This is a genomic window from Xenorhabdus sp. TH1, assembly GCF_037260955.1.
Classification (GTDB): domain Bacteria; phylum Pseudomonadota; class Gammaproteobacteria; order Enterobacterales; family Enterobacteriaceae; genus Xenorhabdus; species Xenorhabdus griffiniae.
Genome location: NZ_CP147735.1, coordinates 1 through 115,343, shown reverse-complemented (window position 1 = coordinate 115,343; position 115,343 = coordinate 1). Strand labels below are relative to the sequence as shown.

The 115,343-nt window shown below is 42.8% G+C and carries 105 protein-coding genes and 26 pseudogenes; 75 read left to right on the top strand and 56 right to left on the bottom strand.

Annotated features, from left to right (window positions below):
* Positions 1 to 334 precede the first annotated feature (334 nt).
* The 8 genes from WDV74_RS17255 (at position 335) to WDV74_RS17220 (ending at position 6,767) form a co-directional block, all read left to right on the top strand.
* Positions 335 to 1,189 (top strand): DNA replication terminus site-binding protein, encoded by an 855-nt coding sequence (locus tag WDV74_RS17255; protein WP_338885822.1) that lies wholly within the window; start codon positions 335 to 337, stop codon positions 1,187 to 1,189.
* Positions 1,186 to 1,473, top strand: coding sequence for a hypothetical protein (locus WDV74_RS17250; protein WP_338885820.1), 288 nt, complete (start codon positions 1,186 to 1,188; stop codon positions 1,471 to 1,473). The genes WDV74_RS17255 and WDV74_RS17250 overlap by 4 nt, the downstream gene beginning before the upstream one ends.
* 375 nt (positions 1,474 to 1,848) lie before the next feature.
* Entirely contained in the window at positions 1,849 to 2,835 is a 987-nt protein-coding gene (locus WDV74_RS17245) for a hypothetical protein (RefSeq protein ID WP_338885819.1), read from the top strand.
* Between the two features lie 51 nt (positions 2,836 to 2,886).
* Positions 2,887 to 3,216 (top strand): single-stranded DNA-binding protein, encoded by a 330-nt coding sequence (ssb, locus tag WDV74_RS17240; RefSeq protein ID WP_338885818.1) that lies wholly within the window; start codon positions 2,887 to 2,889, stop codon positions 3,214 to 3,216.
* Between the two features lie 68 nt (positions 3,217 to 3,284).
* Positions 3,285 to 3,908: a hypothetical protein gene (locus WDV74_RS17235; protein WP_338885817.1), complete on the top strand. Its 624-nt coding sequence runs from the start codon at positions 3,285 to 3,287 to the stop codon at positions 3,906 to 3,908.
* 529 nt (positions 3,909 to 4,437) lie between these two features.
* Complete coding sequence (locus WDV74_RS17230) at positions 4,438 to 5,160, top strand: HEXXH motif-containing putative peptide modification protein (protein WP_338885842.1); 723 nt, start codon at positions 4,438 to 4,440, stop codon at positions 5,158 to 5,160.
* Entirely contained in the window at positions 5,147 to 5,548 is a 402-nt protein-coding gene (locus tag WDV74_RS17225; RefSeq protein ID WP_338885816.1) for a carboxymuconolactone decarboxylase family protein, read from the top strand. Before WDV74_RS17230 ends, WDV74_RS17225 begins: the two co-directional genes overlap by 14 nt.
* On the top strand, positions 5,538 to 6,767 hold the full coding sequence (locus WDV74_RS17220; RefSeq protein WP_338885815.1) for an MFS transporter: 1,230 nt from the start codon (positions 5,538 to 5,540) through the stop codon (positions 6,765 to 6,767). Before WDV74_RS17225 ends, WDV74_RS17220 begins: the two co-directional genes overlap by 11 nt.
* 184 nt (positions 6,768 to 6,951) lie before the next feature.
* Here the strand turns inward: WDV74_RS17220 and ltrA (WDV74_RS17215) are convergent, their stop codons facing one another.
* Complete coding sequence (ltrA, locus tag WDV74_RS17215) at positions 6,952 to 8,286, bottom strand: group II intron reverse transcriptase/maturase (protein WP_338885837.1); 1,335 nt, start codon at positions 8,284 to 8,286, stop codon at positions 6,952 to 6,954.
* A gap of 791 nt (positions 8,287 to 9,077) precedes the next feature.
* Between ltrA (WDV74_RS17215) and WDV74_RS17210 the strand changes: the two genes are divergently transcribed.
* The 10 genes from WDV74_RS17210 to WDV74_RS17165 all read left to right on the top strand — a co-directional run bounded on the left by WDV74_RS17210 (position 9,078) and on the right by WDV74_RS17165 (position 16,579).
* Positions 9,078 to 10,043, top strand: a complete 966-nt coding sequence (locus WDV74_RS17210) for a tyrosine-type recombinase/integrase (RefSeq protein WP_338885814.1) — start codon at positions 9,078 to 9,080, stop codon at positions 10,041 to 10,043.
* Entirely contained in the window at positions 10,040 to 11,050 is a 1,011-nt protein-coding gene (locus tag WDV74_RS17205) for a hypothetical protein (RefSeq protein ID WP_338885813.1), read from the top strand. Before WDV74_RS17210 ends, WDV74_RS17205 begins: the two co-directional genes overlap by 4 nt.
* A gap of 1 nt (position 11,051) precedes the next feature.
* Positions 11,052 to 11,471, top strand: coding sequence for a hypothetical protein (locus WDV74_RS17200; RefSeq protein WP_338885812.1), 420 nt, complete (start codon positions 11,052 to 11,054; stop codon positions 11,469 to 11,471).
* Between the two features lie 89 nt (positions 11,472 to 11,560).
* Positions 11,561 to 12,295 carry a signal peptidase I gene (gene lepB / locus WDV74_RS17195; RefSeq protein ID WP_338885811.1) on the top strand — a complete coding sequence of 245 codons (735 nt, stop codon included), beginning with the start codon at positions 11,561 to 11,563 and terminating at the stop codon, positions 12,293 to 12,295.
* Positions 12,292 to 12,882 carry a hypothetical protein gene (locus tag WDV74_RS17190; RefSeq protein ID WP_338885810.1) on the top strand — a complete coding sequence of 197 codons (591 nt, stop codon included), beginning with the start codon at positions 12,292 to 12,294 and terminating at the stop codon, positions 12,880 to 12,882. The genes lepB (WDV74_RS17195) and WDV74_RS17190 overlap by 4 nt, the downstream gene beginning before the upstream one ends.
* 76 nt (positions 12,883 to 12,958) lie before the next feature.
* On the top strand, positions 12,959 to 13,219 hold the full coding sequence (locus WDV74_RS17185; protein ID WP_338885809.1) for a hypothetical protein: 261 nt from the start codon (positions 12,959 to 12,961) through the stop codon (positions 13,217 to 13,219).
* Complete coding sequence (locus tag WDV74_RS17180) at positions 13,209 to 13,787, top strand: GDSL-type esterase/lipase family protein (RefSeq protein WP_338885808.1); 579 nt, start codon at positions 13,209 to 13,211, stop codon at positions 13,785 to 13,787. The genes WDV74_RS17185 and WDV74_RS17180 overlap by 11 nt, the downstream gene beginning before the upstream one ends.
* 15 nt (positions 13,788 to 13,802) lie before the next feature.
* The gene (locus tag WDV74_RS17175) at positions 13,803 to 14,741 is read left to right on the top strand and encodes a restriction endonuclease (protein WP_338885807.1); all 939 of its coding nucleotides are present in this window, start codon (positions 13,803 to 13,805) and stop codon (positions 14,739 to 14,741) included.
* Positions 14,742 to 14,917: 176 nt separating this feature from the next.
* Positions 14,918 to 15,919, top strand: a complete 1,002-nt coding sequence (locus WDV74_RS17170) for a hypothetical protein (protein ID WP_338885806.1) — start codon at positions 14,918 to 14,920, stop codon at positions 15,917 to 15,919.
* 69 nt (positions 15,920 to 15,988) lie between these two features.
* The gene (locus WDV74_RS17165) at positions 15,989 to 16,579 is read left to right on the top strand and encodes a hypothetical protein (RefSeq protein ID WP_338885805.1); all 591 of its coding nucleotides are present in this window, start codon (positions 15,989 to 15,991) and stop codon (positions 16,577 to 16,579) included.
* Positions 16,580 to 16,617: 38 nt separating this feature from the next.
* Here the strand turns inward: WDV74_RS17165 and WDV74_RS17160 are convergent, their stop codons facing one another.
* Entirely contained in the window at positions 16,618 to 16,833 is a 216-nt protein-coding gene (locus WDV74_RS17160; protein WP_338885804.1) for a plasmid partition protein ParG, read from the bottom strand.
* A complete protein-coding gene (locus WDV74_RS17155) occupies positions 16,826 to 17,461 on the bottom strand; it encodes a ParA family protein (protein WP_338885803.1) in 636 nt (211 codons plus the stop codon). The genes WDV74_RS17160 and WDV74_RS17155 overlap by 8 nt, the downstream gene beginning before the upstream one ends.
* A gap of 269 nt (positions 17,462 to 17,730) precedes the next feature.
* Here WDV74_RS17155 and WDV74_RS17150 point away from each other — a divergent pair.
* Positions 17,731 to 18,885 (top strand): annotated as a pseudogene (locus WDV74_RS17150) (IS3 family transposase).
* Positions 18,886 to 20,027: 1,142 nt separating this feature from the next.
* On the opposite strand, the pseudogene WDV74_RS17145 reads toward WDV74_RS17150, so the two are convergent.
* Positions 20,028 to 20,165 (bottom strand): annotated as a pseudogene (locus WDV74_RS17145) (IS630 family transposase); the annotation flags it as partial.
* A 63-nt stretch (positions 20,166 to 20,228) separates the two neighbouring features.
* Between WDV74_RS17145 and WDV74_RS17140 the strand changes: the two are divergent.
* The 3 genes from WDV74_RS17140 (at position 20,229) to WDV74_RS17130 (ending at position 21,683) form a co-directional block, all read left to right on the top strand.
* A complete protein-coding gene (locus WDV74_RS17140) occupies positions 20,229 to 20,603 on the top strand; it encodes an SDR family NAD(P)-dependent oxidoreductase (protein WP_338885802.1) in 375 nt (124 codons plus the stop codon).
* 13 nt (positions 20,604 to 20,616) lie between these two features.
* Positions 20,617 to 21,111 (top strand): EVE domain-containing protein, encoded by a 495-nt coding sequence (locus tag WDV74_RS17135; RefSeq protein WP_338885801.1) that lies wholly within the window; start codon positions 20,617 to 20,619, stop codon positions 21,109 to 21,111.
* Positions 21,112 to 21,185: 74 nt separating this feature from the next.
* The gene (locus tag WDV74_RS17130) at positions 21,186 to 21,683 is read left to right on the top strand and encodes a beta-ketoacyl synthase N-terminal-like domain-containing protein (protein ID WP_338885800.1); all 498 of its coding nucleotides are present in this window, start codon (positions 21,186 to 21,188) and stop codon (positions 21,681 to 21,683) included.
* Here WDV74_RS17130 and WDV74_RS17125 read toward each other — a convergent pair.
* Complete coding sequence (locus WDV74_RS17125) at positions 21,657 to 22,823, bottom strand: AAA family ATPase (protein ID WP_338885841.1); 1,167 nt, start codon at positions 22,821 to 22,823, stop codon at positions 21,657 to 21,659. The genes WDV74_RS17130 and WDV74_RS17125 overlap by 27 nt on opposite strands.
* 181 nt (positions 22,824 to 23,004) lie before the next feature.
* Positions 23,005 to 23,532, bottom strand: coding sequence for a Tn3 family transposase (locus WDV74_RS17120; RefSeq protein WP_338885840.1), 528 nt, complete (start codon positions 23,530 to 23,532; stop codon positions 23,005 to 23,007).
* Between WDV74_RS17120 and WDV74_RS17115 the strand changes: the two genes are divergently transcribed.
* Positions 23,455 to 23,610, top strand: coding sequence for a hypothetical protein (locus WDV74_RS17115; RefSeq protein ID WP_338885799.1), 156 nt, complete (start codon positions 23,455 to 23,457; stop codon positions 23,608 to 23,610). The two genes, WDV74_RS17120 and WDV74_RS17115, sit on opposite strands and share 78 nt — an antisense overlap.
* 6 nt (positions 23,611 to 23,616) lie before the next feature.
* Here the strand turns inward: WDV74_RS17115 and WDV74_RS17110 are convergent, their stop codons facing one another.
* The 4 genes and pseudogenes from WDV74_RS17110 to WDV74_RS17095 all read right to left on the bottom strand — a co-directional run bounded on the left by WDV74_RS17110 (position 23,617) and on the right by WDV74_RS17095 (position 26,979).
* Positions 23,617 to 24,312 (bottom strand): Tn3 family transposase, encoded by a 696-nt coding sequence (locus WDV74_RS17110; RefSeq protein WP_338885839.1) that lies wholly within the window; start codon positions 24,310 to 24,312, stop codon positions 23,617 to 23,619.
* A 13-nt stretch (positions 24,313 to 24,325) separates the two neighbouring features.
* Positions 24,326 to 25,510, bottom strand: coding sequence for a Tn3 family transposase (locus WDV74_RS17105; protein ID WP_338885798.1), 1,185 nt, complete (start codon positions 25,508 to 25,510; stop codon positions 24,326 to 24,328).
* A 147-nt stretch (positions 25,511 to 25,657) separates the two neighbouring features.
* Positions 25,658 to 26,377 carry a DUF4158 domain-containing protein gene (locus tag WDV74_RS17100; protein ID WP_338885797.1) on the bottom strand — a complete coding sequence of 240 codons (720 nt, stop codon included), beginning with the start codon at positions 26,375 to 26,377 and terminating at the stop codon, positions 25,658 to 25,660.
* Positions 26,364 to 26,979, bottom strand: a pseudogene (locus tag WDV74_RS17095) (recombinase family protein). The gene WDV74_RS17100 and the pseudogene WDV74_RS17095 overlap by 14 nt, the downstream one beginning before the upstream one ends.
* 323 nt (positions 26,980 to 27,302) lie before the next feature.
* Here WDV74_RS17095 and WDV74_RS17090 point away from each other — a divergent pair.
* Together WDV74_RS17090 and WDV74_RS17085 are read left to right on the top strand one after the other, a co-directional pair.
* Entirely contained in the window at positions 27,303 to 27,866 is a 564-nt protein-coding gene (locus WDV74_RS17090; protein ID WP_338885796.1) for a hypothetical protein, read from the top strand.
* 248 nt (positions 27,867 to 28,114) lie between these two features.
* Positions 28,115 to 28,572, top strand: a pseudogene (locus tag WDV74_RS17085) (hypothetical protein).
* A gap of 29 nt (positions 28,573 to 28,601) precedes the next feature.
* Here WDV74_RS17085 and WDV74_RS17080 read toward each other — a convergent pair.
* The gene (locus WDV74_RS17080) at positions 28,602 to 29,213 is read right to left on the bottom strand and encodes a recombinase family protein (protein ID WP_338885795.1); all 612 of its coding nucleotides are present in this window, start codon (positions 29,211 to 29,213) and stop codon (positions 28,602 to 28,604) included.
* Positions 29,214 to 29,220: 7 nt separating this feature from the next.
* Complete coding sequence (locus tag WDV74_RS17075; protein WP_338885794.1) at positions 29,221 to 30,051, bottom strand: KilA-N domain-containing protein; 831 nt, start codon at positions 30,049 to 30,051, stop codon at positions 29,221 to 29,223.
* Between the two features lie 184 nt (positions 30,052 to 30,235).
* Between WDV74_RS17075 and WDV74_RS17070 the strand changes: the two are divergent.
* Positions 30,236 to 30,880, top strand: a pseudogene (locus WDV74_RS17070) (DUF4158 domain-containing protein).
* Positions 30,881 to 30,892: 12 nt separating this feature from the next.
* On the opposite strand, the gene WDV74_RS17065 reads toward WDV74_RS17070, so the two are convergent.
* Positions 30,893 to 32,014 carry an ISAs1 family transposase gene (locus WDV74_RS17065; protein WP_338885793.1) on the bottom strand — a complete coding sequence of 374 codons (1,122 nt, stop codon included), beginning with the start codon at positions 32,012 to 32,014 and terminating at the stop codon, positions 30,893 to 30,895.
* 749 nt (positions 32,015 to 32,763) lie between these two features.
* Between WDV74_RS17065 and WDV74_RS17060 the strand changes: the two genes are divergently transcribed.
* Positions 32,764 to 33,327: a hypothetical protein gene (locus tag WDV74_RS17060; RefSeq protein WP_338885792.1), complete on the top strand. Its 564-nt coding sequence runs from the start codon at positions 32,764 to 32,766 to the stop codon at positions 33,325 to 33,327.
* 1,008 nt (positions 33,328 to 34,335) lie between these two features.
* Here the strand turns inward: WDV74_RS17060 and WDV74_RS17055 are convergent.
* Positions 34,336 to 35,326: pseudogene (locus WDV74_RS17055) on the bottom strand (IS110 family transposase).
* A 209-nt stretch (positions 35,327 to 35,535) separates the two neighbouring features.
* Positions 35,536 to 36,477: a LysR substrate-binding domain-containing protein gene (locus tag WDV74_RS17050; protein ID WP_338885791.1), complete on the bottom strand. Its 942-nt coding sequence runs from the start codon at positions 36,475 to 36,477 to the stop codon at positions 35,536 to 35,538.
* A 114-nt stretch (positions 36,478 to 36,591) separates the two neighbouring features.
* Between WDV74_RS17050 and WDV74_RS17045 the strand changes: the two genes are divergently transcribed.
* Positions 36,592 to 37,269 (top strand): NAD(P)H-dependent oxidoreductase, encoded by a 678-nt coding sequence (locus WDV74_RS17045; protein ID WP_338885790.1) that lies wholly within the window; start codon positions 36,592 to 36,594, stop codon positions 37,267 to 37,269.
* Between the two features lie 91 nt (positions 37,270 to 37,360).
* On the opposite strand, the pseudogene WDV74_RS17040 reads toward WDV74_RS17045, so the two are convergent.
* The 5 genes and pseudogenes from WDV74_RS17040 to WDV74_RS17020 form a co-directional block, all read right to left on the bottom strand.
* Positions 37,361 to 37,647 (bottom strand): annotated as a pseudogene (locus WDV74_RS17040) (recombinase family protein).
* Between the two features lie 118 nt (positions 37,648 to 37,765).
* Positions 37,766 to 38,518: pseudogene (locus tag WDV74_RS17035) on the bottom strand (Tn3 family transposase); the annotation flags it as partial.
* Between the two features lie 26 nt (positions 38,519 to 38,544).
* Positions 38,545 to 38,832, bottom strand: a complete 288-nt coding sequence (locus WDV74_RS17030) for a hypothetical protein (protein ID WP_338885789.1) — start codon at positions 38,830 to 38,832, stop codon at positions 38,545 to 38,547.
* On the bottom strand, positions 38,756 to 40,102 hold the full coding sequence (gene ltrA, locus WDV74_RS17025; RefSeq protein ID WP_338885838.1) for a group II intron reverse transcriptase/maturase: 1,347 nt from the start codon (positions 40,100 to 40,102) through the stop codon (positions 38,756 to 38,758). The genes WDV74_RS17030 and ltrA (WDV74_RS17025) overlap by 77 nt, the downstream gene beginning before the upstream one ends.
* A 552-nt stretch (positions 40,103 to 40,654) precedes the next feature.
* Positions 40,655 to 40,937 (bottom strand): annotated as a pseudogene (locus tag WDV74_RS17020) (Tn3 family transposase); the annotation flags it as partial.
* 447 nt (positions 40,938 to 41,384) lie between these two features.
* Here WDV74_RS17020 and WDV74_RS17015 point away from each other — a divergent pair.
* Positions 41,385 to 41,944 (top strand): annotated as a pseudogene (locus WDV74_RS17015) (recombinase family protein).
* Positions 41,928 to 42,475, top strand: a pseudogene (locus WDV74_RS17010) (IS481 family transposase); the annotation flags it as partial. The pseudogenes WDV74_RS17015 and WDV74_RS17010, both read left to right, overlap by 17 nt.
* A gap of 262 nt (positions 42,476 to 42,737) precedes the next feature.
* On the opposite strand, the gene WDV74_RS17005 reads toward WDV74_RS17010, so the two are convergent.
* The 8 genes and pseudogenes from WDV74_RS17005 to WDV74_RS16970 form a co-directional block, all read right to left on the bottom strand.
* Complete coding sequence (locus WDV74_RS17005; RefSeq protein WP_338885788.1) at positions 42,738 to 43,235, bottom strand: GNAT family N-acetyltransferase; 498 nt, start codon at positions 43,233 to 43,235, stop codon at positions 42,738 to 42,740.
* The gene (locus tag WDV74_RS17000) at positions 43,226 to 43,498 is read right to left on the bottom strand and encodes a DUF1778 domain-containing protein (protein WP_338885787.1); all 273 of its coding nucleotides are present in this window, start codon (positions 43,496 to 43,498) and stop codon (positions 43,226 to 43,228) included. Before WDV74_RS17000 ends, WDV74_RS17005 begins: the two co-directional genes overlap by 10 nt.
* A 162-nt stretch (positions 43,499 to 43,660) precedes the next feature.
* Positions 43,661 to 44,277 (bottom strand): annotated as a pseudogene (locus WDV74_RS16995) (Tn3 family transposase); the annotation flags it as partial.
* Positions 44,278 to 44,399: 122 nt separating this feature from the next.
* A pseudogene (locus WDV74_RS16990) lies at positions 44,400 to 46,562 on the bottom strand (Tn3 family transposase); the annotation flags it as partial.
* 31 nt (positions 46,563 to 46,593) lie between these two features.
* Positions 46,594 to 47,711: pseudogene (locus WDV74_RS16985) on the bottom strand (ISAs1 family transposase); the annotation flags it as partial.
* Between the two features lie 71 nt (positions 47,712 to 47,782).
* Positions 47,783 to 48,706 (bottom strand): DMT family transporter, encoded by a 924-nt coding sequence (locus WDV74_RS16980; RefSeq protein WP_338885786.1) that lies wholly within the window; start codon positions 48,704 to 48,706, stop codon positions 47,783 to 47,785.
* Between the two features lie 50 nt (positions 48,707 to 48,756).
* Complete coding sequence (locus WDV74_RS16975) at positions 48,757 to 49,263, bottom strand: acyl carrier protein (RefSeq protein ID WP_338885785.1); 507 nt, start codon at positions 49,261 to 49,263, stop codon at positions 48,757 to 48,759.
* Between the two features lie 350 nt (positions 49,264 to 49,613).
* Positions 49,614 to 50,399: a condensation domain-containing protein gene (locus WDV74_RS16970; protein WP_338885784.1), complete on the bottom strand. Its 786-nt coding sequence runs from the start codon at positions 50,397 to 50,399 to the stop codon at positions 49,614 to 49,616.
* A gap of 50 nt (positions 50,400 to 50,449) precedes the next feature.
* Here WDV74_RS16970 and WDV74_RS16965 point away from each other — a divergent pair.
* The 6 genes and pseudogenes from WDV74_RS16965 to WDV74_RS16940 form a co-directional block, all read left to right on the top strand.
* Positions 50,450 to 50,830 (top strand): annotated as a pseudogene (locus tag WDV74_RS16965) (DDE-type integrase/transposase/recombinase); the annotation flags it as partial.
* A 412-nt stretch (positions 50,831 to 51,242) separates the two neighbouring features.
* Positions 51,243 to 52,424, top strand: a complete 1,182-nt coding sequence (locus WDV74_RS16960; RefSeq protein ID WP_338885783.1) for an MFS transporter — start codon at positions 51,243 to 51,245, stop codon at positions 52,422 to 52,424.
* Entirely contained in the window at positions 52,414 to 53,172 is a 759-nt protein-coding gene (locus tag WDV74_RS16955; RefSeq protein ID WP_338885782.1) for a ferritin-like domain-containing protein, read from the top strand. Before WDV74_RS16960 ends, WDV74_RS16955 begins: the two co-directional genes overlap by 11 nt.
* On the top strand, positions 53,165 to 53,767 hold the full coding sequence (locus tag WDV74_RS16950; RefSeq protein WP_338885781.1) for a hypothetical protein: 603 nt from the start codon (positions 53,165 to 53,167) through the stop codon (positions 53,765 to 53,767). The genes WDV74_RS16955 and WDV74_RS16950 overlap by 8 nt, the downstream gene beginning before the upstream one ends.
* Positions 53,768 to 54,175: 408 nt before the next feature.
* Positions 54,176 to 55,165, top strand: a complete 990-nt coding sequence (locus WDV74_RS16945) for a sterol desaturase family protein (RefSeq protein WP_338885780.1) — start codon at positions 54,176 to 54,178, stop codon at positions 55,163 to 55,165.
* Positions 55,166 to 55,422: 257 nt separating this feature from the next.
* Positions 55,423 to 56,328, top strand: a complete 906-nt coding sequence (locus tag WDV74_RS16940; protein ID WP_338885779.1) for an SDR family NAD(P)-dependent oxidoreductase — start codon at positions 55,423 to 55,425, stop codon at positions 56,326 to 56,328.
* Positions 56,329 to 56,568: 240 nt separating this feature from the next.
* Here WDV74_RS16940 and WDV74_RS16935 read toward each other — a convergent pair whose 3' ends face one another.
* Positions 56,569 to 57,093 (bottom strand): GNAT family N-acetyltransferase, encoded by a 525-nt coding sequence (locus tag WDV74_RS16935; RefSeq protein WP_338885778.1) that lies wholly within the window; start codon positions 57,091 to 57,093, stop codon positions 56,569 to 56,571.
* Positions 57,090 to 57,368 carry a DUF1778 domain-containing protein gene (locus WDV74_RS16930; protein ID WP_338885777.1) on the bottom strand — a complete coding sequence of 93 codons (279 nt, stop codon included), beginning with the start codon at positions 57,366 to 57,368 and terminating at the stop codon, positions 57,090 to 57,092. The genes WDV74_RS16935 and WDV74_RS16930 overlap by 4 nt, the downstream gene beginning before the upstream one ends.
* 241 nt (positions 57,369 to 57,609) lie before the next feature.
* Here WDV74_RS16930 and WDV74_RS16925 point away from each other — a divergent pair.
* Positions 57,610 to 59,004, top strand: a pseudogene (locus WDV74_RS16925) (DDE-type integrase/transposase/recombinase); the annotation flags it as partial.
* Between the two features lie 46 nt (positions 59,005 to 59,050).
* Here WDV74_RS16925 and WDV74_RS16920 read toward each other — a convergent pair.
* Positions 59,051 to 61,375, bottom strand: coding sequence for a Tn3 family transposase (locus tag WDV74_RS16920; RefSeq protein ID WP_338885776.1), 2,325 nt, complete (start codon positions 61,373 to 61,375; stop codon positions 59,051 to 59,053).
* Positions 61,376 to 61,512: 137 nt separating this feature from the next.
* Here WDV74_RS16920 and WDV74_RS16915 point away from each other — a divergent pair, with 137 nt between their 5' ends.
* Entirely contained in the window at positions 61,513 to 62,061 is a 549-nt protein-coding gene (locus WDV74_RS16915; RefSeq protein WP_338885775.1) for a recombinase family protein, read from the top strand.
* Between the two features lie 507 nt (positions 62,062 to 62,568).
* Positions 62,569 to 63,903: a group II intron reverse transcriptase/maturase gene (gene ltrA, locus WDV74_RS16910; protein WP_338885837.1), complete on the top strand. Its 1,335-nt coding sequence runs from the start codon at positions 62,569 to 62,571 to the stop codon at positions 63,901 to 63,903.
* A gap of 93 nt (positions 63,904 to 63,996) precedes the next feature.
* On the opposite strand, the gene WDV74_RS16905 is transcribed toward ltrA (WDV74_RS16910), so the two are convergent.
* Complete coding sequence (locus tag WDV74_RS16905; RefSeq protein WP_338885774.1) at positions 63,997 to 64,140, bottom strand: hypothetical protein; 144 nt, start codon at positions 64,138 to 64,140, stop codon at positions 63,997 to 63,999.
* A 194-nt stretch (positions 64,141 to 64,334) separates the two neighbouring features.
* Positions 64,335 to 64,496, bottom strand: a complete 162-nt coding sequence (locus tag WDV74_RS16900) for a hypothetical protein (protein WP_338885773.1) — start codon at positions 64,494 to 64,496, stop codon at positions 64,335 to 64,337.
* A gap of 588 nt (positions 64,497 to 65,084) precedes the next feature.
* Between WDV74_RS16900 and WDV74_RS16895 the strand changes: the two genes are divergently transcribed.
* Positions 65,085 to 65,339, top strand: a complete 255-nt coding sequence (locus WDV74_RS16895; protein ID WP_338885772.1) for an antitoxin — start codon at positions 65,085 to 65,087, stop codon at positions 65,337 to 65,339.
* A pseudogene (locus WDV74_RS16890) lies at positions 65,339 to 65,594 on the top strand (type II toxin-antitoxin system RelE/ParE family toxin). The gene WDV74_RS16895 and the pseudogene WDV74_RS16890 overlap by 1 nt, the downstream one beginning before the upstream one ends.
* Before the next feature lie 97 nt (positions 65,595 to 65,691).
* Here WDV74_RS16890 and WDV74_RS16885 read toward each other — a convergent pair.
* A complete protein-coding gene (locus WDV74_RS16885) occupies positions 65,692 to 66,135 on the bottom strand; it encodes a recombinase family protein (RefSeq protein ID WP_338885836.1) in 444 nt (147 codons plus the stop codon).
* Positions 66,136 to 66,236: 101 nt separating this feature from the next.
* Here WDV74_RS16885 and WDV74_RS16880 point away from each other — a divergent pair.
* Positions 66,237 to 67,292, top strand: a pseudogene (locus tag WDV74_RS16880) (ISAs1 family transposase); the annotation flags it as partial.
* 34 nt (positions 67,293 to 67,326) lie between these two features.
* Here the strand turns inward: WDV74_RS16880 and WDV74_RS16875 are convergent.
* Positions 67,327 to 67,446, bottom strand: a pseudogene (locus WDV74_RS16875) (recombinase family protein); the annotation flags it as partial.
* Positions 67,447 to 67,616: 170 nt separating this feature from the next.
* Here WDV74_RS16875 and WDV74_RS16870 point away from each other — a divergent pair.
* The 3 genes from WDV74_RS16870 to WDV74_RS16860 are packed head-to-tail and all read left to right on the top strand — an operon-like array spanning position 67,617 to position 68,499.
* Positions 67,617 to 67,877, top strand: coding sequence for a type II toxin-antitoxin system Phd/YefM family antitoxin (locus WDV74_RS16870; protein WP_023043807.1), 261 nt, complete (start codon positions 67,617 to 67,619; stop codon positions 67,875 to 67,877).
* Between the two features lie 23 nt (positions 67,878 to 67,900).
* Complete coding sequence (locus WDV74_RS16865) at positions 67,901 to 68,179, top strand: arylsulfatase regulator (protein WP_338885770.1); 279 nt, start codon at positions 67,901 to 67,903, stop codon at positions 68,177 to 68,179.
* Positions 68,180 to 68,184: 5 nt separating this feature from the next.
* Positions 68,185 to 68,499 (top strand): type II toxin-antitoxin system RelE/ParE family toxin, encoded by a 315-nt coding sequence (locus WDV74_RS16860; RefSeq protein ID WP_338885769.1) that lies wholly within the window; start codon positions 68,185 to 68,187, stop codon positions 68,497 to 68,499.
* A 37-nt stretch (positions 68,500 to 68,536) separates the two neighbouring features.
* On the opposite strand, the pseudogene WDV74_RS16855 reads toward WDV74_RS16860, so the two are convergent.
* From WDV74_RS16855 to WDV74_RS16825, 7 genes and pseudogenes are all read right to left on the bottom strand, one after another.
* Positions 68,537 to 70,039, bottom strand: a pseudogene (locus tag WDV74_RS16855) (IS66 family transposase).
* 84 nt (positions 70,040 to 70,123) lie between these two features.
* Positions 70,124 to 70,465 (bottom strand): IS66 family insertion sequence element accessory protein TnpB, encoded by a 342-nt coding sequence (gene tnpB / locus WDV74_RS16850; protein WP_338885768.1) that lies wholly within the window; start codon positions 70,463 to 70,465, stop codon positions 70,124 to 70,126.
* Complete coding sequence (locus tag WDV74_RS16845) at positions 70,462 to 70,668, bottom strand: hypothetical protein (protein WP_338885767.1); 207 nt, start codon at positions 70,666 to 70,668, stop codon at positions 70,462 to 70,464. Before WDV74_RS16845 ends, tnpB begins: the two co-directional genes overlap by 4 nt.
* Complete coding sequence (locus WDV74_RS16840) at positions 70,610 to 70,759, bottom strand: hypothetical protein (protein ID WP_338885766.1); 150 nt, start codon at positions 70,757 to 70,759, stop codon at positions 70,610 to 70,612. Before WDV74_RS16840 ends, WDV74_RS16845 begins: the two co-directional genes overlap by 59 nt.
* Positions 70,760 to 70,839: 80 nt before the next feature.
* Positions 70,840 to 71,046, bottom strand: coding sequence for a hypothetical protein (locus WDV74_RS16835; protein ID WP_338885765.1), 207 nt, complete (start codon positions 71,044 to 71,046; stop codon positions 70,840 to 70,842).
* A 75-nt stretch (positions 71,047 to 71,121) separates the two neighbouring features.
* Positions 71,122 to 71,646 carry a hypothetical protein gene (locus WDV74_RS16830; RefSeq protein WP_338885764.1) on the bottom strand — a complete coding sequence of 175 codons (525 nt, stop codon included), beginning with the start codon at positions 71,644 to 71,646 and terminating at the stop codon, positions 71,122 to 71,124.
* 12 nt (positions 71,647 to 71,658) lie between these two features.
* Positions 71,659 to 72,090 (bottom strand): hypothetical protein, encoded by a 432-nt coding sequence (locus WDV74_RS16825; protein ID WP_338885763.1) that lies wholly within the window; start codon positions 72,088 to 72,090, stop codon positions 71,659 to 71,661.
* Positions 72,091 to 72,335: 245 nt separating this feature from the next.
* On the opposite strand from WDV74_RS16825, the pseudogene WDV74_RS16820 reads away from it, so the two are divergent.
* Positions 72,336 to 72,446: pseudogene (locus WDV74_RS16820) on the top strand (IS630 family transposase); the annotation flags it as partial.
* 193 nt (positions 72,447 to 72,639) lie between these two features.
* Here the strand turns inward: WDV74_RS16820 and WDV74_RS16815 are convergent.
* On the bottom strand, positions 72,640 to 73,503 hold the full coding sequence (locus WDV74_RS16815) for a 3-hydroxyacyl-CoA dehydrogenase family protein (RefSeq protein WP_338885762.1): 864 nt from the start codon (positions 73,501 to 73,503) through the stop codon (positions 72,640 to 72,642).
* A gap of 245 nt (positions 73,504 to 73,748) precedes the next feature.
* On the opposite strand from WDV74_RS16815, the pseudogene tnpA reads away from it, so the two are divergent.
* Positions 73,749 to 74,206, top strand: a pseudogene (gene tnpA / locus WDV74_RS16810) (IS200/IS605 family transposase).
* 158 nt (positions 74,207 to 74,364) lie between these two features.
* Here the strand turns inward: tnpA and WDV74_RS16805 are convergent.
* From WDV74_RS16805 to WDV74_RS16795, 3 genes are all read right to left on the bottom strand, one after another.
* The gene (locus WDV74_RS16805; RefSeq protein ID WP_338885761.1) at positions 74,365 to 75,099 is read right to left on the bottom strand and encodes a GNAT family N-acetyltransferase; all 735 of its coding nucleotides are present in this window, start codon (positions 75,097 to 75,099) and stop codon (positions 74,365 to 74,367) included.
* A 92-nt stretch (positions 75,100 to 75,191) separates the two neighbouring features.
* The gene (locus tag WDV74_RS16800; protein ID WP_338883968.1) at positions 75,192 to 76,661 is read right to left on the bottom strand and encodes a transposase; all 1,470 of its coding nucleotides are present in this window, start codon (positions 76,659 to 76,661) and stop codon (positions 75,192 to 75,194) included.
* A gap of 223 nt (positions 76,662 to 76,884) precedes the next feature.
* Positions 76,885 to 77,313, bottom strand: a complete 429-nt coding sequence (locus tag WDV74_RS16795) for a hypothetical protein (protein WP_338885760.1) — start codon at positions 77,311 to 77,313, stop codon at positions 76,885 to 76,887.
* Positions 77,314 to 77,417: 104 nt separating this feature from the next.
* Between WDV74_RS16795 and WDV74_RS16790 the strand changes: the two genes are divergently transcribed.
* On the top strand, positions 77,418 to 78,176 hold the full coding sequence (locus tag WDV74_RS16790; RefSeq protein ID WP_338885759.1) for a DUF6880 family protein: 759 nt from the start codon (positions 77,418 to 77,420) through the stop codon (positions 78,174 to 78,176).
* Positions 78,173 to 78,607 (top strand): regulatory protein RecX, encoded by a 435-nt coding sequence (locus WDV74_RS16785; RefSeq protein ID WP_338885758.1) that lies wholly within the window; start codon positions 78,173 to 78,175, stop codon positions 78,605 to 78,607. The genes WDV74_RS16790 and WDV74_RS16785 overlap by 4 nt, the downstream gene beginning before the upstream one ends.
* A gap of 93 nt (positions 78,608 to 78,700) precedes the next feature.
* On the opposite strand, the gene WDV74_RS16780 is transcribed toward WDV74_RS16785, so the two are convergent.
* Entirely contained in the window at positions 78,701 to 80,191 is a 1,491-nt protein-coding gene (locus WDV74_RS16780; RefSeq protein WP_338885834.1) for a UvrD-helicase domain-containing protein, read from the bottom strand.
* A 144-nt stretch (positions 80,192 to 80,335) separates the two neighbouring features.
* On the opposite strand from WDV74_RS16780, the gene WDV74_RS16775 reads away from it, so the two are divergent.
* Positions 80,336 to 80,623 carry a DUF1294 domain-containing protein gene (locus WDV74_RS16775; RefSeq protein ID WP_338885757.1) on the top strand — a complete coding sequence of 96 codons (288 nt, stop codon included), beginning with the start codon at positions 80,336 to 80,338 and terminating at the stop codon, positions 80,621 to 80,623.
* A 107-nt stretch (positions 80,624 to 80,730) separates the two neighbouring features.
* Here WDV74_RS16775 and traA read toward each other — a convergent pair whose 3' ends face one another.
* The 3 genes from traA to WDV74_RS16760 form a co-directional block, all read right to left on the bottom strand.
* The gene (gene traA, locus WDV74_RS16770) at positions 80,731 to 81,093 is read right to left on the bottom strand and encodes a TraA family conjugative transfer protein (protein WP_338885756.1); all 363 of its coding nucleotides are present in this window, start codon (positions 81,091 to 81,093) and stop codon (positions 80,731 to 80,733) included.
* A 155-nt stretch (positions 81,094 to 81,248) separates the two neighbouring features.
* Positions 81,249 to 82,085, bottom strand: coding sequence for a thioredoxin domain-containing protein (locus tag WDV74_RS16765; RefSeq protein WP_338885755.1), 837 nt, complete (start codon positions 82,083 to 82,085; stop codon positions 81,249 to 81,251).
* The gene (locus WDV74_RS16760) at positions 82,085 to 82,765 is read right to left on the bottom strand and encodes a hypothetical protein (protein WP_338885754.1); all 681 of its coding nucleotides are present in this window, start codon (positions 82,763 to 82,765) and stop codon (positions 82,085 to 82,087) included. The genes WDV74_RS16765 and WDV74_RS16760 overlap by 1 nt, the downstream gene beginning before the upstream one ends.
* 147 nt (positions 82,766 to 82,912) lie before the next feature.
* On the opposite strand from WDV74_RS16760, the gene mobH reads away from it, so the two are divergent.
* From mobH to WDV74_RS16675, 17 genes are all read left to right on the top strand, one after another.
* A complete protein-coding gene (gene mobH / locus WDV74_RS16755; RefSeq protein ID WP_338885753.1) occupies positions 82,913 to 85,429 on the top strand; it encodes a MobH family relaxase in 2,517 nt (838 codons plus the stop codon).
* Positions 85,430 to 85,442: 13 nt separating this feature from the next.
* On the top strand, positions 85,443 to 87,344 hold the full coding sequence (traD, locus tag WDV74_RS16750) for a conjugative transfer system coupling protein TraD (protein WP_338885752.1): 1,902 nt from the start codon (positions 85,443 to 85,445) through the stop codon (positions 87,342 to 87,344).
* A gap of 17 nt (positions 87,345 to 87,361) precedes the next feature.
* A complete protein-coding gene (locus tag WDV74_RS16745) occupies positions 87,362 to 87,703 on the top strand; it encodes a hypothetical protein (RefSeq protein ID WP_338885751.1) in 342 nt (113 codons plus the stop codon).
* A gap of 3 nt (positions 87,704 to 87,706) precedes the next feature.
* Positions 87,707 to 88,369 (top strand): DUF4400 domain-containing protein, encoded by a 663-nt coding sequence (locus WDV74_RS16740; RefSeq protein ID WP_338885750.1) that lies wholly within the window; start codon positions 87,707 to 87,709, stop codon positions 88,367 to 88,369.
* An 84-nt stretch (positions 88,370 to 88,453) separates the two neighbouring features.
* Complete coding sequence (locus tag WDV74_RS16735; RefSeq protein ID WP_338885749.1) at positions 88,454 to 88,753, top strand: hypothetical protein; 300 nt, start codon at positions 88,454 to 88,456, stop codon at positions 88,751 to 88,753.
* A complete protein-coding gene (locus WDV74_RS16730; protein WP_338885748.1) occupies positions 88,743 to 89,591 on the top strand; it encodes a thioredoxin domain-containing protein in 849 nt (282 codons plus the stop codon). The genes WDV74_RS16735 and WDV74_RS16730 overlap by 11 nt, the downstream gene beginning before the upstream one ends.
* A 3-nt stretch (positions 89,592 to 89,594) precedes the next feature.
* The gene (gene traL / locus WDV74_RS16725) at positions 89,595 to 89,882 is read left to right on the top strand and encodes a type IV conjugative transfer system protein TraL (protein ID WP_338885747.1); all 288 of its coding nucleotides are present in this window, start codon (positions 89,595 to 89,597) and stop codon (positions 89,880 to 89,882) included.
* The gene (locus tag WDV74_RS16720; RefSeq protein WP_338885746.1) at positions 89,879 to 90,532 is read left to right on the top strand and encodes a TraE/TraK family type IV conjugative transfer system protein; all 654 of its coding nucleotides are present in this window, start codon (positions 89,879 to 89,881) and stop codon (positions 90,530 to 90,532) included. The genes traL and WDV74_RS16720 overlap by 4 nt, the downstream gene beginning before the upstream one ends.
* Positions 90,525 to 91,604 (top strand): type-F conjugative transfer system secretin TraK, encoded by a 1,080-nt coding sequence (locus WDV74_RS16715; protein WP_338885745.1) that lies wholly within the window; start codon positions 90,525 to 90,527, stop codon positions 91,602 to 91,604. Before WDV74_RS16720 ends, WDV74_RS16715 begins: the two co-directional genes overlap by 8 nt.
* 6 nt (positions 91,605 to 91,610) lie before the next feature.
* Entirely contained in the window at positions 91,611 to 92,918 is a 1,308-nt protein-coding gene (locus WDV74_RS16710; protein ID WP_338885744.1) for a TrbI/VirB10 family protein, read from the top strand.
* Between the two features lie 19 nt (positions 92,919 to 92,937).
* Complete coding sequence (gene traV / locus WDV74_RS16705; protein WP_338885743.1) at positions 92,938 to 93,468, top strand: type IV conjugative transfer system lipoprotein TraV; 531 nt, start codon at positions 92,938 to 92,940, stop codon at positions 93,466 to 93,468.
* 115 nt (positions 93,469 to 93,583) lie between these two features.
* Positions 93,584 to 94,351 (top strand): DsbC family protein, encoded by a 768-nt coding sequence (locus tag WDV74_RS16700; protein WP_338885742.1) that lies wholly within the window; start codon positions 93,584 to 93,586, stop codon positions 94,349 to 94,351.
* A 2-nt stretch (positions 94,352 to 94,353) separates the two neighbouring features.
* Entirely contained in the window at positions 94,354 to 96,822 is a 2,469-nt protein-coding gene (traC, locus tag WDV74_RS16695; RefSeq protein ID WP_338885741.1) for a type IV secretion system protein TraC, read from the top strand.
* Between the two features lies 1 nt (position 96,823).
* On the top strand, positions 96,824 to 97,093 hold the full coding sequence (locus WDV74_RS16690; RefSeq protein ID WP_338885740.1) for a hypothetical protein: 270 nt from the start codon (positions 96,824 to 96,826) through the stop codon (positions 97,091 to 97,093).
* Between the two features lie 82 nt (positions 97,094 to 97,175).
* The gene (gene lepB / locus WDV74_RS16685; RefSeq protein WP_338885739.1) at positions 97,176 to 97,622 is read left to right on the top strand and encodes a signal peptidase I; all 447 of its coding nucleotides are present in this window, start codon (positions 97,176 to 97,178) and stop codon (positions 97,620 to 97,622) included.
* 56 nt (positions 97,623 to 97,678) lie between these two features.
* Positions 97,679 to 98,845, top strand: coding sequence for a TrbC family F-type conjugative pilus assembly protein (locus WDV74_RS16680; RefSeq protein WP_338885738.1), 1,167 nt, complete (start codon positions 97,679 to 97,681; stop codon positions 98,843 to 98,845).
* Positions 98,846 to 98,853: 8 nt separating this feature from the next.
* A complete protein-coding gene (locus WDV74_RS16675; protein ID WP_338885737.1) occupies positions 98,854 to 99,918 on the top strand; it encodes a TraU family protein in 1,065 nt (354 codons plus the stop codon).
* A 209-nt stretch (positions 99,919 to 100,127) separates the two neighbouring features.
* Here WDV74_RS16675 and WDV74_RS16670 read toward each other — a convergent pair whose 3' ends face one another.
* Positions 100,128 to 100,397 carry a hypothetical protein gene (locus WDV74_RS16670; RefSeq protein WP_338885736.1) on the bottom strand — a complete coding sequence of 90 codons (270 nt, stop codon included), beginning with the start codon at positions 100,395 to 100,397 and terminating at the stop codon, positions 100,128 to 100,130.
* Positions 100,398 to 100,421: 24 nt separating this feature from the next.
* The gene (locus WDV74_RS16665) at positions 100,422 to 100,847 is read right to left on the bottom strand and encodes a transposase (RefSeq protein ID WP_338885735.1); all 426 of its coding nucleotides are present in this window, start codon (positions 100,845 to 100,847) and stop codon (positions 100,422 to 100,424) included.
* On the opposite strand from WDV74_RS16665, the pseudogene WDV74_RS16660 reads away from it, so the two are divergent.
* The 3 genes and pseudogenes from WDV74_RS16660 to WDV74_RS16650 form a co-directional block, all read left to right on the top strand.
* A pseudogene (locus WDV74_RS16660) lies at positions 100,834 to 100,973 on the top strand (transposase); the annotation flags it as partial. The gene WDV74_RS16665 and the pseudogene WDV74_RS16660 overlap by 14 nt on opposite strands.
* A 14-nt stretch (positions 100,974 to 100,987) precedes the next feature.
* Positions 100,988 to 101,347 (top strand): annotated as a pseudogene (locus WDV74_RS16655) (recombinase family protein); the annotation flags it as partial.
* Positions 101,348 to 101,467: 120 nt separating this feature from the next.
* On the top strand, positions 101,468 to 101,812 hold the full coding sequence (locus WDV74_RS16650; RefSeq protein ID WP_338885734.1) for a helix-turn-helix domain-containing protein: 345 nt from the start codon (positions 101,468 to 101,470) through the stop codon (positions 101,810 to 101,812).
* Between the two features lie 172 nt (positions 101,813 to 101,984).
* Here WDV74_RS16650 and WDV74_RS16645 read toward each other — a convergent pair whose 3' ends face one another.
* Both WDV74_RS16645 and WDV74_RS16640 read right to left on the bottom strand, forming a co-directional pair.
* Entirely contained in the window at positions 101,985 to 103,409 is a 1,425-nt protein-coding gene (locus WDV74_RS16645) for an MFS transporter (protein WP_338885733.1), read from the bottom strand.
* A 284-nt stretch (positions 103,410 to 103,693) separates the two neighbouring features.
* Positions 103,694 to 104,074 (bottom strand): annotated as a pseudogene (locus WDV74_RS16640) (plasmid pRiA4b ORF-3 family protein); the annotation flags it as partial.
* Between the two features lie 344 nt (positions 104,075 to 104,418).
* Between WDV74_RS16640 and WDV74_RS16635 the strand changes: the two are divergent.
* Together WDV74_RS16635 and WDV74_RS16630 are read left to right on the top strand one after the other, a co-directional pair.
* Entirely contained in the window at positions 104,419 to 105,903 is a 1,485-nt protein-coding gene (locus tag WDV74_RS16635) for a long-chain fatty acid--CoA ligase (protein ID WP_338885732.1), read from the top strand.
* 38 nt (positions 105,904 to 105,941) lie between these two features.
* Positions 105,942 to 106,832 carry a GNAT family N-acetyltransferase gene (locus WDV74_RS16630; RefSeq protein ID WP_338885731.1) on the top strand — a complete coding sequence of 297 codons (891 nt, stop codon included), beginning with the start codon at positions 105,942 to 105,944 and terminating at the stop codon, positions 106,830 to 106,832.
* Positions 106,833 to 106,929: 97 nt separating this feature from the next.
* Here WDV74_RS16630 and WDV74_RS16625 read toward each other — a convergent pair whose 3' ends face one another.
* The gene (locus tag WDV74_RS16625) at positions 106,930 to 108,060 is read right to left on the bottom strand and encodes a thioester reductase domain-containing protein (protein WP_338885730.1); all 1,131 of its coding nucleotides are present in this window, start codon (positions 108,058 to 108,060) and stop codon (positions 106,930 to 106,932) included.
* 414 nt (positions 108,061 to 108,474) lie between these two features.
* On the opposite strand from WDV74_RS16625, the gene WDV74_RS16620 reads away from it, so the two are divergent.
* Together WDV74_RS16620 and WDV74_RS16615 are read left to right on the top strand one after the other, a co-directional pair.
* Positions 108,475 to 109,599: an efflux RND transporter periplasmic adaptor subunit gene (locus WDV74_RS16620; RefSeq protein WP_338885833.1), complete on the top strand. Its 1,125-nt coding sequence runs from the start codon at positions 108,475 to 108,477 to the stop codon at positions 109,597 to 109,599.
* 13 nt (positions 109,600 to 109,612) lie between these two features.
* Positions 109,613 to 112,705, top strand: a complete 3,093-nt coding sequence (locus tag WDV74_RS16615) for a MexW/MexI family multidrug efflux RND transporter permease subunit (protein WP_338885729.1) — start codon at positions 109,613 to 109,615, stop codon at positions 112,703 to 112,705.
* A gap of 82 nt (positions 112,706 to 112,787) precedes the next feature.
* Here WDV74_RS16615 and WDV74_RS16610 read toward each other — a convergent pair whose 3' ends face one another.
* Entirely contained in the window at positions 112,788 to 113,774 is a 987-nt protein-coding gene (locus WDV74_RS16610; protein WP_338885728.1) for a methyltransferase, read from the bottom strand.
* 209 nt (positions 113,775 to 113,983) lie between these two features.
* Here WDV74_RS16610 and WDV74_RS16605 point away from each other — a divergent pair.
* Positions 113,984 to 114,395 (top strand): annotated as a pseudogene (locus tag WDV74_RS16605) (IS5/IS1182 family transposase); the annotation flags it as partial.
* Positions 114,396 to 115,343 lie beyond the last annotated feature (948 nt).

The window sequence follows — 115,343 nt, the reverse complement described above, 5'->3', positions numbered from 1 at the left end:
CGTTTATAAAGGGTTACATTCAGCCTCGATGTTTGAAAATGAAAAAACCTTTTTAAGGCTTATCACATTCATCATAAAGTTCTGAAGAACCCCTGTTGGTAAAATGACCGTCACCCAATAACACCCAATTTGGGAACGTAAAAACATTATTAATATGCCAACATACTCAAGGGTAAAAAAAACCAAATTCCTTTCTGACGTTTTTGTGCTGAGGGAAAAAGAGGGCGTTGGTCAGGATAAATTGCGGGGTTAGGGGAAATGTAATGAGTTATGTTGGCATATTGAAAATGCTTTTTTCACTTTCATTTGTATCTGAAGTTAAGAGGGGTTGCTGATGCTGAAGGCATTAACTTATTCATTGTGTAAAAACCTTAATGACCTCTGTTCGCTGGTTAAAAATGCCCCCGTATTGGAAGCCATGGCCTGTGTTATACCGCCTGTGCCGTTTGGAATGGCTGATAACCAGCCAAACCGTATTTCCCCTTCCACTGTGGTAGGTAGGGAAGTGGTGCGCCATGCGGTGACATGCTGGAAAGACTTGCTGATTGTGCCGGAGTATTCCCAAAAGTGTGCCCGACGCACGGCGGGATTTATTCGGTTAGGTAAAAATCAAAATCAAATAGTTGAATGTGTAAATACCATCAATGACGAGAAAAATAAAATCAAGGCGCTGGTCACGGCGCTGCCAAAGGGGGATCGCTTCAGAACACTCAGGAGCAGTTTTGCGGGCGTCATGGCGTTGCACCTATACCGCAATATCCAGCTATTTGATGAAGCGGATATCGCCGTGATGGGTTTTTCTTGGGGGAACAAGGCATTGATACATAAACCCGATCCGCGCAAGCTCTGTGACAGGATAAACGAGTTAGCGAAAGGCAATGCTGCGTTATCTGATTTGGCTGAAAGGATCAGTGCGTGCCCCCCGAGTGAATTGCGGGTCAGGCGTACACTGAAACCCCAGCCTGTCAGCAATATTCGCTTTGAGAACGGCAAGAAGCTGTGTGTCACCGCCCCTATGCCATTTATTGTGTTGCAAGACACGCCGTTCCAACACAACCCGTTACCACTTTATGATGCGGAACATGAACGTCAAACCCGAACCGATAAAAGCAAAACTATCTTGCTTGGTCGGTTTCGTGGGGAAGACATTGTGCGGGTAAGGACATCCAACTCAAGGAATCAAAAATGAAAAAAACAAATTTGAATGTGATAGCCGTTACCCTCGCTGCCTTCCTGAGTGGTTGCTCGACCCTACCCATCATCAATTCACTGGAAGAACGTGAAAAGGCAGCGTATGAGGCGGTGGTTAAAGAGCCGAATGACAAGAACATTAAACGGTATATGGAACTGGCTGACAAGGTTCAGAAGAAAAATGCGGAAGAAGCGCAGCGGGAAGCCGACAAAGCCACAAGGGAGAGTGATAAGGGCTTCATTGAGTATTTTAAATACTATGACAGGAACAACTCAAAATGAAGACAAATTTCGATATCCACCGTGCCATCGTTGACGATATAGTGAGTCATTTCAAGCTTCCGAGACATGACCACTATCATTTTGGGGTTGGCCTGAAATACCACGACACGGTGATTACGCTCATGACATTTGATAACGGAAAAAGTCACTACTTGGTTAAATCCTGTTGTGAGTACATCAAAAACAAGAATTACTCGTCACTGTTGATTAGCGCAACGCTCATAGAAAATGTGGGTGGGAAGCCCGATGATATTGAATCTAAAGTGCTTTTGTATTTCTAAACGTTAAGGGCGGGAAATCGCCTGTTAGATAAGAAATTAACGATTTTGTTTGTGATATGTTGTTACCCAATACTACCCAATGGAGAGAGGAAAAATGAGTAACTATAGCCAACGAACTGAAATTGTAAATGAAAAAAGCGCCCCCAACACGCTCAAGAAATTTGCTGCTGCCCACAAAGAAAGGGTATCTAGCTCTAGTAGTATTTTCAATGTGCCTCCTGAATTTTTATATGTCGTGGACGGCTTTAATCTGCGTGAGATTGATGAAGAACATGCAAAAAACTTCAAAAAATCCTACGAAGCGGGTGTTTATGTCCCTCCGTTGATTGTCAAAGTCGTTACAGTAGACGACAAACCCCGCTTAAAAGTGATTGATGGGCATCATCGTTACCTTGCAGTGCAAATGGCGAAAGAGGCGGGTGTAAAGATTGAAGCCGTATCAGTGACAGAGTTCACGGGGTCAAAGCAAGATGAAATCATCAACATGATTACTTCTGCGGAAGGGAAACCACTCACACCACTGGAAAAGGCCGCCGGGTTTTACCGTTTAACCAATTGGGGATGGAGCAAAAAATTAATCAGTGAAAGGACGGGCAATTCTATTGTGACAATAGAACGCCTGTTGCGGCTCTATCGAGTGGATGATGATCGCATTACCACGTTGGTTAAAGAAAACCTTATCACGGCAGATTTGGCGATAGAAATCATCGTTGAATGTGAAGGTAATGGTAAAGATCCGTATGACGTGATGAACCAAGGCCTACAAAATGCAAAAGCATCTGGCAAAAACAAGATCACACGCAAAAGTGTACCTTCCCAAAAGACAGTGCCGTTCACCAAAAAAGAATTGGTGTCGTACTTTTCTTCCTTGAGCACAATTAAAGACGAAGTGACCAGCGCCATCAACAAGTCGGGTGAACGTGATACCACGGTCAATTTAACGGTCCCTACAGACGTGCTTTCCCTGCTGAGTGACACACTGGCAAAGTGGCAAGAATCGGTTCAGGCGGCGGAAAAACCGCATAACGCTGAACTGCCAGCCGACCATGCTGAACCGACTGGATATAGTTTGAAACTGTAAAAATCATTTTCAAACTTCAGCCCAAATAAATAATAAAGCGGGGGAGTTCAAATGGAATTACTGAACAAAGTGCAACTGATAGGACGTATTGGCAATGATCCGTGCGAAAATTTGAAATACTCCACAAGCAACGGTGATGCCATGACCTATTTTTCACTGGCTATCAATCGCGCAAATGCCAAAAACGAAACCGTGACCGATTGGTTTAATATCAAAGCGTATGGCAAGGTAGCTGAAATCATCGTCAAACACGGTGAGAAAGGCCAACTGGTGTATATCGAAGGCAGGCTAGAGCCGTTGGAAAAAGGCGCAACCGCCATCATTTTAAGTGGGCCATTCGCCCAATTCCGTGTTGTTAAATCGGCTAAGAAGGCCATTTGAAAATGAAAGAAACAAAAACATTTGATCCCAATACCGCATCACAATAAGCACTGGTTGAACGCAACCTCATGCTACGGGAAAGGTTAAAACATTATGAAAAACTGGGTGAACGGGTGGATTACGTCGTCATCGACGGGGAGAAATTAAATTTCAAAGAGATGTTTGTCCATGATGAGCCAACAAATATCGCTGAAATGCCCCTCTGCATTGAAAAACTTGCCTTTCTACGCCAAGGTGTCCAAAAGGCATTGGCGGGATTTGACAACGAGTTCCGCGCTGCCATGAAAAAAGAAAATCTGGATGCTTTTGAGGCAGAGACGCGAGAGTTTAAACGTGAACAAGCCCTGTTGACGTTTGCACTGGTGAAAGCGCGATCCACACTCCATGAGGTAGCCACGTTTGCCAAGTTCTCCGAATCACTGGGGATATCAGATCACAGCGAAACCCTGAAGTATCATGGGGTGCTGGACATGCTGGATTGGCTTTGTGAGGGTGACGGTCATGACCGCATCGAGATATACACCAATATGCTCATGGTAGGGACGAAGATCCTGAAGGGCATGTTACTGGAAGAAAAAATGCTGGATGTGTTGGAAGCTCGCACCCCTGAAGAACTTGAAAAAACATTAAACATTGCCGAGCAGGAAATTGAGGAAGACATTCGCCTTTTGAATGAGAACAAAGCCAATTAATTAATAAAAAATGAAAAAAGCAAAACCAATCCTGCTTTGTGTTCTCCTTTGCGCTGGCATCGGGTCTGCAACCGCAAAAGACTATTCAAAAAAAGACGGAGTAAAGGGCTACACCTACAGGGATTTGACCGCCTACAAGGGGGCAGTGGAAGAACTGCCAAAAATGGTAACTTTGTTAATTTGTTAAGTAACGCGATGCTCGACTTTGACACCCTATAAGGAGAACTCCTCCGTTTTTTACACCCTCATAAAATGACATTAATTTAACCATTATTTAACCTTTGTTAAACAAAAAGCAAACGAATGTGTTGAAGTAATAATCCTCGCTTGGTATGTTCCCTTGGTCGCAAAAAAGCGACCACAAAACAACATTAACATAAGGGTATTATCATACTAAAAAAATTCGATACTCAAAAAATTATTGGTCTGAAAAATAAATCTACTTGCCTCACCGTTATGACCATTGGTACTAAATAGTAACTTTATAAGTAGATAAGCAACGTTAAGTTGCTTATCTACTTAAGGGGACATTCATTATGAATTTCACTCATCAAATCAATCTGAATACCTAAAAAACTCCACACAAGAAAAACTACTCTCATCATTAGAGTATGTATTATACGTTTGCGATGATGTTTACGATTTTGAGTATGTAGATATAGAGATTGAAAATGAAAGTCTTATCCGAAACAGCCTAAACGAAACCTTCAAAATAATATTGGATATTGACTCAGAGCTATATCGAGAACTAATTAAAATAGTTGATGAGTTTTTTATATTCAGAACTCATAAAAGAGATAGCAACATCGTTTATTCAGGCAGTGATTTCAACAAACTTGGAACTGTATTTATCAATGAAGAAATATGTAAAGGCGACAACATATACTTTTTAGTTGACAAAATAATACATGAGTCTGCTCATCAGGTTCTACTGTCTATAATGACTCTTGATGAAATAGTATTGAATGATGATAGAGAAAGGTATCCATCACCTCTCAGGACTGGTTTGAGAACAATGAATGGAATTTATCATGCTGCTTTTGTTTTATATAGAATATCTTGTTTCTTTAACAAGTTGGTAAAATCCGACCCTAGCAACACCAAAGCAATCATTAATTTAGAACAAAATGTTCGACAATTCAAAGATTGCTATGGTGTTATAAGCAACAAGGGAGTACTTACCAATGCTGGAAAAAATATCATTGATGCTTGCAATTCAGAAATAGAGGCAATATTGGATGGAATTTATTGATTCTCTTGACCAAAAAACCATTGATTTGATGAGTGAATTTAATGGTGATTCCCTAAGAAGGCTAAGGGAAGATTTATATCCAATCGCTCCAGACCTTGTAGAGCGGCTGATCAAAAGCATATACCAAGATGCTTATCAAAGAGGCGTGCTGACCACAAGAGAACGGCACATTGCCACTATATCCGCCTTGATTGCTATTGGTGGAGCTGAGCGGCAGTTATCTTTCCAGAGTTACGCCGCGTATAGGCTTGGGTTTACGAGAGAGGACATGGAGGAAATTTTAATACAAAACTCGATTTTTTCTGGTTTTACTAGGGTTATGAACGCAGCTGTGATTTTTGATGATACTTGGAAAAAATTTCAGCGTGGAAACGATAATGAAGCATAAGAACTTTTATTTATATCAATCGGCTGACATTATCTTCACATCATCTTGTCGTGCTATAGGCATATTACTTGCTTGGGTTATGATACAACACTACCAATTAAAGGTTGAACTCGGTTGGTTCATATCCATATCTTGGCTACTACAGGTTTTAACTCTTATTTTTATGGGGTTATTTTCTGACCGATTCAGAAAAAAAACAGTCCCCGTTTTTTGTTCAGCTGCAAGTTTTTTATGCCTCATAACCCTTGAATTTGGTGGTAGCGTCGAGCCATTGCAGCTAGGCCTTATTTATATAGCGACATCTCTATTTAGCATAACCATTCAACCTATAGGCTCTAGCATTATCCCAAACTTATATACCGGAAAGGATACTGAAAGGGCTTTTAGAATTAGAGGCTTTGTAAATTCAATCAACACTATCTTGGGTGCAGCCATATCAGGGTTTGTTATTAGCGCATTTTCAGCCGAACAAACAATTAGAATATTAATCGTATCTATCGGAGTTTCATGTTTAGCATTCATAATAGTTAAGACAAATGAGCTTTCTTTTAAAAACTCCAACCACAAAAGTTGGTCAGCTATTAAAGCATTAGCAATAAATAATGTTGAAAGAGTTATGGTTACGGTTTCAGCCATGTCAAATTTCATTCTCACGCCAACATTGATGTATATTACCCCGATATTAATCATAGATAGGTATGGTTATACCGCGTTAGAAATAGGTCTATCTGAGGCAATGTTTGGCATAGGTATGTTTTTAGGTAGTGCTCTTTTTTGTAAAAGATTAAATAATGTATTTGGCGTTAGAATTACAACTGTTTTCAGTATAGCTACTGTCGGTGCCAGCTTGCTACTAATACTGATTGCTGACAATATCTACTCTTTGTTCCTAGGGTTGTTATTTGCTGGCGCAGGGATGGTTATTTATAACATAAACACAACAAAAATCCGCTGTTCAGCAACTCCAGCTGACTTAAGAAGCTCCTTTGAATCCATTTTTCTAGCCATTTGTATTCTTCCAATTCCGGCAGGCGTAGCCATATCTACATTAATGGTTGATTCTGGTAAATTAGAACTCTCACTAACATTATTCTCTATGTTAATTTTCGCGTCAGCTCTGGCGGTTTGGCTATCTAAAGATTTTAGATTAATAGCTCAGTTGGATAATGACGATTTGGATAGCTACTACATTAAGTTATATCCTAAAGCCTACTTGTAACGATTCGCGTTTAAAATCAAAATCGGACTCTGTTTTATTACCAATCGACAAATGGCATCCGATGATCCATGATCGGGTTTTGGGTGAGTAGAGCTGTCCGGTCACCCAGACAGCCCCCTCCTCAGAACCGGACGTGCGGAACTACCGCATCCGGCTCCCGACAGACCTGTGCCCCTACACCTATTCAGCGAGAATTGAACATTGAATGTGTTTTCCATCGGGATGGATAATTCAGCATTTTCAGGATTAGATTTAGCTTTTCCCACGTTAGCCGGTGACGCCCACCTTTCCGGTTAAACCATCGATAAATTATCCACTTGCTTTGGTAGATAAATTGCTCAACTCTTCTCTGGTTGTCAGAAACACTGTGATAGTTTATCCAGCCTCTGACTACCCTGATGACAGTATTCAGGATTAGCCTTATATCAGTCGTGTTCAGGTTCTTCCGGAGAAAATCCCTGAGTCCCTTCAATTTAGCTGCGAAACGGTCTTTTCGGCTGGTCAATTTCAACCGCCAGTATCCTTTTCGCGTTTTACCCCAATAGCAGGTAAAGCCCAGAAAGTTAAACGTGGGTAACCGTTTTCCTGACAAATCGGCTCTCATTGCTGCAACGTGTCCCGCAGAAATTAACTGCGATTTGTCATCGTGCAACTCCAAACCATATTTATTCAGTCTTTTCGGTAAAACTTCATAGAAACGCTTTGCTTCTTTGGGATACTGAAAGGTAAACACCATGTCATCGGCATATCTTACCATCTCTGCCCGACCACGAATGTGGGAGCGGCTGATTTCGTCAAACCATTCATCAATCACGTGATGTAGGTAGATATTGGCAAGCACGGGTGACAGGATTGAACCTTGCGGACATCCACAGACATTGTTGGAAACCACCTTGTCCATCATGACGGGTGCCATTAGCAGTACCTCAATCAATCTGAGAAAGCGTCGATCTGATATCTTCTTCCGGAGCAAACTCATCAACTCGATATGTGGTATCGTGTTGAAATACTTTCGGATGTCGATTTCCACTACCGCACCATTCCAGTTACGGAATGTTTGCTGCTGTAGTGCCCTTAATGCCGTATGACAATCAAGCCCCGGCCGGAAACCGTAGGAGCAGGGCATAAACAGCGGTTCATAAATTCGGCTGAGGATATCATTGACCGCAAGCTGGATCAGTTTATCTTCTATGCACGAAATCGCTAAAGGCCGTTTACTGCCATCCTCTTTCGGGATCTCAGTGATACGGGCTGCTTTCGGGTGATACGTTCCTCTGCGTATCCGCAGAATGAGATGTTGAATATTCTCATCAAGGTGTTCACCGTAAGCGGCTTTTGTCATGCGATCAATACCCGCGGCTTTACTCCCGTCCAGCCGCAGGAATTGCCCTTTCAGCATGTCACAGTTCAACAAATGTCCTAAATTATTAAACACTTGTTGCTTATTACCTGCTGATTTCTCGCCTATACGCTCAAGTTTCGTTAACCATGAAATTCCGTCGTTGCTGTGTACGGTCATTGTTGCCCTCTTACGTTCGATCTGTCTGCCAGCCCTTTGCTCCACGGTCATTACCCGCTTCATCACTACTATGACTGACTCCGACTTCCTGATACTCATTTCTCCGGCCTTGTGTTTTGCACTTGCGCCAGAAATACTCACTCCATTGAGAAATATCAGGATCTCCTGGGTTCCATACTGTTCTCTACAAACTCGCTGACGCCTGCGGCTCCGGTGTGTGTTGCTGTATGGATATTCGCCAGTATGACCATCCAGTAACTGTTGCCTGCTAGCTGGGCTAACTATCGGCACACACGATCAGATGTATTTCGGAGCTATCACGTTCATCATTTGATTCCGGCTCGAATGTTTCGCTGTCTACGCTTCGTCTCCTTTGTTACCGCCGGACACGCAAGACTCGCTACGTAGTAGTCTGGCTAACCTTCTACGGTGGGACTTTCACCCACAAGATCAGTACAGCTTTTCCCAGCGCACTGCCCATTCCCTCGATAAGGGATCCGCTTGGAATTCGGAAATTATCCCACGTTAAGAGTTTTCAGTTTAACGTGGTGATTTCGTCTGACCGTAAGGGATGTACGGAACGATCTAGCTGTCCGTTAATTGTCTCGCTTACTTTCGCTCAGGTTGGAGCTTTTCGCCGATCGGTGGGTCTGCTAATCTTTACTAGGTTAAATAGGCGTTTAATACAGTAAGAAAAAATCTACAATAGGTTTAGGGATTACACTTCGGGAAAACATATCCGAATATTTCCCTTTTTCGTGAAATATTTTTTCTGGTGATCGGAGAGCCTAATGAATGAGTTGATGTTTAGTGACAATGTCACAAATAGTGTTTATGTAAAAAACGAAACCGGAACACTGAACAATCCCGCGCTGAGTTATTTGCTGCGGTTGCGATCAAAGAAAAGCCAGAAAACCCTGCGTTCCTGTCTGGCGACCGTTTCCGCCATGTTCGGGTGCAGCGAACCGTTAAGTTTTGACTGGCCCTCGCTGACACGGGATACGGTACAGGTGGTGATCCAGCGTCTGTTGAACGAACACAAAGCCCCCAATACCATTAACCTCATTCTCTGCGCCATCAAAGGGGTCGCAGAAGAAGCGAGGGCATCACGCCTGATGGAGGCCGATCATTACCATGACATCAAAAACATCAAACGGGTCAGGGGGTCACGGGTCAGTCGTGGCAGGATGCTGGAACGGTCAGAAGTGAAAAAAATATTTACCTTTTTGGATAGCCAGTCGACGGGCGCGGCGATACGGGATGCGGCGCTCATCTCGCTCATGTTCGGCTGTGGGCTGCGGCGTTCCGAAGTGGCAGGCCTCGATAGGGAGCATATTGATTTTGAATTAAACAAAATCAACATACACGGGAAAGGCAACAAGGAGCGTATCAACTATATGCCGCCCGAAACCGCCCAGCGAATGCACCTGTGGGTGGACACCGTGCGGGGCGACCATAATGGGGCACTATTTACCCGTATCCGAAAAAACGATGACGTGACCAGTGATAGAATAACCACCAACGGGATAGGCTTTATCATTGAACAACTGGTGTTAAAGCTGTCACTGAAATCATTTACCCCGCATGACTTGAGGCGTTCCTATGCGTCCCTGCTGCTGGAAAATGGCGAAGATATCCTGACAGTGAAGGAAGCGCTCGGGCACGCCAGTGTGGTCACAACACAACAATACGACAAACGCAGTATTAAACGTCTGGAAGAGGCCGCACGGCACTTTTCATTTGGGGAAACACCATGAGGCACATCAAGGCGTGGGCGGCATCTGAACACACGAAACTGTTTAACACCCTGAAAGAGCCGCTATTTGTAGAAAAAATAGCGCGTTATACAGGCAGAGGGATTAATGAGATCTATGAAAAGCTTATTCAAGTAGGGCTGTGTTCCCAAAACGTAAAAGACAACACCCTTTTTGCGAATCGATACACGTCAGTCAGTTATTTTACCGCGAACGGGTGTACGGCGTTTATCGCCACATTGGGATCACTGGGTTGGGAGTCCGTGCTGCACCACGGCGAAGAACGACTGAAAGCGCCCGCATGGTGGCTGGAGAAGGGGTATTTCCCGCATGAAATAACGGGAGTTTTGGGAAAGAACAAAACGATTTGGATTAATGAGGAAATCTATTCCGTTATTAACATGATGAAAAATTTTGGATCCATCTCAGGGATTGCCAACAAGTTTAACCGCGAGAGTCACGATGTCCTGTTGCTGTTGGTCGATTTGGGCATTGTGGAGACCCAAGGTGAACACATTCTCTACCTGCCACGGGTTAATGATGTGAAGCTGTCAAAATATATGTTCAATGACGCACTCACGCTCATCAACAACGGTTGGCGTGTCGTGAACGCCCATTTAAATGCACCCGAGTGGTGGACGAACCTCAACAGGAAGCCGGAAACAGGCAGCAACGCCGCGCAAAAGGCTCGCCTCCCATTACACCCCGACAAGAAAAAAGCCCTTTATCGGTATGTACATCATGAATTTGAACGTGCAATAAGCGTGTTGAAAGCCAGCCAATCCCTTCAGGATTTAACCGCGCTGTCTTCCGACAACAGACTGACTTACTTGGAGATAGCGGAGTATGTTGGGCTGGTGAATCGAACTGGAGAGGGATATCAAAAACAAACCGTGACCGAAATGACCCTGTTTTTTGATAAACCGAAAAACACCAAGAAAGGTCTGATTAAGCACGGGTGGAAAGTAGAAGGCCACCATTTAATTGCCCCGATATGGTGGACTGAATAACATGAAAAATTTGAAAATGTATCTTTCATTATTTGCTTTCTCGTATGCCTCTTTTTGGTCTATCCCCGTGGCGAAAAAGGTATCCCGACAAATATTCTGTATCGCATTGATACTTTATACGGTGGGTTTTGTTTTTAACGTTCCCATTTTTGACTTCATGGCGAAAAGCATCACGCTCGTGCTGATTTTTGTGCCCCCGATTTGCTGCTATGCCTACTTTATGAAGCCGATAAAGCACAAAATCCCGGACATGATTAAAGCCTCACTGGATGAGGAAACGGGAGCGTTTACACTGACGCTGGGCAACAATGGTAAGGTGAGAACTCTTGACCTAGTTCCTGTCAAACCGGTTTTCTTGCGTTTTTTCTTCAATTATATTGAAAGTCTTGTGGGCTATGCGAGATTCAGGAAAAAGCGTTAATCACCTCAATTAAGGAATTAACTGACAGAAAAAAAAGGGGGTATAAGGCATTATCGCCCCATTGAATCATCAACAGAAAAACCCAAACAATGTATGTGATTGCCGTTGCAGTGATCCTGTTTGAAACCATCACCTTTTTCAGAAAAAAGAAAGTTCATTTTTTCTCTATCACCATTCTGGCTTGTGTGACCCTTGTCAGCATAGTTAAATTTTACTTTCTTGATTTCTATATTGTGCCAACCCCCTCAATGACACCGACAATCCGTTCGGGTGATTTAACCCTTTCTGTACCCTACAAAGAAAGCCGTGACACCCTATACAGGGGGGATGTTGTCATATTTAATCCGCCTGCATTTCCTAGTTTTGTTTACGTCAAGCGGATCGTGGGCATCGCGGGCGATACCGTTTCTTTTAATGCGAACAAAGAAATTTTAGTGAACGGAAAGCCCACAGGAATAGAAAAAGAAAAAAACAATTTCAATATACTCTATGAAGGAAAACAAGAGCGTGATGGTAAGGTTTATCAGTTCACGATAGACAGGGACAAACCGTATATCGCACCGATATACACCACATGGCTCGTTCCCGAAGGGTATGTGTTTGTGGTTGGCGATAACAGGGATAACTCTTGGGATTCACGCTATTGGGAAAATCCAGTGGGGACACCGAAAGCATTAAGGGGGTTATTGCCCACAAAATACATTTTGAGCCGATACACGCAAACCGCGATTAACATCCCTTTTGCAACCGACAATTTTGATTTTGGGCGTCTAGGATTAAATGTAATGGGTGATGCCAAAAAAACGGAGAAAAGTAAACAATGATTTCCCTTTTCTTTAAAACAAATGACAACAATCGGGTGGAACGATACAAGGAAGCCGTGTGCATTTACCACAACTGGGTAAACGACACGAAAATAGCCTGCGTTGCCGAAGGTTTTAATAAATTCATGGGGGTAGATCTGATGATCCCCACCTTCTATTTCCATTCCCAACCCAAAAAAATTAACGTGAATAACTTTGTTGAGGTGTCCAAAGTCGGTTCAATCCTGTCTTTTACCGAACAGGGTAAAAAGTCCCCCTTTTACCATCAACTCTCTGGGTATAGCCAAACGGCATTAAAGGCGATGGACGTGCGAGATACCTACGGGAACAGGGAAAGCCACACGTTCAGTCACGCAGTCACCTACACCTTGGAGGCCTTTTCTATGACGAATTATCTTGGGGTAGAAACCCATAGTCAGGCTTGGTTAGTGGAAGATACGTTAATTCTCGCTTATCCGAGACTACTTGTGGATTGTGAAGGTGACGTGGATGTTTTGATTGAGCAGGGATGGGGCGAGATAACCGCGAGGGAGTTTAAAAAATTATACAGGGTGGGACTGTTAGGTGAAATTTCACATTCGCGTTAACCCCACTGTCATTTGCGGTCTTTTCTCCCTGTTACTGGCGGGCTGCGAAGCAACCCCGCATACAGGCAGTACCGATATGGCTTTCATTGATAATGAGCCGCCGGATTTTTCAGGGTTTAGCCAAAAAAGTGATGATTTAGCCATTGTCAGAACAGAACTTGGTGTAAGCAATGAAGACATAAACGCTTTTTATTATTTGGCGGGGAGCAAAAAAACCATAATAAAAGTGGAGCTTTCGGCTATGCCTTGTGCTGTTCTACTGAAAAAGAACAAGACATCTTCGGGTGTATTTTGGTCTCTATTTGACATGGGTTGTGATGATAGCCATGAAGATTAACACATTTTTATCACTCACTATGTTGTTTGCTGCATCATCACAAACGGCGATGGGCAAGCCTTTATTTATCGGTGATTCACTCACCTATACCCTAGCGAAAAATTATAGCCAGAAAGCCCCTGTGGATGCGAAGTACAAAGTGGGCAGCGGATTAAACAACAACATATTGAACTGGCAAAATTACGCTGAACAGGTTGATTTTGAAAATTACGATACCGTTTTTGTAGTGATGGGAACAAACGACCCCATTACCGCCAACCAGAAAGGGGAATACCAGCACCGCGCCAGAGTGTTCATCAGAACCCTCAAACGAAAAAATGACAAGGTAGTTTGGCTACTGCCCCCTACCCTGAAAAATCAGAGGAATAACGCACTGTTAGCGAATACGCGAAATGCGCTCATGGAAGCTGCGGAGCAAGAAAATATTGCGTGGGTGGATATGAGGGCGGCGTTAGGGACGGAATATATCCAATATCTAGACGGGCAACAGATCAGAACCCACGATGGAATACACCTGACCGATGCGGGCGCGAGGCTGACGTTACGAACCCTTAATGTCATTCAATAGGGTGAAGGTTAAATAATGAGAAAAACAAAATTCAAAAAGAAAAATACCCCACTGAAAACATTCATGATCCTGTTTGTATTTTACATGGCTCTCGTTGCTTTCCTTGATTTTAACATTGGCGTTATGCTGCTAGGGTTGGTTTTGCCTTTTCTTGGGGTGAGATACCTGTCACCATATTCGAAGGTAGTTCGACTCTACAAAAAGAAAAAACCAGAATGGGCGACAATCAACGTCAGAATCAAATCTCCACTTTTGAATCCGTATATTTCATTCCCAATGGTAGTGATCGTTCTAACGTCAATATTTTTGCTCGGTTACGATTATGTTTTGGCCCGATATACCATTCACTACGTTGTGACAGAGATCAGGGATGCCCTTGCGACTTTTTGGAGTGAGGGAAAAATTAACACCTACTTCAACCGCACGCACATCAACACCTACGGCTATTATATCGTGCATGTCATTGACGCTATCACGCTATATCTTATTGCTATCTATGCGACAACCTCTTTTTACCGCTACAAACAGCAGACCATGTTCAATTCCGTTTTAAAGCAAGCCACGCAAGAGAAAGCATCGCTGGAATACATCAGAACCCTATCATGGCGGGAGTTTGAGGAATTTGTCAGGGAATTGTTCAAAAGCAAAGGGTATGCAGCCCAAACGACAAAGTACGGGCCAGACAACGGGAAAGACATGATTCTAGAAAAAAATGGCATGAAATCCATAGCACAGTGCAAACACTGGAGAACAGAACAGGTGGGCGTAGCAGTCGCAAGGGAAATGATTGGTGTCTTGGAAGCCGATAAAGAGGCCTCGCACGTTTTTTTAATCACATCAGGATCGTTCTCTAATGACGCTATCCTGTTTAGGCAACAAGTAGCAGACAAGCTCACCTTGATTGATGGTAATGAAATAGTGAGTCACCTTTCATCTGCGAATCACAGGCTGTAAGGGAATGTTGGATAATCGATATTGGGGTATTGGTTGAAAAGTATTTTCAAAAAAACACGGACAAAATGTGTTTTGCATTTTAAAGGCATGTTTTGATTCTTACCTGAAGAAAAAATACATTTTTTTAAAGTAGCATAACGCCATTACCCATGAATCGCTAAAAGGACTGTGACACGATGAAATCAGACGAAACCAAAACAACAGGCAATTCATCTATCATAGGCGGGAAACAAAAGTTTAAATTCAGCAAGAAAAACGGGCGATTTATCATTGTACTGATAGTCGTTCTCGCTGTGATTGCTGCACTACTTTATTTCAAGCCATCAGACACGAAAGGTGAAATCACTGAGAATGTGGATTTTTATAGCGATATTGAAACAAACGTACCTGTGTTCAATAACGAGGATAAAACCAAAACAGAAGGGGTGACAGCAAAAGACGGTGAAGGGGCACAAGGTGAAGCGGAAGCAGAAGTACAAACGGCATCAATTGAGCCTACGGCTGCACCAACAACAGAAAGCGCGCCTGAGAGCGTACCAGAGGCGAAAACGGCATCAACTGCACCCGTGACAGAAAACACACCACAAGCCCTAACCACGATCCCAACGGCTACAGTTGGGTTAGCGCCTGATCTTGCGGAAGAAAACGCGCCACAAACCACACCGGAGGCGCAAACACCTTCAACTGAGTTAGCACCTGCCCTTGACGCATTTGAAAATGATGATATCAAAAACAAAGAGAAACAAGATAAGGCACTGACCGAATTGTTCAATAATGCAAAGAACGGAAAAACCGCAATGCAAGAAGAACAAAATATCAACTACGAAGGGAAGCAGTTGGTCATTCCTTACAACGAGGGCGAACAAATCAAAATCTATCTGTATAAAAATTTTTCAGTGAAAGTGTTTTTAGGTAAACAACCAAACCTGAAAGGCAAGGATATAAAAAAATTAGATTATTTCATTAACGGTTCAGATAATGACGATTCATACAAGCTACGCCTGTTACCGAACAACATCTTGTTGCTGTCTAAAAATACAAAGGTTGAGAATTGGGGTGGTACTGACTTGTTTGTGACGGCGGGGAATAAAAACTACACATTCATTTTGTTAAACGCACCAACGCCAGCGGAAAGGACAGACTCAATCAGATATACGACGAACACCTCTCAGTTGTAAATTAACGCCCCGTAAATGGGGCTTTTTTTCGCAAATTCGTATAGATAGAGTAGAAAAACAGATATTTTTATGGACAAAAACATAAAACAAGTCGAAGTCAGTGATGGCGTGATGATGATCCCTTACTCATACGTCCTATGTCGGCATTTGACCGATAACAGCGTAGTGGATGGGGTATCAGTGATAGGAACATACAAAAGGGAGTTAGTCACCGCGCCCGAAACCAATCTGCCGTTCACCACTGCGTTTATTGAATATGCGTGGATAGAAAAAGGAAATGGGAAGATTGTTGATCCGTGCGAGAATCTACGCCTGAACAAAACGGGTGTTAATCTGACCGAAAAAGAAAAAAGCCTTAACTACTTTGACGAAATCAATCCAACCAACGTGAACAACAAGCAGCTACCGAAACACTGTACTGCAAATGAAATATTCACGTTGAAGAAAGGGGCTGAGTCTGAAGCGGTCAGGCGTATATTGGATTATGAAACAAACATTTTCGGTTTAACCATGACCGAAGCAGCGTACATTGCTAACTTGAATCTCGCGGGTTATCTTGGCTATGAAAGAATTATTATGAAACTGTTAATAAACAGACACCTAAAATCAATTATTAACAAAGAGAACTTTAAAAACCTCTTCTCCGCTACTCGGTCATAGCCATACAAACATAAAACCATAAATATATAAAACCGTATTTATGGTTTTTGGTTTTCTTTTATCCAGTCTGTAACCTGCCCTAAGACGACTTCTTTCATACTGATACCCTTCTGCACGCACAACAATTTAAATTCAGTGTGAAGTTGTTCAGGCATTGTCATAATGAATTTTTTGCTCGGCAGTTGTGGCTCTTGTACCTGATTGATAGCATCATCTTTGTTTCTGTGCCTTGTGCCCAATTTCATATTACCCATGTGATAACACCCCTAAAATCTCTTTAACGAGGACATCAATCTCACCTTTAGCCAAACTATCCTTACTATTGTAAATAGTCTCACCCTCATTATTTAATGAGCGTATGTAGGATTGTCTTTGCGCTATACGTGTTTTAAATGCTTCAATACCAGAATCGGATATCGCCTGCTTCAATAAATCCGTCATGACTGTACCTGATACCGCTTTATTCACTACCCATCTTGCGATGACTTTAACGGGTTGGGTGTCGTTTCTCGCCTCGATAACATCAATCAGCGATCCACTCGCCCTAAAGTCTAATGCCGAAGGCGTTATCGGGATAATCACCAAATCACTCATAAAGACAGCAGCGGCAGCAATATTGTTGAGAGAGCCAGCACCATCAATGATGATGAAGTCATGGTGATTGTAGTTCTTTCTCACCTTGTAAATATCTTTTTCAGATTCTGCTTCTGCCACATCAAAGGGCATCGTTTCATGGTGAAAATCGCTCAGGCTGAATTGGGGGTCAGTATCAATGGCTATGACGGAATAACCTTTGTTACCGAGGGCCGTAGCCACATTCAAAGCCAGTGTAGTTTTACCTACACCGCCCTTGCCATTTAAAAAGGAAATTATCTGCGCCATAAAAACTCCTTTATATAAAACCATATTTATATACTGGTATAAAACCATACATATGTAAATATGTATTTATAGCAATATGGTTTTATTGCTGAGTGCGATAGGGTGAATCAATTTGGGGTAATCGGGTCGCGCAAGGGAACTTCCCCCCTGCGCTCCCACGGAACCGGACGTGACAGTCTCCCGTCATCCGGCTCTTGTCGTTGTGTTGTGCTTTAATAAATTCGGACATTTTGGTAAAGGAATAGAATGACTTTAATTAAGGTGTCTTTATGAAACGAAAATCACCCCAAAAATTTACTGATAACTTTAAAAGAGAAGCTGTCAATCTGGTTGTTGAACAGGGTTATACCAGTCCCACTGGCGGCTGAAACTTTGGGTATTTCAACAAAACTCCTGTATACATGGCGAAAGCAGGCTGTGGAGCAAGCCAAACCCGGAGCGTTAACCCCTGAGGAACGACAGGAGTTATTGCAGCTTCGTAAAGAAAACAAACCGCTAAAAATGGAGAAAGAGATCTTAAAAAAGGCGAGCGCCTTCTTTGCGAGAGAACTGCTGTAAGGTGTTGGTTCATCAAAGAACATGCAGAGCAATTTCCCATTTGCCAGTGATGTCGCGTGATGAAAGTCAGTCATTCCACGTTTTATGCCTGGCAGGCAAAACCCGTTCGGCTGTTTTCCGATGAGCAACGCGCATTGCACCAAAAAGCCACCGCGCTGTTTAAAGAAAGCCGGGAAAGCTTAGGCTATCGGGTATTGGCGAAAAAATTACGCAAAGAAGGCTTTACTATCAGTGATTATCGAACCCGAAAGCTGATGAAACAGCTCGGCTTATCCGTCAGGCAGCGTAAAAGCTACCGGGCTCCACGCAAAGGGAAAGCTGTATCAACGGCCTGTAACCTGCTTAACCGGAACTTTAATCCGTTGGCCCCGAATGAAGTCTGGGCAGGCGATATTACCTATCTCAAAACGCCTGAAAGCTGGTTATACCTGGCCATCGTGATGGATTTATACTCGCGGCGTATCGTGGGATGGCAGATGTCAACGGAGATAGATACGACCCTGATCAGCCAGGCCTTAACGAAAGCGTATCACTTACGCCAGCCGTCAAAAGGCTGTGTTTTTCACAGTGATAGAGGCAGCCAATATACAAGCCAGCCATATCGGAATCTGCTCGACAGTTATGATATGAGAGCGAGTCAGGGGGATGTGGGGGCCTGTTGGGATAATGCAGTCGTTGAACGTTTCTTTGGCAGTTTAAAACATGATTGGCTCTTCAAAATTCATCATGAAAATCAGGCGGAGATGAAAAAAGATGGGCTGGATTATCTGCATTATTACAATTTAACGCGATTACACTCGGCTAATAATGATTTAACTCCTGTGGAATATGAAATGGCCTTCGTAAAAATGTCCGATTTTTCTTGAGCAGAACAGTTCCAGATGCTGTCAACAGAGGTGAGTTAAGACCTTTCAATGAAGAAAATTAATCTATTGATTTATAATTAAATGGCTATTTAAATTGACCACTTAACGGCGTTCACCGTTCCATTGCTCCCGAAACCCCACAACTGTAGCGGTATTCGGAACAGCTATTTAGGTGTTTATGTAATTATCATGTAAATGTACTATATCAAATGTTATCATCACATTAAGTAACATAAAAAATTCTTTACATTATAATTTATAACGATGTATTCTTACAGAAGCAAAAAGTAGCACGAAAAACAATCACAAATTAATAATAAATTATATGATTTTGTATCAGAAAAAATAGATATTCAAAATTCTAATTTGAACATTTTTTTGATTGAGGCTTGTTTTATTTTAGTTAAATTTACTATATGAGCTTTAAAGTTTATTGAAAAAAATAATATTAATTAATATTGATAATTTTTGAATTTTTTAGAGAATATTAAATTTTATCTATTAAAAATTGTGCTAATGAAGGTCGCTATCTCTACTGTTATGCTAAATAATATATGGAAATTTTTATTGGCATATAATGATGTGTGAAATGTCAATGTAATTGCTTTTTTAGAGATTATAAAAATCTATTTTTAAAAATAAAAAAACAAATAATAGCATTCTGTATGATTATAATTTATGGTTTAATTTTTAAAAATGCAGTTTTTTAGTCAAAAAAATTATGCGATCTTGAGGTGAGGAAATACATAGCTAATTTTTATATGACTCTTTTATACCTAAAATATACCGACTTTTAAATTTATTTATTTTTTAAATCTAGCTAGGATGGTATCCATGTTGTGTATTGACAACTAATCCGGAAAAATATTTTTAGATACAGATAAATATAAAATTTAACCTCTTAGGTATGTTAAATTTTAATGAAAATCATAAATTAATAAATGTGTTTTTTTCGAAAACACGATTGTATATGGTAATTAAGTTGATTAATTTAAAGTAAGCAATATATGACTGAGCTAAAATTAAAAAATTGCGAATTAAACGCTTTGTCACAAAAAATGTCTGCGTTTGAAAAATTCAAAGATACTGAATCATGATATGAAAGCTTTGATGTATGGAAACGCCCTGTACGGCCATAATCATTTGGCAATCATCTGAGCAGTCCAGCCTTCTGACGCTAACAGAACGGCCTTGATGCGGTCACGTACTCGTCCATCACGAGTCGTATCATGCATTAATTCGAGGGCTTCTTTTTGGTCTGACGTCAGATGAATTTTCATGGTCGTAAGCATGATCTGATATAAATAAAAGATCAAGCATCTTCAATGACGATTGGTATAAATATGAATGTAGTAGATTGTCCAGATTATAAGCGAGCTTTAATTACCGGTGCAACCGGTGGTATTGGGAAAGCGATTGTGAAAAGATTCTGTGGGGATGGTTTTTCACCCATTATGATTGCCCGTTCTGCAGAAAATTTGACGCAGTTAACCATGGAGCTCGGCTCACAATATCCTCATCTTGATATGATTGGTGATGTTTGCGATATCTCAATTTCTTCTGAGGTGCAAGCTCTCTTTAAACGCTTACAGGAACGTAGTATCAGAATTAACGTGTTAGTTAATGGTGCTGGTATTTCTGGTGGTGGTATTACCTACAAGGTTAGCGATGAACTGTGGGTAAACGTCATGAATACTAACTTGAATGATTACATTTAATAGGAGAACTACGATGACAAAGTATTGGTGTGGCGTTGTCTCCCGAGAACATATCAAGTTCGGTGAACAAGGTGGATTTTGTCAGGTGTGTCACGGAAAACGTTCACCGCTGACCAGGATGGCAGTGGGTGATGGCATTGTTTTTTATTCCCCCGTTCTGCAATTTCAGGGGAAAGAGAAATGTCAGAGTTTTACCGCCATTGGTACTGTCATCGGGGAGGAAACCTATCAATTTCAGATGACACCAACCTTCGTACCCTACCGGCGTGATATCGCTTATCAGCCTTGTGTCGATGCCCCTATTCACCCCTTGCTCGATCAGCTTAGTTTCACCGCAGGGCACAGTAACTGGGGTTATAAATTCCGCTTCGGCCACTTTGAAATTACTGCCGCCGACTTTTTGTTGATAGAGCAAGCCATGTTGCCCAACAGGACACCAACCGTTCTCAGGCCGGTTAAGCAGGAATCAACAGGTCAAACTCTGGACTTATTTACCGATCATAGTTAGTGGTAGAAGCAGCTGTGCCGAGGTGAATACTGCTTAGGTGGGTTCTCTGTGAAAATCTTAATATTGGATGCACTATGCAGACAAAAAAAGTCGTTATTACCGGTCTTGGGGTCATCGCACCTAATGGAACCGGGATTGAAAAGTTTTGGAACAACACACTCCAAGGTATCTCTGGAATCAAATCCTATGAATGGGGCAAACGTTTTGGCTTTAAGAGCGCTTCGATTGGTCAGGTAGATGATTTTTCACCGTTCCTATATGACGTTTCTGAGAGACAAATTCAGAGTAGCGGTCGTTATCTGCAATTTGCGCTGGGCGCGGCCAATATGGCGGTTGCCGATGCGGGCTTGGATATTAATGAGGTAGATCGCACCCGCTTTGGCGTGATGGTTGCCAGCGCCATTGCTGATGCTGCCACCATGGAACAGAACCTATTGTATATGACCAACAACGGAACCGAAGACGTTGATACCGCCTGGGTCGGCAGACAATTCTATGACAACCTGGATTTTGGGATGCGTTCATTACATTCTCGAGAATTGCCGCTATTTTTCATTCGGCCAGTGCCATGAAGGGACATCTAGTATCCCCAGCCCCTTGATCCGGGTTTGCCCCAACTCTTTTTCTAGCTCAATCGTCTGGCATTCGGGATCGTGTGTGAGCGAATGAACCAAGCGGTTGGCATGCGAAATTACCCAAATTTGCGTATGCTGTGATGCCTGTATGATTAGCCTCGCAAGCGCCGGCAGTAGATCGGGATGTAGGCTGGTTTCCGGCTCGTTTAGCACCATAAGCTCAGGAGGGCGGGGCGTTAGCAGCGCCGCAATCCAGAGAACAAATCGCAATGTGCCGTCAGATAACTCAGCTGCTGAAAGGGGACGGAGCAGTCCCTTCTGGTGAAAAGCCAGCGAAAAGTGCCCGTCATTGTGCGTCAGCACTTCCAGCCGAGAGCCTGGAAATGCATCATCAATGGCTACGGCAAGTGCCTCTCGGTCACCAATTTCCAGAATCGTCTGGAGCGCCGCCGCCAGATCGCGCCCATCTTGATGTAGCACGGGGGTGCGGGTACCTAGCTGTTCCAGGCGAGCTGGAGCATCTTTATCGGTGCGGAAGTGGTCGTAGAAGCGCCAGTTACGGATCATTTCGCGCACATGGAAAACCTCAGGGGCAGCGGCAGGATCGGCCAATTGATCGAACATGCTGTCATAGACAGGAATATGTTGTGTAACCACCCGCCACTCTCGTCCCGCCCGAATTTTGATCAGGTTGCCTTTGCGTTTAACCAGCGATGCGGCAGGACGATAACAGGGGCCGTTAAAAATGGACTCAATCTTAATTTCAGGATCACGTGAAAAAGCGGAACTACTGGGCGTAGGCAGCCCCAGTGTAATCGCATAGCCAAAACTTTCGCTGGCAAACCCCAGTTTGAGGCGCAGTGTATGGTTACGACCGACTCCTTCGATAGGTGTATCACCGCGGTGCATACCAGAAGAAAGCATTTCCGGACCAGCCCAGTAGGTAGATGCCAAGCCACCTTCTTCCGCCAGGGAGTTAATCACGCCACCTTTTGCCGTTTCAGCTAACAGGCGCAGCGCCTTATACAGATTGGATTTGCCGCTGCCGTTTTCACCTGTAATAACGTTCAAGCGACCCAGTGGCATAGTAAGATCGCAAATAGAGCGGTAGTTGGCGATGGAAAGGGAAATCAACATGTTCATACTCTCATTGAGGTGATGTGATGAAACGCGCCGTTCGCTGACTCTATACCTGTTTTATGACCTGATTTTTTCCTGCCGCTGACGCTTGGTAAGCCCTTGTCCACTGGTTTTTTCCTCTCTTTCTCTCCCTGCGTGCGTCTCAATAACCTAATTTAACGAAAATGACACTTAATAATCAATAAGTAAATATGATGATTGCTTTTCTGAGTACCATATCATCTATCAGATTGAGAACATGAGTGCTCTTGAAGAGGGCATTATATTCAAACAACGCCGCTTTTAATCTGGTGTAACGGGCATGAGAGTTCAGTTTTCGGATGATATTGCTCTGGGTATTTTCCTGCATGATCAGTGAAAGCAATACACGCAGAACGCCTCGCCGCTGAGAGCGGATACGTTCGATATTAATCACCCCTTTAGGTTTGAGAATACCAGTATCATAATCCAGAGGTTTCGCTGAATAAATAGCGTCAGCTGCGTGACGCACCTTCTTGATACTGGGAACATAATCTACGTCGATAGAATCCAGAGTGACGAAATTCAGCTTGTTCAGTGAGTGGTTATCCGCTGTCACCATATGAATATCGATATCCGTTTTATTGTTGTAAATCATGTTGTACAGTGAATGACCTTCGTACTCATTCAGACCAATATTTTTCGCATTAACCGCCACGTAATTGGCGAGCAGTGTGTAGAGCGAGATGCCACGGCCTTTACCCAGATGCTTTCTGGAATAACGGGATTGTATCGTACTGGGGTTCCGTGGTCATTTCTGCAATAACACACGCTAAGGAAAAGTGAAGTTCTTTGGATTGAAGCGCTTAGTGCGAACTGGCCTGTATCGTTCAAGGGGGCGGTCAATTTCGTTCCACAGGTAATCTCCGGTTAGCGATATATGACCCCAAGGGAGCGGCGCCACGCTGGACAACAACTCTTCCGGTATGATGATCCCCTGGTTGCGAACGTAATCAACAGCCCGGCTGAGATAGACCGTGTTCCACAGGACTATTGCATTAACAACAAGATTGAGGCCAGATGCCCTGTAAGCCATAGCCTCGGCCGCCCTGTTACGGAGTTCGCCAAGTTGGTGAAGAAAAATGGCGCGGGCAAGAGCATGACGGCTTTCGCCTTTGTTGAGGATGGCATGTGATCTGCGACGTAAGCGGATATCAAGCAACCAGTCACAAATAAAAATAGAGCGTTCAATGCGTCCCATTTCACGCAGGGACTGGTTAAGCCGGTTTTGTCTGGGGGAAGCCGCCAGCTTTTTCAGTATCACCGACGGTGGCACCAGACCTGCTCCGATCGAAGCCTTAAGCCGCAGCACCTCATCCCAGTGTTGCTCTATAACATCCATCCTAGCCCTTCCTGCAATCAGGGCATCAAGTGGCCTGTACTCCTCAGAGGGAGTAATGACGTACAGTCTGCGATTCCCGAGGTTGCGAATGCGGGGAATGAGCCTGTAACCAAAGAAGTGAAACATCGAAAATGTTGTTTCAGGTCGCACCGGCAGTATCGGTAGCATGTTCATGAATTTCTACTGAACTTTCGTTGTGGAGCAAACCGTCGAGTACGTAAGGAGCCTCACTCTCAGAGGCCTGAATCATTCTGGAGAAAAAGGACGCAAACCGGTTCGACAGAAAGCCATAAATCGACGCGCCTGGCCGCTTGCCGTATTTGGCGTTGTATTCAAGGCTGGCTTCACCACGTCCGCCTGCTGGGAAGAACTGCCCGTCCGAGGATGATACATGACCATCCCCCCAGATAGTGGCAAAAGGATGTTCCTGCTGCGCATCGACCAGTACCGAGGTTGCAGATGCATAGGTTTCAGCGCGTAAATGACGATCCACCATTAACATCATCTGGTGAATGGTGACACCACGTGAACTCTGTGCCATTCGTTCTGCTCCAGCATTAGTCGCATCGGCAAGGATCGCTGCCATAAGCGCTGCTTCGTCTTCTGCCTGTTCTCCGGTGCGGTAGTGGGTGAAACAATCGAGAAAATTGGTCCAGCTATGCACTTCAGCCAGCAGGCTGGTGATCCTGATGCGAGGAACCAGCATGTAAAGTTTACGGCTGAGAGTCGTAATTCTGTCGCTGTCTTCCTCGCGAACCGGTGAAACAGACAGCCCTCTGTCGGAAAGTTCTGCATCGGGTATGGCATTATTAGCGGCGGCTTTTGCCTGCGCTTTAAGTTTTGCGTTGAGCGTGGCGGTTCGCTCTGCCCGCCATTCCGCAAAATTGTCCGGAATGGCAAGTCCGAGTCTGGATTCTGCCCGCATCTGGTCGAAAACATGGCGCGGCAGAAGATAATCCTCAAAACTTCGCCAGGCCCGGCTGCCATCAACCCATATGTCACCGGTTTTCAGCCGATCCCGCAGGTGAACGAATACGGCGACCTCCCACGCCTGAAGACCTGTATTTTTTCCCACCGGGCTGACACGCCGCTGCCATTTGCGGGACATAAAATCGAGCGGGATCCGGTTGGGTAATTTTCGTCCGCGATAGAGCGCCCGCAGATGTCCGACAGCCAGCAAAACTGGTTCATCCGGGCGAAACGCCCTGAAAGAAAAGGTACCGAAAATGAGCCGCCCCAGCTTACGTAATGATTTGTGCCGTCCTATAAGCTCATCAAATTCGGTATTGCGTTGGGGAGATGCTACAGAAGCTGCAGCCGCCATACTGGCGATCAAACCTTCCCAGCCGAGTGATGCAGTTATCGCTGATGCAAAATCTGTATTGCCTGACCCAGCTTTATATGATCCAGAGCCACGACTTCAAGCACTTCAGCGGCTTTCAGTCGACGCTCCTTCTGGCTTATCTCTGCCTTACGCCTCGTGGCTGCCAATCAATTTGCAGAACATATCGATAGCCAGATCGGTAATTGCAGCCTGCTTTTCGATAACGAAGGCTGCCAGCGTGGCGTGGCGGCGTTCGGACGCCAGATGTTGTATCTCACGTGCATGTAAAACACGAGAGTCGCGGGCAATAATACCGTAACGGTTTACATGGATCCTCTTGCGTTGCTCATCGGAGATTGCTGCTGCCCGACCCGCCATCGCCAGGAGAATGGGTTGTGTCGGGACAGGAACAAGTAACTTTTTGTCCTTTAGCTTATCGATAACCGCTCTGGTGATCGGCAGTCCCCGTTCGGTGGTTGCTGCCTCGCGTGCGGCCGCAAGAATGAGCATTCTGTAATCGCTGACCCGAACGGAACGAAGACCCAGAGCAGAGATAATTTCGCGGGCATGCTCCCTACGTGTCTCCTCGCGTTGGGCGTAAAGCGTAAAAACTGCTGGGTCAATATCCAGTTGCTCCGCAACAACAGCAATAACTGCCTCCGTGGGAACCTCTCCTGCACGCAGTGTACGACCGAGGTCGCGGATAAGTGCGAGCTGAATAGCAAAACCAAGGCGGTTATGAGACCGACGATGCGATCTGGCGAATGCAACATCCTCGCAGGACAGTGCAAACCGGGAAAGCGCCTCCTCATAAAGCTCAGGCAGCGCAAAAAGGGTATCGTGCGATTTAGCGTCAAGAAAGGACATCGGTCTGGTCCGCTTTCAGATTGCAGGATCCAGGTCCGGTCCAGCCGATTCGCCGCAGCGTATCGATGAGTGTCGAGCGCGGCACCCTGAATGTGCGACACACTGACGCTTTACTGGCACCGGCTTCCAGAGCAGTGAGGATCTGCTCAACCTTTTCGGCATCTATCGCCGGTGGTCTTCCACCTTTTCGCCCCCGCCGACGAGCTGCAGCCAGGCCTGCATTAACACGTTCTGTGATAAGCGTTCTTTCATATTCAGCGAGAGTGCCAAAAAGGTTAAAGAGGAACGAGCCGTGTGGCGTTGTTGTATCAATGGCTTCAGTCAATGACTGAAAGGCAACACCGCGAATTTTCAGGTCTTCAACAATCCGGATCAAATGTGAGAGTGAGCGACCAAGCCGATCCAGCTTCCAGACTATCAGCACGTCACCTTCGCGCACCTCAGCAAGACAGGCCTTAAGTCCCGGGCGATCATCGCGCGCCTGATGCATGATCCTGATGCAAATGACGGGGGTCAACTCCGGCAGCAATCAATGCGTCACGCTGCAAAGCAACAGACTGACGTTCATCATTGCTTGATACTCGCATATAGCCAATCAACATGTACGACAAACCTTAAAATTGAGCTTGTCGTACAGTGTCTCATTCCGACAGTGTTTGTCACGTAAAAAATAACAGGTTTATGCCTTCAATTTTCTCCAGCGGCAGGATCAGACGGAAAACAGGTGATTTCCGTCTGGGTGAAAATCGCTTAGCGGGTGTTATTGCAGAAATGACCACTGGACCCCATTGAGAGCATGACCAAAAATTTCGCTCTACTGATCTTGCAGGGAAGTTTTTTTTAATGAAAAATTCAAAATTCCACAGATTTTGATAAATGGTATGGTGTTTAATAATATTAAAGGTATATTTTAACGCCCTGGGGGATGAGCTTAACTCAAAAGGATACAACTTCCACTTCAGATAATAGTCTTTCTACTTCAGATAATCATCTCCCAATCTCAATGGTGATTGGACTTGATTTATTCAAAGGGAAAGTTGTTCTTGTTGATTACAAAAACCAAAGATTATCAGTTTCTGATAATTTACAGGCATTGGGAATCAATACGGATGATGGTTGGAGCAAATTACCACTGATCCTTACTCAAGAAGGAGCTATTGTCGAAGTCACACAAAATTCTAAGAGCTACAACATGATATTAGACACAGCATCAACAATTTCAATTTTTTGGAAGAAAAGGATAAAATCTGTTCCAGTTAATATCCCCTGTCAAGCTGTGCTTGAAAGTATGAAAAATGAAGGATGCACTGCTTCGACATTTCAACTCGAAAATACAGGAGTGAAAAAAATCAAATTGAATTCAGTGCTGCTTGATGGCGATTTTAATCAACTAAATGCTGATGGAATAATAGGAAATAATTTCTTTAAAAAACACATAATACTAATTGATTTCGTTAACAATCAATTGTTTATTAAAGAAATATCATAAATGTAATACAAATGAAATGATTACTATATTTAGGGTTATGACCGACCAGCAATTTGATGAATTTTATGCTGGGTTGGTTGGCTGGACGAAATCGGAAGAAGATGAGGATGAGGATGATTAATTCTCATCACTGGCGGAGTTCAGGTGTTTTAGCACCCTTAATCCCCCGCGTTGCGTTTGTTTTACGTAACGTGCTTTCAATTGAGAATTTAACCGGATACAAGGTCAAACCGTAAGTTTCTGCGCGAATGCTCCCGCTAGTCCCCTACGGCGAAAGCCTCAAATTTTTCTCAGACTGGCAGAACGCACCGGCCTGAATGTGCAGCACACGCTAACCAGAGGTGATTATCCTACGGTTAGCATCGAGATTGCGCCGATCAGGACATCGGGGTCCAGCCCAGACTGGAAAAATAAGATCACGGTGCAGCTCACTCGTGGCGAGCTGACTGCGTTTTGCAGCGTTCTTTTTGGCTTACGTAGCAAAGCTGATGGTCCCTATCACGGCGACTCGAAGAACAAGAGCTTTGCGGTTTACAACAACGGCAAGGCCGGTGTTGCGCTCATTCTGAGCGAGCGAGGAAACCAGCTCCAGAATTTCATCAATGATGACGACCGGATGGAGCTCGCAGTTTTCGCAGTTCGCCAGCTATCCAACGCATGGAAAGTTGGCTATTTTTGCCCATCCCCCGATAAGGTTCAAAGTTGATGAGGAAAAAAATGGGTACTCAGTTAGCGCTAAGATTTTAATACTCTTTTGCCGTGTTCCCTGAGTTCCCCATCTGGCCCTACATACTTATAGAGAGCCTGTCTGCTAATCCCAAGCTCTTCACATAATTCAGATACGCTACAATCTCTACTCTTCATGGAAGCTTGTGCCAGGCGAACCTGAGATTTTGTGAGCTTAAAAGAACGTCCGCCTTCACGTCCTCTTGCTCTGGCCGCTGCCAGCCCTGCTTTTGTTCGTTCACTGATCAACTCCCGTTCAAATTCGGCCAGCGCGGCAAAAATCCCAAAGACCAATTTGCCACTGGCCGTCGTCGTATCAATTTCTGCATCTTGCCCGGTCAGTACCTTAAATCCGATTTTTCGATCCGCCAGATCATGGATAGTATTCACCAGGTGTTTTAAGCTTAGGCCAAGCCTGTCAAGCTTCCATACCATTAACACATCGCCAGCCCTGAGCGCTTTCAAACAGGCATCCAATCCAGGACGTTTGTCTGACTTCCCTGATATTTCATCCTGATAAATGTTTTCTTTATTAACACCGGCAGCAAGTAAAGCATCCAGTTGGAGATCCTGCACCTGACTTCCATCAGATTTGGAGACACGGGTATACCCAATTCGCATGAAAGACCTATTTTAATTGTTTAAGTTTTTCAATGGATTTGTTTTCTATCAGGATCTTCATTTGACTGACCGCAACGCGATTCAGCTTTTGGAACCTGTCGTTTGCAGAGAGGCCTTGCTCGATAAGTTCAGCATTGAAGCTTTCTAAATTAGATAACACGACAAGCTGTCCCAGTGTGGCATAGTCCCGTATATTGCCTTTTAGTTCCGGGTTCTCTTTACGCCAGTCGCTGGTTGTCTTGCCAAACAAAGCCAGATTCAATATATCGGCCTCATTAGCGTAAGCAAAGTTTCTTGCTTTTGGGTTAAGCTCCAGGGTGGGAATAATGTTCGTTTTTATTGACTCTGTATGAATATGATAGTTGACCTTGGCCAGAGTGCGCGAAACATTCCATTCCAGATTTTTCTGTTCATTTTCTGCTTGTTTGAGCCGTTGGAATTCTTTTAATAGATAGAGCTTAAACTCCGCGCTGATCCAGGAAGCAAACTCAAAAGCAATATCCCGATGCGCATGAGTTCCGCCATATCTGCCCGCTTTCGAGATGATCCCGATTGCATTGGTGGTTGAGATCCAGCGTTTTGGCGTGAGAGAGAAACTGTTTGCACCCGCTTCATGTTTAAATCCATCGAATTCGATGGAATTAAAATCGGGATTATGGAGCTGTTCCCACAAACCGATAAACTCAATGGTACTGCGGTTTCTCATCCAGTTTTGCAGAATGTAATCACCGCGGTCGCCATCTTTGTACTTAGCGATGTCAGATAGCGATATATAGTCATCTTGTTTGTCGGAAAAGACAGAGACTTTTATACCCCGAACATCAATTTTTTGCGCCATAAACCTTTCTTCTCGCTTTTGGTGTATCAGTTAAACGAAGGTTTAAATGACCGCCTTGTTTTAGCCTAAATACGGATGGAAAGATGTAATATAAACTGTATATAAATCTATGTTCATTAAAGGTGGTAAGGAAAAGATAAAGTGACACACTCAATGTCACCCTGCCATATTAAGAATTAAAAAAATGAATACCAATAAAAAGCGCCTGACTATACTGACTCAACCTGAAATTCAGGACTATTTTGTCCTGCCTCGATTTACTTTGGAGGAGCGAGAATACTATTTCACCTTATCCGATAAGGAGCATCAGATAATACCGCAAGGTTGGTCTGTTAACTCCAGAGTGAACTTCATTCTTATGCTTGGGTATTTTAAATCCAGGAAAATATTCTTTACCTACACGCGGGAAGATGTTATCACGGATATCTCTTATATTCTGGCTTGCCATTTCCCTGATCATTCTGCCTCCAATATAAAAGTTCCAGGCAAGACGACCCGGATATAATTGCAAAGACTTATTTGCCAGCATCTGAATTATCAACGCTATGGCAGTGTCATGGCAGAACAATTAGCTGAACTGGCCACACAGGTTGTTAAAAGGTCAGCTAAGCCTGTGTTTATCTTGCGGGCATTGTTAAGTCACCTCAATAAAAATCAGATCATTCCCCCTGCGTACAGTACTTTTCAGGATTTGATTGGACGATGTTTATCGGATGAAAGGAGGCGTATCTGTGAGCAATTAAAATCAGATCTTAATCCTGATGTGGAAGAGGCACTCACAAATTTATTATCTGAAGAATCAGGGGGTCTGCCCAGGGGTTACGCATGAAATTTTAGTAGGCTAAAATTGATTAAATAACAGCGCTTCCATATAGCCATTATCCCACCCGGCCGGTTTCCTTCGGGCACTTAAACTCAGTTTACTGTTGGTATCTCGTTTAACGATATTGAGTGCCATTTTACGTAATTGGGCAAATACTCTTGTGGCGATCCGCTCTCTCATCCGTGAGTCATCTTCTCGAAAAGTGACATCCAGTACCCAGTGTAAACTATTTTCGATAGCCCAATGTTTTCGTATCGCACCTAACTGAAAGGTGGGATTATCCCGGCAACTACTTAAATAATAACGAAAATCAGAGGTCACCGTGTCAGAGTAGTGTTCTTGCCGTATCGTTTCCGTTACCAGAAGGGCCTGAATATTTGGCCAAGAACTTAGGTATTTTGTTTCTGATGTCAGCGGCAGAACCCATCCACGTCGTCTGACGGTACGTCCATGACTATCATCGAATTCATCATAGTCAGGTTTAAGGTAAGGTTTTTGGGTTATCTGTTGCTGTTGAAAATAATTAACAGCTTCCGAAAAAGTTTTTCCCTGATTGCCTTTAAGCGACAAAATATAATCGGCTTCACTCTCACGTAATTGCTGAGCAATCGTGCGTTGGCAGCCCATCGCATCAATCGTCACGAGATGTCCTTTCAATGAAAGCATCGATAATAATGCGGGGATGGCCTTAATTTCGTTTGATTTTCCGTCTACTGCACACTGACATAAGCTGAGTCCTTTCTCAACCGAGAATGCACTCACCACATGTAGTGGGCTTTGTTCAATTTTCTTATCAAACGAATGGCGTAAACTTTTACCATCAATCGCAATGATCGCTCGCTTTTCTGAAGAGACGTCACGAGAAATCCACTGATAAAAATGACGTTCAAAGAGGCCCGGATTTAATAAACTAAAACAGCGCCGGAAAGTATCATGTGACGGAATACCGCCTTTGAGCAGAAGAAATGAACCCAGCCAATCCTTTTTTAGCTGGCCGTACTGTTCAATATCGGTCCAGGCGTTAGCCCCGGCAATGACAGCGCATACCGCGATCACTAAGATATCAATAAAACGGTGTTTAACCTTTCCCTGACAACGTGGATCTGGAAAATCAGAAAAGACCTCCACTAATTCTTTCATCGGCACCCCTCTAAAATGAAGGAATTATCCACTAAATATTTTCATGCGTAACCCCTGACTGGAAGCGGAAGGCAATGTCAAAGGCATTGAGGCGCTGGCCCGGATATCACCTGTGGCCTGCAGCACATTTTGCTGAACGGACATTATACCTTCCAGAGCAGCGATGAAATTATTGACCTGGATGCGCTGGTTGCCGGGCTGAAACTGGGGTAACGGAAATTTCGGCGGTTCCGGCGTAGAACCCCAAATTAAATATTTATTATAGAAAGAATTTGATGCTCAGGTTAGAGCAAGTCTAATCTTGTACAAGAATCGCAGCTATTTTTACAGGTGGCTGCTTTGCATGAATTACAAAATAGTATTCAGCTGTAAATATTATAATTAAACCTCGTTTATTTTTTATGAGGTTTAATAAGAAATTCAATAATAGTATGACAGTTAGTATTTTTATTTTATTCATTTCGATTTTATTATTTACATATTTTCTACCTAAATACTATTTAGCTAGTATTGATAACTTGGTAGTTTAGATATTTAACAGTTCTTTGTTATTTTTTTTGTTGGGGAGTAATTGGTGATGTTAGAGGTTTGTTACTTTTAATTTTGTTAGAAACTGATTAATGTTGTCAATTCCACTCTGTTGATTCTAGTGCTCATATATTGTAACTTCAATATTGTTTAATTAATGTGATGTTTTTATTTAATTTATTTATAAATAACCCTAACTATTTTTATTTGGATATGATTTTATGAAAACAGAAGAAAATATTACAAGTTACGGTAGCCTTAATTCTAACGAAATGAGTTCTTTTGACTTATTAAAGCATTATTGGGGGAATTCAGGACGAGCGCTAACTCTTCATGATATAGGTGTTCATGAGAGAATTAGAGAGTTAATAAAAAAACCAGATGCATTTAAAGGTTTTTCTGAAAGTAATGACGGCACTAGCGTTCAATCTCGTTTTATTTCACAAATTCAAAATGGAAATAGAATTTTTTTTGAAAATACGTATAATTTCAGAACTCCAGCATCTTATTTCAATGACCCATTATGGGCGATAGGAGGAGCTATAGTCAGTGGAAGATTACATGTTATAAATGCAGTGCCTTCAGGGCAAACTTATAAATTAAGCGCCATTATAACTTATAAGCTTTATGACAAATTTACAGACCCGTGGGATCTGATGAATTTCTTTCCAGGCGAATGGAATCCAGATGGAACTCCATTTGATATAACAGGTCAATGGACTGAAAATGTAAATTTCTCCGTAAGTAAGTATGTATACGAAAGTAAAATAAAACCAAATAATTAAAATCTAATTGATATTGGAAGTGTCGTCTGGAGTTTTATATTAAATTGTGCTTGGTGTTTTAAATGTATAATGGTATATACATTTTTAAGCGCCAAGCACTATAAATATTAAACACCAAAATATTTTGAAAAACAAATGATTAGAATTGGCAAGCAAACATCAATGAAAAATAGAATAATAGACGCCGATAGTGATGTTGTCAGTGTTTTTTTAAAGTTTCTGTCTGAAATTAAAAAATAGCTAACAATCATAAATATTAAAAAGAAAAAAACAATTTTAATTAGCTTTAGTAGTAAAAATATCATTGTCGTATCCTTGGTTTATATCAAGTCTTTTCATCATCATAACTTCTATTTTTTATTAAAAATTTCGGTTTCGTGCTGTCTGTCAAACCATCATCCCACCCATTTTAAGCTGGAAGAAGCTCCCGAAGTCCGCTACCTTTCTTTAGTTTTTTCTGAAGAATTGAAAGTCTGAACAAGTTTTCTTGTCGGTGCATGAATATCTTCTCTTATTTTTTAACAGTGACGTTGTCACAGTATTGTAGTGTGATTTTTGCTTCTTTCTTTTCAGATTTATCAAAGCCATAAGACTCTTGCAATTTCAACTACAATCTAGGGCTACTTGTAACAGTTCGAAATCGAAAATAGCCGGACTCGCAATCAGCATAAATATTGGTTCATACTAACTGCAAATGAAATCCAATTCACTGAGCTTGTATAACAATGGATTAACACCCAATGAGTCAGAGCGATTATTTTGGAAAAACGCTAAGTCAGTGACCAATTTTCATTGACCATATATGGACGTCCCCGGTTATGCAAGCATGAATTGACACGGTTTGCGACCATATATCCGGCGTCATTATGGACTCATTTGTCCGCGCCATGATGTCATCCGCACCCTGTTTCCTTATCACTACCTTGGTCAATATCAGGCTATGGCAGGGACGGAAGCCGTTTTCTCATCAGTGTTTGCAAACTCGATAAAATGCCCGTTTTAGGTGACTCAATTAACGGACAGAAACGCTTTTTTCATATTAAAATCCACGTTATCCCGCAGAACACGCCAAATAATCCGGGTCAGTTTGTTGGCTAAAGCCACCGTGGCTTTCATGAACCCGCCCCGGTCAATCAGTTTTCTCAGCCACTCTCCCAGATAATCATCCCGTCTTTGAATACAACGCATCACGGCACGGGCACCGTGAATGATTAACGTTCGCAGATGACGATGGCCATTTTTGCTCTGGGAAGACAGACGGTTTTTTCCTCCTGAACTGTGTTGCCGGGGAACCAGTCCATACCAGGCAGACAGTTGTCGGCCATTGGCAAATTGGGATGCCCTGACGTCACTCACGAAGGCGGCCGCGATAAGAGGACCAACGCCGGGGATCGTGAGCAGGTGCTCATAACCCGGTTGCTGACGGGAAAGTGCCGCTATTTCGTTATCCATGTCATGAATGCCGGTGTTCAAATGCTGCATCTCTTCTCATAAGGTATGCAATAAACGACGCAGTACACAAGACAGGTTAGTGCTGTCATCTTCCAGAATCTCAGGGAGATGCTGTTGAAGTTTTTGAATGCCGGCAGGCACAATCAGTCCCGATTCAGCTAGAAAAGCCCGCATTTGGTTAGCAAGTGCGGTACGCTGTTCCACGGTCTTGACGGGAACAAAATGAAGACCGGGACGACAGGCAGTTTCACAAATAGCCAGCGCATCATTGGCATCGTTTTTTTGATGATGACTGAAGGCCTTGACGTGTTGAGTCGGGACTAACCTGACGGTATATCCCATCGCTTGCAGCGTTCGCCCCCAGTAGTGAGATGTAGCACAAGCTTCCATCGCAATGACAGTGCCGGGCGGAAAAGAGCGCACGGCATCAAGCAATTTTTGCCGTGAGATTTTTCGGTTCGAGGCGACAGAACCGTCCGCCATCCAGACACAGACGTTGAAAAATGTTTTTGGCGAGGTCAATACCAACAACCTTGATCGTATTCATGAGATATTGTCCCGAAATTCAGGGCATCAGAAAGAAAGATGGCACAGTTTGCTACTGAAAAAGGTCTATTGAGAGCGAAGCTGCAAAATGCGACATTTAACTTTTTTGAACTGGATCTAAGTAAAAGTGACATACCTGTGATGGACCTGTCGCATTTAAGAAGAGATCGGCTAACCTACGCGCTTTTGCAGGGTGAGTTACCCGTGTCTTTAATCCGAAAAACCTTCAAACGTCTCCCCTACCGATATATCGCTCAATATGTCCGTTGGATTCTGGTGAGCAACTTGTAGCAACCAGTTCTCCACGATGATAGCTGCCTCAGATACGGGATACTGATTGCTTTTGAGAACATGGTAAGCCATGCCTTTTAGAGATGTTTCGGTAACAACCTGCAGTAACCCTAGGCGTAATTCTTCCTCGATCAATAGTAAACTCAGCAGAGCCACCCCCTGACCGGCGATAGCTGCCTGAATAGCATGGCTTTCCTCGTAATACCGAATACCGCTGGACAAATCTGATGGATTAAGTCCGGTGACTTTAGCCCAGGTATTCCATGTTAAATCGACAGGCAGAGAATGATACCATTCGAAATGAATTAAAGGCCATTGTGATACATCCTGATTTATCGTCTTCAGGAGAGTTGGACTGGCGACAGGTGCGAAATAATCCTCCAAAAGCAACGTAGTCGCCTCTCCCGGGTAATGACCAAGACCATACCTAATCGCTAAATCGACTGTACCGGTATTGAGATTTACCGGAGTGTTGGATGCATGAATATGCAGCTCGATGTCAGAATGTGCTTTCTGAAAGGATGCCAATCGGGGTATCAGCCATTTTGCAGCAAATGCAGGAGTCGTGGATAACATTACTGACTTCCGACGTGGCTTCTGTATACGCTCAATGGCAACAGCAATGGTTTCAAAACTACTGTGCACCGCAGAAAACAGAGTCAGCCCATCCTGTGTCAGTTCAACTGCCCGAACTTTGCGCAGGAATAGAGGGCGTTCGAGATATTCCTCCAAGACGCGGATACGGTGACTGATCGCTGTTGCGGTAACAGATAATTCTTCTGCAGCCTTCTTAAAACTGCGTAAACGTGCGGCAGCCTCAAAGGCACGAAGTGATGTCAAGGAAGGGAGTCGTATAGCCATACATGGATGATATCATTTCATCTATTGGTTGAAAATATATCGTTTGTTAGACAGAAATATTAAGTAGAAACTGACTGCACTTGAATATATTTCATCTATGAGAGTTCAATTGATATGACTACGTTATTACACATCGATTCCAGTGCACGCTATGGCAGTTCTGACGAAATTCCCCACGGCTCGCATACACGTCGGTTAACTTCGCGTTTCGTACAACAGTGGATTGCATTGCATCCCGAAACAAAAGTGCTCTACCGCGATGTAGGTCAGGAAGCACCACCACCTGTTACGGGAAAATGGATACATGCCGCTTTCACACCCGAACATGTTCGTGAAGATTGGATGAGAGAGGAGCTTAGGATGAGTGATATATTGGTGGACGAAGTGATACGCGCTGATCTTATTGTAGCTGGCGTACCAATGTATAACTTTGGGCCTCCTGCACAATTCAAGGCCTATGTTGACAACATAGTGCGGGTAGGGCGTACATTCGGATTTGATCGAAGCCGGAATGGCGAACCTTATTGGCCCCTGTTGGCAGGTGCTGGAAAACGCTTGGTCATCCTCTCTTCACGAGGTGATTACGGGTACCAACCGGGCAGTCGCCTCGGCAATCATAACTACGTAGAAAGAGCTGTACGCACCGCTTTTGCATACATTGGTGTGACGGATGTTCATGAAGCAGCCATTGAGTACGATGAGTTTGCCGATCATAGATTAGCCCATTCAATCAAACAGGCGGAGGCGGTTGTAGATGATCTTGTTTCTATGTTAGTCAACCGCTCTACTTAATCTAGGTTAGCGATCAACCCTTTTTCCTCTAGAGAATGCTTCCGCCGACATAAGGCGTAGAGGAAAAAGGGGATTATTGAAGAGCCTGATATCATGGGTGTGAAAGCAATTTCAATCCATCTGGACGTAATTCCCTTTTCGGTGATACATGTCGGTACAGTGTCTGCCGCGTGCCCGTGCTGTATGCCAAACCTGCCAGAGTGCGTTCAGAGATCAACTCACGTTCAAACTCAGCTAGCGCTACGAAAATACCAAAAACCAGTTTATCAGCGGCTGTTGTGGTATCTATAGATTGAGACCAACATCGCGCCCGAATCGGTCAAGTTTCCATACGACCAATGTGTCACCTGCTCGTAATGCTTTCAGGCAGTTTTCCAGTCCGGGGCGATCCTCGCGTTTGCCGGATGCCTGATCTTCATAAAATAGAGATACTCAGAATCACAATGACCATGGGACGAAATATGAAAAACGAGAGACTGGGAACACTATCAGACCGTCATACCAGTCGTCGGTTCATATCTAATTCTATACGGCCATATGGATTGATATAGTGGTTTATCAATGGAGATAGACCACGCCAATCGTCTTCTGTCATACGGTTGTGCCAGACAGGTTCAGCCAGAACATTCTGGATCAACAGCGTATTGATATAAACTAAGCTAATCTGCAACAAATTTAATGACAGCATAGACAGCTCCTGATCTTCTACCCGATTTGTTGTAAATTCACCGTGCTCACCATAAAAGATAAAATCATTGGCACTTAGAAGTCTGACGGATTTGAAAAATGGCGTTCACAATATGTGAAATTGCAGTCGCAATGCGTACTTATGAATGGATTTCCGTTTGACGTAACGCAATTCATCATAGTTAACATTCGGTTATTGGCTGGCTACACGTTTCAATCCCACATTGGTTCCTAAACCAAACAAACATAACAACAATCGGTGCTGTAATATGTCAGGTTCAAAGGCTTCCCGGCTAGCTGAGGTTCGAAATACAGATGAAAAATTTTCTCGTAAATCCACTTCCTTAAGTATGTCAGTTAACTCAAAATCAGCCCATCGTTTACCTATTTCATATTTCAGTGCCGATGTGTTGGGCGGTTCAAGTTGCTTATCCAGAGACGTTAGGCAAATTTTGTTTTTGCCGTGTTCTCTAAGGCGAACTTTCGTATTTTCTGGCAATCCTTTGTTCAAGATACCTAACCACTGATGCATGATTTCCTGAATTTGTACAATGAAAGTACTGTGTTGATATGACTGAAAATGAAACATTACGAAAAGAAGCCAAAGAATCCAGTAGAGGGGCGGCGCTTGGAATTCGAGTAGAGTCGAGATGTGGCGCGGTAATTTTGCAGGTCAGGCATATCTGTTGCCGCCTCTTTCGATTGGCGGTGCCTGACTGTCCTGACCATAAATCCCGTTTCCACACCCCGCTCATCGAACCGGACGTGCGCTTCTAACGCATCCGGCTCTCGGACAGGATCATGCCTTCGCCCACGGAAGCCTCTGCGGGAGCTTCGGCAACTGGATGAGTCCCAACTGATTATAGAAGTACTCATCGGGGTATCGCTTTAACCCTTTGCTTCGTTGCTTATGTTTCTTGCAGAGCCACCGGCGCAGCCGGGTTGTGGTATAGCGATCTATGAACCGATACGACTGTGTGACAGGGCCTAACCTGAAGTAGTTAGTCCAGCCCCCCAGTTTCTGGTTTAACCGCGTGACCATCTCACCGGCATCCATCCACTCCATGTTCCTGCTGGTCTGGAGTCTGACGGATTCGATCATCCGTTTAATGCTCCTCTTCGAGGGGCGAGTCCCTATATAAGCTTTCCTCGTCCTTGCTGAATACAAGCGTTTGAATGTGTAGCCAAGAAAGTCAAATTCCCCTTCCGGGAGCCTACACAGACGCGTCTTTTCTTCGTTTACCGTCAGCTTCAACTTCGCCATCAGCCCGCGCATTGCTGCCATTGCACGACTGGCGTTTCTGCGTTTGCAGCAGATCACCAGATCGTCGGCGTAGTTGACAATTCGTGCACCGAGGCTCTGTTCTATCCCCATCGCTTTCCTGCCCATAATGAAACGTCTCATGTACAGATTGGACAAGAGTGGGGATATCGGGGAACCCTGTGGTATTCCGCACTGATTATCCCGGTTTGCGGTTGTTCGCAGCACTTTACCATCTCGCATCTTTTCCTCTACTGGTGCTGCCAGCCATTGCTTAATCAATCGCAGGACGTTTCCGTCCACGATCCGACGCGCAACTGACTTCATCAGCTCGGGATGAGGTATGGTGTCGAAGTAACCTGACAGATCGGCATCTACAATATCGCTGTATCCGCTGGTCACCAGGCTGTGTACTTCCTGCACCGCGCTTTGTGCATTCCGGTTTCGCCTGTAGGCATGTTGCTCCGGTGGCAGGTCGGCTTCGAATATAGGTTCGAGCACCAACATTGCTGCCATCTGGCAAACTCTGTCTTTCAGGCAGGCGATCCCCAGCGGTCGGGTTTTCCCGTTTGGCTTGGGTATATGGACGCGTCTGACCGGTTTCGGGACGTATGTACCTTCCCGAAGTTGTTGCGCCAGTTCTCCGAGCCACCGTTCCACACCATATAACTCAATATCGTCGAAGGTCTGCCCATCCGTACCCGCTGCGCCTTTATTTCGGCGGCAACACTGGTACGCATAAATCAGCACACTACGATGGTATATTTTGTCGTACAACGCGTGGAATCTAAGCTCAGATCTTTCCTTCGCTTTCGCATGTAACGTCGTCTGCAATTCCTGAACGTATTTCGGAGTTCTTAGGTTGCCCAATCTCCAGTTCCTCATCACTTTCGGCGTTGTTTCTGAACTAAGGCTCCTTTCCTCCACCGGCATTACCCGGTTTCCCCGGTACTACGAGCCTCTCCGTCATCCTGTCGTGCCCGGTCTGGCCGTCACCGGTCACCGGTTGGTGTTAGCGTTCACCACACGCAGGACTTCCCGTGTTGCTCCGGTCTTCCTCTTGTATACATGCTGTCGCCACTACCCCGGTGGGGGTTGCAGGGTGCGCGTTTCGTTCACTTCCCCTGTAACTGGCAACCTTCCCCAATAATTTGGTGGGTCGGCCTCCACATTGCGTTTTTCGAGGCCTGTTCAGCGTTCACTCACGTTACGGCCTGCATACTCGCTGAATCACTAAAATGATCCTATACACCAGAGGCTTCAGCCGCTTTGTTACCGCCACGACTGCTCTGATTACTACCGGCTGGAACGAAAGTTGCCGGGCGGGGTTCGCACCCGCTGAAAGACCGTGCTTTTGCACGGCGCACAAGTTATTATACGTTAAGCCCCATTATTGTTTCGCCAGATATAATCGCTAGTCAAATTGATATGCTTCTAATCTAACGGAGAAAAACGGGATAACAGTTGATTATTGATCTCAATATCTTTGTGCTTTAAAAAACCGACAGTTCTTTCCATGTACACCGTATTCCACGATGTGATGCAGCAATGAAAAACGTCAACCCACTGACACGGTAACTCTGATTTTCCACAATCCTGTTCCTGATTTCGCTCGATGCACATTTCGGGTTTCACCTTTCAGACTAGCCCGCACCCGACGATGCGGTGCCGGTGCGAAAAATCAATCCAGAATGAATAATGTTTTTTCTATTCTTTTTAGACAGGAGATCTAATTATTGGAGGTATGACTGAACATTTTCATCTTTCAGTCTTAATTCACATCCCCTAAAACTCGCTTTGATACTGTTAAAGATTCTTTTTCCTTTGGGCTATCAGAAAAGCTGGCCTATTCATTGCTCTGTCGATGTAGGTAGTGTTCGATACTCTTATCAAGAGGTATCCCACATAATTTTGCCCACAAAAAAGTGTGTGATATGAATATATCCGCCAGTGTGGAGTTTTCTGCTGCTATCCATTGTAATTTTAAGATCGGTAAGTGTAACGGCTCGCGATAACAGAAAATAAAACTTCCCTGTACTACCTTATTATCTTTTTTGGGTCTACACCAAGGAGACATGCGATGAGACAATTTTTATGTTTTATTAGCGTTGTTTTGTCTCATTACAGTGCTACGTTTCCCTCATCTAAAGATAACCGAGACATTTTCATGGCACTTTATGGCTATGCCCGCGTATCAAGCAATGATCAAGATCTCACACTACAGACACAAATGCTTCGTGCCGCCGGTTGTGAAATTATCCAATCTGAAAAAGCCAGTGGTACCCAACGGAACGGGTGAGATGAACTACAACTGTTGCTGGACTTTTTGCGACCGGACGATACTCTGATTGTAACGCGGATAGATCGGCTGGCACGCAGCATTAAAGATTTGCAGGATATTGTTCATGCTTTGAATCAACGGGGAATTACCCTGAAAGCAACAGAACAACCTGTTGATACACGCACCGCAGCCGGAAAAGCCTTTTTCGATATGTTGGGCGTATTCGCCGAATTTGAAACCAACCTGCGCCGTGAGCGTCAACTGGAAGGGATTGCAGCAGCAAAAGCGCGTGGCGTGTACCGGGGTCGGAAATCGTCTATTGATCCCGCTGAAGTGTACCGTTTGTATGTGGTTGAAAAATGGGGGCAACGGCAATTGCCCGTCAACTCGGTATTGGCCGGGCCTCAATCTATCGTGTGTTAGATAACTATGGGCAGCCAGCGTAAATCCATTCCCACTGACTCCCTGTTGCAATTACGGCAACGGCTAGATCGCCTGCCGCCCAAAAGCCCGGAACGAACAACACAGATTGCAGCAGTGGCCCAATTGTACGATGTTTCCGTTACTACTGTTTATCGGGCTCTCCAGTGTGTTCTAAAACCCCGCACAATTCACCGGCGTGATCACGGTATCCCCCGTGTTCTACCTCCGTCTGAGTTAGAACATTATTGTGAGCTGATCGCTGCTTTGAAATTGCGTACGATCAACAAATCCGGCCGGCACTTATATCAACAGGACGAGCCATTCAGTTGCTCGAAGAGCACGGTGTGGAAACATCTCAAGGATTAGTGAAGACGCCTAAAGGATTGCTGCGAAAACCCACTGTTAATCGCTGGCTTTCTCTGTACCATCTCGACCAGCCTCGCTTGTTAAGGGAGCCGCCTGCCGTCAGGTTTCAGGCGGAATACAGCAATGATTGCTGGCAGTTTGATATATCACCGTCAGACCTCAAACATATTGATCGGCCGGACTGGCTTCAACAAACCAATGTTATAGGGTGTTAAAGTTGAGCATCGCGTTACTTTATTTTTAACCTGTACTTTTGCCAGATGGGGCGACAATTCGTGATCCGCAATACGGATCATGCGTTCATAAAGTTTTTTATCGCCCCAGCACAAAGAACGATAGCTCGCCGTTCAGGGGCGGGGCGAAGATGAAAAATTTCGAACCATTCATACACTGGTATCTGGACTACGCGCTGAGTCTGTGTAATCTGGAAGAAATGAAAAATGTGGTATTTTACAGTTTCGCTTTTACTGTGCCTAATGGAAGCATCAGTGTGTATGGTTCTAACGGTGACTGGGCAAAACCAAGACGGGTGTAGAACGATCGGGCACTTTCATCAATGGCGTGGACGATTATTGCTGAAATACCCACTTGTTCTGCCGTACTGGCGACGCGCTTCCAGGCATCTTGAAGAAGTAATGCGCCGAGTTTCTTCCCCTGATACTCCACATCGACAGCTAGGCGGCCGAGAAGTACCACCGGAATAGGATCTGGCATATTGCGTTTAAGCGATGAGGTCGATTCAATATGATTAATTGATCCCGCGCTGAGACAATAATAACCAATAACGTCTTTTGTACCTTCCTTGCAAATAACAAATGTGCGGCTCGCGCCAAGTTTATTATTTTTTAAAGCTCGGCGCGAAAGCCATTCGTTTAATGTTTCATGCTGGCAATAAAAATCATGGATATTATGTTCAGCCGTTAATATTTCAGGCGCGCTTATTCCCATGGTGCTTTATATCCCATGAGTTTTTTAAAGCCTGCATTATCAGAAAGCGGTTGCTCCAACATTTGCATGAATGCATCATATTTTTCGTCATTAACGAAAAAATGACGCTGATCAAGTATGGCTTCTTCAGCTGCACGGCAAGCTGCATCCAAGATGAAATCAGTGCGGGTCTTTGAGTGCAAGTTTGCGGCATGATCAATCAGTTCCCGCTGGAAGGCTTTCGCCCGGATGTTAATTGGCGTTTCTTTAGGTTGTGCTCTCATCATTCACCTGTATATAAAATGGCCAGAAAGTTATTATAGCAAACGTATAGCGAATAGCTATACGTTTTAACTATGGCTATTCGCATACAGGTAATTTGTCATGTTTGTTAGACGTTCCGACGATGTTCTTGGGGTTGTAAGCCGGAATCCAAGAAAATTCTGTCAGCCGAAATTCAGCCCTGCTATAAGTACATCAAGGTCAATAATTTTCCCGTTCTGGAAGGTATAATGCCCATTCAGCAAAATATGCTGCCAGGCAACGGGGGACAGTTGGGTTATCAATGCCTGTGTCTTGATGCTGTCTGATACCTTCGGTTTATTCAATAATCGGGATAAAATCGCGGAGTTATAGTAAATGATGGCGTTAGCAACTAATCGTCCACACTGATTACTGATTTCCGTTTCAATGTCGGTTCGTCCGGTGAGCTCCTTTTTTTGCCGCCGACCTGTGCGATGGCTGAACGGAGCTGATGATAAGATTCAATCCGGTTCTGTGAACGGTGTACATTTCGTTCTAACTGTGGATCCCGCAGGTAACGCAATGCGTAGAGGCTGCGTACCAACCGATCATACTCAAAGATAGCGCGCCGCGTTGGATTGGGTGCCGTATAAGTACACAGCTTACGAATAAGCAGACCTTGGGTCATTTCTTTCAACCCCAACGTGGCAACAATCCGGTCAATATTGGCTTTTTTGCGGATAATAAGTTGCCGATCAATCTGGCCGACGGGTTGAATCAGACATTTTTTGTACATTTCCGGATTATCAGCACAATATATTAAGGAGGTGCTCAAATATATATACTAATTATCTATTTTAAAAAATAATTTATTTATATTCAGTGTATTATTTAACTTAGTACAACCTGAGTATTAGTAAAAGCACACCGCATTAATAACATCTGGAGTTGCGCATTCAGGCTGGTGAAACGAGGTTCAAAACGCAGGCCGAACCAGTGAAGGATCGCGAAGTTAGCCTTATTAACACTGTGCATATCACCGGTGATAGCAGTTGGCTCGATATTCGAGGTGTTGCGATACCAGATATCAAAGACATGGTAAGCCTCATATTCGTTTGTGCCTATCAGATAACCGTTGAGAGGGACATGGTTACACAACAGGGTGTAAGCGACCACACCTTTGCCCCGTCCAAAATATTTGCGTGAGTGGCGCGCTTTCACCGTCGGATGATCAACTCCGAATTTCTGTCCATCGACCGCACCGTACAACACGTCAAGATCAAATGAATAATGCGGAAAGATCGGTAGTGTGGCAATCGCATTACTGATACAGTCATTGGCCGCCTGTAATGTCGCCTGGCGCAGATACTGCTGGTACGTATTTTCCAGAATGTGATAGGGAATATCACTGGTTCGAGCCATCACCTGATTACCGTGGTTCATAGCTTGTGCAATGATGACTGCCATCAAACTGTCCGTTTCGGCCTGTTTTTTCGCATAACGTGGCTGTAAAGGTTTCATCACCGACAGAAAATGGCACTGTTCATTCACAAAGCTGAGTACATCGGCAATATCGCAGAACGGCAGCCGGGCATAAAATGTTTGCTCCTGAGGCTTTCGATTATCTGCCTTGGATTTGCGCCAATGTAATTTCTGTGTGTCCTTCTCATATTCCAGATGTTTAAGTTGGCCTCGTTTCAGTTCGCGATTGAAAACCTGCCATTGTTGATGTAATTCCGATGACAGGGTATCCAGCAAAACATCAATAGGTTGCTTCAGAAAAGGGATCGCTATTTGCGCCAGAACATCGTGTTTTTCTTCATCTGAAACCAGCTCGTCGGAAAGATGGCGGTGTTGCAGGCTGTCATCCAGGTAAAATTCGCCTGACTGAAACCGTTTTCTTATCTGGCGGTATAGCCAGAACTCATAGCGGTCGGCATGCAAATGATTTGGATTGCTATTTTCGTCAAATATCAGCAAATACGGGCGCAGTCGTTTTGGTCAGGTTTCCGGCGGACATTCAGCCAGCGGACGCTGTGAAAAACGCTGTTTTTTGCTGAAGATATCTTTAGCCCAGATGAGCGCTTTAAGCCATGGACTGGCAGGATTAATACAGGCAAAATCCAGCCCAGTATACAGCGGACGCAAATGGCGGCGAACACGCCCCGCCAATTTGTCGACTGATTGCCAGTGCAGTGTCAGTTTTTTCAGTGGCTTACCGCGCATACGCCGTGCCGTATTTTGCACCGCGTCTCTTGGCATAATTGCCCAGGCTTGCTGACGTACTTCACCAAACGGTGTCATATCAGATACCCGATCATCGACATACAATGACAGCAGGCGATCCACCTGGGAAGTCTCCTGACGATGTTTATCTTGTTCATCGGTGAAGATCTTTTTTGCAATAGCCCGGCTTTCATCCTCCAGTTGCTTCATATGAAAGGTCATCGCATCAACCAGGTTGTCAGTAAACTGCCGATAACGCCACCAGGCATAACAAAGCAAATAGAGCTGTGTTTGATCGGTTTTCAGATTACGCAAATCGTAAATGGTGTAAAAATTCACCAAAATTGCGTAATACAGTAGGTTCTGCTGTGAAATACCCCAGCCTCTGGGTTGTAACACTTTAAAAATTTCATACAGGGGTTTCAGCGTAGCACGCTTTTCACGCTCTCGTGCCATCTGACGCCAGCCAAAATCTTGAGCATCTTGCCTGAGTACGGCCAGTTGAGACAACGTATCATCACGTACCAGCAGTTTATCCAGTAAGGCGGCAGCCGTTTCATCCAAAACCTCGGCCAGAATATTTCCTAGACGCTGGCGTTCAGCGGAAAGCGCCTGGCTGACCAGATCCTGTAGTGTGGTGTAACCGGGGCGGACAATTTTATTTTGATTAAGCCAGATGACCAATTCGGCGGCAACAAATCCTGGGGCAGCATCTTGCCGAACGATATGAGCCGCTTGTTGTGCGAGCTGAGGCAAAAATTCCCCAGACCAGGACTGATAGCTGAATAATCGGGTAATTTGCTCACGTTGAGTGTAACGTTCATGTTTAGTAATCAATTCACTCCTGAAAGATTCATCTTGGAAATAGTGGTTTATCACCAGGGGTTACGCATGAAATTTTGGTAGGCTAGAATTGATTAAATAACAGCGCTTCCATATAGCTATTATCCCACCCGGCTGATTTCTTTCGAGCACTCAAACTCAGTTTACTGTTGGTATCTCGTTTCACGATATTGAACGCCATTTTACGTAATTGGGCAAATATTCTTGTGGCGATCCGCTCTCTCATTCGTGAATCATCTTCTCGAAAAGTGACATCCAGAACCCAGTGTAAACTATTTTCGATAGCCCAATGCTTCCGTATGGCACTTAATTGAAAGGCGGGAGAATCATGGCAACTGCTTAGATAATAACGAAAATCAGAGGTCACTTTGTCAGAATAACGTTCTTGTCGTATCGTTTCCGTGACCAGAAGAGCCTGAATATCTGGCCAGGAACCTAAGTGTTTTGTTTCTGATGTCAGTGGCAGAACCCATCCACGTCGTCTGACGGTACGCCCATGGCTATCATCGAATTCATCATGATCAGGTTCAAGGTAAGGCTGTTGGATTATCTGTTGTTGCTGAAAATAGTTAACCGCTTCCGAAAAGGTTTTTCCCTGATTGCCTTTAAGGGGCAAAATATAATCGGCTTCACTCTCGCGTAGTTGCCGAGCAATTGTGCGTTGGCAGCCCATTGCATCAATCGTCACGAGATGCCCTTTCAATGAAAGCATCGATAATAATATGGGGATGCCTTAATTTCGTTTGATTTTCCGTCTACGGCACACTGACATAAGCTGAGTCCTTTCTCAACTGAGAATGCACTCACTACATGTAATGGGCTTTGTTCAATTTTCTTATCAAACGAATGGCGTAAACTTTTACCATCAATCGCAATGATCGCCCGCTTTTCTGAAGAAATATCATGGGAAACCCACTGATAAAAATGATATTCAAAGAGGTTCGGATTTAATAAACTGAAACAGCGTCGAAAAGTATCATGTGACGGAATACCGCCTTTGAGCGGGAGAAATGAACGCAGTCAATCCTTTTTTAGCTAACCGTATTGTTCAATATCAGTCCAGGCGTTAGCGCCGGCAATGACAGCGCATACCGCGATCACTAAGATATCAATAAAGCTGTGTTTGACCTTTCCCTGACAACGTGGATCTGGAAAATCAGAAAAGATATCCACTAATTCCTTCATCAGCATTCCTCTAAAAATGAAGGCATTATCCACTAAATATTTTCATGCGTAACCCCTGGGATAGAGATGCTTTACGTTCTCTGTTTTCGTCCGAATAAAATACTAAGGTTTTTTGCAGAATTAGTCACAAGAAGAACACCACAGATAATAATGATCATACCGACAATTTGAATCATAGTGATAGATTTTCCCATTATAAAACTGATGCATAGAGTAAAAATAGGAATTAAATTAGTAGTTATAGAAGTTTTTTCTGGCCCCAAGACTTGGCATCCTTTCGTCCAAAAATAGTAGGCCATGACCGTACCGGCGATTCCCATATAAGCCAAGAGACTCCATGAAAGGCCAGAGATAGCCAAATAATCGCCATAACTAAAGCCATCTGATAGGAAAGTAAAATAAGACACTGACATGAATACTGTACCAGAAAGAATTGTCCAGTAAGTTACTTGTACTGGTGGGATATGGGCAACTAGTTTTTTTGTTAGTACAGCATAAAGACCGCCACAAAAACAAGCTACTATAATCCATATATCACCTAGGCTGTAACTGAGAGTAGTGATATTGCCTTGAGTGATAACCAAGAAGACACCTGTGACACCTAATATCAGACCGATATATTGATTCAAAGTTACTTTTATATTAAGAAATAGTTTAGAAAAAATTACACTTATAAGTGGCATATTTGCCATTATTAATGCCCCATTTATGGGTGTTGTAAGTTTCATTCCAGCAAAAATAGCGTAATTAAAACAAAATACCCCTAGAAATCCTAATAACACTAAATAACCTATCTCTCTTAAGTCTAAATTCTTATTGCTTCCTCTATAGATAAAAATAGCAAATAAAAAAATCACTGAAGCGATTGCAAAACGAATGATCGATGAAACTATAGCCGGTAAATTTGTATCCAATGCAGCTATAGCGTTAAAGTTACTTCCCCAAAAAAACACTGCAGCAATAACCATAATCCATATATAACTGTTATTATTCATAGTATCTCCATTAGTTAGGATAGCCCGCTTTAGCGGGCTGTAAGTAATAGCTAACCTTCTGTCAGTGTTGTATTTTTAATAAAATTGAATACCTGCCCAAAAGCATCGGTATGAAACATAATATGCAGCGGTATTTTGATACCTAATTCACTCTCTATACGTGCTGATAGGCGCAGAATTGACAACGAGTCTGGTTTAGTCTGCCCTGGTTTATATCCAGTCTCTTTTAACCACAGTACACTGAGCTGGGATTTGAGATCTATCTCGTCAGGACGTTGCATCATAGGGTTACGATCATAGTCATCGTAAATGTTTATAGGGCTGTTACTCAGAACGGATACTTGCTCATGTAAGACCTGAAGATTTGGTTCCTGACCAATCATAACGGCTTGGATAATCTGTTGGTAAACCGAACTAACGACTTCTAGTTGCTCAGAACCTAAAACTTTCCCGTTAGCATTAAACACAATGTTGATATTGCCGGACATAATGTCTATACCAGCATTAACAAGCAGTGCAAAGTCAGCGTGTTCAAACCAGCGGATACGACCAATCATTTGTCTGTCCTGAAGCGCACTTTCATAAATGTGAAAATTGGTGAAATTAAACGCCGTTTCAGTTAACCGTTTAGTTTTAATATCGCTCTGGATAGAGGCATAGGGATAATTTCTATGGGAAGAATCTCCGTATAGCTTGCTGATAGCGAATGAATGAAATCATGTATTGTGTCAGCCGTTCCTGGCTGAGTACGCAGTGGTAATATATGAGATGTAAGCCAATAGTCTTGTCTCCTCCTTCTCTTTCTAACCGCATATTGCTGAAGATACCGGTAGTTATATCACTATCACCTGTAATGATATAGAGAGCAAAACAGTGGCAGGCCAAAAGTAACTGGTTGAGAGAAACATCATGAGGCCAACGCCCGATTTTTTAAACCCTCTGTTTCTTCATGTGTGTAATGTAAAGCACATTCGCTCCAGCGCGAACGTACTTCTGATGTGCTCCTTGGTAGCAGGTTATAGCGATAGTTCTTGAGATAGGTGCGCCAGAAATCAGCATCCTGATAATTATCTCGCGAATGCAGTTCGTGTGCGACAAAATCACGATAGTGTAAGAGAGTAATATTCTCAGGTAACTCATTAATTTTTCCTGCAACCAGGTTGCTGTAAAGGTTGAGGAGTTGTGTCATTAAGTTTGCCAGACTCCAACCATCCAAAATACAATGGTTAAAGCTAAATGCTAAATTGAATGTTTGCTCGGAGCAACGAATGGCGAAGAAACGCCCGATGGGAGCAGTAGACCAGTTGAACCCTGTCTGTTTTTCTTGTTCAAACCAATTATCAATAAATATGTCTTGCTCTGCCTTATCGAGATCAGAAATATCCAGTTCCGTTAGTGGAAGTGAAACATGGCTAAAAACAATTTGCATGATTTGTCCATAGTGACTGAAATCAAACGCAGTTCGTAAGATGTCATGTTCCGCAATAAGCATCTTAAGAGCTTGGCGGAATTTTTCACTGTCATAAGGTTTTTTTATTTCATAACACAGTAAATCATGAAATACGGATTGGCGAACATCGATTTCAGAATGGTAAATCATTCCCTGTTGCAATAAAGTTGCCGGATAAGCGTCTATTACGCCAGGTTGGATTTGTTTTTTTTGCTTTTCTGTCAACAAAGCAAATGGCGCCAATGCGGTATTTTTTTCACTGCATGAGTTTTAAGGCATTCAGCCATTTTTCTGATTGTTTGCTGACGGCAAAACGGGATGCTGCTGCACTGCGTTTCTTCCGCAAGGCCATACGCCAGCACGGGCGGCCTGAGGTAGTAACAATTGATAAAAGTGGCACCAATACCGCGGCGCTCACGACCCTTAATAACGAAATCGAACCGGAGGAGGCCATAAACATCCGGCAAAATACGTACCTGAATAACCTGATTGAACAGGATCATCACAACATCAAACGGCGAACCCGTCCCATGCTGGGATTCAAATCATTCCGACGGGTACAAACGCTCCTGGCGGGGATTGAATTGGTTGCCATGCTCAAAAAAGGTCAGTACCGGCAAGCGGAAGGCGAATGTTTATCGCCTGATGAACAATTTTACCTGATAGTTGTATAAAAGATAACCTCTCCACCATTACTCCGTTTGGCCTCCGTTAATGCGACAGAACCCTCAAAGCTAAGTGGTTGGGATGCGTTCATTACATTCTCTAATATTTTTCTGTAGCTACACGAAGAAGCTTAGAATTTATACATCATTATAAATGGTGAAACCGTATTAATTTGAATAACAAACAGACTTAGATCACAAAATATTAAAAACTCAATAACATTTTATTTACTTATGAATATTCGGGAGATATCTTTATTCAGCCTTGCAAGGATATGCATATGACGAAAAATCATTCACTATTTTTATCAGGAGATCATTATGGATTATCAACCACTGGCTAGCTAATTAGCTATAAATAAAAAATATGAGCAGGTATAATGCTTTTTATACCTGTTCACTCTAGGAAAATATATGAACCATGATAATAAAATATGTTAGCATAGGTTCCAATGAATTGGATACCTATTTAGATTATGCAGTATTTAATCTTATTGCAATTTTTATATTACATGCAAGCCCTGAAAAACTGGGTATATTAGGTTCATGTTTTGCATTGCCTTTTTTATTCTCAGGTTATTTATTCGGAAAAATATTTGATAAATACAAAGTCCGTTTGTTGAGAGGGATTCTTTTTTCTATCAATGCATGTGCCATGCTATTTATTGCATCAGCAGATAGTATGATTGTCCTTTACTCTATTGCATTTATTAAAACAATGGCTAGATGTGGAATTAATATATCAAACACAAAACTAAATAAAGATGATAAAGAAAGCATTCAATTTTATGAAATTTACGGATATTTAATTAATTTAAGTCGTATAATAATGCCTCTAATAGTTGTAGGATTATATAATCATATTGGGGTTTTGGCTATTGTATTTCTTTCTATTTTTCTTAGTCTTTCCGCTATATTAAGTACCTTTATTGATCCGGAAACATATAATTTCAGTAACACTAATTCCAAACACAAGAGTACTAGAGATTATGATTATTTTTCGTTAATAAGATTTATGATGAATGAGAAAACTCTAGGAATATTAATAACAGCATACACAATATCCAATCTTGCTTTTTTTCTTAGTAGCGATATGTTAGGTCTTTTTTTTAAAGAAATAGGTCAGTCTGAAAATAGCATTGGCATTATTATCTCTTTAATGGGAGTAGGTGGTTTTATTGGAACTAAATTAGCTTCTTTCTTAACAAAGAAATTAAAACCAAATTTAATATTGATTTTTTCTGTGCTGGTTAATACAGTTGCATTTATCTGCTTTGGTTTTTTTTCACCTATTACTACTTCTGTTTTATTTTTTTATTCAGCCATAATTCTCGTAGGATTGGCTTCAGGAATTACATTTTTCGCTATCCGATATGGCGTTAGAAATACAATTGGTTATGAAGTTATAGGGAAAGCAACTGGTATCATACAAATGATATCTTCTATAGTAGCAATTATTATGCCTATTGTTGGAGGTATTATTGCAGGTTATTTTGGAATTAATATTACTTTCAGGATTACGAGCATTATCTTTGCCTGCACCCTGCTCTATTTCAGTCTATATATCACTAAAAAAAACAGGAATAAAATATATGAATGGTAGTTCGCAAAAAATAAGTGACATAAATTTTTTGAATGACAAACATTATGATATATACCAGAAAGGAAAATCTCGTCAGATTTGGGACTGTTCCCTAGATTGGGATCTAGCACTAAATGATCGACTTCCAGATCGTCTGCGTGATACTGCTATCAGTGTTGCCAGTTTATCCGCACATGTTGAACTGCTGGGAATGGAAAACGCAGCTGAATTATTATTACAGACAGATGATTTTGCTCTTAAGATCGGTCTGGCACAAGCTGTAAATGATGAGGCCAGACATTCTGAACTTTTCTCTAAATATGCCATTCTCGCTAATGGAAATATTAAAGATTTATCCAGGACACGCGAACTATACATGGAACACTTCGCCGAACTAAAAACATTTGATGAAACATTTTTGAGTCATGTTTTTCTTGAAAATGGTGCACTAGAACAATTTAATATTTTTATTCATGCGTTCAGTGAACAAAGCTTAATTGGTCAGATTTATAAAGGTGCTCTACAAGATGAAGCTCGGCATGTTCAGTTAGGAATTAATTATTTCCGCCAGATTATTAGCCGTTCGCCAGAAAAAATGGAAATGATTCATGATCATCTAGTCACTTTTAAGAGAATTCTCCATGTTAATGAAGATGGCATAAACTGGCTTTCCGATATGAGTGGTATACCTGCAAAGGAAATTGAAAGTCGAATCCAGTACAGACATGACAACTTTATCAACAAAATTATGGGAGGAAAAAATGTTTAATGGAATAATAGTGATTAGAAATGCTATATCTGAACGTGAAATTGATATTATGTATCATTATCTGGCAGTTTCAAAAAATTGTGGATATTTAAAAGGAAATACAGATTCAGTATCTGCTCATATGTACTATGCATTACCCTATTTTGAAGCTATGTTGAGCTATTACTCCGATTTTGTATCTGAGATAGTTGGGGAAAGAGTGTATCCCAGTTATTCTTTTCTCTGGAATTATAAGAAAAATTATCAGCTTCCTAAACATAAAGATAGGAATTCTGTAGATTACATTATTTCTCTTGGGATTCACCCAAAAGAAGAAAGTGGCTGGAATCTTTTTATTGAAGATGAAGAAGTGGCTCTCCACTCGACGGATATACTGATTCTTGATGGAAAAAAACTTGAACATTGGCGTGAACCATGCCCTTATGAAAACCGCCTCCAATTAATACTTTGTTATACAAGAGATAAAAGTTTGATGTTTGATAAAAGAAAACATCTTGGGTTTGATCCAGTTCCAGAAGTTATTACTTCTCCATTTAAAAAACAGTTGTCTATTGACGATGCTTATATACAAGAATTAGGGGATAAATATGTTTGACCTCCTTTTATTCTTCTATATTAAAGATTAAAACTTGAGATACAGTGTTACATGATAGGTGCAGCATAGATTACATATGTGATTTCATACTAAATCGGCATTCCGCACATTATTCATAATTTATTGTTTTAATTAAAAATGGCACGTTTCTTATATAAATTCTTAAAAAGTATAGTGTTATAAAGATAGTAACGAAGTGCAGGTACAAAGCACTAGCGACTATACGGGATTAAGAACGAATTTGTCAGAAATTTTAGTTAGTTAAAATTAATTAGAAGATGTTCTTAGAAAATATCATGCTCACATACTAGTGAGTATGTTTCCCAACATTAGCGCTCTTATAAATATATTGGTTAGGACTAATTTGATGAAATTACCATAGAGTGATTAATTAAGGATAAAGTTGATATGCTAATAACTGATGTGGTAAACAGTATTTTTATTCAAGAAACAGTAGCCTCTCTTTGGCATCGTTTGACTGTATTTTTTTCGCCAAATCACGGACTTTTCATAGGTTACCTTTCTACCGCATTTTTTATATCAATAATCTATTTCTTTTGGAAACTGAAAACATTCAACCCAATCAGAGCTATTCGTGAAATTATCCGAACCCACAATTTCACATCACGCTCATCGCTGGATGATTTAAAATTCTACTTTTTTGACAAAGTACTGCTCGGTTTTATTTATGCATTTATACTCAAGGCGGCGCTCTTTTTTCGTCAATACGTTATGGAGCTGCTGGCTTTAAGCGAAATCTCTACACAACATTATGTGCCTGGAACGCTTCTTAGTGTTTTATTGACATTTGGTGCTCTACTAGTTTTTGATTTTGCTGTTTTTTTTGAACACTATTTGTCCCACAAGATTATGATATTATGGGAATTTCATAAAATTCATCATATGGCTGAACATCTCAATCCATTAACAGCTTACCGATCACATCCGGTTAATCAGTGCTCATTTATTTTTATTGTAAGCCTACTAACCGGCATCTATTCAGGGATCATTGGGTATTTTTTTGATTCAAAACACGCCATCATGATATTTGCTGGGCAAAACGTGTTTATGTTTATGCTACTAATGCTAGGATTGAATCTCCAACATTCTATGGTGTACCTACGATATCCTAGGTTTATAAGGAACATTCTTATCAGCCCAGCCTATCACCAACTACACCACAGCAGTGATACTAAACATCATGACCGGAATTTTGGATTCGTTTTTTCCTTTTGGGATAGGTTGTTTGGTACTCAGTTTTTTCCTTCTGCTGGAGTTAAGCTGGTTTTTGGTGTGGCGGGAGAGAAATATGAAAACTATGCTGGACTGAGAAAAATGTATTTTACTCCATTCAAACGAGCAGCCAAAAGAATTAAAAAATGGTTCAATGGCATTTAATGAAAACAGGATTAGTATGGAGTTATTATATGCAACGATTCCTTACATGGAGTATTACAAACGATGTGTGACGCAATAAAATTTCGATTATCAAGAGATTAAAAATAGCAGGAATAGTAAAATAATTGGTTATTGGTGAGTTCAGTGACCGTTTAGAAATTATGGAAGGATCTTATTTGAAAGATATTGCAAAAGCAGCATTTCAAGATATGAAATCACTCTCACTACAACAAGCTTTATTGAGTTAGGAGATAATTATGGAACATAAAATACTATCAACCTCAAAAAAATTCAAATCGGTACTAATAACAGGAGCATCCACAGGACTCGGTCGTGAAACTGCAGTTTTCCTTTCAAATAAAGGATTTACTGTTTTTTCAGGTGTGAGAGATACAAGCAACATAGCTCCAGATTTAACACACGATATTCATTATATACCACTTGATGTAACTCACATAGAAAGTATTGATAATGCATTATCACTAATTAAAAAGAGTGATGCTCCACCGCTTTGGGCTCTTATAAATAATGCAGGTATTTGTGTGCCCTCACCATTAGAAATTCTACCTATTGATGAACTAAGATATCAGTTGGAAACTAACGTGATAGGACAATTTTCTATAACCCAAAGAGTTCTTCCTCTTTTTCGCTATAGAAAAGGGCGTATTATTAATATTACGTCAAGCTTGGGTAATTTGGCTATGCCATATTTGGGCGCTTATTCTATGTCTCAATTCGCAAAAGAAGCTTTTAGTGATGCGTTAAGGCGAGAGTTGTACAACTCAGGTGTAAATGTGATAATCATTCAACCAGGATCTATCAATACTCCTCTCTGGGATAAGTTTCGACCCGTCGGACAGAACATTATGGCTAACACTAGTAGTTCTTCGAAAAAAATTTATAGTCGCTCTTTTCAAGCCTTCTTAGAAGGATGCTTAATACATGCACAATCCAGCACTACAACATCGGAGCATTTTGCTCAAACTGTTTACTTAGCTTTAACAGATAACTCTCCTAAAACAAGATATTTTGTTGGTCAAGATTCTATAGATTTTCGTGCCAAAGCACATAATTTATCGACTCGTACTTTGGATCATGAACTATCAACTATATCTCCAAGTTATGATGAATTTCTCATCGATTCTTCGATTCTGTCACATTAATGGGTGTAGTTATAAGGATTAGCTGGTCGAGTAGCCCGAGGGAATCTCACCTGCAGGCTCTCACGCAACCGGACGTGAATCTCTCGATTCATCCGGCTCCTATCGTCCAGTCATTCCAGCATGGGTAATCTGCCAATGAACAAACAGTCTAGGCCACCGCACAATTAGGGGTAGTGACCGGGTAGCTGCGATAACCGCCAACTTTAAGGGTATCATTTGGTGGTTGATACCAATCATAGGTTACAGTTTCCCCGCAGTAGTCAGCGCGGCATGTATTGTTTTGAATGGTAACAGTAAAGATAGACGGGCATCCAATAGCGGAACAGCACCATAGCTGGCATACCATTCGGCAACACGTTCATTCTTGGCATCAATCAACAATGCTACGCCGCCTGCCTGAACAGCCACCAACAAGCAACGCCGCCCAGCTGCAAGCAATAACTGACCACCGAGTCCTTGACTCTGTACTGAAAGATCTACAGCCAGACGGCCAAGTCGAAATACCGGCACATCATGTCGAGCTAGGCCGCGTTTAATCACCTCCGGTGCTCGTTCATAAGCAATGGAGGCGGGACTTAGGCTGTAGTAACCCAATATCTTTTCATTGTGCTCGCTAATAGCAAGGTAGGTTTTTGCCCCACCTTTTTCATGGCTCTGCCGGGCGTGTCGATATAGAAATTGATTCAATACCCCATCTCCACAATCGAAAGCACCGCGATCATGATGTTTGCCAATGGGTTCTTCGTGCCAGATTGGTTGTTTCATGATTGTTTCGGCATGGCAAATGCTGCGGCCATTAATTTATTATTGGGGACTGGCGGATTATCTAACAGATCCAGAACATGCAGACTGTCTCTTTCGGTCAGCGCCAGTCGCTCATTCTCGTCGATAATCTTCCGTGCTACTGACATCACATTGCGGAGCACAAACTCAGTCAAGTTGGTGTGCTGCAAAGCAGCTGCACGCATTAACAGCGACTTTTCGTCTGAGGCTATACGTAGCGACATACGGTCATTAGTTTCTACAGGGATTTGAGGCATGGTTAAGCTCTCCTAATTTGTACACACTAAAATTGTACATCAAGGTGTGCCTGTTAGCAAGGTGTACACAATGAAGGCGTACATTAATAATGTCAAATACGACCGTTTTTGGCACGGTCGTGAACCCTATCAATTTTGTCATTTTCAGAAGACGCCTGCACCAATTAATAGGGATTAGAGCCTGATGTGCATATGACTTCTGATAAAATAATGTCAGAAGTTGGCTGCACTAAACGTGATTATGCTTGGTACTCATGTGCACCAAAGTGAGGTGTGAGCATGTTAGACACACCACAAATTACTGAGCGGGGCGTGATGACATTGCCTGATAAGGCATGGCAAGAAGCTCAACGCAGAAATGAGGTCATTGAACCACTGGCAGCGCTTAATACGGTCGGTCATCAAGCTGCTGATGCTGCCGCTCAGACATTAGGTTTATCACGGCGGCAGGTATATGCCCTGATTAGCCGAACCCGGCAAGGCTCTGGTCTTGTGACAGATCTGGCACTGGGTCAATCTGATGGTGGAAAAGGAAAAAAACGCTTGCCGGAGTCAGTCGAAAGTATCATCCATGATTTACTGAAAAAGCGATGTTTTACTAAGCAGAAGTGCAGTCTGGCAGCACTTCACCGAGAGATTACTCAGGTCTGTAAAAAGCAAAATTTACCCGTACCAACACGCAATACGGTGGCATTGCGGGTAGCTAACCTTGATCCACTCAAAACGATACATTACCGAGAAGGCCAAGATGCAACCCGGGATCGACAAAGTACCGGAGGTTTACCTCCCGCCGTGGCTGCACCGCTGGAACAGGTACAAATTGACCACACAGTCATTGATCTAATCGTTGTTGATACTTGTGATCGGCGACCGATTGGTCGCCCATACCTTACCATCGCTATTGATGTATTCACGCGTTGCGTGCTTGGCATGGTGATCACCCTGGAAGCACCGTCTGCTGTTTCTGTAGGGCTTTGTCTCGCCCACATCGCTTGTGACAAACGCCCTTGGCTGGAAAGGTTGGATGTAGAAATGAGCTGGCCGATGAGTGGCAAACCCAGACAACTCTATCTCGACAACGCAGCTGAATCTAAAAGTGAAGCTCTGCGCCGGGGCTGCGAACAACACGGTATCCGATTGGACTATCGTCCCCCCGGGCAACCACACTATGGCGGCATTGTAGAATGGCTCATCGGTACAACAATGCAAATGGTTCACGATGAATTGCCGGGAACCACCTTCTCCAACCCCAAACAACGTGGGGAATATACTTCCGATAAGTTAGCTTCTCTGACACTGTCTGAACTAGAGCGCTGGTTCACTCTGGCGCTCGGTGCCTATCACGGTTCGGTACACAGTGGTATACTTCAACCTCCGGCTGCATGCTGGGCTGAAGCAGTGGAGCGAATTTGTTGTCACGCACACGACCGCCTTTCTGGTTGATTTTCTACCCGTGTTCCGCCGCACTCTGACACATACCGGCTTTGTTATCGACCACATTCATTACTACGCTGACGTACTCAAGCCCTGGATTGCCCGACGTGAAAATTTTCCTGCGTTTCTGATCCGGCGTGACCCACGCGATATCAGCCGTATTTGGGTACTGGAACCAGAGGGGCAGCATTATCTGGAAATCCGGGTTTTGCGCCCATTCCCTCGATAAGTTCACTCACCGCGATTTATTACTCTGTGGCAGGTTCTTCAGTTTCTGAATCTGCTAGCGGATCAACACGTTCCAGCATACTGTATAGGTTCAGTAAACCACTCCTGTTCCCAAAAACATAGTTCCCTGCCAATTGTATATGGCGCCAGGCCACAGGTGAAAAACCGGCGATCAGATTGACTGCTTTCTGATTTCCTTCCTTCTGGAACTTTTCAATTAACGCAGACAGCAACGCTGAATTGTAATAAATAATACAGTTAGCAATCAGTCTGGCGCAGTCATTCCACTGATCGATCTGATAATCGTTTCCGCCCCGGAACTGATTACCATTGACCGATGCAATTGCTCTGCGTAACTGGTGATAGGCCTCCCCACGATTCAACGCTTGCTGTACAAACTGCCTCAGCGTTTTGTTATCAACATACTCCAAAAGATAAAGGCATTTAATCAGTCGATCATATTCATGAAGTACTAACAGTGTTCGGTGACTGCGTTTGTCATTGGACAGCTTTTTTATCACCGTACTTTGCTGGGTGGCTTTACGGCTGAGTGAGCAGATAATGTGCTGGATATTTTCCCATTCCCGTTCGATTAATTTACGCCGGATAGGTTTTTTTAGTTTAAGATTCACATCTGTGCCTGTATTCACCTCAAATTGTTTCGCGAACGCATGTTTAAATCGGGCATAACGTGGCGAGAACTGATAACCAAAGATATCCAGAATCGCAAAATTGACATTATTGATACCGTGTGTGTCTGTTGCCAGTGATTTCGGCTGAATATCACTGCTGTTATTGTAGAGTAAGTCAAAAGCATAGTGCCCTTCATACTCATTAGGTGAAATCACTACGGTGTTGATAGGAACATGATTAGAGACCAACGTCATTGCTGAGACGCCTTTCCCCTTACGGAAATATTTAGCCGAGAATCTGGCTTTGAATGTATTGGCACGACAAGCATACTTCTGACCGTCGATACTGCCAAAAGGCGATGACTCGTTGATCGTGTAATACCTGAATACAGGTAATTTGGCTATTCCATTCGAGATCAGGTCATTGGCTGCGCTAATCGTTTCAGGCCGGACGAACGAATCATTGATGCTACGTAAAACGCCAATGCTACGATCTGAAATCGCCGCTATCCGGTGAAGACCATAATTTGTGCCATTACCAAAAATACAGGCGATTAAATTATCTTCCTCTGCCTGCGTGCATTTTTTTCTGGTGGCGATACCTTGAAAAACATGAAGAAACCCCGTTTTCTGATTGACATAATTCATGATCTCAATAATTCCCATATGACTTATCTGGCTATATACCGGATTATCAATATCATCGCGCCACCGTCGATTCGCTAATGTCCACGCAAGCTGGTTTGAGTGAGGCTGTAATTTGACAAACTCATTGGTATCATCAGAGATACTGGTGGCAATTTGGTTCATTCGCTGCTCAAGTCGTTTTCCAAATTCATCCAGTGTCTGAGCTATGGGGACTGATAGCCGTTGCAAACCGGTTTTCTCGATAAGGCTAATTTTGTCGTTTTCCCAGTCTTTGACCGGAATAAGGTCATCTTCCAACCGTTTATTTTTTTCGCTTTCAGTAATGTAAGTCTGTTCGGGATAGATACTCTTGATGGTCTGATGGGTTTCCAGCTCCCGATCCAGCTCAGAAGGGGAAAAATCACGGGCTGAGCCTTTGTATGCGGATAAGCTGTTAAGCAAGCCTTGAGTGGAAATGATTTGTTTCAACCTGTCGGTTGTTGCGTCAGACATTTGTTGTGAAAGAATGGCTTCAATACGTTGTTGTTCTGCCACAAGAGTCTCCGTCACCAGTTCTTGCAAGCGGGTATAGCCGGGAAGAGCAATTCGCTTCTGACCCAAAAAAGCCAGAATTTCATCAAAAATATACCGGGGATCGGTACAGATTGTCGCGACATCTTTTAGATGGGTTATCAAAGCCGTATGGTGAACTTGGGTGAGACGCTCAAAATTCAGGGTATCCAGTGCTTTTTTGACGAGTTTGAAACGGGTACTTTTAGCCATATTGACCCATATCGGTTTTTCATCCGGGAAGTAAGTCTTGCGAACGTACTCAGCATCTTCAGCGACTTCATTAAGGTTAAATTTTTGAATGACAGGCTTAGCCCGAAAATAGCCCAGTAGCAGAATAAAATAGATCCGGGTTTCCGGCTTATTCAACTCTGCAACAATCGTCGTGGTATGAGGATCTAAAGAGAAATAGTCTTCTCTGTTGGCATGGCTGAATACAGGGCGTTCATATAATTCTTTGACTTCATTCTGGCTTAAGATGTGGAGTCGCCTTTCGCTCTTCTTGGTATCACTCATTATCCGCTTTAGGTATCATAATTTGTAAGTTCTGATACTTTACAGTCGGGCATTTAAGCCAATATCAAATATCTTGATTTTATGATTATGATACCTGATAGTATCAATATCGATTTTTGATACTGAGAACGATACAAATGGCATTGCTGGGCTACGCAAGGGTTTCGACCACACAACAAAAACTGGATATTCAGATTATGGTTCTGAAACAGGCGGGGATCCGTGAAGATCGGATTTTCACGGATAAGATGACCGGAAAAACTGATAACAGAGAAGGGTTGAAAAAGTTACTGGCCAGAGCTGAAAGAGACGACACCATTATATGTACCAAAATGGATCGTTTAGGCCGCAATACTGCGGACATGATCAAAATTGTCGATAGCTGCTACAAAAAAGGTATAGCTATTCGGTTTTTGGACAACAGCCTTAGCACTGAGGGTACGATGGGTAAAATGATGGTTCAGATTCTGGCTGCGGTGACTGAGGCAGAGCGCGAACGCATTCTTGAGCGTACTAATGAAGGTCGCCAATTTGCAAAGGAATCCGGCGTTAGATTTGGCAGAAAACCGCATAAAGGTGCAGTTCAGGCCAAGAATATGATAATTCAGGAAGCACCGATGAAAGACGTCATGGAAAGGACGGGAATATCCAGAGCAACCTACTTTAGACTGAAAAAGAGGGTTTGATTTTGTGAAGTGAACTTATCGAGGGAATGGGCAGTGCGCTGGGAAAAGCTGTACTGATCTTGTGGGTGAAAGTCCCACCGTAGAAGGTTAGCCAGACTACTACGTAGCGAGTCTTGCGTGTCCGGCGGTAACAAAGGAGACGAAGCGTAGACAGCGAAACATTCGAGCCGGAATCAAATGATGAACGTGATAGCTCCGAAATACATCTGATCGTGTGTGCCGATAGTTAGCCCAGCTAGCAGGCAACAGTTACTGGATGGTCATACTGGCGAATATCCATACAGCAACACACACCGGAGCCGCAGGCGTCAGCGAGTTTGTAGAGAACAGTATGGAACCCAGGAGATCCTGATATTTCTCAATGGAGTGAGTATTTCTGGCGCAAGTGCAAAACACAAGGCCGGAGAAATGAGTATCAGGAAGTCGGAGTCAGTCATAGTAGTGATGAAGCGGGTAATGACCGTGGAGCAAAGGGCTGGCAGACAGATCGAACGTAAGAGGGCAACAATGACCGTACACAGCAACGACGGAATTTCATGGTTAACGAAACTTGAGCGTATAGGCGAGAAATCAGCAGGTAATAAGCAACAAGTGTTTAATAATTTAGGACATTTGTTGAACTGTGACATGCTGAAAGGGCAATTCCTGCGGCTGGACGGGAGTAAAGCCGCGGGTATTGATCGCATGACAAAAGCCGCTTACGGTGAACACCTTGATGAGAATATTCAACATCTCATTCTGCGGATACGCAGAGGAACGTATCACCCGAAAGCAGCCCGTATCACTGAGATCCCGAAAGAGGATGGCAGTAAACGGCCTTTAGCGATTTCGTGCATAGAAGATAAACTGATCCAGCTTGCGGTCAATGATATCCTCAGCCGAATTTATGAACCGCTGTTTATGCCCTGCTCCTACGGTTTCCGGCCGGGGCTTGATTGTCATACGGCATTAAGGGCACTACAGCAGCAAACATTCCGTAACTGGAATGGTGCGGTAGTGGAAATCGACATCCGAAAGTATTTCAACACGATACCACATATCGAGTTGATGAGTTTGCTCCGGAAGAAGATATCAGATCGACGCTTTCTCAGATTGATTGAGGTACTGCTAATGGCACCCGTCATGATGGACAAGGTGGTTTCCAACAATGTCTGTGGATGTCCGCAAGGTTCAATCCTGTCACCCGTGCTTGCCAATATCTACCTACATCACGTGATTGATGAATGGTTTGACGAAATCAGCCGCTCCCACATTCGTGGTCGGGCAGAGATGGTAAGATATGCCGATGACATGGTGTTTACCTTTCAGTATCCCAAAGAAGCAAAGCGTTTCTATGAAGTTTTACCGAAAAGACTGAATAAATATGGTTTGGAGTTGCACGATGACAAATCGCAGTTAATTTCTGCGGGACACGTTGCAGCAATGAGAGCCGATTTGTCAGGAAAACGGTTACCCACGTTTAACTTTCTGGGCTTTACCTGCTATTGGGGTAAAACGCGAAAAGGATACTGGCGGTTGAAATTGACCAGCCGAAAAGACCGTTTCGCAGCTAAATTGAAGGGACTCAGGGATTTTCTCCGGAAGAACCTGAACACGACTGATATAAGGCTAATCCTGAATACTGTCATCAGGGTAGTCAGAGGCTGGATAAACTATCACAGTGTTTCTGACAACCAGAGAAGAGTTGAGCAATTTATCTACCAAAGCAAGTGGATAATTTATCGATGGTTTAACCGGAAAGGTGGGCGTCACCGGCTAACGTGGGAAAAGCTAAATCTAATCCTGAAAATGCTGAATTATCCATCCCGATGGAAAACACATTCAATGTTCAATTCTCGCTGAATAGGTGTAGGGGCACAGGTCTGTCGGGAGCCGGATGCGGTAGTTCCGCACGTCCGGTTCTGAGGAGGGGGCTGTCTGGGTGACCGGACAGCTCTACTCACCCAAAACCCCTAAATAGATCTCTTCAGGCTCAGAGGAAGTAGGTTCTATTGTTGATTCAATAAGTTTTGCCCGATTTTGATTTTTTTCTTTCACCATTCCAGTGATGTTAGCGAGTCGTAATTCTAAGTCATTCATTCTACTGACTCCTTGAGAAAGGCGAGTATGTTAAGTAATTCAGAAAATTCATTCGCGCGCATTGCAGGCAGTCGAACGGACAACCCTTTACGAAGACGCTCGCAAATCATTATCATTGTCAGTGCTGACATTTTCATATCTCCTATGGTCTTGTTGGTAATCAGCCCCTACTCTTGGTCGTGGAGGGGCTGATTTCATTGTAAAAACAATCTAACAGTACTTTTCGAGACGATAAGTCCTTTATCTTGTAACCAGTCCGCTATTTGTTGAAATGAAAACCCCCTCGCTCTCATTTCCTCTATTTCTGCTCTGTAACGCTCAAGCAAATTTTGTTTGTGACCTTTTGGTTTTTCCACCTATCCTCCTAGATAAATCATTTGATTCAAAAAAATCATTTAAGTCAAAATTAATCATTTAAACCAAATAAGTCAATTTATTAGGTAATTTAAATATAAGACTGTGATAAAAAGCACGGCATATCAGGTAGGGTGACTAAATTAAGAAATAAAAATAACTATTTGTATATAAAAGTATTTTTACAAAAAATGGCGTGGGATTTTTAATAGCTAATCTTCTTTAATATAAAAATAATCGTTTTTAATCCCCTACACTTGTGGATAACCTTGCAAAAAACCAGCGAGCAGATCTCGCACATCCCCTCAGAAACGAGTTGAAAACAAGGTAAGTAATATTTAATCATTTTGAATACGATACCCTCCTTATGCTTGTCCTAGTAAAATTCCTTTAGTTCATCAAAGAAACATTAAATTCAGTGTGAACATACTTCAAATAAGCATCTGATAAAATTCCGCTTCCTCGATGGTTAGTTCGCTCTGCTCAAACCATCTTGCGGCGAGCGGTGTGGGTTAACATGCTTTAAATTCCGTTTTCTGAGGATATGTGCTAATGTGGGTTTGTGGGATAATTCATAAGAGAAATAAATTATGAGCCGTTTAACTATTGATATAACCGATCAACAACACAAAAGTTTGAAAGCGTTGGCAGCCTTGCAGGGCAAAACAATCAAGCAATATACACTCGAACGTTTGTTCCCTGACATGACCGATAGCGATCAAGCATGGCAAGAATTGAAGGTCTTATTAAATACGCGGATCAGTGAAGGGATGGAAGGTAAGGTATCGAAAAAAAGCATCGACGAAATTGTTAATGAAGAACTTGCCAAGAACGGACGCGATTAATGGGCTATGTACTGACAGAAGCCGCTGAAGCTGATTTGTGCGCCATTACATTACTACCCTGAAACAAGGTATTGAACGTCTCGCTTGCGGCAAAGGATCTTTCAAGGATATGAGCGAATTCTTTCCATCATGGCGCGTTGTGAACATCATTATGTATTTTGTTTGCCACGCAAAGATGCTCCTGCGTTAATAGTGGCAATTTTTCATGAGAGGATGGACTTATTGGCACGCCTTGTTGACCGACTAAAGTTGTGATTGGATTTTAAAAAGATCTGAGAGCATAAAAATTACGATTTATCAACCATCGCGATTTGGATTGTGAATTGCATGATGCTGTCCTCCCGGGTTGTGGCTACTGTATTCCCCCGTTTTTTAGCTGGTGACGCAATTTATAATACGTAGAAACACCTAATCCTACGTTATCGCAGGCCAGCTTTAACTTGATACCTTTTGCTCTTAACGCGTCTATTTGAGGTAATTTACTGATATCCGCAGGCGGCCTGCCCGTTCGTTCCCCGCGCTGTTTTTTTGCTGCGATCCTTTCGTTTTGCCTCTCCCGAATGAGTGCCCGTTCAAACTGACTGAAGGCCGACATCATATGCAGTTGCAGCTCTTGCATGGGCGTGCTCTCGTGAGCACTAAACGTAAGCTGCTCTTTCAGGAATATCAGTGTAATACCTTGCTGGCGTAAACGCAGGGTCAGGCTACACATATCCATCATATTGCGGCATAACCGATCGATGGAGTGAACAACAATCGTGTCACCGGTTCTGACAGGGGTTACGCATGAAAATATTTAGTGGATAATTCCTTTATTTTAGAGGGGGGCCGATGAAAGAATTAGTGGAGGTCTTTTCTGATTTTCCAGATCCACATTGTTAGGGAAAGGTTAAACACCGTTTTATTGATATCTTAGTGATCGCGGTATGCGCTGTCATTGCCGGGGCTAACGCCTGGATCGATATTGAACAGTACGGCCAGCTAAAAAAGGATTGGCTGGGTTCATTTCTTCTGCTCAAAGGCGGTATTCCGTCACATGATACTTTCCGGCGCTGTTTTAGTTTATTAAATCCGGGCCTCTTTGAACGTCATTTTTATCAGTGGATTTCTCGTGACGTCTCTTCAGAAAAGCGAGCGATCATTGCGATTGATGGTAAAAGTTTACGCCATTCGTTTGATAAGAAAATTGAACAAAGCCCACTACATGTGGTGAGTGCATTCTCGGTTGAGAAAGGACTCAGCTTATGTCAGTGTGCAGTAGACGGAAAATCAAACGAAATTAAGGCCATCCCCGCATTATTATCGATGCTTTCATTGAAAGGACATCTCGTGACGATTGATGCGATGGGCTGCCAACGCACGATTGCTCAGCAATTACGTGAGAGTGAAGCCGATTATATTTTGTCGCTTAAAGGCAATCAGGGAAAAACTTTTTCGGAAGCTGTTAATTATTTTCAACAGCAACAGATAACCCAAAAACCTTACCTTAAACCTGACTATGATGAATTCGATGATAGTCATGGACGTACCGTCAGACGACGTGGATGGGTTCTGCCGCTGACATCAGAAACAAAATACCTAAGTTCTTGGCCAAATATTCAGGCCCTTCTGGTAACGGAAACGATACGGCAAGAACACTACTCTGACACGGTGACCTCTGATTTTCGTTATTATTTAAGTAGTTGCCGGGATAATCCCACCTTTCAGTTAGGTGCGATACGAAAACATTGGGCTATCGAAAATAGTTTACACTGGGTACTGGATGTCACTTTTCGAGAAGATGACTCACGGATGAGAGAGCGGATCGCCACAAGAGTATTTGCCCAATTACGTAAAATGGCACTCAATATCGTTAAACGAGATACCAACAGTAAACTGAGTTTAAGTGCCCGAAGGAAATCGGCCGGGTGGGATAATGGCTATATGGAAGCGCTGTTATTTAATCAATTTTAGCCTACTAAAATTTCATGCGTAACCCCTGGTGTGTTGTCCGACCACTGCGTTTTTCCTGATAAAGACGTTCACACTCCGCTTGTCTTAATTTTTCCAGCTGAATGTCTAAACTTTGACCTGTTGAGCTGACCCGCGCATAACCAATTTTTGCCATAACCTATCATTATCCTTTAGACCATTTGATTGAGTACTTATGATAGGACTTTTAAGAGCTATTTCCAGCGACTATTAAAAAGTATACTTTTTAATAGCTTTAAATTTGATCGAATCGTTCGATTCGTTTATATTGTTTGAATCATGCTATGATTCAATGAGAGGACTATTATGGATGCTCTTTCTGCCAATGAAGCCAAAACCCAGTTTGGCGACATGCTACTCAAAGCACAACGTGCCCCAATCCAAATCAATAAAAACGGAAAACCCGTTGCGGTGGTTATCTCAATGGATGAATACGAAAGCATTGAAACACTCCGGTTAAAATTATTGCAGTCAAGAGCTGAACAGGCCAGAGTTGATATTGAATCCGGTAACACCCTCGATGGCGAAGCTTTTTTTAATGAACTGATATCAGGTCAGTACGATTAGAATTTCACCTATTGAGGAAAAAAATGTCTGTAGCCGGACTTAGCGCAGAACAATTACGGTGGGTGAAACGTATACATGACTATGCTGCCCGTTTTCCTCTAACCGAAACCGGTGATGCGCAATTACGGAAAACCTGTTACGACTATATGGATACATTCAAACAGGTGATAGACAGTGCATCAATTGCCCAGCTGGATGGTATCTGTCAGCAATACACCGGTTTTTTCCGGTTCGCCAAACTCATGGAAATGCTGGCTCAGGGTATTGCTGAGGGCATTATCGACGTTCCCAGGGATCATTAACCATCATGGACATATCACACTACCGTTTAACGCCTGATACCCAGGCCGATCTGATTGAAATTCGCCGTTTTACTGTACAACAATGGGGTGAGGTGCAATCAGAAAAATACCTGTCAGGACTTCAACAAACCTTTCGTTTGCTGGCTTCTACCCCTGCACTGGGAAGAGACAGGCCAGACGTCGGATCGGGCGTATTGAGTTTTCCTTATGTCAGTCATGTCATTTATTACCTCATCCACGAACGGCAACCGGTGATATTTGGTGTGCTGCACAAACGAATGGTGCCGGCAAATCATCTGGACGGACGCGAAATGATTTGATTGTCTGTAAGCGCTCAATTAAACCGTGCAGTTCACATTAATCGCTGATGTTCACGTTCCACGGCAACAGGTCGTGCAGGGGCTCACCGGATTGGCGTCTGGGGAGTTCGGTAAAAATATGCCGGAAGTAAAAATAAAGATTGATGTCATTGGCCCGGCAGGTCATCACCAGGCTGTACAGATTCGCACTGGCAAAGGCTCCGTCTGCCGACGTGGAAAACAGCCAATTCTTGCGTCCGGTGGTGAACGGGCGGATATCCCGCTCGGTGACATTATTGTCAATGCTGAGATGCCCGTTTTCCAGATAGATTATCAGTTTCGGCCACTGGTTCAGCGTATAAGTGATCGCCGTGCCGATGATACTTTTCGGCAACACGCTTTGACTCGCTTCGGTCAGCCAGTCGTGGAACGCTTTCAGAACCGGGGACGCTTTTTCCTGTCATAATCGCCGTCGTGCATCGGGGCTGAGTAACCGCGCTTCCCGCTCAATGGCATACAGCCGGGCGATAAAAGTCAGCCCTTGTTCAGCACGTCCGGCTTTTTTACCCACCTGAGCTTTCTGGGCGTCCGTAAATTTGCGACGGACATGCGCCATGCACCCGGCGTGTCTGACCGATTTCAGCGTATCGTAAGCCGCATAGCCATCGGTCAGCAGGTCACCGGCATAATCCCCTAAAAAATCGGCGGCACAACGCCCGCTGCGGCTTGGCTGGTAGTCGAAAATCACCGCCGGATGAGCGGCAAATTCGCCACTGCGATACACCCACATATAAGATTTGCTCTGCGCCGGGCGATCCGCTTCGTGGAGCACCTGAACAGGCGTTTCATCCGCACAAATCAGCGGTTCATTGAGTAAGTGCGCCTGCATCTGTTCAACCAGCACATGCACCTTGCGACCAAGCTACACACACCAGTTCGCCAGCGTACTTCGGCTAATCTCAATACCGGAACGCGCTAAAATATCGGCCTGCCGGTACAGCGGCAGTGCATCGACATATTTAGCCGTGACAATGGCGGCCTGTGTCTCCGGGCTGGTGATCGTCCGGGGTAACAAGCTGGCTGGGGACGGCGCCGTGATAATTTTGCTGTGAGGTTCGGTTTTTTCACACTGCCGACAGGTGTATTTGGTGCGTTCGTGACGAATGACGTTGACTTTCTGCGGCACAATTTTCAGGGTTTCTGACGTTTCGGTCCCACAGGCATGCAGCGGCTCGCCACAACAGTCGCAGTGCGGCACATTCAGCGTATGACACTGCACTTCCCGCGCTAATCCTGCCGGTAACGGCTGACGCCCTTTTTTGTGATGTGCCGGCGTCGGTTTAGGCCGGCTTATCTGCTGTTCCGCCTCGTTAAAGGTGCCTTTATCGGCTTTTTCACTCTGTTTGCCAAAGCGTTTCGATTTGCTGAGATTGAGCTGTTCGAGCAGGTGCTGGATTTGAGTTCGCAGCTCAGCCAGGGATTCAGCCTGCGCCTGATTAAGCGCCTGAAGCTGGCAAACGAGCGCTTTGAGTTGGTCAATATCATCCGGCAGGTCAGTCATCATTCAGGCTCTCAGAAGGAAAACCCCTGAGTGTGACAGTTAAATCTGATCGTGCCAGTCTTAATGAACGATCAGTGTCACCGATCACATTTTCAAGCCCTGTAAGGGCTGATGCGCACGAGGATGGGTTAATGCCAGACCCGACAACAGCCAGTTCAATTGCGGGCGCGTAATATGGACGGTGCCGTCCGCCACGGGCGCTGGCCACTGAAAACGGCCCTTTTCCAGCCGGCGGTAGTAGCGCCAGAAGCCGTTGGTGTCCCAGAACAGGATCTTGAGTTTGTCGCGATGACGGTTACAAAAAATAAATCCGGCTTCACTGAGCGGATCCAACCCCAGCGCCTCCACCACATTCGCCAGCCCGTCGATGGATTTTCGCATGTCGGTCGGGCCGGAGACCAGATAGAGGTGACCAACCGGTATCATCGCAGCGCCTCAACCCAGTGGCGGATCTGTGCAGGGGATAATCCGGCGGGCAGCTCCGCCCGAAGTCCGTTGGGCAGGCAGAGTATGATGGTGTGCCCGGCATTCGCATGTTCTTCAACCACAACAGGATGCAGGCATTGAGGTTCACGCTGTTGCCGACGTTTTTTTTGTCCAGTAGTAAAACGTCGCCAGCTTAATCGCATGGTGCTGGTAAAACACCGTCACCGTCTGTCCGCTCTGCTGCTGGGAATCAATCATCCCTGCCCAGTATTGCTGTTTTTCAGTCAGTGTCATGGTGGTTTATCTCCTGAATAAAAAGAAAACACACGATGACAAAAAATTAATTAATCGGGTATGTAGGGTTAATTAGGCGTTTACTTTTCACTAACATTGAACTCTTTATAGGTATTTCTGGACATACCGTTAAGAGTTGGAGTAGCTATGTTGATAACTGGTATATTATTAACTTGGTTAACTTGAGTGTTAAAATCATTAGGAATGATATCATTAGCAAAAGCTAGGTTAATAGAAACTAACAAAGTTAATGTAGAAATCTTTGTAAAAGTTTTAAAGTTTTTCATAAAATCCTATTTTTATGTAGATCTGCTTTGATTTAAATCAAAGCAGATCTAATAATAATGAAATAGGTTTAATTGTTATATTCTAAGTAAGTCTCCTGTATAATCAAGTGGGATTTTACAAGCATAACCTCTACTAGAATCTACAACGCTTCTTAAATATTCATTAAAAGTTAAATCAGTATCTACTATTGTGTCATAGTTAGTATCAAGATAATAAACTAAATCAGGATTATCTGAATCAGTTAATAAGAAATAATGCAAAATTCCTTCATTTTCCATTGAAATAAAGAAAGGTTTTTGTTCTACTAAATCAAATCGTTGAACTTCTCTTAATCCATTTTCACATCCTATTTGAAATTTTATCTCATCTCTGATATTAGCAGTTTCACTATAAAAACTTAAAGGTTGATTTGAAAAAAAACCTCCACTGCAACGCCCTATGTGAATTAAAAAATCAAGTAATTGACCTTGAATTTTAATATCATATAAACGTTCTAATTTTACTATATCTTCTTCTGAATAGCCCTTAATGTAAGTAATATCTATAGTCAACTCTGGGTAAGCAGAATGTAGATATTCTATTAATTCTGTTTTAGTCATTTATAACTCCAATTAATCTACTGACCATAAAGATTGTAATTTATGAAAATAATCATTCAATAATTTGGCATTACATTTTTTACTGAAAGAGAACCTTCTATAAAAAGGTTTATAATTGATATCTTCCTCCAAACTCATAACAGTGTATATAATTAACTTAAGTTCTCCATAGGATAATCTAAGGTTATAGAATATTTCATTGTTTAAATGTTCTTTTTTCAAAATTATATTTGTTTTATGTGAAATATTGGATTGTATATAATCTGATTTTTCTAAAAAAGCAGATCTATACCAGGACAATTTATCTAGGTTTTTTTCTTCAATCTCTTCAGATTTAAGCAAAATATCATGTAAACAATCCCTAAGAATAACTAATTCTTCATATGTCATTCTGATAGTATAAAAACTAACTCCAGATACAGTTTCTCTATTTAAGGTCTTCATATTGATTTAAGGTCTTTATATTGAATTTATCACTAGATATTTAGGGTTTTCTACCGGTTGTACCAATAATAAAATCTTTATTTTGATCTGCAAATACTTTGCTATTAGGTTTACAGCCAGCACACATTCCTGGAGATGTAGCACTAAATAGCTTGTCAAAATGGTAAGAGTATCAAAGAAACTCGATCCTAAATTTGCAAAATTTTTGTTCCCAAAACGCAAAATCACAGAAAAAAGATCGAGTCATGCTTATCATACCACCCACTTCACGAAATGAACGTCGGCAGATGAAAAAAGTTGTCCAAAAAACATCTGATAAAAATTATGCACGGCGGATCATGGGGATACTTCTATTGGGAGCATGACCCGAATGAGCAGGTACGAAACAATGTCTATTTCCCTGATGCAAAAACTTTCCGTGAAACCCTTCATCATTTTTTTCATGTCACCTTACCCGGAAAAGGACAGGAATTGGCTACCCGGTTGACCGATAATTTCCAGACTTTAATTCCTGCATCTTCAAGTTAATTGCGTATATGGCAGCAAACATCAATATGCCATAGTGTATGTATAAAAACCCTTACCAGTTTTGCGCCCTAAATACCCCGCATCAACCATAGTTCTCATCAAGGGGCAAACCCGGTATTTCGAGTCCTGAAACATCTGGTAAAGTACGTCAAGCGAGTTGACGATAGTATCAATTCCAATCAAATCGGCCGTTTCTAGCTGCCCCATTTTATGCCCGAAACACCCCTTGAATATGGCATCGACATCTTTGGGCTGAGCAAGCCCATCTTGTACTGTAAATGCCGCTTCATTCATAAATAAATGAGAAATCTGGTTGGAAACAAAACCGGGGCCATCTTTTACCACCACTGCTTGTTTGCCTAATATCGTCAGAATTTCCAGACATCGTTCCTGAATCGTCTCCGAGGTATTAAAACCAAGAATCACCTCAACCGTCGGTTTCAAATAAACCGGATTCATAAAATGCACACCTATCACCTGAGACGGGACGCAATGGAACGATCCCAATTTTGTGATGGGAATGCAGGAGGTATTCGATGCCAGTACAGCATCAGGCGCAATAAATTCCGCCATATTCGCATATAGCGCCTGTTTTATCGCAATATTTTCGGTGATGTTTTCTACGACAAATTCCCGATCGGAAACAGCCAATAAATCCTGCGACCAAACTATATTTTGCAATATCATTTCCGCCGTTTTTCCTTTGGCAAGCGGACTGAACAACGGAGCATAACCGGCTGTTTCTACGATATTTTCTCGGCTTTTTTCACAGGAAATCGTATCTTTTTCAATAACAACAACATCATGCCCGCGCAAAGCGCAGTCGAAGGCAAGGCTGGAGCCGATATTTCCGCCGCCAACCACAGCTATTTTAAGTTTTGACATAGTGACTGTTTCTTCTTAGTTGCAATGAAATAAGTAATGGAGTGAGTAACGGATGTAGTGATAAAAACAGGTTGCAGCTCATCAAACTGCAACCTTCATTGTATATAGAAAACCCCCAGCTAGGCTGGGGGTTCCGTAGAGCTTACAGCTCTAAGTCGGCTATAAAAACCCCTTTTGATTTGTTAAAACACCTTGCGGTCTGGCAACTGCAAAAGTGAATGAAGAAATCGAAAGGGGGTCCCACCATGAGGGATGAAAAGAGCTTAGCGCATACCCGATGGAACTGTAAATACCACATAGTCTTTGCCCCAAGATACCGAAGGCAGGTGTTCTACGGAGAAAAACGGAGAGCGATAGGCAGCATATTAAGAAAACTCTGTGAATGGAAAAACGTGAACATATTGGAGGCAGAATGTTGCGCGGATCACTCCACATGCTTCTGGAAATCCCGCCCAAGATGAGTGTGTCGAGCTTTATGGGGTATCTGAAGGGGAAAAGTAGCCTGATGCTTTATGAGCAATTTGGTGATCTCAAATTCAAATATCGCAATCGTGAGTTTTGGTGTCGGGGGTATTACGTTGATACAGTGGGAAAAAATGCAGTAAGGATACAGGAATACATAAGGCATCAACTGGAGACGGATAAATTGGGAGAACAATTATCAATCCCGTATCCCGGTAGCCCGTTTACGGGCCGTAAGTAATCAATAGAATGCAAATGTCAGATCGCCATGCGCCTGTTAGGGCGCGGCTGGTAAGAAAGCCTTATAGGCGCATATGAAAAACCCCCGGCTATGCCGGGGGATACTTATTTCAAAACGAATGGATTATTTCAATTCAGAAAATTTTTCGAGGAAATAACTCAGCTAACTGAATCAGGGGAAATGACTTCCCATTTACCGAACAATGTTAAACCGGCAGCTTTAGCCAGTGCCGCAGAAGCGAGATTATCAAGCTGGCACCTGAACTGAGGTTCATACCCCTGAGTACAGGCATGCTGACTGATTGCGCGTACCACTTTTCGGGCATAGCCTTTACTGCGGAAAGATTCCAGCGTCAGTACGCCCATATCAGCAAGTTGCGAATCATTCCACGGGTACATGCTGGCGGCGCTGACCAGACGGTTTTGCTCATCAAAAGCGCCGAATACTAACCAGTGACCCAGCTCAACATAGGCGTTGTCCAAGTCCTGCTCCGACGCTGATGCTTGAAATGCCGAGAAGATTTCACCATCTTGCTTTTCCGTCAGTTGACGCTGCATATTGCCTGAATGTTCCTGCAATAATTGGCGCTTTTTTGTGTCTGGAAAATAAAAAATATAGTCAGCGCCATGCAAAGTCATATTCGCCTGATTTAATTTCTGGCGAAAAATAGATTCAGACATTTTCTCCTGATGATAAAGCCCGGCTTTTTCAGCCATCTCTGGCGTTAGAACTGCCATAACCCGGCCATCACTGGTTTCCAGTACCATCACGCGCTCATCCTGTTCCAACCGGGTATTGGTGGTGATAGTAAAAACATCATCCTGATAAAGGATATCTTCACCCAACATAATAGCCTGCCAGAAATCAGTTATTGTTTTTGAAAATAAAGGCATACTTTTTACTCACGTGGATTGACTTATATAAAATGAAGAACCCCGCCGTAAAGAGGGTGTCGTAAAAGGGGGGAGGTCATTTTTGCAACGCGTTAAGTTGAGAGCCTCTCCCATTTTTCAGTGCCTGTTATTTGAACCAATAACAGGCTGAAAATCATCCATAATATCAGAGCCACTGCTCTTGATAAGTTATAGGCCATCGCATGCAGGGTAAATTCCAGCTTTACCGCTGATAATCCTCTACGCCGAAAGCGCTCCAGTCCCTGAATTCCCCGCAAAGCTGAAAATACCGGTTCTACTCTGCTCTTTCGTTGACTCAATATCCGTTTTGACTCAGGGTTAGCCATATGCAAACGCAGTTCATCCCGCTTTTCATCTTCCCGATAGCGTTTTATTTTTCTTCCACCTTTGGCCCGTGTACATTGGGTTTTTTGCCGGCATTGGGTGCAATTGGCACTGCCATAGACCCGATAGCCGCGCACTTTTTCTGACGCGGCCACGGTGCTTTTCAACGATAATGAATGATGGGCAGGGCAGAGATAAGTGTCTTTCTCAGCCTCATAGATAAATAACGATTTGGGGGAGATTGTTCGGGGGCTCTGCCGGGTTGAATTTTCAGAGCAAAACAGCGAGATCTGATATTTTTGTGCCTCAGCCATCACCGCGTCATGGAAATAACCGGCATCCAACAACAATTTGTCCGGATGATATCCCGATAAATTGAAATTCTGCACCAATAAATCCGCCATTACCCGTGTCTCACTGGATGGATCTACGGTTTGGGCGACGATAATACGTCCTGTGTTGACTAAAACAGACGGTTTATAGGCTGTTGAAAATCCCTTTCCCCGCTTGAGTTTCTGGACGACAGCGTCTGGCTCTGTGGGATTAATACGTAACTGGCTACCATCTTTCCCCTTTTTTTCCCGGTTTTCTTGCCGGCGTCGTAATACTTCTGTGCCCTGTTCCAATTGCTGAAGACGTTTCTCTGTCTGCCCCGTGGCAGGCGCTGCACTGAGGGGCTTTTTTTCGCGGGAAATGGCTGCCTGAGTCAAAAGATGATAATGAGAACACATGGCCTCAATCACTGTCCCGTCACCAGCCAGACACGAAATACCGGATTGACTGCGGCGCAAAACAGATAAGGCCAGCTCTTTAAAAAACATCCCCGTCAGGACAGTTTGATGCTGATAAATGAAACGTCCAAGACTGGCATGATCAGGGGTAATTCCCTGACTGACCCAAATACAGCCCAAATCTAAACGCGCCAAGCGTTCAAGTGCTCTGAGCGAACGCTGTCCTTTCATGATCCCATAAAGCAGGATCCCCATCATGGAGCGGGGAGAATAAGGAGCCCTGCCTGTTGAAGCATAATGACGTTCGAAAGGTCCCCAGTCTTGTTCATCCAGGCTCTCCGCGACAATAAGTGCACTGCGTTCTCCCATTTGCTTGAGATAATCCCCAAGGGAAAGAGAGCCATCCAATACAGGTAAATGCTGCGCTTTGACAAATTGACGTTGGGTGTGAACAGACGATTCCAGTTTTCGGGTGAATAAGGTCATAAAAGATCGGCGCCTAAAGGAAGAGCGCCGATCTTAATGGATAACATGAGCTTTTACGACACCCTCTAAACAACGGGGAATATGAGATTGATACGCATCACCTTTGCCGCTTAGTTAAACTGAGAAATTTTGGGGCCAATAGATATTCAGGGATGCGTGCCTATACTGCTCAAAAAATCACAAAGTGTCACTATTCATTAATGTATTATTTGTGCGCTGCTTATCATTCATAACAACTGACTGGTGCGTTATTGCGTTGGTAAATCTGAAAAAATTCCGGAGCAGCAACCAGCGGTGATTTGGCTATCCAGCCGTGACCCCGTTGTTTTTTAAAATCAAAATAATCCCGATATTCCGCAGATGTAATGAAATTGTAAGTCAGGGAAATACTGGGGGATAATGTATGCACCTCATGAGCTAACCCTTTCGGGATCAGCATTATCTCCCCCGGTAATAGGTCAAACTGCCAAATCCGATCCGGGTTATGTTCAACACTCTTGTGGTTTTGACTTATCGGTTTTTGCTTTTCCGAGTGAGATAAACACGTCCGCCCTTCTGCGGCATTTCTGACCACATCTTCCAGCGAAGCCGAAAAAATCCACCCTGCTTTGCGGCCTTCTATCTGATGACACAACACCGCATTGGTTCGCATTCCATCAAGGCCGAATGGGAGCGAAGCTGCAATATGACGACATTTGTGGTATACAGGAGTAAAATCACCAGCATCTTCTGATAGTTACAAATATCGGAGTACATATGGATAACTGGCAGGATAAAACTGAATGGAAAGATCTCTGGTTGTTGACTCCTGAGCAAGTTCCCCTGTTGTCTGGTATGACCGACAAGGGCCGTCTCGGATTTGCCATTCAGTTGAAGTTTATGGAGATGTACGGACGATTTCCTTCGTCAGGCAAGGATGTCAGCATGGATGTTATTCAGTACCTTGCTCAACAGCTCGGTCTTTCTGGTGATCTTTTTTCTTCATACGAACCACTGGATCGGCAGGGGCTGCGGCATCGCCAGACGATCCGGAAGTTACTCGGCTATCGCCCTTCTGCTGACAGTGATCTCCGGCAGCTTTTTGACTGGTTGTGCGTTGCGTCAGACATCGAACGGTATGATTTAATCGACGCCTGTATTATGTCCATGCCAAAAAACAACCTCGCCGACTCGCTGGCTTATATCACCCATTCATTTTTACGGACATTATCCAGTACCCTGTATAAACACGGCTATGCGCATACGGCGACCCTTTTGCGTCGTTTTTTGGTGGAGGACAACATTCAGCAATCAAAAAGCAAGTATTACAGCTATGCCGCCTCCGACATGAAAAAAGCCATCGATTACGGCGAAGGTCTGGAAGATTGCCCTCAGCTTCCGGAAACAGAGGGCTACCTCAGAACTCTCTACGAACAACATAAACGTAAAACCGCACTCTGGCCGTTGATGGCAGATAAAATCAAAGGATTATCCGTAGGAAAGGACGGTATCCGTTATAGCGGAGATGTCTCATGACATCACAGGAACTGTATGACTACGCGGTGTCACTGCTGGCAAGGCGTGATTACGCATCCGGTGAGTTGGCCCGGACACTGAGCAAGATGACGGAAAACAGAGAGAATATCGACAAGGCGTTGTCGAGGCTGGTTGAGAGTGGTTATCTGGATGATCACCGCCTGATAACGCACCTGATTGATAAATATGTTCGAAAAAAACATGGCCCGACCAGAATCAAACAGGAGATCAGACAAAAAGGCTTTTCTCAGGAGTTGGTCGAGCAGGTGCGGGAGAAAGTGGATGTGGACTGGTATGCCATGGCAAGGGAACTGAAAGTCAGTAAATTTGGTGATGAGGTGGCATCAGAAGCCAAAGAAAAAAACAAACAGATTCGCTACCTCCAGTACAAGGGGTTTTCGATGGATATGATATTTGAGGCGTTAAGCTGATCGTGGTTTGCTGCCAGAGCTCCATCCGAGACAAATGTCGTCATATTGTAGCTTCGCTCCCATTACCCCTTATCGCAATGAAAAGCCTGCACTTCAGTCGCGGGTTATTTGCTCAACCACTCCCTTTTGTTGTCTTTGCATGTGCAGAATGAGTTCCATGACGCAACCACTGATAGCCAAAGCGTCAATGGCGCGTGTCACAGCCACATACAACAAATTGAGTTCATCATTGATGTAGGCGTAATCGATATCACCACCACTGTTACCCATGTTTTCAAGGTACTCAATAATTGAAGGGAAATCACCGTCAATCTCCACCACACTCCAGTCTAACCCTTTTGATGAATGAGCAGTAACGAGGACTAAATCAGCTTTATCCTGTGATTTTATGGATGAATTTATAATTGACTCAACAATATCGGTAATTTTGTTACCGTGTTCGTCAATCAAAACAATCGCCCTGTTGAGCGTGGGGTCGTTCGTGATTTTGGCAATTTTAACCAGATCTTCCCACGATGGATATTTTTCCAATATCGCTTTGTTTTTGATTTTTTCTTTTTTATCCCACTTCAGGTAGTAATAATCAACAATATCATACAAAGAATACTTTTCTACACCGCCAACGAAGTAGACTTTTTTTCCTGCATTCCCCGCATCTATCGCATTGAAGATAACAGAAAGGTTACTCCGCGATATGATGGTTCTCGGGTAGATGCCCTGAATGACTTTTTTGGATAGCAACCTATCATCCCTGTACGCACGGACAGGGATGTCTTCACCTTTCAACCACAAAATCACATTGGCAATGCCAGCCACCTTTCTCCCGAAGCGATAAGATTCAGTCAGGCGCAATACCGTTGCGCCCTCACTGGCTGCTGCACTCAACGCATCAAATGAGCCACGCCAACGGTTAATCATCTGATGCGGATCACCCACATAAATCCGCTTACAACTGCATTTGTCCAGTATGGCTTTCGTCACCTTGTTGACATCTTGGGCTTCATCTAACAGGATAATGTCATACCATTTGTCTAATGATGGGCCTGTTAATTGGTAATGTTTGATGAAGAAATCGGGGGAGCATAGAAAATCACTACCAGGATCAGCCTGTAAGCGGTATGCCTTTATTGCAATAGACAAGGCTGCAACCCTTTCAGGTTCTTTGTAAACCGTTTTCTTGTTTTGGCTTTCCATTGGAACATGCGACATATTGATGTGTTCGTCAGCGGAGAAATAAAAATTTGAGAGCGTCTTATACGCGATAAAACGCAAAGAGAATGACGTAATGTTAAATTTCTTTGCCAGATCAAAGATGCCAAAATTGAACTTCATCTTTTGCTTTAAATCAGCAAAATGGCGGTATGCCAGCGCGTGTGTCGTCACCACTTTTACGTTGTCAGGGAATTTGCGTTGAGCTTCCATCTGTATGCCTTTGTTGTACGCTAAATACAAAATCCGATGTTCCCTGTACTTTTCGGCAAACTTTTGAAGAATAAATGTCTTACCCGATCCGGCATAGGCCATACAGCACACATAATTTGATTGGCAATTGAGGAAATCCCGCTGTTCGCTTGAAAGCGTAATAGCATCTCCCTTGTAAAAACGTAAAAAATGAAAATAATTTCATTGAAAAACAACCGATCGTTTTAAGATAACCATTTTCAGTCACGCCTTTTTGTTACATGCTAATATACAACGAAATAAAAACGAAAAATGAAAGGAAAGCCGATGTTCTACTTGATTAGCGTGTTGTGGGTCTGTTTTTGGAGTGTTCTTTCCTTTTTTGTCTACAAAAAAGACAAGAGCAACGCCATTGCCAACAAACCGCGATTCGATGAATTACAGTTAGATGCTTTGGCTTTGCTTGGCGGGTGGGGCGGGTGTTATATCGCTCAACGTGTTTACAACCACAAAACCCGGCTCGCTTACAGAAGACGCTTTAAAGCGATTGTTGTTGTATGGATAGTCGGGTATGCGGCAGTATGGGCGTTCCTGTTTGCGGGTCACAAAATCTAATCATGGCTTTTAAAAAGAACCTTTCCAAACCAAAGACAAACAAAAAGCCACAATCTTGTGGCTTTTTCGTCGAACAACACTTTTCGCTTGGAGAGCGTATGTTGAACTTACAGAACAGGCAGGATAGTAGCAACCGCTTCTGAAGAACTCATAATACCGTTTACAATGTCGGGTGCATAGTACAGACCGATAGCAGCACCCACAGCAACCGCGAAAGTCATCAGAGATTGACGAACGACGGCAGCCGCAATACCCACAACAACGATCAGGCCCACTAACACACGACCTAATGAGCCTTGCATGTATTGTGTGATTTGTTCCCAAACATCTTTAAAGCCTGTTTGTTCAGTACCATTACCATAGGCGAAAGCCAGCGCCATCGCAGCAACAATAGCGATAGCCAGTACAGATAACATCACGTTCTTAACATTGAACGGATTCAAGGTTGAAGCACTTGCGGATTGATTCATGTTTTCTTTCCTTTTTCATTTTTACGAAAAGAGATGTAACAGAATGGGTTACAGAAGCAATATACGTTTATCAGAAAGGTCTATTTCCGTTCTGGATAAAAAACATGAACAATACTTTTTTTTAAAATATACCCGCACCATCATAAAAAGTTTACCTATGAGTCTTTTTTCGCCATTTCTTCAATGGCAGTGATAAACTGATCCATAGGCACTGCACCTTCAATCGGTTTTACCTTGCCTGTTTTGTTGTCAATAATGAGGGTAGTCGGTGTTGCGGATATACCAAGCTGCATACTTTCTGCTTTATCGGCTTCAATCGCGTTTTTTACCTCTCCATTTTCATCTTTCAGACAGGTTTCGTATTTCTCTGTATCAAGTTTGTATTTTGCTGTAAGCTCGGCATCCGACACATTCAGCTCTTTACTTCCCCATTTCGCAACAATATCCCAATAGTGCTTTTCGTCTTGTTTGCCAGCACAAATAAATTTTTTGGCTTGTTCAGAAGCTATTGGCTCGTGCATTGGTAACGGGCTGTTCTTCCACTTCCAGTTCACCAGTCCTTCGTTGGCAGAATCAACCAGCGTTCTTGGGGTGGCAGCGTGGCGTTGGCAATACGGGCATTGGAAATCCATGTACGTGACTAAAGAGAAACGCGCCTCTTTGTTGCCATAAGTCAATACGTCCGTTTTGATTTTTACATTATCGGTATTCAACCCAGAAACTCTGGTGGGTTGTTTTTGTGGTTGTGGCTGGCTAGGGGTATTGGTTTCTTCGGAAAGCTCAATGATTTTTTTAAATGATTTGTCGAGTTTTGCCAAGTCTTGATTGCCAGACTCTTGTTTATTGGCAATCGAGGTCAACAATGCGTTGGTGTCCTTACTCTCTTGATATATTTTCCAAAGGCCAACCAACCCTAAAATACCGACTATCACCAATAAAAGTAAAGCAGTCGCGGTTATGCCAGAAAATGTCTTATTCTTTTTGGAATTCATTAAAAAATACCTTTTTGATATGAGTGAGTGGAATGAGAGACCGGTTCGCGTTGATTGTCGATATACATTTTCAGGCGATAATCCCTCAAGCTATCGGGTTCACCGCGAGTCAAAATACGGAGTTCCTCTTCTGTCAGTGGGGGGTTTGGATCAGAACAGTATTTGTCTTTGACTCGAATATATTCATCACGATTTTTTTTGTTTTCAGGCGTTTCTTTGAGGAAAAAACTGCGCTTGTTCTCGCCACAAAATGAAGGAGCCTGAGTTTTCATAAGGCCATTGCCTTTGAAATTCTTACCCGTTCGCTCAACACTGGATAAGAGTAAGTCGGTATGGAAACTCCGATCTGTCACGACATGTTTTTTACCTTGTTCGTAAATTTCGTATGGCGAGGCGATAACGTGGCGATACCCTTGCTTTCTCAACGCTGCACCGCCCCTGCTGACGTTATTCCAGTTTTCGCGGTATGTGTAGTCAGTGGGGTAATTAACCTTAACGGGCTTAATGGCTATGTTACGGCTGATTTTGTCTTTTGGCGGATTGTCAAAATACGGTTCATTAGACTCGATGCTGATAGTCGATGTTCTGGCATAGTCACCGCAGCCGAGAAGGGGCTTATCCGAGCTACACCCTGTCACTGCAACGACTAACAGGCAATTCAACAACATCATTCTTTTCATTTTTCGTCCTCACTCACTGTAATGCGGTCGAGTATGAACGATTTGTGTTTTCGTTATTTCCGGTTAATGACTTAAAACGCAACCCAAAAGAAAAACATCAGCAATCAAAAAAGGTAAAGTAGTCAAAAACGAACAAAACGAGATGGTATGTGTAATAGCGGAAAACACCCGTCAATTTGGGATAAATTATCGTCAGGTTTTGGGAAAGCAAAATCCTATTTTCTGAAGAAAAATGAAGACCATTTAGGCGATGATAACCCCCCTAATATGCCCGTTTATGCGGTCGCTAAGAAGGAAGAATACCCCTTGTTAGTCGGCGAGGTCGCGATACCCGAAGATACCCAAGCACAAATTGATACATTCAAAATGTCTGTTGGCTACCCGCCTAAACTCGAAGGGTTTCCGGCAAGGCTATCAGGACGGCAACTATTGGAAAAAACGCAACGCGATATGGTTCGAATGATCAGGAAAGAGGTGCAACTTGGCGATGATTTTGAAAAATACATCATGCCATTATTGCTGAATGTGGCTGATTTTGTGCATTTATTCCCGGCATCCGAACATCATCATCACCGTGCCCAAGGCGGCCTGTTACGCCACAACCTCGAAGTTTGTTATCACGCGGTCAAGGCAATGAAAGTGATTGAGTTTGATGAAAAAGAAAACCCCGAACAAAAATCAAGGATGGTTATCAAGTGGCGGTTAGCGGTCGTGGTCACAGCGTTGCTGCATGATATTGGTAAACCCGTGACAGATTACGAGATATGGAATAAAGACGGTACGCTGCAATGGAAGCCCAGCGGAAAATGTATTTTTGAATGGGCGGTAGAAAATGGAATAGATAGGTACTATCTATCGTGGAACAAAAACCGGCTCAACAATCACAAGCTACTTGCCTCCTCACTCATTGAAAAGATTGTCCCCGCTGAGGTCATTGAGATCTTACAGCAAAACAGCAGGAATATCTTTTTCAAAGTGGTTGATGCCATATCGAACTTAACGCCGACTGATGCACAAAAAAGAAGTAATGCGTTAATTGAGCTGGTGATTAATGCGGATAAAAAATCCGTGTTAGAAGATATGCAGAGAACATCGGGTGATGCGATACGTTCCGCAGGAACGGGGGTCAGTACAATACAACGCATGGTTGATATTATGCGCCTACTGATATCAACAAATGAATGGAAACCCAACGTTCCTCCTAGCCCTATTTGGGTCACAACGGATGGGATTTATGTTATATGGCAGAAAGCAGCAGAAGTTATTTATAATAGAATTAAAGAGTTAGGTGTATTTATACCTCAATCAGCAGACTCATTAGGTGAAATTATGTTGTCCAATGAACTGATAGAGGAAGGGGAAAATGGCTCTATCTATTGGAAAGTGATCCCTGAGAAGATCCTCGCTGAAAACCGCTTGCCAACACAATTTATCAAAGAGCCGCCAATGTTTATGTATTGTCTGAAATTGAAATCACCGGATACGTTGTTTAGTGATGTATTACAGCCGATGCCAACAACGGCTTATGTGAAAAAAGCGGAAAAATGGATGAAATATGAGCCTACCGCAAGATCAGAAAACGTGCCTGAGAACGTACCCGAAGTCAATACCAATATCGACCCAACGGAATCGAACGGCCCGACTAAAAATAAAAAAGAGAAAGACATTTTCATCACTGAAGAAGCGACAGAAGAAACGATATTGGGCCTGCTTTCTGGTTTGGGCGTTTTAGAAGATGCTATACCTGAAACTGAGAAAAAGCCTGAGTCTGAGCTTACCCCTATTTCTGCGAGTCCTGCACTGTCACCTATTCCTTCGGCAATGGCACCTAAAACCGAGTTGAAGCTGAAAACGCCTACCTCTAACACCATGACGAACAAAACCCCCTCCCTTACCGCGTTGGAGGTAAAGCCATCAACGCAAAAACATAAAGTTTCATTGTCGCTGGGTGAACCCACACATGCAAACGACATTTCCAAAACCAACCCGACAAAAACAACCCTGATTGCCGATAAAAAGGCTAAAGATAAACAAGTTGCTGTGAAAAAAAACAACGCAGAACAGACTTCTGTGCAACAGCTAGAAGCTGAACAACCAAAGATGGAAAAGACATTTACATCGATTGGCACGATATCGTTGAATGGACAAAACCAGCATACCAATCTGTATAGACAAGTTCCTTTAAGATATAGGGAAGCATTTGAAAATCACATACTGAGCATGGGAAAAGAGGAACTGCTAAAAAGCATCAATCAGAACCATTTCCTGTGTTCAGAAAAATTAATATTCCCGAATGAATGGCTATCGAACATGGCATTGACTGAACAGGGAACCCCATTAACGGTAATGCGATCCAAACGATATTACATTTCAAATAGAAAAATTTTGGACGATATCTATATCATTACAAAATACATTGAAATTAAAGAGTTGCTGGAATTGACCGAAGATGAAAGAAAAATTACCCCTGATAGCCTACGGAAAACCATACAGGCTCATTCCTCTTCTGAAAAGAACAAGGTCAACGTACTCAACAAGGACGGTATGTATTTAGCCGCGAAAGCCCTCAACGTATCAGAAAAAGTATTATTAAAACTCATCGCAATCCATTTTGATAGCTACCTCCGAAATCATAATTTAAGAGTGATCGTAAAAGATGAATGATTGGAAACACTTAATGCCATTCAGACCCAATTATGAGCTTTATGAATTGTTTGGTTGGGGAGCGGGGATACTGACAACGATAGGTGTGGGAAGCTATCTGTCAATGCCTCCCGCCGCGACAATCTCAACGGTAGCGATACAAGGCATCTTTGCGCTTAAAGTCTTCCCTAACGCACTGAAAATAGCGGCGCTACACAACAAGTTAAAAATGAGACCTAAACCGCTTTTTGTACCCGCCGAAGAGATTGTCAGACAAATGATCAAAAACCCCGAGAGTACCCTCATTGGGAAAGGTTTCATTTGGAAACACGAACAAGGGCAGCGGGCGCATGAAATTGTTAAAACGGGTAACGCTGACCGTTTTGTGCCTGATAACGATGATTCAATGGGGTACGGATGGATTCACCAGTTAGGCAATAAAAATGAGTGGATAAACGTTCCCGATCACATGCTCACTTTGCATACGTCAATCACGGGCACAACCGGATCGGGTAAAACCACTTTTTACAAGTTAATCATCTTACAGGCTGCAATTAAAAGAATACCGCTTATTTTTGTCGATCCGAAAAACGATGAAGAAATCGCGGGGTTTATGCGTGAGTGTATGAAACTGACGAACAGGGAAGATGATTATTACTATCTCTCGATTGCTCACCTGAATAAGTCAAATAGCATTTCACCTATCAGCAACTTCACCAATTCAACCGAAATCGCCAACAGGATTATTTCGGTCATTCAGAAGTCAGATAACACGACAGATCCGTTTCTTTCGTTTGCAACAATGGCACTAACAACCGTGATTCAGCTCATGAATTTCGTCAAAATCAAACCCACATTGGTTAACCTGAAAGCGCAACTGGGCACGGATTTAAACTACTTTGCAGAACTACTGACATTGGCGATAGATAAGTTAGGCGAAGAACTGTTTCCCGATGTGTATAACGACATTTTAGACCGTAGGCTGGGTTATGAAAAATTAGAGAGAAACACGGGTTCTAAAATGGCCCATGCCGCTATCAGGATCCATTTTTACTACAACGATATTGCACCGATAAAAGAGTATACCTTCATTAAAGGTGGCATTGATTTAATGCAGCACAACCGCGAACACTTTCAAAAAATGATACTCAATGCCTTACCTGTTCTGACCATGCTCACCAGTGACGGATTAGACGAAGTATTATCACCCTCCCTAAACAATCAACGTGACGATAGGGTGACGACAAGCACTAAAGATATTATTTCAACGAATGGCATGTTCTATCTAGGCTTAAATGCGCTGGCTGACGGTGATAAGGGGAGCGCGGTAGGGTCAATATTTTTAAGTGATATCACCGCAGTCGCCGCCGATATATACAACTATGCCAGACCGCGGGGTGAGGCGAAGCACGACACCATCATTTTGATTGATGAAGCCGCCGAGGTCATTAACGATCAGGTGATACGGCTTCAAAATAAGGGACGGGGTGCAGGGTTTAATTTGTATATTGCCTCACAATCAACTACAGATTATGTAGCGACGCTGGGTTCAGAAGCAAAGAAAGAGCAAGTGAACGTTAATGCTAACCACAATATCGCGTTGAGGACGATTAACGTGCAAGGCCAAAAAGACATTATTGAACGCATACCGAAAGCAAAATTCAAATACATTCAGCGAGGTCATGGAACAAGTGCGGGGGCCGATCCCGAACAAATTACAGGGAGTATTGGCGAAAGGATCATGGAGGAAGAAGGCGAATTTTTTCCGTCTCAACTTCTCGGTAACCTACCGAATTTGGAATTTTTTGCTATCTTACAAGCGGGGCGTATATGTAAAGGACAGATACCTATTGTGACGCTACCAAAATCAACGGAAGAAAAAGAAAAGTTAAAGCAACTCATTAATATTTATAAAGGTAATAAAGGTTTATTATGACAAGGTATGTTCCAAAAATGGAAACCACTCACAATGCGGAACTGGATTCGTACTACTTTTCATTCCTGACCCAATGGGATATTTGTTTCGATGTTTTCAAGAAAATGGAAGATTCAATACGGGATTCAGAATACCAAACTGCTTTTCACAACTACACGCTGGAACAGCTAAAGAAATATTATTTTCGCAAAAAGGACGACTCACTTGACGATTGGGAAAACCTATCCATCTTGCTTTTAAAGCAAATGACGTTTTTAGCCCTGCTCAAAAAAAACACTGTCTACGAAGAGTACAAAAAATACAAAATCCCCGCACGGGTCGAGGCCTTTTTGTCAAAAACCATTTTGGAAAAAGGATAACCCATGTTTGGTTCTGATAAAGGTGGGAATAGCTTTTCAATAAAAAAGCTGTTATTCATTTGCACAACCCTATTGATGATCCTATCCATTTTCATCCCTGCCAGTTGGTACAAGGCGAATATGGTAAGAGAACTAAAAATGGGTGAAGTCATGACAGGGCAGAAAAGTTTTAACGGCACAATACTCCCTTACGCCAATGCGCTTTACACTGATTATTTTGTTAAAACAGGCATTAACGATGTGCTAAAAACCTATTTTAACCCCGCCCAAAAATCCGAAGATAAATTGGAAAACACGTTTAACAACATCAGTAATGTGTTTCTCCCTTTTTTCAAAAATATCACCACGGTGATCTGTTATCACCTGTATATGGTGACTTATCGGTTATCCGTGCTCTCGTTTTGGATCCCGTTTTTCTTCATCATGCTTGTCCCCTCAGTCATTGCCGGGCTGTGCCAATGGAAACGGAAGCAGTATGACTTTTCCTACGTGTCGCCATTTTTAAACAGAAGAAGTATCAAGCTGGTTGGTTACTGTGTGTTTCTTATGGTTTTATCCATCATTATACCGCTCCCTGTTCCTCCTGTGATTAATGCAATTATGGCCCTGTTTGTTGTTCCAATGGCAATCATCCTCATCATCAGCAACCTACCGAAACAGATTTGAATATATAGGCGCATTTTATGTGCCTATCTTTAAAATTTTCTTTTTGGGCATTGTTATGATCGTGAAACAACGCGAGGAATAACCATGTTCAAGAAGATGAAAAACCAAATCCCCATATTCACAATCTTGTTCGCCATTTTGCTTTGTCTGAACGTTGCCATGCTGTCCGTAACCATCACGTTATCACGGGTAACGGATCAGTTAAGAGAGGATGTGAGTCGGGTAAACGAAAGTGTGATGTATTTATCGGATGAAAATACCCTCGTTCTCAAACTCTTTGACCTGACAAAAGAGGATATGGAAAAAGAGCTGAACAAGAAACCGAACCAGAAAATGATAAAACCGACTGACTTGCTGGATTTAGGGAAGAAAAATGGAAAGTAACTTTTCAAAATGCAAACCAGTCATCGTTAAGGCGCTTTTGGGATTAACCGTGGTGGCAACCGCCATAAACACCGCCATTTTGTTAAAAACAAAACAGGATGTCGCCGAGCTTCAGGTCGCTGTAGACCACATCAAAATCCCGGCAATTAAAAATGACACTGACTTAAACGGTTTCTTTAAAAAATACATTTTAGCTTCTGGTTACAATCAGGTAATGAAAAGGACCAAACCCAATACGGTTTCGGATAACGGGGCGGGTGACACCCTGTCCGTGAACGATGAAAAAGAAGAAAACGCCATCAATCAGCCCTCCTCCGATAATGACCGTATTTATGGAAACGTAAACGCGCCATTTTTGTTGATCCATTATTCAGACTTCGAGTGTGAATACTGTCAGTCTGAGTTCCCTGAAATGGTTGGTTTCGTTGATAGTTCTGGTGGAAATGTTGCGTTGGTGTTCAAACACACCCTCGGACACGGAAAACGGTCATTGTATCTCTCTACATTAGTCGAATGTGCCTATCAGCAAAAAGGGAACTACGGATTTTTTGAATTAGCAAAATACCTTTTTGATAGCAAAAGAAACGGGAGTTTCAATGTTCCTATTAAAGAGTTAGCCAATAACTTCTCTTTGGATGAGAAAACGTTTGGGACATGCGTCAACAACGGTGGCGGTGGTGCGAAAATTGCTTTCGATACGCAAGAAGCGATCGGATTAAATTTAGATAGAACGCCCTCCACGATCATTTCCTATAAAAGCAAGGCGGTATTGGTGCAAGGCGCTGTACCCATCACTGAAATACAAGCTGTCATGGGGCAATTAACCCAAACGGAGTAAAAAATGTCAAAAATAGTAGAGATCTCCCATAGCGTAGATGCACCCCCTCGCATGTTCTTTTGGACCGTCGATGAATTGTTTCCTTTCATGGTGATGATGGGGATCGGGATAGTGACAGGGCGACTCATATTAATGGTTCTTGTTGGGCTTATTCTGAGCAAAATATATGGGCGTTTTTTAGACAAAGCCTCCGATAAATATTTGGCCCATCTTGTCTATTGGAAATTCGGAATTGGCACAAACAAAATCACATTTATACCTGACGCATTTGATAGGGAATTTACGGTATGAAATTTTCAAAACTGAGAAATACATTATCGGGACTGAGGGAAACGAATAATACATTAACCATTACAAACCTTTGCACTGCCATTGTATCAATCGTGTTAATCGTTTTGGTTTTTACAAAAAACGAGCGTGTGGTTATTGTACCGCCCAATCTCACAACAACTTCATGGATTGATAATAACGAAGGTTCTACCGCCTATATGCAATCATGGGCGGGTTATATTGCCACGCTGCTCGGGAATGCCAATCCCACATCGGTTAAGTTCATCAAAGAGTCGCTCGAGCCATTTTTAGCCCCCACAAATCGCGGTGCAATCATGCAAACCATTGATGACGAAATAGGGAAAATTAAAAGGGACAGGGTTTCAGTCTCATTCAGCCCGACGAAGATTTCGTCAGACCCAATGGCAAAAGGCGTGTACTTTGTTGAAGGCACACAAGAGATTAAAAGTATCACGGGTAAAAAAACAGCCTATTCAGTGACTTATATTGTGACCGTATTTATCAAGGGATATAAACCCGTAGTGGATAATATTCGGCTTAAAAATGGTGGGGTTGAATTACCTTCAAATGAAGCCAAGAAACATGAGGGCAAGATCGTAGAGGGTTCAGAAGCAGAACAAATCGTTAAAGGGAGCAGAATCAATGATTGATTTTAAGGTTAAGCTAATCTGGCAGGCTGTGATTTGTTCATGCCTTGTGTGCGGTTCTGTTTCGGCAAAAACAATCTTCGTTTATGGCGAAGCTGAAGCGCCCCTAAAATCCACGAAACAATCACAATCCATTTCAAAACCGGAAAAAACATCCCCGACTGCCAATCATTATCAGGCTGAAAGCCATATTGAAGAAATCGCTACCGATCTGAGTGATAACAACATCCAGCCCGTGCCGAGTTCGGTTATGTCAAATAAAGCACCGCCGCCGTTGGACTCACGAATGACGTACACAATACATTCAGGTGAAAACACGTTGATACCTATCTCAATCGGGCAACCGAACAGGATAGTGACTCCGTTCCCTGAACCTGTGGTACAGGTCATTAAGAAAAACAGCATTAAAATAGCGAAAGAAGGGAATGTGATTTATTTAACGTCTTACAAAAATGAGCCTATCGCCATGTACATCACCAACAAAGGTGATGAATCAAAGGCAATCTCATTATCGTTGCACCCACAAAAAAGACCCCCAGTTGAAGCCACACTGTTACTCACTAAAGAGGCTAACCGCAATAACCCTCACTTTACCAACGGTAAGTATTATAGCCCTACAAGCGCGATACAAGGGGCAAACAAGGAAAAAGCGGAACGGTGGGAGAAAAGTGATACCTACGCGAAAACCATCACAAAACTCCTTAAAACAATTGCATTAGGTGACTTGCCAAATGGATATGAAATCACGGATCTAAAAGACAACAATGTATCAATACCAAACTGCCTGTTCAGAACGGGCAGCGAACAGGACAATATTCAATATTCATTCAAAAACGGGCAGTACATTGCCGGATCACGTTTTAGCGTGATAGTCGGCGTGGCAACCAACACTGGGCCATCAACGGTACTTGTCGATGAGTCGCTGTGTACGCATCCTCGCCTTGCTGCAAGAGCCTTATGGAGCAATAACACGCTTGCCCCTAACCAAAAGACCGAAGCCTATTTTGTCATCAGAAACGATAGCGGATCACAAGGGGCTATATCATCCTCCATGCGTCCTCGCCTAGCGGAGTGATTAACCATGTCGATAAAAGAGAAATATGACAATCTATCCCCAAAATCAAAAAAAGGGGTTTTGTGGGGCGGGGGCGGTTTTCTGTTGGTTTTGGCACTGTATTTATTTACAAGCACACCTGAACAAAAAAATACGGTTAAACAGGAAAACAACAAGCCTAGCAGTAATCTCATTACAAGCGGTGACACGCAAGGCGTTAGCCAAGAGTCAATTGCAGCAGATTTAAGACGCATTGAGGATCAACTGGCAAAAATGGAGCACCAACGGGTTGCAGACCAAAAAGAAATCAGTGATCTCAATCGGAAGCAAACCCGACTTGAGAAAGAAAACAACGAGTTGAATTTCAAGCTCAACAATCAACAAAGTTATGTCATACCCACGCCAGCGGCAACACCAAAAACGCCAAAGGTGCAGGAAAAACAAAAGCTTCAAGATATTTACAGCCAAAATAATATTCCTTACAGCACGAATCAAATGAGAGACGGAAACAGATTGCAGAAAAATGAGAATGTAAAAGACGAAACCCATTCAGATAATTTTGCAAAAGAAGAAGACTACCCTGAAATCATGCGTTTTGACGGTGATACAGATGATAGTGTTGAACAAAAAAAAGAGGTTAAAAATCAGTCAAAAAGCGACTCAAAAAACAGTCATGAAGAAGTCGTTGAAGGCACATATTTACCCGCAGCCTCAATCATACCCACTGTTGCCCTATCAGGGATGGATGCGCCAACGGCAAAGCAAGCCCGTGAAAACCCATACCCGATGCTGCTGCGCGTGAAGAAAGAAGCCATCTTACCTAACGACTTTTCGGCAGATATTCGGGAGTGTGGGATCTTGGCATCTGGCTACGGTGAGTTATCGTCTGAAAGGGCCTATTTGCGAAGCAATACCATCACGTGTATTAGGGATGATGGTGCAGTGTTTGAAGCGACATTTGATTCCTACGCGGTTGGCGAGGACGGTAAAGCGGGAGTAAGGGGTCGCTTGGTCACAAAGCAAGGCCAATATCTGGCAAAAGCCTTGATAGCGGGTTTCTTACAAGCGGGCGCAGAAATGTTTAGTGTTCAGCGGATGCCAACAATCACAGTGGGTCGTGCTGGCGAAAATTATGAAGCCCCATACCAGCAAATTAACAGTAACAAATTACAAGGCGCAGCCATGAAAGGTGTGGGTGGGGCGTTGAATCGACTGGCTGATTTTTACATTGATATGGCACAAGACCTGTTTCCTGTCATTGAAATTGATCCCGCGAGAAGCATTGATTTTGTTGTGACTAAAGGCGTTAAACTGGACTTCAGGCAAACCAATTAACCATTAGGGAAAATACAAAATGAAAAAACTAATACTTGCCCCCCTAATGGGGATGGTTGCTCTTTCATTGGGTGCGTGTTCTTCATTGGTAGGAAACAGCGAGTTTGGCTGTAAAGGTATGCCAAATTCCGTGACTTGTATGAGTGTCAGGGATGTTCACAAGCTGACGGATGGTGATGATTATCAGGAAAAAATCGACCTTGTTTCCAAAAAACAGCAAAATGGGGAATCGGTAACAAAAGATGAAATTCAATTACTCACCAAAGGAAAAAGAAATCAAAGGATGGTCGCTGAATCAGGTCAATACACGCCTGTACCAAAACCCGCAGCCAATCCACAACCTATCCGCAGTGAATCAATGGTCATGCGCATTCTTATTGATCCTTACGAAAATACGGAGGGTGATTTAGTCGTGGCGGGATATATCTATACGGAAATTGCGCCGAGAACATGGGACGTTGGAGAACCCAGACATAGTAACAAAGCCAACGCAGTTCTGACACCATTGCAATCACCAGAACCTAGACCAGCACCGCCAACAAACAGGTAAAAATCATTTTAAAGAAAGGGCTTAACGTCCTTTTTTTATTTTACATGGAATAAATTTTTTTTAAATCTGAAAGAATATGGCAATGCGAATACGTTCTTTCGATAAGGGATCGGTAATGAAAAAAACACTTTTATGTATTGCATTGGCTCTCGTAGGGTTTACCGCAACCAGCTTTGCAGAAGAAGGCTATAACGATATTGAAAAAAGCCGTACGAAAACTGTTTTTAACAAAGAAGCATTAGAAAAAAATCCGAACAAAACGCCCGATGTTGTGAAATATCTTCTGCCAACAAACGGGATCATTGCACTCCAAAATAATGGGAAACTGCAACTTCTCACCTCCAACGGTCGTTTTGTTATCAAAGGTGTGCTGCATGACACATGGGCTAAAAAAGATTTAAACACCTTTGAAGACATTAAAGAATATGCCTCCATGATCCCACTGAACAGCCTGAATATCAAAATGGAAGATTTACAGTCAGCAACGTGGGGTAAAGGACCAAACCAGACCATCATCTTTACCGATCCATATTGTGAGCAGTGCGTCATAGCCTTAAAAGAATTATCCAAGTTAGATCCTGAAAAACACACCATCCATGTGTTATCGGTGGGCGTATTAGGCGACAGGAGTAAGCAACGCAATTATGAGCTTTATTGCGCGAAAGACCGTTACCGTGCTGATAGGGCAATTATCACAGGCGATAACACCATCAAGTTTGAGCAGATAGAAAACTGCGATAAAGAGGCGTTAGTCAGACGCGAAATCACCGCACAAGTCTTTGGGGTGAGCATGATCCCGTTTGTGATCCGAAATGACGGAAAATACAGCGTAGGGAAACCAACTGAAGGCTTGAAGACCTTTATCGAGAATGGAGCAAAATAATCATGGCTACCGCTGTAATTTTAAAAAGGATGCAAGACATTAAAAAATTTTCTTCCCTATGCCCTGTTATCGCTGAAATGGACGATGAAAACATATTTGTCTGTGAGAACAAATACGTTGCTATTGGATTTAAGTGTGTGCCGTTGTCGGGTACGGGTAGCGGTGAGCTTTCGCAACTAAAAACACTTTTATCAGGATATTTCCCGAATAACACGGTTATTCAAATATCACTTATTGCTTCACCCAACATCAGCCACATTATCAACATGGCTGATTTTATGCGTATGAATTGCCCTAGCCCGATAATGAAAACAACGTGCCTAAAACGTTCTGATTTCCTGTTAAAGCACACAGCAGTCCCGTTTCGGGGAACGAATACCAAAGCACGAAATTGTTCGTTATACATTACCGTAAAAACGCCAATCAAAACCGAACTGTCACCAACCAAAGATGAATTGGCTGTGTTGCGGGAAATTCAAACTAGCCTCGAAACAACATTACGCATTACGGGTTTTCGTCCCCAAAGGCTCAATGAGCAAATGTATATTGCTGCGTTAAGCAGTATGTTACAGCAGGGCGAAAATGCCCACTGGCGGGATAGGCTACCGATTGAAGTTGATGAAGAAAAAAGCATTGCCGAACAGCTATTGCAAATGGATAGCCTTTTTTTCATCAGGTCAAAATATGTGGGTTTTGGTAATCCCGAAGATGAAGATGCCAAAACAGACACAGACACAACCTTTATCCGTACATTGTCCGCAAAATCGTTGCCAAGACGTTTTCAGGAAGGGCAGGCGCAATACTATCTTGGCGATTTAATGAATGGATCAACGGGGATAAAAAACCCGTGTATCATCACCATGACGTTACTCTATCCAGATCAACAGGCAGCGAAAACCAGCTTCACCAGTAAGCGGACAATCGCCACCCGAAATGCCGATGGACCCACCGCTAGGTTAGTGCCCGCCATGAAAACCACCAGTCAGGGTTTTGACATATTGGCCCATAAAGTCGATGAAGGACAGCCCATTTTCAGATCGTCACTGACCATTTCTATTTTTGCCAACAGCGTGACACAACTCAATAAGTCAGTGCAGGAAGCCGCGAGTTATTTCAACAACTTGTCATTCAAAATGATACCAGACGTTAATTTCGTTGCGCCTATCTTTCTTGCTTCATTGCCTATGTTCTACGAAGCGAAAGCAGATAGCGTGTTGGGTCGCTCTAAAACATTGGCAGCAGAAGAAGCATTGGTATTATCTCCGCTCTATGCCGATTGGCAGGGGGTGGGTGATCCCGCATTGACACTGGTTTCCCGAAACGGTCAGATCCAAAACCTGAACATATTTCAGAGCAATACCAACTACAATATGTGTATTGCAGCCACATCGGGATCGGGTAAATCATTTCTCACGAACTACATTATTTCATCTTATCGGTCGCTCGGCGCGAAAGTGTGGGTCATTGACGCGGGGGATTCCTACAAAAAGCTGTGTAATATGTTTGAAGGTTCATACATAGACTTCAATCCCGCAACCAAGCCTTGCCTTAACTTCTTTGAATTAATACAGGACTATTTTGGTGAGGATGATGATGCTGAAGATGGAACGGGGGAAGAAGATCTCATCATTGGCTTGCTATCCGTCATGGCGGCACCGCAAAACGGATTAGACGATTATGCCACTTCACGTTTAAAGAAACACGTTGCCCAACTCATTAGGCAGCATGGGCGTGAAACCACTATTGATAAGGTAGCAGAATCCTTAAAAAAAGATGAAGATAAGCGGATAAGGGATGTTGGCGAACAGTTATATCCATTCACCTCTGAAGGTCAATACGGTAAATATTTTATCGGGAAAAACAATATTTCCTTTGAAAATATGTTTACCGTTTTAGAGCTTGGGCGCATTGAAAAATCTGAACATTTAAAACAAATCGTTTTGATGCAGTTAATCTATCAAATCCAACAAGATATGTTTCTTGGTGACAGAAGCCAAATGAAGATTGTCATTATTGATGAGGCATGGGCTTTATTAACAGGGAATATCGGTAAATTCATCGAAAAAGGGTACAGACGTTTCAGAAAATACTATGGGTCGGCAATCACCATTACGCAGTCGATTAATGATATGTATAAAGACAGTGTAGGGCTTGCGATCACGGATAACTCCGCTTATCTGGCGATGTTGGGCCAGACGGAATCCTCTATCAACAAAGCCAGAAAAGAAGAACGTCTGCCGCTAAACGAGACGGGTTATGAATTTTTAAAAACAGTCCGCAGCGAAGCGGGGGTGTTTTCTGAAATATTCATTATGAGTGAAATGGGGAGCGGTATTAGTCGGTTACTGGTCGATGATTTCTCTTACATGCTCTACACGACAAAATCAGAAGAAGTTAGCGCGATTGAGTCAAAAATCAAGCAAGGTAAAGACGTCATCGAAGCCATTAACGAATGTATCGCGGGGGTGTGAAATGGTTAAAAACGCGCTCATCTCCGTTCTGTGTGGTTTTATTGGTGCGGGGTTGTTCCTGCACTTTAAACCGCCAAAAACGCTTGTGACGCAATTTGCGGTAGTCGATTTAAGTAATCCTGATGGGTCTATCAAATCACCGCAAGAAATCGCCGTCATTAACAGCAGGGCTAAATCGTTATCAGAAAAAGGGTTTGTCATACTCACCAAATCTGGTGTTTATGATGCCCCTAGCGAGATATTTATCAGTGGGAAACTCAAACCTGAATAATGAAAATGAAAAAAACATTTTCAAAAGAATCTACGCGCGAGTGTCAAAGAAAAAGCGAAGCTGGAAGCGACAAGGGGTGTATATGGTTCTTGTCGCTATATTTGCTGCACCCAGCAGCCTTTACATTTTCAACCGATTCTCTTTCGGGATTGATGCACAAAACTACCCATGCATACCAGAGTATCGAATTTACCTAATAGATAAAGGCGACAAAAACATCACGAAAGGGAAGCTATTTGCGTTCAAATCCCAATATATTAAAGGCATTGCCATTAAGTATGTCGATGGAATGGCAAATGACCGTGTAGCCGTGAATGGCGAAGAAACAACGATAAACGACAGTATGGTTGGGGAAGGACTGTTACTGGCGAAAGAATCAGGCCATACAGAGCAAGAACTGACAAGGACAGGTGTGATCCCAATAGGCCATTTGTGGATGATGGGAAGGACAAAAATTAGTTTTGACTCGCGGTATTGGGGGATTATTTCAGAGCAAGACATTATAGGGAGAGCATATCCGATATGGTAAAAAACAAAATTGCTTTTTTAGTCTCTTTAATTCTTCTAGGGTCACCCATAACCAGTATGGCAAATCCTGATATAGGGATAGTGAGACCGTATAAAGGCGAAACGGTGACTGCGCCTAAAATCACCGAAGCTGAACTTAAAGATATTGAAAGCATGAAAGCAGCCGCTCTCGCGCAAACCCAAAAACAGGAAGCCAATGCTCAACAAGCCATTAATGAAAAAAACATAATGGTTCGTGAAAATGCATCAAAATTTAATGACAATGAAGCTGAAATATTAAGGCAAATAGCACGGGCTGAGAATGGAGAATCACCGCAGCAGGAAATCATAAAAGGGAATGTTTTTTACATTCTCGTTTCCGCATCACTTGATGATAAAGAACTATTAGACATCATGGAGATGGCAGCAGACAAAGAAAATGTTGTGCTGGTTGTTCAGGGAGTCAAAGACAAAAAAACATTGGTTGATGAAGTTAAACACTGGCATGAGTTGATAAAAACCAGTGGGAAAAAAATCAATTTTCAAATTGATCCAAACATTTTCATTAAGTACAGGGCACAAACAGTCCCGACTATCATCCATGAGAAGAATGGTGAAATGGTGGCGGTGGTACGAGGTATTTCAAACACAACGTTTCTTGATGGTAAGCAGGGTGATTTAGGTACACAAGGTCCAGCAAAAAGCATTGCCGAAAGAAACATGCTCGACTTAATCAAGGAAGGGATCGACAACCTTGATTTTGAAAAAATGAAAAAAGAAGCCGTAGAACGGTATTGGAAAAACCAAAAAATATACCCATTTCCCGTCGCTATTGAAGATAGCGTCCACTATGTCGATCCGAGCGTTGTTATCCCCGAAGATATTGTTTCGCCTGATGGTAAAGTCATTGCCAAAAAAGGGCTGGTTAATCCGATGGACGTGATACCGTTTGACCTGAAATTAATCTTTTTTAATCCAAATTCAGAATGGCAACGTCACTTTGCCAAAGCGCAGTATGCCTCAGCGAAAGAACAACAACTCGTTCCTATCCTGATTGCCACTGATGTTTATGAGGACGGGTGGAAAACGTTTGAAGACAGTGGCTTCTATGGTGATGATGCCACGTTGTTTTTCATTCAGGAGGGCATGAGAGAGCGTTTTGGGGTCGAAAAAGTCCCTAGCGTTGTCACCGGTGACGGAAAGCAGTTTGTCATTAATGAATATGCTGCACCCGCAGCGGAATAAAAATGAAAATGAAAAAGATAATTTTGATTTCGGCTCTATTCACCCTATCGACAGCCTGCTTTGCTGAAAATGTCAAAGACATGACCGATAAACAAGATACCAACAGCTATCTTTGCAAGGACAATGGGTTTATGACCCGCGGGAAAATGTTCTCGGATGTGTGTTGGTCCTGTATGTTTCCAATAAAAATTACGGGTGCAAATATCGGTCCTAGCGGAGAAGTCCCTGATGATGCTGCCAGTGGCACATTTTGCGCTTGCCCGGATGGATTGGGCATCTATCACGCCGGATTACTCACGGGAATATGGGAGCCACGAAAAATTGTTGAAGTGACAAGGCAAACAGGCTGTTTTTCAACGCTTGGCGGTTTGAAAATGAATGTGGGGAACAAATTCAGCTACGGCAACCAAGTTTCTGATTCGGGGCATGAAACCGAGACAAATTCGGGAATTAGTTTTTACCATTATCACTACTACGCTGCACCGCTGCTGAGAATATTAGACTTGTGGCTACCAAAAGGCTGCCAGCCTGACGCATACAGTGATTTTGATATTATCAGTTTTTCTGAGATAGATCCGACATGGCACAGTGCGACATTGGCATTTTTCCAACATCCTGAATCAGTCGCGGTGGCGAACATGATTGCGCATTCAGCATGTACCATAGAGGGCGCGAAAATTGCGACAGGGGGCAAGCCTGTTAATAAATTGTGGTGGTGCGCAGGATCTTGGGGTGGTCAGTACCCTTTAACAGGCTCAGTCCCCACGAAAGACACACCACGAACAACTAGCCTGATAACGGCCAGAACGTTATCACTTGAGCATCGACGGGGGCTTGCCCGATTGACGGTAGGTAAAGATGTGGCATGTCGAGCGCATATCTATCCGACTATTCCGAAGCAACAATACAAATTCAATATGGTCTTTCCGACACCAGAAAGTCGTCGTTCCCATGTGTTGGGAGAAACACCGTACCGTTGGCAAGGCGGCTCATTCAGATACCCGCCAGTGAAAGGACAAGAAACCATCTACATGATATTCCAGTGGGTAGATTGTTGTAGGATCATTTTGTAAAAAACGGTTTTGTCACTTTCTGAATTTTTGAAACGGTAGCATGAGGCTTGGCTCTGTCGCATTAAGAGTTTTACATTCTCGTGACCACATGATGCTGTGGTTTTGGGATAGCCTGAACTATATATTTTGTGGTTGGATTGACCTATTGTTTCTTAATGCGACAGAGCCCGTTTTCGCCTAGAATGAGACAAATAACGCGATGCTCGACTTTAACATCCTATAACGTTGACTTGTTGAAGCCAGTCGTGTTGACTTTTACCTTGTTTAAAATTGGCAAAAATACCCAACGTGTGAGAAAGCAGTTTTCTGGCAATTCGATTACTCAAATGCCACAAATCCCGTGCCCAGCACGTCTCAATAGTAAATTGTCCGGCGAGTTGACCAATCACGGTTTCAATTAAACGGCGCTTGGCATTAATGCGCTTTCTCGTCTCTCTGGGGATGGGGTCATCCATACTGGCACGCACTGCGGTAATCATTTCAATACCCTCTTCCTTCATTTCTTATTTAAATTCAACGCCTAAATACCCTTTATCACCCAGCAAATAGCCTTTTATCGAGCCGATCACATCCCAGCTTGCTTCACGCTCACTGACATTGGCGGGCGTCAGCGTAAACCCGGTTACCACGCCGATTTCGTCTATCATCAGATGCCCTTTGAAGCCGTAGTCAGTTTCGTTTTTGGCGGCGCAGTACCCATAATCAGCTTGTCCTTTAAAGTTGGCACTACCTTTTGCTCTTTTGAATCCACAGACGGGCAGCGGAAATCCGTCGATAATATGTACCGGCCTGTCGAGCGCGCCCAATAGCCTCGCCAGCTTTTCTTGCAGTTGTTGTTTAACAACCCAAAGATTCGAAATCTGTTTAGCTAAATCGGCGCGTGAACCCAGTCCCGGGAACCACTCGCGCCAGTGGTCATTATTACTCATATGGAAATTGCCTCTTATGCTGAGTTGTCCGTTACATGGTTGTTGGCTGGAATTCTATCAGGGATTTTCAGGGCATTTTTTCGGCTGGGCAAGCCACGTACAGCCAGCAATATTATTGCGGTGATGGCAATGAACCTAACGGTCGCGGTATTGGTCTCAAGGTGTTGACTGGACACGGTGCGGCTATTGATACCACAACAGCCGCCGGCAAACTGGTTTTTGGTATTTTCGCAGCGTTGGCTGAGTTTGAACGTGAACTGATCTCAGAGCGTACTCTGGCTGGTTTAGCATCAGCACGGGCACGTGGCAGGAAAGGTGGACGACCATTCAAGATGACTACGGCGAAATTGCGTTTGGCTATGGCCGCTATGGGACAACTGGAAACTAAGGTGAACGAACTCTGTAAGGAGCTTAATATTACCTGGCAGACATTGTACCGACACGTGTCGCCGAAGGGGGAATTACGCCCTGATGGGTTGAAACTGCTTTCACGCCCATGACGGTAGAATCTTCAATAACCCCATAGGTTACACACTGACTAAGGGTTATTGTGTACTTTGCAAACCATTTGTTTGATAATTCGTGTACCTTCGAATTAAATCAGGGAAAAACAGCAAAAAATGAAACACCATCCGGAGCGTAACCAAATACGGCTTGAACATGTACTTACTGCATTAGGCAACCCAATGCGAATGACAGTTGTTCGTGTCCTCGCCGACGGAAAAGAGCATACCTGTGGCTCCATACTTCAAGGTGTATCCAAATCTACGCTAACCCATCATTGGCGGGTCCTTCGTGATAGTGGTGTGATTTGGCAAAAACCTTCTGGCAGAGAAAATTTGTTATCTCTTCGCACAGAGGATCTCAATATCCGTTTCCCTGGACTGCTTGACTCCTTTATTACAGCTACACAAGAAGATGAACTGACGGGGTTGACTATTAAGCAGTACAATCCTGATGCCTGATAGGACAAGTGATTTTTTCTGCCGCTATACTTGCTTGGCTACATAGGGTTGTTTCGCAGTCGGTTTCAATTTACCACTGATTTAAATCATTCCATACTATTACAATCCCGCTATTCTAGCGCAGCATAACCTCTCCGGCCATTATTGACCGGAGAAAGGATTATTTTTCTATTCATTCAGAAATGGGAATAATCCGTGCTTTTCTTCCCGGTAAGGTACATGCCATGAGTAACGCGAGTACCATACCGACCGCAGCATACAGGAATGCATATCCTGTACTGACTGCCAGCAAGACGATTTCACTTTCTGGTGCATCATTCTGTGCCACACCTGTAGCCAATGCAATGAGAACAGCAAGACCGATGGCATTCCCAACATTAAGTGTTGTTGATGCCATACCTGAGGCGATTCCTTGTTCACTATGATCAACACCTGTTGCAGCAGCAATCCACATGGCTGTCCAGACAATTCCCTGGCCCAAACCTGAAATAACCAAACCAACCAAAATAGATTTATAAGAAGCCGAGACTGATGCGCCGGGCAGCATTAATAATGTTCCCACAATACCAATAATACAGCCGGTAATAATGGCATTTTTCGTTCCGATAGAATTCGCAAAGCGTGCACCAGCCTGAGTACCTATAAAAATGCATGCGGAGGGAATAATAAACGCAAGGCCGGTCTCAAGTGCGTTGTAATGCATCACGTTCTGGAACAGGACTGTTTCGAAATAGGGTAAAGCGCCAAATGTCCCCATATAAATGAAAGTGACGGTAACGCCAGCAACCAGATTTTTATTGCGGAAAAGACGTAACGGCATCAACGGATCACGGGATTTTGACTCGATGATGATGAACATGATGAAACTGACCAGAGCCAGGAGTAACGCAGATTTAATAACAGGCGCTCCCCAACCATATTCAGGCCCCTGCACAAGCGAAAAAACCAGAAGCGTGGACGCAGCAGTGACCGTTAATGCTCCGGGGAGATCAAAATTGCGCTTCTCATGCCTGGTTGGATCAGCAGGAATAACGATGAAAGCGGCAATGATAGCGATACCGGCCAGCAGAACATTCACATAAAATACGGATGACCAGCCCAAATAATTTGTCAGAAGACCGCCGGCCAGTGAACCGAGTGTTAACCCACTCGCGCCAGCCCCTCCCCATGCAGCCAATGCCCGGTTTCGCTCAGGACCTTCACGGAACAATCGGTTGATGAGTGAAAGAGTGGCAGGGAAAAGAAAAGCACCGCCTATTCCCTGTACAGCTCTGGCGGTAATAATGACCTCTGGACGCCAGGCCAGTCCTCCAATTAGGGAAGAAATAGCATAGAGCCATAAAGCACCAATAAACATGCGCCGCTGGCCGAGTAAGTCTGCTGCCCGGCCACCAAAAAGCATGAAGCCCCCACAAAAAACGGTATAAGCACTGACAACCCACTGAAGCGTCTGGCCAGAAAAACCCAACCCTTTTCCTATTTCAGGAAGGGCAACAAAAACAATATTGATATCTAAAGAAATTATTAGTTGAGCAAATGCCAGTAAGGCCAAACTTACCCCAAGCCGATACTGATGATCACCTTGAAACCTAGACATAAAACCTCTTATAGTTTAATTGTTCGAGTACATACGTACTATAAAACTATAGGCATTTTATATAGCTCGTTGCAAGATTTATTTATGGTCGTTTCAGAAAACAGCAACACCATCATTTTCTGTGCTGGCTCAGCATTGACCTTCATTCATTATTAAAGAAGTGTGGGATAACAAAGATAAAGTTCAAGTTGTCAGCAAATATTCTTACCAGTACGACGCACCACGGCTTGTCATATAAACCGAGTCATCGATTGAGTGCAGTCGACTTCTGAAAATGACAATAACGTCGCCCCGGGAATTCGGTTTCCGGCCAGACAAAAAGGAGACGTTAGATTAGAATTTTCGAGAACCGTTTCAATACGGATATCATGCAGCCAATGCTCGAAAAAGTTGTATTCGTAGGTAAAGCGGTCACCGGCATCAAATTCAAAATCATCCAGTATAATTTTGTAGGGATTATCCGGAAAACCAATCCCACCAGAATAGGAAATACCATAATTTTTGCCATAAATACGGAATTGATGCAGGTGATCATCCTGCCATCCTTGCGCGATCTGAATGATATAGTGAAAAGCCGCTAAAGAAGTCCTGCCTGACAGTCTGAATCGATGCCAGATCATAGGACTGATCCCCCGAAGGGCCACTTTCACGATATAGCTTTTCATGGCGAGCTACCTGAAAAAATAGGTTTAATTGCTCATTCTATCGCCGATTGAACAGAGTGCCCCACGGTTTTTTATGCTCTCGAAGAGGTAAACTGCCACTAGGATACTCGAGTGAGTAACATTTAAAATGGTCATCATAGACTCCACAATGATTGACTTTAAGTATATCACATCACTATCATTCAATTTTTAAATTGAATTTTTGTTAATGAGTACATAAATAAACCTAACGTTAAAATGAATGGTATATCCGCATGAGGACATATCGGTTTTACAGGCGGTAATTTGAAATTATTTTAGTATAAATTATCTTATAAACCTATTAATAAATGTAAGGAACATTTATGGGAATTCGTGAACATTTTAAGCGATTACTCTATGAAACACCGGACGATGCTAATGCAATTGAATATCTTCAATCTTGGTGGACATGGAAAAAAATACGCACCATTGCAAATAGGCTTGATGAGTTATTACAGAAAACAGGAGTGACAAAATTTGAAAGAGTTGGTGTTATTCTGGAAAATCGTCCTGAACATATTGCAATTCTTTTGAAACTTTTGGAAAACAAACAGACAATAGTTGTATTAAACCCATTAAAACCGATACAAAAATTATTGGAGGATATCAAGCAATTAAATTTAAGAGTGATTGTAGGTGGAACGATATTATTTAAAGATAAAATGTTACTTAAAGAAATACTGACAAACACTGTAATTTTTGAATTAAATCATAGCGGAGAAATTCATTCTATTGGAAGACAATTACACACAAATTATGTGAGTACTTCTGATATTGCCATTGAAATGTTAACGTCAGGTACAACTGGAATCCCCAAACAAATAAAATTAAGCTATCAAAAAATAGAAAACTCTCTTATAGCAAGTGGGCAAACACCCAAGAACAACCAATTGTTAATTGATTCAGTCTCATTAGTGTCAATGCCAATTTTTCACATCTCTGGTTTATGGGGAATATTAAGTGCTCTGTATACCGGAAGAAAAATAGTATTAATGCCAAAATTTGAATTAGAACCTTGGGTTGAAGCCATTGAGCGCCATAAAATACGAGCAACATTTCTTGTACCTGCCGCTTTACATGATTTACAAAGCGCCAATATTGATCCGGCTAAGATTAATTCATTAAAGATAATTACCTCTGGCTCAACCTATTGCCCTACTAAATTAATTGATCAGATTCTGCTTCTTTACGGAATACGAGTATTAATGTCTTATGGCGCAACTGAATTTGCAGGTGCTGTTGCTGGCTGGAATTACGAATTACATAGGGAATGGTGGAGCTTAAAATCAGGTAGTGCAGGTAAAGCATATCCCGGTATCAACCTTCGGATTACCAACGAATTTGGTCACGAACTTCCCATTGGACAAGCCGGTTTTTTAGAAATTTGCCAGGAAGGAAAGTTGTCAGAGAATAAGTGCCGATGGAGCCGAACCAGTGATTTAGCGAAGATTGATGATGATGGGTTTCTTTGGATATTAGGGCGAGCCGATAACATAATTATACGAGGTGGATTTAAAATACAGCCTGAGAAAATAAAGAATTTACTGGAAACTCATCCTTGGGTTAACGAGGCCGCGGTAGCAGGCGTTCCAGATGTTAGGCTTAATACTATCCCTGTCGCTGTTATAGAGACAAATTCAAATCAATACTCAAAAGTCAATGAGTTAGTTAGATTGTGCCATAAAGAATTATTACCTTATGAAATACCGAAACATATTATTACCATAGATAAATTACCTAAAACAGCAGCAGGAAAAATAAATCACACTGAGCTTTTAACGTTTATTGATCGTTTCTTAAATAATTAAGTTATAGTTGAAAATAGTTATTAAAGGAATACTAAATAATGAACTCATCAGAGAAAAAAACAATCTTTATAAATAAACTAAATGATTTTAAAGTTAAAAAAGCCACACTCCAGGATTGGGAGTGTGTCGTTCAGTGGGGAAATAGAGAAGGTTGGAATATTGGTTACCATGATGCAGACTGTATGTATTCAGTGGATAATGACGGACTTTTCATTGGGTGGATTGGTAATCAGGCTGTTGCTGCTGTTTCTCTCATCAACCATTCCGAACAGTATGCAATATGGGGAAACTATTTAGTTAATAGTGAGTTTAGGGGAAAAGGATATGGAAAAGCGGTATGTAAGGTTGCGAGATCCCATGCAGGTAATCGAGATATAGGTTCAAACGCAATGCCTCACATGGTCTCTAATTATGAAAAATCAGGGTTAAAGCCTACTTATAATATCATTCATTATACGGGAGAACTAAAAAAAATAGCATCAGAAAATATAAAAGAAATATCTATCATTAAACCTCATCATATTGACACTATTATAAAATATGATGGCCTGTTTTTTCCGACATTACGGCAAAAATTTCTAAATAGTTGGTTATTTTCCTCTGGACATACCTCATATTTAAAAATGGTTAATGGAGACATTTTGGGTTATGGTGTGATCCGGCCTTTACCCGATGGTTTCCGTATTGGGCCATTAGTCGCAAGAACGCCAACTGACGCAGAGGAGTTATTTAACGCTTTGACTTCAAACCTACCGGAAAATACAAAAGTCTCCATTTTTTTACCTGAATATGTACATGGATCATTTTTTTCTTTTTTAAGAAAAAGAGAATTATTTGAACAATTTCATGTCGTTTATATGCACAAAGGTAATTTTAAATTGAATATACCCAATGACATATATGGTATTGCTAATTTAGACTTAGGGTAATTTTGTAAGCTAGCCGTCATTTTTCAAGTTGCCATCAATAATACGAGGAGAGATAATTTTCTCCTCGAAGCAGGAAGGGAAAATACGCTTCGCTAAATCAAATTGATATAGGTAAAAAACCTTTCTTTTGCAAATAAACCAAATAAGTATCAAGTAAATCATAACGTAATTTTGGCAATGTCATATCAATCATTTCCGTCGCTTCTTTTGTTTTTTTATGGTGGAATTTATCTATTTCCTGCCAGAGAATTAATAATTTCTCATAGGAATCTTCTACGCCATAGAGTGGAAAAAAACGATAAAGAGCATTATCTTTATCACTGGCGAGTAATTTTTGTTGCCATTGATAATATTCCATTAATTCTATATTAAATCCACGGCTATTTAACCAAGTTATAATATCATTCCAATTTATCAAGCCTTCGTAGTTAAATAAATTAAGGACATTACCAGTTTCAATGGTATATTTAGTTAATGCCATAATGGATACGGTATAATCGATAGGGGTAAAATTCATAAGACCCGGAAAAATGGGGGCACAACCTAACTGAATACAACTTTTCATGAAAAGCATAAATTGATTATTAGAAAATGGTGCCTCTCCTGTTTTACTGTGCCCTGAAATATAACCCAAACGAAATATATTCGCTTTACCCCCTTTTTTTACGAAGTTTTCCAACAGGCGTTCAGCTTCCCATTTGGAAATTAAGTATCCCATTTCAGAATTAAGCATAGTGTTTCCGGGAAAATCCTCCAAAATATTCCCGTATTCATCCATTTTAGAGGCAGCTGAAAGCGTAGAGGCATAATTTATCACTTTCTTTTTGCCTGTGTTAGCCATATTAATCATGTCATTGACACTATCAACATTAGGTGCTTTCAGTGCGTCATAGGGCTGCACATGATTCACTCGTGCGGCTATGTGATAAATAACATCTACTTCATTGCATAATTCTTGAAAATCTGAATGGTTAATTCCACACTGGGGTAAAGTAATATCACCTTCAATAATTTTAATGTTTTTTGCGGATTTTAGGTGGTGAACACTTCCTACAGAAAATTTTTTATAGGCGTCTTCTATACGAGATAATTTGTTTTTATCATCAATCGCTCTGCATAATAAAAAAATTGTTCCAATGTCTTTTTTTTGCAAAAAAACATCCAAAAGATGTACGCCAACAAAACCGGTTGCACCCGTTAATAATACATTATATTTTGTTTTTATCATATTAATCACCTATATAAAATATTTATAATTGAAATTATTTTTCGATGACAATTTATTATATATAAATGAAAAATTGTTTATTGAATTTAAATTTGTGTCAATGCATGTTTTTTGACAAAAAGTGCATAAAAAAAGCTGCAAAACAAATAATAGATGTCTTATAGATATAGCTATAATAGAATAGATAATTAATTCATAAAACTATTTCAGTTAATTCTAATGATAGGATCAAATGCCATTGACTTAACTTAACATTCAATATAATAATTTATTGTTGAGGGTTGGGTGATTTGAGGTCGTTATTACCATGTGTATACCCATCACTTTTCAAGATGCAGCGTGCAAGACGACGCGGGGAGTGATAACACGCATCTCGAAGTTGAATTGGTATATGACTAAGAATTGAGAGAGATGATGAATAAGGCAATCGTTGTTGGTCTGGGAATAGTTTTATTGGCGCTAATCGGGTTCTTCGTTTACGTCCTGCAGGGTTCTACCCGGAATAATTCAGGAAATATTGACTACCCTCCGGTAAAAGTGGCTCTAGCAGAAGTAAAAGAAATCACTTTAGCGAAATCATTACATGGCATTGGAGAACTTGAAGCCGAACGACAAGTCCATCTGGCGGCAGAAACCAGTGGCAGAGTCGTCAGAATTGAATTTGAATCGGGTCAATATGTAGAAAAAGGGCAATTATTAGTGCAAATCAACGATACGGTTGAACGGGCGGATCTTGCCCGCCTACAGGCGCAATGGAAAAATGCGGAACGATTATATCAACGCACCCAAAAATTATTTGCCAGCAAAATGGTTGCCGCCGCTGAACTAGACAATACGCTAGCACAACGCGACATGGCACTGGCATCTATTCGCCAGAAAGAAGCCGTTATTGCCCAGAAAGTCATCCGAGCACCTTTTTCAGGTGTGATGGGAATAAGACAGATACACGAGGGGCAATACCTGAATGCCGGCGATGCGATTGCTAATCTGGTGGATGCCAAAAACCTGAAACTCAATTTTTCTCTGAATGAACAGACAAGCCCGGAATTACATGTCGGGCAGTCCGTCAACCTACAGGTTGATGCGTATCCGAACCAAAATTTCCCTGCCACCGTCAATGCGATAGATCCATTAATTGGCAATTCCCGTACAGTGCAGGTACAGGCACACCTGAATAATGCTGATGGAAAACTGAAAGCGGGCATGTATGCCAGCTTTCAGGTTATACGCAAAAATAATCAGCCAGTGCTAGTCATCCCGGAAACTGCCGTCACCTATACCGCTTATGGCGCTACCGTTTTTGTCACTCAGGAGACAAATCAGGAAGACAAACCGGTCACTCCGCAAGGAATGACCGTAAAACGGGTTTCGGTTGACGTTGGGCAGCGTTGGGATGGCCTGGTTGAAATCAAAAAAGGGTTGTCCCAGGGGGAACAGGTTGTCACATCAGGACAAATGAAATTAACGGATGGAACAGCAGTTGTTGCCATTGCCGCCGATACGCTGAAGACAGCGGAATTAGCGGCTACGGGTTCTTGATGGAGGCGGAAAAATGACTTTTACCGATCTTTTCGTTCGCCGCCCGGTACTCTCATTGGTGGTGAGCACATTGATTCTGTTATTGGGCGTGTTTGCCCTGAGCAAACTTAACATCCGGCAGTATCCACAACTGGAAAGCTCAACCATCACCATCACAACGACCTATCCGGGAGCATCCGCCGATCTGATGCAAGGGTTTGTCACCCAACCGATTGCACAAGCCGTTTCTTCTGTCGAAGGGGTGGATTATCTCTCTTCGTCTTCGGTACAGGGCAGAAGTGTTGTTACTGTTCGTATGGAATTGAACCGCAATTCAACCCAAGCCTTGGCTCAAGTGATGGCAAAGGTCAATCAGGTCAGATACAAATTACCGAAAGAGGCTTATGACCCTGTTATTGAACTGTCATCGGGAGAATCCACGGCCGTGGCTTACGTCGGATTTTCCACTGATACGCTGTCGGCATCGGCGCTGACCGATTACCTCTCCCGCGTGGTTGAACCCATGTATTCATCGATTGAGGGTGTTTCAAAAATCGAAATTTTTGGCGGGCAGAAACTCTCCATGCGTCTGTGGCTGGATGTGGATAAGCTGGCTGGGCGTGGATTGACGGCTGCCGATGTTGCCGCCGCTGTCAGACAGAATAACTATCAGGCGGCACCGGGTAAAGTCAAAGGGGAGTATGTTATTTCAAATATCCATGTGAATACTGATCTGACTAGTATCGAGGATTTTCGTGATCTCGTTATTCGCAATGATGGTAATTCATTAGTCCGTCTGAAAGATGTTGCCACTGTGGAGTTAGGTTCTGCCACAACAGACAGCAGCGGTATATACAATGATAAAATGGCGGTGTATCTGGCGCTATTTTCCACCCCAACTGGAAACCCGCTAGTGATTGTTGATGGCATCAACAAGCTGTTTCCTGATATCCGGAAAACTCTTCCACCCGGTGTGGAAGTAGGGTTGTCATTTGATACTGCTCGTTTTATTAATGCTTCAATTAAAGAAGTCGTACATACCTTACTGGAAGCATTAATCATTGTAATTACCGTGATTTTCTTCTGTTTAGGTTCATTACGTAGCGTACTGATCCCAATTGTCGCCATTCCTTTATCGATGTTGGGTGCAGCAGGACTCATGCTGGCCTTTGGTTTTAGCATTAATTTATTGACGCTATTGGCAATGGTGTTAGCTATCGGACTGGTGGTGGATGATGCCATTGTCGTTGTTGAAAACATTCATCGCCATATTGAAGAAGGGAAACCACCAGTTATTGCCGCGTTAATCGGTGCAAGGGAAGTGGCAGGACCGGTCATTGCGATGACGATTACACTGGCTGCTGTTTATGCACCGATTGGCTTAATGTCAGGGCTGACGGGAGCACTGTTTAAAGAATTTGCGCTGACATTAGCCGGTTCCGTTATCGTGTCTGGTGTGGTGGCGTTAACGTTATCCCCAGTGATGAGTTCTTTTTTACTTCAGTCTCAACAGAATGAAGGGCGAATTGCTCGGGCAGCTGAGTTTTTTTTCGAAAAATTGGCGCATTATTATTCTCTTGTACTCAATGTTTCATTGCGTTACCGTTGGGTTATGGGTGGGTTTGTCTTACTAGTTGTGATCAGTTTGCCTTTGCTGTATCAACATGCCCGGCAGGAGTTGGCTCCCTCGGAAGACCAAGCCGTGGTGCTGGCCGCCATCAAATCCCCGCAATATGCTAATTTGGATTATGCAGAACTTTTTGCTCATAAACTGAGCGGCATCTTCAGCGAAATCCCGGAGGCGGTCGAAACATGGATTGTCAATGGTACTGATGGGCCTTCGGCCAGTTTTGGTGGAGTGAATTTATCGGCATGGGATGAACGTAAGCGCTCAGCGGCAGAGATTCAGGCGCAATTGCAAAGTGAGGTCAATGATGTGGAAGGAAGCAGTGTCTTTATCTTCCAGCTCCCCCCATTGCCAGGTTCTACGGGAGGCTTGCCGATTCAGATGGTACTTCGCAGCATCGAAGACTACCCGGCGCTATATCGGACGATGGAAGAGATCAAACAACGTGCGCGGGAAAGTGGGCTGTTTATTGTTGTGGACAGCGATCTGGATTACAACAATCCTGTGGTACAGGTGCAGATTGATCGTGCCAAAGCCAATAGTCTGGGGATAAGGATGCAAGATATTGGTGAATCTCTCGCAGTGTTGGTCGGGGAAAATTACATCAACCGATTTAGTATGCAAGGCCGCTCTTATGATGTTATTCCGCAAAGCATCGGTCGTCAGCGATTAACGCCGGAAGCGTTATCTCACCATTATGTCAGGACGGAAGACCAAAAAATGATCCCGCTTTCGACCGTCGTTTCCGTTTCGACAAGAGTCGAACCCAACAAACTGACCCAATTTAACCAACAGAATGCGGCTATTTTTCAGGCTATTCCCGCCCCTGGGATCACATTAGGGCAAGCAGTGGATTTTCTTGAGGGTATTGCGGATGATCTGCCGGCAGGTTACAGCCATGACTGGCAATCAGACTCCCGCCAATATAAGCAGGAAGGGAACGCATTGGCTCTGACGTTTATGGCCGCATTGGTTATCATCTATCTGGTATTGGCAGCGCAATATGAAAGCCTAGTTGACCCGTTGATTATCCTTATCACCGTACCACTTTCAATTTGTGGTGCCCTGATACCGTTGGCGATGGGTTATATCACCCTGAATATTTATACCCAGATTGGTCTAGTGACATTAATCGGGCTTATCAGTAAACACGGTATCCTGATGGTGGAGTTTGCCAATAAATTGCAGGAAAGTGAGGGCTTGGATAAACGTTCTGCCATCGTACAAGCGGCTAAAATTCGCCTTCGTCCGGTATTGATGACAACGGCAGCGATGGTGATTGGTTTGATCCCATTGCTATTTGCAAGTGGCGCCGGTGCCAACAGTCGTTTTGGTATTGGGCTTGTGATCGTCACCGGAATGTTGGTGGGAACGTTTTTCACGTTGTTTGTGTTGCCAACGGTATACATGTTCTTGGCGAAAAATCACACGGCAGCGGCGATAACACTAAGAAAACAGCAATTGAATAAAGCAGATGACATACTGAACTCAACACATTAACCTGCTTTCAATATCTCTACCGTCTCTAAGTTGCAAGTATCTCCCCGCTCTGCGGGGAGATATTCATATATCTTGATCTTATTTATAATTTGGGTTGTTTCTTCATTTCAATAATACACTCCCTACTGCCGGTTAGAGAAAGTTCCAAGTCTTGTATATTGGTGATCATCAGGCCAGCTTGTTCTGCGATCGATTGAAATTCTGACTGATATCGTGCTTTACCTGACAGCATGATATCCATATATAAATCAAATGATGCAGCATTTGGAATATTGGGTTCTTTAACCATCTCAATAACATATAAAACGGAATTTTCATTCATTGCATCATGGCAATTTTTCAGAATATTAATTGCACGATTATCCGGCCAATTATGCAAAACGTTTTTTAAACAATAGGCGTCATATCCAGATGGAATAGTGGAAAAGAAATCTCCATTGATAAATGTAATTCCTTCTGACTCATTTCTAGTGAAATCATATTGATCCATGACATGGCATTGAATATCAGGGTAGTGCATTTTTATATTCTTTGCCAAAGAGCCTAATCCTCCGCCTATGTCAATGATTGAAGAAATATTATTTAAAGAGATAAAGTTAATAATATGCTTACTCATTACCTCAGACATTTTTGCCATCAAATTATCAAAGTCCATTTTGTGGGAATGGTTTTCCTCGTGATTGAGATAACTATAAAGGGGTTCATGATGATAAAGTTCAAAAGCAGATTTGCTGTTTGTGTCAGTTAAAGATGAGCTGTATTGTGACCAAGCATTCCAGACTGCTGGATTTAGCTCGAATTTTATATGCGTTGTTTTAAAACTGTTTGGATTACTGAGTGATAAGCATGGTTCAGTCAGGTAAAACTTATTCTCTTTTTTTTCTAGCACTTTGAGGGATTGCATATAGTTACATAGACGTTCGATTTTATCTTGTGGAATATTGCATAATTGGGATAGTTCTTTCACTGTCCTTCCTGCTTGGTTATTTAAGTATAAAGGTGCTTTGCTTTCTACAAAAGCAAATAGTGCTGCCGATTTACGATAAGCTACCGTTAGTTCAAATAACATTATTTATTTTCCTTATTCAAATTTTAAATAGAGTTGAGAAATATTTTTACCAATAATTTTATTTTTTGAATTCACTAATATTAAGAAATTCAATTTCGGCCTAGTGGTTGTTAACATTTTGCGAGGGATTATTAGACAGCATGATAATTTGGTATAATACCTTCATCAAAAACAACTAACCCTTATCATCATGCTGTGAACTATGTTGTTTGACGCTGGAAGGCATTCTTTATCAAATGCGAGCAAACATCCCCTGGCGCGGCTTACCCCCAGAATTTGGCAAATGGAACAGTGTCTGCCTGGTCACAAAAAAGTATTTTACAGATTATTTTCAATTGGTTATGTTCGTTTTCTGATAAGGGATGGTTGTTTATTGATGGCAGTATTGTTCGTGCTCACCAACATAGTGCAGAAGCCGCATCAAACAATGATGAAGTGATTGGTAAAAGTTATGGTGGACATTCGACAAAAATCTATTTAATTGTCGATAGCTATGATTTATCTGTTAATTTTAAATTGTCAGGAGAACAAGTGAATGACAGTGTCCATGAATAAAGTTTAATCGATAATTTGCCACTTTCAGATTTTGTGATCATAGATAAAGGATATGATAATCAGTCTATTAGTCATGATGGTCATAATACGTAAGGGTTTATCGGTGGGCCAGTCTTGCGGTATTTCACTGCTGATCACGCGATCAGCGTATAGGCTATTGTTTAGGTGGGCAAAAAGGTTGCTGTATTATAGTCTATGAAGACAGTCAATAAACAGTCTAGCGGGATAACAGATAGCAAGACTGGAGAGTGATAGAGCCGATCACGCCAAGATAGTCACCTGTAGTGAAAATGACTCCTTCTTAATAAGGATTTTTTTCGATAATTTTCCTTTGCTAAGAACACTTTTTTAAACCTTACTTTTTCAAAGAATCCTTTTAATAAATAGAACAAAATTTGTAATAATGAGAGATATCCCTCCACTATTTTGTCGGGTATTACAACGAAATCCGGCCCCCATCTCCATCGCTTTAATGGGGAAATTTTTCCTACTGAATACGAAAGGCTGTGGGAAGGGACTTGAAATGTGTCCGAAAGTTCTTGACCCACCGGTAGTGCAAGCATGAATTGAACGACTTATGACCATATATCCGGCGTCATTACAATTAGGCGGTTAAGCTGGGTATCAAGCCCGGTGAGAGTAAAATTAAGTGCATGCTGAAAAGTAATAACATTAATATCTATGCGGATCCGGTATAAGCGTGCGCAGAGAGGGTGATTTCCATATTCGTTGAGTCAGCTTAAGAACTATCATATAACACTCAACGGCGATCGAGGTAATTTTAAAGCGAGAAGAAAACACGTCGGCAAGGGCAGGATGGACTCTGAACGGGCTGCCATCTCGTATGATGGCATTTTGAAATTGGGAAAATTTACTTGGTATTGCAACCTGTTTTCCGACCCACTGAGCCATGACAAACCGGATAAGAATTTTTACAAACGCTTCAAAGGATGGCTTACGTAACTGATTGTAAAACGGTCGGTAACTGACCTGCTGCTGTAGACGATGTAATGA

Excerpts from the sequence above, each read along its gene's own strand:
- WDV74_RS17255 (WP_338885822.1), top strand. The coding sequence starts at position 335 with ATGCTGAAGGCATTAACTTATTCATTGTGTAAAAACCTTAATGACCTC.
- WDV74_RS17250 (WP_338885820.1), top strand. The coding sequence starts at position 1,186 with ATGAAAAAAACAAATTTGAATGTGATAGCCGTTACCCTCGCTGCCTTC.
- WDV74_RS17245 (WP_338885819.1), top strand. The coding sequence starts at position 1,849 with ATGAGTAACTATAGCCAACGAACTGAAATTGTAAATGAAAAAAGCGCC.
- ssb (WP_338885818.1), top strand. The coding sequence starts at position 2,887 with ATGGAATTACTGAACAAAGTGCAACTGATAGGACGTATTGGCAATGAT.
- WDV74_RS17235 (WP_338885817.1), top strand. The coding sequence starts at position 3,285 with ATGCTACGGGAAAGGTTAAAACATTATGAAAAACTGGGTGAACGGGTG.
- WDV74_RS17225 (WP_338885816.1), top strand. The coding sequence starts at position 5,147 with ATGGAATTTATTGATTCTCTTGACCAAAAAACCATTGATTTGATGAGT.
- WDV74_RS17220 (WP_338885815.1), top strand. The coding sequence starts at position 5,538 with ATGAAGCATAAGAACTTTTATTTATATCAATCGGCTGACATTATCTTC.
- ltrA (WP_338885837.1), bottom strand. The coding sequence starts at position 8,286 with ATGACCGTACACAGCAACGACGGAATTTCATGGTTAACGAAACTTGAG.
- WDV74_RS17210 (WP_338885814.1), top strand. The coding sequence starts at position 9,078 with ATGAATGAGTTGATGTTTAGTGACAATGTCACAAATAGTGTTTATGTA.
- WDV74_RS17205 (WP_338885813.1), top strand. The coding sequence starts at position 10,040 with ATGAGGCACATCAAGGCGTGGGCGGCATCTGAACACACGAAACTGTTT.
- WDV74_RS17200 (WP_338885812.1), top strand. The coding sequence starts at position 11,052 with ATGAAAAATTTGAAAATGTATCTTTCATTATTTGCTTTCTCGTATGCC.
- lepB (WP_338885811.1), top strand. The coding sequence starts at position 11,561 with ATGTATGTGATTGCCGTTGCAGTGATCCTGTTTGAAACCATCACCTTT.
- WDV74_RS17190 (WP_338885810.1), top strand. The coding sequence starts at position 12,292 with ATGATTTCCCTTTTCTTTAAAACAAATGACAACAATCGGGTGGAACGA.
- WDV74_RS17185 (WP_338885809.1), top strand. The coding sequence starts at position 12,959 with ATGGCTTTCATTGATAATGAGCCGCCGGATTTTTCAGGGTTTAGCCAA.
- WDV74_RS17180 (WP_338885808.1), top strand. The coding sequence starts at position 13,209 with ATGAAGATTAACACATTTTTATCACTCACTATGTTGTTTGCTGCATCA.
- WDV74_RS17175 (WP_338885807.1), top strand. The coding sequence starts at position 13,803 with ATGAGAAAAACAAAATTCAAAAAGAAAAATACCCCACTGAAAACATTC.
- WDV74_RS17170 (WP_338885806.1), top strand. The coding sequence starts at position 14,918 with ATGAAATCAGACGAAACCAAAACAACAGGCAATTCATCTATCATAGGC.
- WDV74_RS17165 (WP_338885805.1), top strand. The coding sequence starts at position 15,989 with ATGGACAAAAACATAAAACAAGTCGAAGTCAGTGATGGCGTGATGATG.
- WDV74_RS17160 (WP_338885804.1), bottom strand. The coding sequence starts at position 16,833 with ATGGGTAATATGAAATTGGGCACAAGGCACAGAAACAAAGATGATGCT.
- WDV74_RS17155 (WP_338885803.1), bottom strand. The coding sequence starts at position 17,461 with ATGGCGCAGATAATTTCCTTTTTAAATGGCAAGGGCGGTGTAGGTAAA.
- WDV74_RS17140 (WP_338885802.1), top strand. The coding sequence starts at position 20,229 with ATGAATGTAGTAGATTGTCCAGATTATAAGCGAGCTTTAATTACCGGT.
- WDV74_RS17135 (WP_338885801.1), top strand. The coding sequence starts at position 20,617 with ATGACAAAGTATTGGTGTGGCGTTGTCTCCCGAGAACATATCAAGTTC.
- WDV74_RS17130 (WP_338885800.1), top strand. The coding sequence starts at position 21,186 with ATGCAGACAAAAAAAGTCGTTATTACCGGTCTTGGGGTCATCGCACCT.
- WDV74_RS17125 (WP_338885841.1), bottom strand. The coding sequence starts at position 22,823 with ATGTTGATTTCCCTTTCCATCGCCAACTACCGCTCTATTTGCGATCTT.
- WDV74_RS17115 (WP_338885799.1), top strand. The coding sequence starts at position 23,455 with ATGACCTTCGTACTCATTCAGACCAATATTTTTCGCATTAACCGCCAC.
- WDV74_RS17110 (WP_338885839.1), bottom strand. The coding sequence starts at position 24,312 with ATGTTTCACTTCTTTGGTTACAGGCTCATTCCCCGCATTCGCAACCTC.
- WDV74_RS17105 (WP_338885798.1), bottom strand. The coding sequence starts at position 25,510 with ATGGCGGCTGCAGCTTCTGTAGCATCTCCCCAACGCAATACCGAATTT.
- WDV74_RS17100 (WP_338885797.1), bottom strand. The coding sequence starts at position 26,377 with ATGTCCTTTCTTGACGCTAAATCGCACGATACCCTTTTTGCGCTGCCT.
- WDV74_RS17090 (WP_338885796.1), top strand. The coding sequence starts at position 27,303 with ATGAGCTTAACTCAAAAGGATACAACTTCCACTTCAGATAATAGTCTT.
- WDV74_RS17080 (WP_338885795.1), bottom strand. The coding sequence starts at position 29,213 with ATGCGAATTGGGTATACCCGTGTCTCCAAATCTGATGGAAGTCAGGTG.
- WDV74_RS17075 (WP_338885794.1), bottom strand. The coding sequence starts at position 30,051 with ATGGCGCAAAAAATTGATGTTCGGGGTATAAAAGTCTCTGTCTTTTCC.
- WDV74_RS17065 (WP_338885793.1), bottom strand. The coding sequence starts at position 32,014 with ATGAAAGAATTAGTGGAGGTCTTTTCTGATTTTCCAGATCCACGTTGT.
- WDV74_RS17060 (WP_338885792.1), top strand. The coding sequence starts at position 32,764 with ATGAAAACAGAAGAAAATATTACAAGTTACGGTAGCCTTAATTCTAAC.
- WDV74_RS17050 (WP_338885791.1), bottom strand. The coding sequence starts at position 36,477 with ATGGCTATACGACTCCCTTCCTTGACATCACTTCGTGCCTTTGAGGCT.
- WDV74_RS17045 (WP_338885790.1), top strand. The coding sequence starts at position 36,592 with ATGACTACGTTATTACACATCGATTCCAGTGCACGCTATGGCAGTTCT.
- WDV74_RS17030 (WP_338885789.1), bottom strand. The coding sequence starts at position 38,832 with ATGAGTACTTCTATAATCAGTTGGGACTCATCCAGTTGCCGAAGCTCC.
- ltrA (WP_338885838.1), bottom strand. The coding sequence starts at position 40,102 with ATGAGGAACTGGAGATTGGGCAACCTAAGAACTCCGAAATACGTTCAG.
- WDV74_RS17005 (WP_338885788.1), bottom strand. The coding sequence starts at position 43,235 with ATGGGAATAAGCGCGCCTGAAATATTAACGGCTGAACATAATATCCAT.
- WDV74_RS17000 (WP_338885787.1), bottom strand. The coding sequence starts at position 43,498 with ATGAGAGCACAACCTAAAGAAACGCCAATTAACATCCGGGCGAAAGCC.
- WDV74_RS16980 (WP_338885786.1), bottom strand. The coding sequence starts at position 48,706 with ATGAATAATAACAGTTATATATGGATTATGGTTATTGCTGCAGTGTTT.
- WDV74_RS16975 (WP_338885785.1), bottom strand. The coding sequence starts at position 49,263 with ATGATTGGTCGTATCCGCTGGTTTGAACACGCTGACTTTGCACTGCTT.
- WDV74_RS16960 (WP_338885783.1), top strand. The coding sequence starts at position 51,243 with ATGATAATAAAATATGTTAGCATAGGTTCCAATGAATTGGATACCTAT.
- WDV74_RS16955 (WP_338885782.1), top strand. The coding sequence starts at position 52,414 with ATGAATGGTAGTTCGCAAAAAATAAGTGACATAAATTTTTTGAATGAC.
- WDV74_RS16950 (WP_338885781.1), top strand. The coding sequence starts at position 53,165 with ATGTTTAATGGAATAATAGTGATTAGAAATGCTATATCTGAACGTGAA.
- WDV74_RS16945 (WP_338885780.1), top strand. The coding sequence starts at position 54,176 with ATGCTAATAACTGATGTGGTAAACAGTATTTTTATTCAAGAAACAGTA.
- WDV74_RS16940 (WP_338885779.1), top strand. The coding sequence starts at position 55,423 with ATGGAACATAAAATACTATCAACCTCAAAAAAATTCAAATCGGTACTA.
- WDV74_RS16935 (WP_338885778.1), bottom strand. The coding sequence starts at position 57,093 with ATGAAACAACCAATCTGGCACGAAGAACCCATTGGCAAACATCATGAT.
- WDV74_RS16930 (WP_338885777.1), bottom strand. The coding sequence starts at position 57,368 with ATGCCTCAAATCCCTGTAGAAACTAATGACCGTATGTCGCTACGTATA.
- WDV74_RS16920 (WP_338885776.1), bottom strand. The coding sequence starts at position 61,375 with ATGAGTGATACCAAGAAGAGCGAAAGGCGACTCCACATCTTAAGCCAG.
- WDV74_RS16915 (WP_338885775.1), top strand. The coding sequence starts at position 61,513 with ATGGCATTGCTGGGCTACGCAAGGGTTTCGACCACACAACAAAAACTG.
- ltrA (WP_338885837.1), top strand. The coding sequence starts at position 62,569 with ATGACCGTACACAGCAACGACGGAATTTCATGGTTAACGAAACTTGAG.
- WDV74_RS16905 (WP_338885774.1), bottom strand. The coding sequence starts at position 64,140 with ATGAATGACTTAGAATTACGACTCGCTAACATCACTGGAATGGTGAAA.
- WDV74_RS16895 (WP_338885772.1), top strand. The coding sequence starts at position 65,085 with ATGAGCCGTTTAACTATTGATATAACCGATCAACAACACAAAAGTTTG.
- WDV74_RS16870 (WP_023043807.1), top strand. The coding sequence starts at position 67,617 with ATGGATGCTCTTTCTGCCAATGAAGCCAAAACCCAGTTTGGCGACATG.
- WDV74_RS16865 (WP_338885770.1), top strand. The coding sequence starts at position 67,901 with ATGTCTGTAGCCGGACTTAGCGCAGAACAATTACGGTGGGTGAAACGT.
- WDV74_RS16860 (WP_338885769.1), top strand. The coding sequence starts at position 68,185 with ATGGACATATCACACTACCGTTTAACGCCTGATACCCAGGCCGATCTG.
- tnpB (WP_338885768.1), bottom strand. The coding sequence starts at position 70,465 with ATGATACCGGTTGGTCACCTCTATCTGGTCTCCGGCCCGACCGACATG.
- WDV74_RS16845 (WP_338885767.1), bottom strand. The coding sequence starts at position 70,668 with ATGCGATTAAGCTGGCGACGTTTTACTACTGGACAAAAAAAACGTCGG.
- WDV74_RS16840 (WP_338885766.1), bottom strand. The coding sequence starts at position 70,759 with ATGACACTGACTGAAAAACAGCAATACTGGGCAGGGATGATTGATTCC.
- WDV74_RS16835 (WP_338885765.1), bottom strand. The coding sequence starts at position 71,046 with ATGAAAAACTTTAAAACTTTTACAAAGATTTCTACATTAACTTTGTTA.
- WDV74_RS16830 (WP_338885764.1), bottom strand. The coding sequence starts at position 71,646 with ATGACTAAAACAGAATTAATAGAATATCTACATTCTGCTTACCCAGAG.
- WDV74_RS16825 (WP_338885763.1), bottom strand. The coding sequence starts at position 72,090 with ATGAAGACCTTAAATAGAGAAACTGTATCTGGAGTTAGTTTTTATACT.
- WDV74_RS16815 (WP_338885762.1), bottom strand. The coding sequence starts at position 73,503 with ATGTCAAAACTTAAAATAGCTGTGGTTGGCGGCGGAAATATCGGCTCC.
- WDV74_RS16805 (WP_338885761.1), bottom strand. The coding sequence starts at position 75,099 with ATGCCTTTATTTTCAAAAACAATAACTGATTTCTGGCAGGCTATTATG.
- WDV74_RS16800 (WP_338883968.1), bottom strand. The coding sequence starts at position 76,661 with ATGACCTTATTCACCCGAAAACTGGAATCGTCTGTTCACACCCAACGT.
- WDV74_RS16795 (WP_338885760.1), bottom strand. The coding sequence starts at position 77,313 with ATGCGAACCAATGCGGTGTTGTGTCATCAGATAGAAGGCCGCAAAGCA.
- WDV74_RS16790 (WP_338885759.1), top strand. The coding sequence starts at position 77,418 with ATGGATAACTGGCAGGATAAAACTGAATGGAAAGATCTCTGGTTGTTG.
- WDV74_RS16785 (WP_338885758.1), top strand. The coding sequence starts at position 78,173 with ATGACATCACAGGAACTGTATGACTACGCGGTGTCACTGCTGGCAAGG.
- WDV74_RS16775 (WP_338885757.1), top strand. The coding sequence starts at position 80,336 with ATGTTCTACTTGATTAGCGTGTTGTGGGTCTGTTTTTGGAGTGTTCTT.
- traA (WP_338885756.1), bottom strand. The coding sequence starts at position 81,093 with ATGAATCAATCCGCAAGTGCTTCAACCTTGAATCCGTTCAATGTTAAG.
- WDV74_RS16765 (WP_338885755.1), bottom strand. The coding sequence starts at position 82,085 with ATGAATTCCAAAAAGAATAAGACATTTTCTGGCATAACCGCGACTGCT.
- WDV74_RS16760 (WP_338885754.1), bottom strand. The coding sequence starts at position 82,765 with ATGAAAAGAATGATGTTGTTGAATTGCCTGTTAGTCGTTGCAGTGACA.
- mobH (WP_338885753.1), top strand. The coding sequence starts at position 82,913 with ATGTGTAATAGCGGAAAACACCCGTCAATTTGGGATAAATTATCGTCA.
- traD (WP_338885752.1), top strand. The coding sequence starts at position 85,443 with ATGCCATTCAGACCCAATTATGAGCTTTATGAATTGTTTGGTTGGGGA.
- WDV74_RS16745 (WP_338885751.1), top strand. The coding sequence starts at position 87,362 with ATGGAAACCACTCACAATGCGGAACTGGATTCGTACTACTTTTCATTC.
- WDV74_RS16740 (WP_338885750.1), top strand. The coding sequence starts at position 87,707 with ATGTTTGGTTCTGATAAAGGTGGGAATAGCTTTTCAATAAAAAAGCTG.
- WDV74_RS16735 (WP_338885749.1), top strand. The coding sequence starts at position 88,454 with ATGTTCAAGAAGATGAAAAACCAAATCCCCATATTCACAATCTTGTTC.
- WDV74_RS16730 (WP_338885748.1), top strand. The coding sequence starts at position 88,743 with ATGGAAAGTAACTTTTCAAAATGCAAACCAGTCATCGTTAAGGCGCTT.
- traL (WP_338885747.1), top strand. The coding sequence starts at position 89,595 with ATGTCAAAAATAGTAGAGATCTCCCATAGCGTAGATGCACCCCCTCGC.
- WDV74_RS16720 (WP_338885746.1), top strand. The coding sequence starts at position 89,879 with ATGAAATTTTCAAAACTGAGAAATACATTATCGGGACTGAGGGAAACG.
- WDV74_RS16715 (WP_338885745.1), top strand. The coding sequence starts at position 90,525 with ATGATTGATTTTAAGGTTAAGCTAATCTGGCAGGCTGTGATTTGTTCA.
- WDV74_RS16710 (WP_338885744.1), top strand. The coding sequence starts at position 91,611 with ATGTCGATAAAAGAGAAATATGACAATCTATCCCCAAAATCAAAAAAA.
- traV (WP_338885743.1), top strand. The coding sequence starts at position 92,938 with ATGAAAAAACTAATACTTGCCCCCCTAATGGGGATGGTTGCTCTTTCA.
- WDV74_RS16700 (WP_338885742.1), top strand. The coding sequence starts at position 93,584 with ATGAAAAAAACACTTTTATGTATTGCATTGGCTCTCGTAGGGTTTACC.
- traC (WP_338885741.1), top strand. The coding sequence starts at position 94,354 with ATGGCTACCGCTGTAATTTTAAAAAGGATGCAAGACATTAAAAAATTT.
- WDV74_RS16690 (WP_338885740.1), top strand. The coding sequence starts at position 96,824 with ATGGTTAAAAACGCGCTCATCTCCGTTCTGTGTGGTTTTATTGGTGCG.
- lepB (WP_338885739.1), top strand. The coding sequence starts at position 97,176 with ATGGTTCTTGTCGCTATATTTGCTGCACCCAGCAGCCTTTACATTTTC.
- WDV74_RS16680 (WP_338885738.1), top strand. The coding sequence starts at position 97,679 with ATGGCAAATCCTGATATAGGGATAGTGAGACCGTATAAAGGCGAAACG.
- WDV74_RS16675 (WP_338885737.1), top strand. The coding sequence starts at position 98,854 with ATGAAAAAGATAATTTTGATTTCGGCTCTATTCACCCTATCGACAGCC.
- WDV74_RS16670 (WP_338885736.1), bottom strand. The coding sequence starts at position 100,397 with ATGATTACCGCAGTGCGTGCCAGTATGGATGACCCCATCCCCAGAGAG.
- WDV74_RS16665 (WP_338885735.1), bottom strand. The coding sequence starts at position 100,847 with ATGAGTAATAATGACCACTGGCGCGAGTGGTTCCCGGGACTGGGTTCA.
- WDV74_RS16650 (WP_338885734.1), top strand. The coding sequence starts at position 101,468 with ATGAAACACCATCCGGAGCGTAACCAAATACGGCTTGAACATGTACTT.
- WDV74_RS16645 (WP_338885733.1), bottom strand. The coding sequence starts at position 103,409 with ATGTCTAGGTTTCAAGGTGATCATCAGTATCGGCTTGGGGTAAGTTTG.
- WDV74_RS16635 (WP_338885732.1), top strand. The coding sequence starts at position 104,419 with ATGGGAATTCGTGAACATTTTAAGCGATTACTCTATGAAACACCGGAC.
- WDV74_RS16630 (WP_338885731.1), top strand. The coding sequence starts at position 105,942 with ATGAACTCATCAGAGAAAAAAACAATCTTTATAAATAAACTAAATGAT.
- WDV74_RS16625 (WP_338885730.1), bottom strand. The coding sequence starts at position 108,060 with ATGATAAAAACAAAATATAATGTATTATTAACGGGTGCAACCGGTTTT.
- WDV74_RS16620 (WP_338885833.1), top strand. The coding sequence starts at position 108,475 with ATGAATAAGGCAATCGTTGTTGGTCTGGGAATAGTTTTATTGGCGCTA.
- WDV74_RS16615 (WP_338885729.1), top strand. The coding sequence starts at position 109,613 with ATGACTTTTACCGATCTTTTCGTTCGCCGCCCGGTACTCTCATTGGTG.
- WDV74_RS16610 (WP_338885728.1), bottom strand. The coding sequence starts at position 113,774 with ATGTTATTTGAACTAACGGTAGCTTATCGTAAATCGGCAGCACTATTT.